At 69.8% G+C, this 110,694-nt stretch carries 106 protein-coding genes and 1 riboswitch (2 of these 107 only partly in view); of the genes, 48 read left to right on the top strand and 58 right to left on the bottom strand.

Features of this window, described 5'->3' with window-relative positions:
- Both Q8Q71_RS08625 and Q8Q71_RS08620 read right to left on the bottom strand, forming a co-directional pair.
- Positions 1-237 carry the 5' portion of a TonB-dependent siderophore receptor gene (locus Q8Q71_RS08625; protein WP_305759176.1) on the bottom strand. 1,602 nt of this gene lie to the left of the window's left edge, so only the first 237 of its 1,839 coding nucleotides appear in the window; its start codon is at positions 235-237; its stop codon lies beyond the left edge, outside the window.
- A gap of 152 nt (positions 238-389) precedes the next feature.
- Positions 390-544: riboswitch (cobalamin riboswitch) on the bottom strand.
- Between the two features lie 45 nt (positions 545-589).
- Positions 590-1,261 (bottom strand): DUF4328 domain-containing protein, encoded by a 672-nt coding sequence (locus Q8Q71_RS08620; RefSeq protein WP_305759175.1) that lies wholly within the window; start codon positions 1,259-1,261, stop codon positions 590-592.
- 91 nt (positions 1,262-1,352) lie between these two features.
- Here Q8Q71_RS08620 and mutS point away from each other — a divergent pair, with 91 nt between their 5' ends.
- The 5 genes from mutS (at position 1,353) to Q8Q71_RS08595 (ending at position 10,334) form a co-directional block, all read left to right on the top strand.
- Positions 1,353-4,058, top strand: coding sequence for a DNA mismatch repair protein MutS (gene mutS / locus Q8Q71_RS08615; protein WP_305759174.1), 2,706 nt, complete (start codon positions 1,353-1,355; stop codon positions 4,056-4,058).
- Positions 4,055-6,745 carry a [protein-PII] uridylyltransferase gene (gene glnD, locus Q8Q71_RS08610; protein ID WP_305759173.1) on the top strand — a complete coding sequence of 897 codons (2,691 nt, stop codon included), beginning with the start codon at positions 4,055-4,057 and terminating at the stop codon, positions 6,743-6,745. Before mutS ends, glnD begins: the two co-directional genes overlap by 4 nt.
- Positions 6,746-6,754: 9 nt before the next feature.
- Positions 6,755-8,464, top strand: coding sequence for a murein biosynthesis integral membrane protein MurJ (murJ, locus tag Q8Q71_RS08605; RefSeq protein WP_305759172.1), 1,710 nt, complete (start codon positions 6,755-6,757; stop codon positions 8,462-8,464).
- 41 nt (positions 8,465-8,505) lie between these two features.
- On the top strand, positions 8,506-9,552 hold the full coding sequence (trpS, locus tag Q8Q71_RS08600; protein WP_305759171.1) for a tryptophan--tRNA ligase: 1,047 nt from the start codon (positions 8,506-8,508) through the stop codon (positions 9,550-9,552).
- Between the two features lie 68 nt (positions 9,553-9,620).
- Positions 9,621-10,334: a GNAT family N-acetyltransferase gene (locus Q8Q71_RS08595; protein ID WP_305759170.1), complete on the top strand. Its 714-nt coding sequence runs from the start codon at positions 9,621-9,623 to the stop codon at positions 10,332-10,334.
- A gap of 633 nt (positions 10,335-10,967) precedes the next feature.
- Here Q8Q71_RS08595 and Q8Q71_RS08590 read toward each other — a convergent pair.
- The 3 genes from Q8Q71_RS08590 to Q8Q71_RS08580 all read right to left on the bottom strand — a co-directional run bounded on the left by Q8Q71_RS08590 (position 10,968) and on the right by Q8Q71_RS08580 (position 14,946).
- Positions 10,968-11,399 (bottom strand): hypothetical protein, encoded by a 432-nt coding sequence (locus Q8Q71_RS08590; RefSeq protein ID WP_305759169.1) that lies wholly within the window; start codon positions 11,397-11,399, stop codon positions 10,968-10,970.
- A 173-nt stretch (positions 11,400-11,572) separates the two neighbouring features.
- Entirely contained in the window at positions 11,573-12,910 is a 1,338-nt protein-coding gene (locus tag Q8Q71_RS08585) for an RsmB/NOP family class I SAM-dependent RNA methyltransferase (RefSeq protein WP_305759211.1), read from the bottom strand.
- 53 nt (positions 12,911-12,963) lie between these two features.
- Positions 12,964-14,946: a potassium transporter Kup gene (locus Q8Q71_RS08580; RefSeq protein WP_305759168.1), complete on the bottom strand. Its 1,983-nt coding sequence runs from the start codon at positions 14,944-14,946 to the stop codon at positions 12,964-12,966.
- Positions 14,947-15,108: 162 nt separating this feature from the next.
- On the opposite strand from Q8Q71_RS08580, the gene Q8Q71_RS08575 reads away from it, so the two are divergent.
- Entirely contained in the window at positions 15,109-15,579 is a 471-nt protein-coding gene (locus Q8Q71_RS08575; protein ID WP_305759167.1) for an Rrf2 family transcriptional regulator, read from the top strand.
- A gap of 1 nt (position 15,580) precedes the next feature.
- The gene (locus Q8Q71_RS08570) at positions 15,581-16,393 is read left to right on the top strand and encodes an SDR family oxidoreductase (RefSeq protein ID WP_305759166.1); all 813 of its coding nucleotides are present in this window, start codon (positions 15,581-15,583) and stop codon (positions 16,391-16,393) included.
- Positions 16,394-16,395: 2 nt separating this feature from the next.
- Here the strand turns inward: Q8Q71_RS08570 and Q8Q71_RS08565 are convergent, their stop codons facing one another.
- Complete coding sequence (locus Q8Q71_RS08565; protein WP_305759165.1) at positions 16,396-17,094, bottom strand: MarC family protein; 699 nt, start codon at positions 17,092-17,094, stop codon at positions 16,396-16,398.
- Between the two features lie 104 nt (positions 17,095-17,198).
- On the opposite strand from Q8Q71_RS08565, the gene pyrF reads away from it, so the two are divergent.
- On the top strand, positions 17,199-17,921 hold the full coding sequence (pyrF, locus tag Q8Q71_RS08560) for an orotidine-5'-phosphate decarboxylase (protein WP_305759210.1): 723 nt from the start codon (positions 17,199-17,201) through the stop codon (positions 17,919-17,921).
- Here pyrF and Q8Q71_RS08555 read toward each other — a convergent pair.
- From Q8Q71_RS08555 to Q8Q71_RS08545, 3 genes are all read right to left on the bottom strand, one after another.
- Complete coding sequence (locus Q8Q71_RS08555) at positions 17,918-18,793, bottom strand: hypothetical protein (RefSeq protein ID WP_305759164.1); 876 nt, start codon at positions 18,791-18,793, stop codon at positions 17,918-17,920. The two genes, pyrF and Q8Q71_RS08555, sit on opposite strands and share 4 nt — an antisense overlap.
- A gap of 136 nt (positions 18,794-18,929) precedes the next feature.
- Complete coding sequence (locus Q8Q71_RS08550) at positions 18,930-19,388, bottom strand: hypothetical protein (RefSeq protein ID WP_305759163.1); 459 nt, start codon at positions 19,386-19,388, stop codon at positions 18,930-18,932.
- 58 nt (positions 19,389-19,446) lie between these two features.
- Positions 19,447-19,683 carry a DUF1674 domain-containing protein gene (locus Q8Q71_RS08545; RefSeq protein WP_305759162.1) on the bottom strand — a complete coding sequence of 79 codons (237 nt, stop codon included), beginning with the start codon at positions 19,681-19,683 and terminating at the stop codon, positions 19,447-19,449.
- Positions 19,684-19,770: 87 nt separating this feature from the next.
- On the opposite strand from Q8Q71_RS08545, the gene htpX reads away from it, so the two are divergent.
- The 7 genes from htpX to Q8Q71_RS08510 all read left to right on the top strand — a co-directional run bounded on the left by htpX (position 19,771) and on the right by Q8Q71_RS08510 (position 25,216).
- Positions 19,771-20,727, top strand: coding sequence for a zinc metalloprotease HtpX (htpX, locus tag Q8Q71_RS08540; protein ID WP_305759161.1), 957 nt, complete (start codon positions 19,771-19,773; stop codon positions 20,725-20,727).
- A 62-nt stretch (positions 20,728-20,789) separates the two neighbouring features.
- Positions 20,790-21,215 carry a hypothetical protein gene (locus Q8Q71_RS08535; RefSeq protein ID WP_305759160.1) on the top strand — a complete coding sequence of 142 codons (426 nt, stop codon included), beginning with the start codon at positions 20,790-20,792 and terminating at the stop codon, positions 21,213-21,215.
- Between the two features lie 97 nt (positions 21,216-21,312).
- A complete protein-coding gene (locus Q8Q71_RS08530; protein ID WP_305759159.1) occupies positions 21,313-22,545 on the top strand; it encodes an argininosuccinate synthase in 1,233 nt (410 codons plus the stop codon).
- A gap of 86 nt (positions 22,546-22,631) precedes the next feature.
- Entirely contained in the window at positions 22,632-23,096 is a 465-nt protein-coding gene (locus Q8Q71_RS08525; protein WP_305759158.1) for a translation initiation factor IF-2, read from the top strand.
- 108 nt (positions 23,097-23,204) lie between these two features.
- Positions 23,205-23,828 carry a hypothetical protein gene (locus Q8Q71_RS08520; protein ID WP_305759157.1) on the top strand — a complete coding sequence of 208 codons (624 nt, stop codon included), beginning with the start codon at positions 23,205-23,207 and terminating at the stop codon, positions 23,826-23,828.
- A 115-nt stretch (positions 23,829-23,943) separates the two neighbouring features.
- Positions 23,944-24,576 carry a LysE family translocator gene (locus Q8Q71_RS08515; RefSeq protein WP_305759156.1) on the top strand — a complete coding sequence of 211 codons (633 nt, stop codon included), beginning with the start codon at positions 23,944-23,946 and terminating at the stop codon, positions 24,574-24,576.
- An 85-nt stretch (positions 24,577-24,661) separates the two neighbouring features.
- A complete protein-coding gene (locus tag Q8Q71_RS08510) occupies positions 24,662-25,216 on the top strand; it encodes a hypothetical protein (protein WP_305759155.1) in 555 nt (184 codons plus the stop codon).
- A gap of 35 nt (positions 25,217-25,251) precedes the next feature.
- Here the strand turns inward: Q8Q71_RS08510 and Q8Q71_RS08505 are convergent, their stop codons facing one another.
- On the bottom strand, positions 25,252-25,992 hold the full coding sequence (locus tag Q8Q71_RS08505) for a DUF6065 family protein (protein WP_305759154.1): 741 nt from the start codon (positions 25,990-25,992) through the stop codon (positions 25,252-25,254).
- A 52-nt stretch (positions 25,993-26,044) separates the two neighbouring features.
- On the opposite strand from Q8Q71_RS08505, the gene Q8Q71_RS08500 reads away from it, so the two are divergent.
- Positions 26,045-26,587, top strand: a complete 543-nt coding sequence (locus tag Q8Q71_RS08500) for a prolyl-tRNA synthetase associated domain-containing protein (protein WP_305759153.1) — start codon at positions 26,045-26,047, stop codon at positions 26,585-26,587.
- Between the two features lie 52 nt (positions 26,588-26,639).
- On the opposite strand, the gene Q8Q71_RS08495 is transcribed toward Q8Q71_RS08500, so the two are convergent.
- Positions 26,640-27,797, bottom strand: coding sequence for an esterase family protein (locus Q8Q71_RS08495; protein ID WP_305759152.1), 1,158 nt, complete (start codon positions 27,795-27,797; stop codon positions 26,640-26,642).
- 207 nt (positions 27,798-28,004) lie between these two features.
- Here Q8Q71_RS08495 and purH point away from each other — a divergent pair, with 207 nt between their 5' ends.
- The 3 genes from purH to Q8Q71_RS08480 are packed head-to-tail and all read left to right on the top strand — an operon-like array spanning position 28,005 to position 30,896.
- Positions 28,005-29,609: a bifunctional phosphoribosylaminoimidazolecarboxamide formyltransferase/IMP cyclohydrolase gene (gene purH / locus Q8Q71_RS08490; RefSeq protein WP_305759151.1), complete on the top strand. Its 1,605-nt coding sequence runs from the start codon at positions 28,005-28,007 to the stop codon at positions 29,607-29,609.
- Positions 29,606-30,082: a GNAT family N-acetyltransferase gene (locus Q8Q71_RS08485; protein WP_305759209.1), complete on the top strand. Its 477-nt coding sequence runs from the start codon at positions 29,606-29,608 to the stop codon at positions 30,080-30,082. The genes purH and Q8Q71_RS08485 overlap by 4 nt, the downstream gene beginning before the upstream one ends.
- 43 nt (positions 30,083-30,125) lie before the next feature.
- On the top strand, positions 30,126-30,896 hold the full coding sequence (locus tag Q8Q71_RS08480; RefSeq protein ID WP_305759150.1) for a dienelactone hydrolase family protein: 771 nt from the start codon (positions 30,126-30,128) through the stop codon (positions 30,894-30,896).
- Between the two features lie 58 nt (positions 30,897-30,954).
- Here Q8Q71_RS08480 and Q8Q71_RS08475 read toward each other — a convergent pair whose 3' ends face one another.
- The 3 genes from Q8Q71_RS08475 to Q8Q71_RS08465 all read right to left on the bottom strand — a co-directional run bounded on the left by Q8Q71_RS08475 (position 30,955) and on the right by Q8Q71_RS08465 (position 36,959).
- Complete coding sequence (locus tag Q8Q71_RS08475) at positions 30,955-31,731, bottom strand: rhomboid family intramembrane serine protease (RefSeq protein WP_305759149.1); 777 nt, start codon at positions 31,729-31,731, stop codon at positions 30,955-30,957.
- Positions 31,732-31,974: 243 nt separating this feature from the next.
- The gene (gene clpB, locus Q8Q71_RS08470) at positions 31,975-34,563 is read right to left on the bottom strand and encodes an ATP-dependent chaperone ClpB (protein ID WP_305759208.1); all 2,589 of its coding nucleotides are present in this window, start codon (positions 34,561-34,563) and stop codon (positions 31,975-31,977) included.
- Between the two features lie 122 nt (positions 34,564-34,685).
- Positions 34,686-36,959 (bottom strand): TonB-dependent receptor domain-containing protein, encoded by a 2,274-nt coding sequence (locus Q8Q71_RS08465; RefSeq protein ID WP_305759148.1) that lies wholly within the window; start codon positions 36,957-36,959, stop codon positions 34,686-34,688.
- A 216-nt stretch (positions 36,960-37,175) separates the two neighbouring features.
- On the opposite strand from Q8Q71_RS08465, the gene Q8Q71_RS08460 reads away from it, so the two are divergent.
- From Q8Q71_RS08460 to Q8Q71_RS08450, 3 genes are all read left to right on the top strand, one after another.
- Positions 37,176-38,789 carry a serine hydrolase gene (locus tag Q8Q71_RS08460; RefSeq protein ID WP_305759147.1) on the top strand — a complete coding sequence of 538 codons (1,614 nt, stop codon included), beginning with the start codon at positions 37,176-37,178 and terminating at the stop codon, positions 38,787-38,789.
- Positions 38,790-38,793: 4 nt separating this feature from the next.
- Entirely contained in the window at positions 38,794-39,654 is an 861-nt protein-coding gene (locus Q8Q71_RS08455; protein WP_305759146.1) for a hypothetical protein, read from the top strand.
- Between the two features lie 86 nt (positions 39,655-39,740).
- Positions 39,741-41,696 carry a PAS domain-containing sensor histidine kinase gene (locus tag Q8Q71_RS08450; protein WP_305759145.1) on the top strand — a complete coding sequence of 652 codons (1,956 nt, stop codon included), beginning with the start codon at positions 39,741-39,743 and terminating at the stop codon, positions 41,694-41,696.
- Between the two features lie 3 nt (positions 41,697-41,699).
- On the opposite strand, the gene Q8Q71_RS08445 is transcribed toward Q8Q71_RS08450, so the two are convergent.
- From Q8Q71_RS08445 to Q8Q71_RS08425, 5 genes are all read right to left on the bottom strand, one after another.
- Positions 41,700-42,410, bottom strand: coding sequence for a DUF4893 domain-containing protein (locus tag Q8Q71_RS08445; protein WP_305759144.1), 711 nt, complete (start codon positions 42,408-42,410; stop codon positions 41,700-41,702).
- Between the two features lie 115 nt (positions 42,411-42,525).
- On the bottom strand, positions 42,526-43,170 hold the full coding sequence (locus Q8Q71_RS08440) for a DUF4893 domain-containing protein (protein WP_305759143.1): 645 nt from the start codon (positions 43,168-43,170) through the stop codon (positions 42,526-42,528).
- Between the two features lie 119 nt (positions 43,171-43,289).
- Positions 43,290-44,240 (bottom strand): DUF4167 domain-containing protein, encoded by a 951-nt coding sequence (locus tag Q8Q71_RS08435; RefSeq protein ID WP_305759142.1) that lies wholly within the window; start codon positions 44,238-44,240, stop codon positions 43,290-43,292.
- A 279-nt stretch (positions 44,241-44,519) separates the two neighbouring features.
- Positions 44,520-45,398, bottom strand: a complete 879-nt coding sequence (gene prmC / locus Q8Q71_RS08430; protein ID WP_305759141.1) for a peptide chain release factor N(5)-glutamine methyltransferase — start codon at positions 45,396-45,398, stop codon at positions 44,520-44,522.
- Positions 45,395-46,183, bottom strand: coding sequence for an MOSC domain-containing protein (locus tag Q8Q71_RS08425; RefSeq protein ID WP_305759140.1), 789 nt, complete (start codon positions 46,181-46,183; stop codon positions 45,395-45,397). The genes prmC and Q8Q71_RS08425 overlap by 4 nt, the downstream gene beginning before the upstream one ends.
- A gap of 74 nt (positions 46,184-46,257) precedes the next feature.
- Here Q8Q71_RS08425 and Q8Q71_RS08420 point away from each other — a divergent pair, with 74 nt between their 5' ends.
- Positions 46,258-47,490, top strand: a complete 1,233-nt coding sequence (locus tag Q8Q71_RS08420; RefSeq protein ID WP_305759139.1) for a YihY/virulence factor BrkB family protein — start codon at positions 46,258-46,260, stop codon at positions 47,488-47,490.
- Here Q8Q71_RS08420 and prfA read toward each other — a convergent pair.
- Positions 47,487-48,554, bottom strand: a complete 1,068-nt coding sequence (gene prfA, locus Q8Q71_RS08415) for a peptide chain release factor 1 (protein ID WP_305759138.1) — start codon at positions 48,552-48,554, stop codon at positions 47,487-47,489. The two genes, Q8Q71_RS08420 and prfA, sit on opposite strands and share 4 nt — an antisense overlap.
- 34 nt (positions 48,555-48,588) lie before the next feature.
- A complete protein-coding gene (locus tag Q8Q71_RS08410) occupies positions 48,589-50,010 on the bottom strand; it encodes a S9 family peptidase (RefSeq protein WP_305759137.1) in 1,422 nt (473 codons plus the stop codon).
- Between the two features lie 186 nt (positions 50,011-50,196).
- On the opposite strand from Q8Q71_RS08410, the gene Q8Q71_RS08405 reads away from it, so the two are divergent.
- Positions 50,197-50,823: a response regulator gene (locus tag Q8Q71_RS08405; protein WP_305759136.1), complete on the top strand. Its 627-nt coding sequence runs from the start codon at positions 50,197-50,199 to the stop codon at positions 50,821-50,823.
- 62 nt (positions 50,824-50,885) lie between these two features.
- The gene (locus tag Q8Q71_RS08400; RefSeq protein ID WP_305759135.1) at positions 50,886-51,665 is read left to right on the top strand and encodes a sulfite exporter TauE/SafE family protein; all 780 of its coding nucleotides are present in this window, start codon (positions 50,886-50,888) and stop codon (positions 51,663-51,665) included.
- A gap of 45 nt (positions 51,666-51,710) precedes the next feature.
- Here Q8Q71_RS08400 and Q8Q71_RS08395 read toward each other — a convergent pair whose 3' ends face one another.
- The 8 genes from Q8Q71_RS08395 to Q8Q71_RS08360 form a co-directional block, all read right to left on the bottom strand.
- Positions 51,711-52,256 (bottom strand): hypothetical protein, encoded by a 546-nt coding sequence (locus Q8Q71_RS08395; RefSeq protein ID WP_305759134.1) that lies wholly within the window; start codon positions 52,254-52,256, stop codon positions 51,711-51,713.
- Positions 52,253-52,735 (bottom strand): translation initiation factor 2, encoded by a 483-nt coding sequence (locus Q8Q71_RS08390; RefSeq protein ID WP_305759133.1) that lies wholly within the window; start codon positions 52,733-52,735, stop codon positions 52,253-52,255. The genes Q8Q71_RS08395 and Q8Q71_RS08390 overlap by 4 nt, the downstream gene beginning before the upstream one ends.
- 100 nt (positions 52,736-52,835) lie before the next feature.
- Positions 52,836-53,432, bottom strand: a complete 597-nt coding sequence (locus Q8Q71_RS08385; protein WP_305759132.1) for a glutathione S-transferase family protein — start codon at positions 53,430-53,432, stop codon at positions 52,836-52,838.
- Position 53,433: 1 nt separating this feature from the next.
- Entirely contained in the window at positions 53,434-54,573 is a 1,140-nt protein-coding gene (gene ispG, locus Q8Q71_RS08380; RefSeq protein WP_305759131.1) for a flavodoxin-dependent (E)-4-hydroxy-3-methylbut-2-enyl-diphosphate synthase, read from the bottom strand.
- Between the two features lie 56 nt (positions 54,574-54,629).
- A complete protein-coding gene (locus Q8Q71_RS08375) occupies positions 54,630-55,727 on the bottom strand; it encodes a helix-turn-helix domain-containing protein (protein ID WP_305759130.1) in 1,098 nt (365 codons plus the stop codon).
- A 196-nt stretch (positions 55,728-55,923) separates the two neighbouring features.
- Positions 55,924-58,128 carry a phosphoenolpyruvate--protein phosphotransferase gene (gene ptsP / locus Q8Q71_RS08370; protein ID WP_305759129.1) on the bottom strand — a complete coding sequence of 735 codons (2,205 nt, stop codon included), beginning with the start codon at positions 58,126-58,128 and terminating at the stop codon, positions 55,924-55,926.
- A gap of 72 nt (positions 58,129-58,200) precedes the next feature.
- Positions 58,201-58,551: a DUF3147 family protein gene (locus tag Q8Q71_RS08365; RefSeq protein ID WP_305759128.1), complete on the bottom strand. Its 351-nt coding sequence runs from the start codon at positions 58,549-58,551 to the stop codon at positions 58,201-58,203.
- A complete protein-coding gene (locus Q8Q71_RS08360) occupies positions 58,551-59,825 on the bottom strand; it encodes an aspartate kinase (RefSeq protein ID WP_305759127.1) in 1,275 nt (424 codons plus the stop codon). The genes Q8Q71_RS08365 and Q8Q71_RS08360 overlap by 1 nt, the downstream gene beginning before the upstream one ends.
- Before the next feature lie 55 nt (positions 59,826-59,880).
- Between Q8Q71_RS08360 and ubiG the strand changes: the two genes are divergently transcribed.
- Both ubiG and Q8Q71_RS08350 read left to right on the top strand, forming a co-directional pair.
- Positions 59,881-60,684 carry a bifunctional 2-polyprenyl-6-hydroxyphenol methylase/3-demethylubiquinol 3-O-methyltransferase UbiG gene (gene ubiG / locus Q8Q71_RS08355; RefSeq protein WP_305759126.1) on the top strand — a complete coding sequence of 268 codons (804 nt, stop codon included), beginning with the start codon at positions 59,881-59,883 and terminating at the stop codon, positions 60,682-60,684.
- A gap of 107 nt (positions 60,685-60,791) precedes the next feature.
- Entirely contained in the window at positions 60,792-61,013 is a 222-nt protein-coding gene (locus Q8Q71_RS08350; protein ID WP_305759125.1) for a hypothetical protein, read from the top strand.
- Positions 61,014-61,017: 4 nt separating this feature from the next.
- On the opposite strand, the gene Q8Q71_RS08345 is transcribed toward Q8Q71_RS08350, so the two are convergent.
- From Q8Q71_RS08345 to Q8Q71_RS08315, 7 genes are all read right to left on the bottom strand, one after another.
- Positions 61,018-61,551, bottom strand: coding sequence for a GNAT family N-acetyltransferase (locus Q8Q71_RS08345; protein ID WP_305759124.1), 534 nt, complete (start codon positions 61,549-61,551; stop codon positions 61,018-61,020).
- On the bottom strand, positions 61,506-61,973 hold the full coding sequence (locus Q8Q71_RS08340; RefSeq protein ID WP_305759123.1) for a DUF6265 family protein: 468 nt from the start codon (positions 61,971-61,973) through the stop codon (positions 61,506-61,508). The genes Q8Q71_RS08345 and Q8Q71_RS08340 overlap by 46 nt, the downstream gene beginning before the upstream one ends.
- Positions 61,974-62,077: 104 nt before the next feature.
- On the bottom strand, positions 62,078-62,818 hold the full coding sequence (locus Q8Q71_RS08335; RefSeq protein ID WP_305759122.1) for a helix-turn-helix domain-containing protein: 741 nt from the start codon (positions 62,816-62,818) through the stop codon (positions 62,078-62,080).
- 3 nt (positions 62,819-62,821) lie between these two features.
- Positions 62,822-63,253, bottom strand: coding sequence for a DUF1178 family protein (locus Q8Q71_RS08330; protein WP_305759121.1), 432 nt, complete (start codon positions 63,251-63,253; stop codon positions 62,822-62,824).
- Complete coding sequence (locus tag Q8Q71_RS08325; RefSeq protein WP_305759120.1) at positions 63,250-64,086, bottom strand: carbon-nitrogen hydrolase family protein; 837 nt, start codon at positions 64,084-64,086, stop codon at positions 63,250-63,252. The genes Q8Q71_RS08330 and Q8Q71_RS08325 overlap by 4 nt, the downstream gene beginning before the upstream one ends.
- Positions 64,086-64,343 carry a glutaredoxin 3 gene (grxC, locus tag Q8Q71_RS08320; RefSeq protein ID WP_305759119.1) on the bottom strand — a complete coding sequence of 86 codons (258 nt, stop codon included), beginning with the start codon at positions 64,341-64,343 and terminating at the stop codon, positions 64,086-64,088. The genes Q8Q71_RS08325 and grxC overlap by 1 nt, the downstream gene beginning before the upstream one ends.
- Positions 64,344-64,402: 59 nt before the next feature.
- The gene (locus Q8Q71_RS08315) at positions 64,403-65,209 is read right to left on the bottom strand and encodes a ComF family protein (RefSeq protein WP_305759118.1); all 807 of its coding nucleotides are present in this window, start codon (positions 65,207-65,209) and stop codon (positions 64,403-64,405) included.
- On the opposite strand from Q8Q71_RS08315, the gene Q8Q71_RS08310 reads away from it, so the two are divergent.
- A complete protein-coding gene (locus Q8Q71_RS08310; protein ID WP_305759117.1) occupies positions 65,208-66,092 on the top strand; it encodes a methyltransferase domain-containing protein in 885 nt (294 codons plus the stop codon). The two genes, Q8Q71_RS08315 and Q8Q71_RS08310, sit on opposite strands and share 2 nt — an antisense overlap.
- 4 nt (positions 66,093-66,096) lie before the next feature.
- On the opposite strand, the gene Q8Q71_RS08305 is transcribed toward Q8Q71_RS08310, so the two are convergent.
- Genes Q8Q71_RS08305 through Q8Q71_RS08290 form a run of 4 tightly spaced genes read right to left on the bottom strand, consistent with a single transcriptional unit; the run spans position 66,097 to position 69,029 of the window.
- Positions 66,097-66,279 (bottom strand): Flp family type IVb pilin, encoded by a 183-nt coding sequence (locus Q8Q71_RS08305; protein WP_305759116.1) that lies wholly within the window; start codon positions 66,277-66,279, stop codon positions 66,097-66,099.
- A gap of 19 nt (positions 66,280-66,298) precedes the next feature.
- On the bottom strand, positions 66,299-66,709 hold the full coding sequence (locus tag Q8Q71_RS08300) for a (deoxy)nucleoside triphosphate pyrophosphohydrolase (protein WP_305759115.1): 411 nt from the start codon (positions 66,707-66,709) through the stop codon (positions 66,299-66,301).
- The gene (gene argJ, locus Q8Q71_RS08295) at positions 66,706-68,088 is read right to left on the bottom strand and encodes a bifunctional glutamate N-acetyltransferase/amino-acid acetyltransferase ArgJ (protein WP_305759114.1); all 1,383 of its coding nucleotides are present in this window, start codon (positions 68,086-68,088) and stop codon (positions 66,706-66,708) included. Before argJ ends, Q8Q71_RS08300 begins: the two co-directional genes overlap by 4 nt.
- The gene (locus Q8Q71_RS08290; RefSeq protein WP_305759113.1) at positions 68,085-69,029 is read right to left on the bottom strand and encodes a peptidylprolyl isomerase; all 945 of its coding nucleotides are present in this window, start codon (positions 69,027-69,029) and stop codon (positions 68,085-68,087) included. Before Q8Q71_RS08290 ends, argJ begins: the two co-directional genes overlap by 4 nt.
- Positions 69,030-69,271: 242 nt before the next feature.
- On the opposite strand from Q8Q71_RS08290, the gene secA reads away from it, so the two are divergent.
- Genes secA through Q8Q71_RS08275 form a run of 3 tightly spaced genes read left to right on the top strand, consistent with a single transcriptional unit; the run spans position 69,272 to position 73,862 of the window.
- Positions 69,272-72,169, top strand: a complete 2,898-nt coding sequence (gene secA / locus Q8Q71_RS08285; RefSeq protein WP_305759112.1) for a preprotein translocase subunit SecA — start codon at positions 69,272-69,274, stop codon at positions 72,167-72,169.
- Positions 72,170-72,219: 50 nt separating this feature from the next.
- The gene (locus Q8Q71_RS08280; protein ID WP_305759111.1) at positions 72,220-72,666 is read left to right on the top strand and encodes a hypothetical protein; all 447 of its coding nucleotides are present in this window, start codon (positions 72,220-72,222) and stop codon (positions 72,664-72,666) included.
- A 29-nt stretch (positions 72,667-72,695) separates the two neighbouring features.
- Positions 72,696-73,862 carry a class V aminotransferase gene (locus Q8Q71_RS08275; protein WP_305759110.1) on the top strand — a complete coding sequence of 389 codons (1,167 nt, stop codon included), beginning with the start codon at positions 72,696-72,698 and terminating at the stop codon, positions 73,860-73,862.
- Between the two features lie 86 nt (positions 73,863-73,948).
- On the opposite strand, the gene Q8Q71_RS08270 is transcribed toward Q8Q71_RS08275, so the two are convergent.
- From Q8Q71_RS08270 to Q8Q71_RS08250, 5 genes are all read right to left on the bottom strand, one after another.
- A complete protein-coding gene (locus Q8Q71_RS08270; protein ID WP_305759109.1) occupies positions 73,949-74,824 on the bottom strand; it encodes a hypothetical protein in 876 nt (291 codons plus the stop codon).
- Between the two features lie 86 nt (positions 74,825-74,910).
- Entirely contained in the window at positions 74,911-75,381 is a 471-nt protein-coding gene (locus tag Q8Q71_RS08265; protein ID WP_305759108.1) for a GNAT family N-acetyltransferase, read from the bottom strand.
- Between the two features lie 5 nt (positions 75,382-75,386).
- Positions 75,387-76,889 (bottom strand): CoA-acylating methylmalonate-semialdehyde dehydrogenase, encoded by a 1,503-nt coding sequence (locus Q8Q71_RS08260; protein WP_305759107.1) that lies wholly within the window; start codon positions 76,887-76,889, stop codon positions 75,387-75,389.
- 74 nt (positions 76,890-76,963) lie between these two features.
- On the bottom strand, positions 76,964-77,854 hold the full coding sequence (locus Q8Q71_RS08255; protein ID WP_305759106.1) for an alpha/beta fold hydrolase: 891 nt from the start codon (positions 77,852-77,854) through the stop codon (positions 76,964-76,966).
- 53 nt (positions 77,855-77,907) lie between these two features.
- Positions 77,908-78,390, bottom strand: a complete 483-nt coding sequence (locus Q8Q71_RS08250; protein WP_305759105.1) for a Fur family transcriptional regulator — start codon at positions 78,388-78,390, stop codon at positions 77,908-77,910.
- Between the two features lie 104 nt (positions 78,391-78,494).
- Between Q8Q71_RS08250 and Q8Q71_RS08245 the strand changes: the two genes are divergently transcribed.
- Both Q8Q71_RS08245 and Q8Q71_RS08240 read left to right on the top strand, forming a co-directional pair.
- Complete coding sequence (locus Q8Q71_RS08245) at positions 78,495-80,528, top strand: TonB-dependent receptor (protein ID WP_305759104.1); 2,034 nt, start codon at positions 78,495-78,497, stop codon at positions 80,526-80,528.
- A 106-nt stretch (positions 80,529-80,634) separates the two neighbouring features.
- Positions 80,635-81,426, top strand: a complete 792-nt coding sequence (locus Q8Q71_RS08240) for a SapC family protein (protein ID WP_305759103.1) — start codon at positions 80,635-80,637, stop codon at positions 81,424-81,426.
- A gap of 80 nt (positions 81,427-81,506) precedes the next feature.
- On the opposite strand, the gene Q8Q71_RS08235 is transcribed toward Q8Q71_RS08240, so the two are convergent.
- The gene (locus Q8Q71_RS08235) at positions 81,507-81,914 is read right to left on the bottom strand and encodes an acyl dehydratase (RefSeq protein WP_305759102.1); all 408 of its coding nucleotides are present in this window, start codon (positions 81,912-81,914) and stop codon (positions 81,507-81,509) included.
- 9 nt (positions 81,915-81,923) lie between these two features.
- Complete coding sequence (locus Q8Q71_RS08230) at positions 81,924-82,946, bottom strand: NADP-dependent oxidoreductase (protein ID WP_305759101.1); 1,023 nt, start codon at positions 82,944-82,946, stop codon at positions 81,924-81,926.
- Positions 82,947-83,262: 316 nt separating this feature from the next.
- Between Q8Q71_RS08230 and Q8Q71_RS08225 the strand changes: the two genes are divergently transcribed.
- Positions 83,263-83,622: a hypothetical protein gene (locus tag Q8Q71_RS08225; protein ID WP_305759100.1), complete on the top strand. Its 360-nt coding sequence runs from the start codon at positions 83,263-83,265 to the stop codon at positions 83,620-83,622.
- A gap of 71 nt (positions 83,623-83,693) precedes the next feature.
- Here Q8Q71_RS08225 and Q8Q71_RS08220 read toward each other — a convergent pair whose 3' ends face one another.
- Both Q8Q71_RS08220 and Q8Q71_RS08215 read right to left on the bottom strand, forming a co-directional pair.
- A complete protein-coding gene (locus tag Q8Q71_RS08220; RefSeq protein WP_305759099.1) occupies positions 83,694-85,205 on the bottom strand; it encodes an MFS transporter in 1,512 nt (503 codons plus the stop codon).
- A 140-nt stretch (positions 85,206-85,345) separates the two neighbouring features.
- Positions 85,346-87,544, bottom strand: a complete 2,199-nt coding sequence (locus Q8Q71_RS08215) for a TonB-dependent receptor (RefSeq protein WP_305759098.1) — start codon at positions 87,542-87,544, stop codon at positions 85,346-85,348.
- 178 nt (positions 87,545-87,722) lie between these two features.
- Between Q8Q71_RS08215 and Q8Q71_RS08210 the strand changes: the two genes are divergently transcribed.
- The gene (locus tag Q8Q71_RS08210) at positions 87,723-88,436 is read left to right on the top strand and encodes a TetR/AcrR family transcriptional regulator (protein WP_305759097.1); all 714 of its coding nucleotides are present in this window, start codon (positions 87,723-87,725) and stop codon (positions 88,434-88,436) included.
- A complete protein-coding gene (locus Q8Q71_RS08205) occupies positions 88,433-89,212 on the top strand; it encodes a LytTR family DNA-binding domain-containing protein (RefSeq protein ID WP_305759096.1) in 780 nt (259 codons plus the stop codon). Before Q8Q71_RS08210 ends, Q8Q71_RS08205 begins: the two co-directional genes overlap by 4 nt.
- Here Q8Q71_RS08205 and Q8Q71_RS08200 read toward each other — a convergent pair.
- The 7 genes from Q8Q71_RS08200 to Q8Q71_RS08170 form a co-directional block, all read right to left on the bottom strand.
- A complete protein-coding gene (locus Q8Q71_RS08200) occupies positions 89,209-90,669 on the bottom strand; it encodes a carotenoid oxygenase family protein (RefSeq protein ID WP_305759095.1) in 1,461 nt (486 codons plus the stop codon). The two genes, Q8Q71_RS08205 and Q8Q71_RS08200, sit on opposite strands and share 4 nt — an antisense overlap.
- Positions 90,670-90,755: 86 nt before the next feature.
- Complete coding sequence (locus Q8Q71_RS08195; protein WP_305759094.1) at positions 90,756-91,190, bottom strand: DUF2141 domain-containing protein; 435 nt, start codon at positions 91,188-91,190, stop codon at positions 90,756-90,758.
- Positions 91,191-91,361: 171 nt separating this feature from the next.
- On the bottom strand, positions 91,362-93,026 hold the full coding sequence (locus tag Q8Q71_RS08190) for an MFS transporter (protein WP_305759093.1): 1,665 nt from the start codon (positions 93,024-93,026) through the stop codon (positions 91,362-91,364).
- Between the two features lie 207 nt (positions 93,027-93,233).
- A complete protein-coding gene (locus tag Q8Q71_RS08185) occupies positions 93,234-93,371 on the bottom strand; it encodes an entericidin A/B family lipoprotein (RefSeq protein ID WP_305759092.1) in 138 nt (45 codons plus the stop codon).
- A gap of 40 nt (positions 93,372-93,411) precedes the next feature.
- Positions 93,412-95,184 carry a sensor histidine kinase gene (locus Q8Q71_RS08180; RefSeq protein ID WP_305759091.1) on the bottom strand — a complete coding sequence of 591 codons (1,773 nt, stop codon included), beginning with the start codon at positions 95,182-95,184 and terminating at the stop codon, positions 93,412-93,414.
- A 4-nt stretch (positions 95,185-95,188) separates the two neighbouring features.
- Positions 95,189-95,800, bottom strand: coding sequence for a sigma-70 family RNA polymerase sigma factor (locus Q8Q71_RS08175; RefSeq protein WP_305759090.1), 612 nt, complete (start codon positions 95,798-95,800; stop codon positions 95,189-95,191).
- On the bottom strand, positions 95,797-95,994 hold the full coding sequence (locus Q8Q71_RS08170; protein WP_305759089.1) for a NepR family anti-sigma factor: 198 nt from the start codon (positions 95,992-95,994) through the stop codon (positions 95,797-95,799). The genes Q8Q71_RS08175 and Q8Q71_RS08170 overlap by 4 nt, the downstream gene beginning before the upstream one ends.
- A gap of 194 nt (positions 95,995-96,188) precedes the next feature.
- Here Q8Q71_RS08170 and Q8Q71_RS08165 point away from each other — a divergent pair, with 194 nt between their 5' ends.
- The 9 genes from Q8Q71_RS08165 (at position 96,189) to Q8Q71_RS08125 (ending at position 106,048) form a co-directional block, all read left to right on the top strand.
- Positions 96,189-96,986, top strand: coding sequence for a response regulator (locus Q8Q71_RS08165; RefSeq protein WP_305759088.1), 798 nt, complete (start codon positions 96,189-96,191; stop codon positions 96,984-96,986).
- Positions 96,987-97,215: 229 nt separating this feature from the next.
- The gene (gene sucC, locus Q8Q71_RS08160) at positions 97,216-98,406 is read left to right on the top strand and encodes an ADP-forming succinate--CoA ligase subunit beta (RefSeq protein WP_305759087.1); all 1,191 of its coding nucleotides are present in this window, start codon (positions 97,216-97,218) and stop codon (positions 98,404-98,406) included.
- Complete coding sequence (locus Q8Q71_RS08155) at positions 98,406-98,927, top strand: hypothetical protein (RefSeq protein WP_305759086.1); 522 nt, start codon at positions 98,406-98,408, stop codon at positions 98,925-98,927. Before sucC ends, Q8Q71_RS08155 begins: the two co-directional genes overlap by 1 nt.
- 24 nt (positions 98,928-98,951) lie before the next feature.
- Positions 98,952-99,854, top strand: a complete 903-nt coding sequence (sucD, locus tag Q8Q71_RS08150; protein WP_305759085.1) for a succinate--CoA ligase subunit alpha — start codon at positions 98,952-98,954, stop codon at positions 99,852-99,854.
- A 66-nt stretch (positions 99,855-99,920) separates the two neighbouring features.
- Positions 99,921-100,583 carry a hypothetical protein gene (locus Q8Q71_RS08145; protein ID WP_305759084.1) on the top strand — a complete coding sequence of 221 codons (663 nt, stop codon included), beginning with the start codon at positions 99,921-99,923 and terminating at the stop codon, positions 100,581-100,583.
- Positions 100,584-100,759: 176 nt separating this feature from the next.
- Positions 100,760-103,765 (top strand): 2-oxoglutarate dehydrogenase E1 component, encoded by a 3,006-nt coding sequence (locus Q8Q71_RS08140; RefSeq protein WP_305759083.1) that lies wholly within the window; start codon positions 100,760-100,762, stop codon positions 103,763-103,765.
- Between the two features lie 38 nt (positions 103,766-103,803).
- Entirely contained in the window at positions 103,804-105,360 is a 1,557-nt protein-coding gene (odhB, locus tag Q8Q71_RS08135; protein WP_305759082.1) for a 2-oxoglutarate dehydrogenase complex dihydrolipoyllysine-residue succinyltransferase, read from the top strand.
- A gap of 52 nt (positions 105,361-105,412) precedes the next feature.
- The gene (locus tag Q8Q71_RS08130; protein WP_305759081.1) at positions 105,413-105,808 is read left to right on the top strand and encodes a hypothetical protein; all 396 of its coding nucleotides are present in this window, start codon (positions 105,413-105,415) and stop codon (positions 105,806-105,808) included.
- A 3-nt stretch (positions 105,809-105,811) separates the two neighbouring features.
- Positions 105,812-106,048, top strand: coding sequence for a hypothetical protein (locus Q8Q71_RS08125; protein WP_305759080.1), 237 nt, complete (start codon positions 105,812-105,814; stop codon positions 106,046-106,048).
- 168 nt (positions 106,049-106,216) lie between these two features.
- Here the strand turns inward: Q8Q71_RS08125 and Q8Q71_RS08120 are convergent, their stop codons facing one another.
- A complete protein-coding gene (locus tag Q8Q71_RS08120; protein ID WP_305759079.1) occupies positions 106,217-107,419 on the bottom strand; it encodes a CaiB/BaiF CoA-transferase family protein in 1,203 nt (400 codons plus the stop codon).
- The gene (locus Q8Q71_RS08115; protein WP_305759078.1) at positions 107,401-107,667 is read right to left on the bottom strand and encodes a DUF6356 family protein; all 267 of its coding nucleotides are present in this window, start codon (positions 107,665-107,667) and stop codon (positions 107,401-107,403) included. The genes Q8Q71_RS08120 and Q8Q71_RS08115 overlap by 19 nt, the downstream gene beginning before the upstream one ends.
- 142 nt (positions 107,668-107,809) lie before the next feature.
- On the opposite strand from Q8Q71_RS08115, the gene Q8Q71_RS08110 reads away from it, so the two are divergent.
- The 3 genes from Q8Q71_RS08110 to Q8Q71_RS08100 all read left to right on the top strand — a co-directional run.
- Positions 107,810-109,000, top strand: coding sequence for an acyl-CoA dehydrogenase (locus Q8Q71_RS08110; protein WP_305759077.1), 1,191 nt, complete (start codon positions 107,810-107,812; stop codon positions 108,998-109,000).
- A 237-nt stretch (positions 109,001-109,237) separates the two neighbouring features.
- Positions 109,238-110,050 (top strand): response regulator transcription factor, encoded by an 813-nt coding sequence (locus Q8Q71_RS08105; RefSeq protein ID WP_305759076.1) that lies wholly within the window; start codon positions 109,238-109,240, stop codon positions 110,048-110,050.
- A gap of 6 nt (positions 110,051-110,056) precedes the next feature.
- Positions 110,057-110,694, top strand: the 5' portion of a protein-coding gene (locus Q8Q71_RS08100) for a HAMP domain-containing sensor histidine kinase (RefSeq protein WP_305759075.1). It continues 811 nt past the right edge of the window; only the first 638 of its 1,449 coding nucleotides appear in the window; its start codon is at positions 110,057-110,059; its stop codon lies off the right edge, out of view.

The following is a 110,694-nucleotide window of genomic DNA, read 5'->3' as shown; positions in this document are numbered from 1 at the left end:
CACCGAAAGGCCGGGGACGTCCTGCAGGATGTCGGCGGCGAACACCGCGCCGCGCTGCTCGATGGCCCGGCGGTCGATCACCCGCGCGCCCGGCGTATCGGCGACGATGGCCGGCAGGCGGGTGGCGGTGACCACCACCTCGGCCAGGGCGGCGTCGGGATCGTCGATCGTCTGGGCCCGGGCGGACAGGGGAAGCAGCACGGCGGCGGCCGTGGCGAGAAGCAGGGATCGCGTCATGCGATATCTCCGTCGTCCCCGCGCGAGCGCATCGCGGCGACGTGGAATGGCGACCGACCCGTTCGGAAGAACGGCGCAAGTGTCGGGTCGCCTCGACGGATTCACCGCGCCTCTGCCTGGTCCCGGACAGCGGACGAGCGACGTCGGCGGCCAGGTCTCCTGGCTTGCGGGTCAACGGTCGAAGTCCACGCCTTCCCGGCTCTCCCGAAGGAGGGTCCAGTGGCGCCGGATGCTTTCATCCGGATCGGACGACGACCTCGCCGCCTACAGTTGCGGGCACAGCCGCGGCGTCACACCGCGTTCCCTTAACCGCCTGCGCCGCTTGTCGCAGCGCGGCGCCGCTTGCGCAAGATCAGAAGACGCTTGTGTGGATTTTGTCGGTCTGCCGGGTGCTGACAGTCAGGACGATGTGGCGCAGGGCCAGGCCGGCGACGATGCCCGCAAGGGCGGACAAGGCCTCGAACGCGGTGGCGGTGGTGACGCCGCCGATGGTCTCGACCCGGCGTGTGATCTGGAACGAGATGTTGCCGGCGACCATCGAGACAAGCCAGAATCCCCACCAGACCCGCATGACGCCCGGCAAGGCGACTCGCTTCCAGGCCTCGGGGTCCTGGCTGACCCGCCACGTCTCGCTCATGCCCTCGAACGGCTTCCACAGCATCGCGATCGGCACGAAGAACCAGCCGACGACCCACGGCGGATCGCTGTCCAGGCCGCGGCCGAGGGCATGGGCGTTGCGGCTGGCGCGATATATCCACTTCAGCGTGATGAAGGCCGTCGCGAGATACACGATGATGACGGGCAGACGTCCCAGGCCGGTGACGTCCAACACGCCGCTCGCGTCGGGTATCGGATCGAAAAAGCCCACCCGAACGTCCGACGGCAGCCGCGACAGGATTGAAAGGTCGATCAGGGTCAGAACGACGCTGAAGCCGTCGGCGAGGGCGTTGATCAGCAGCCAGAGCGCCGCGGCCGCGCCCAGCGTCGCGATCGGTCGCGTCGTATACGTCTTCCCGGTCGCCATGGCGTTCCCCCGTGGCCCACAGAGGCACACTCGCCGCGGCTGAGCAACCGCTTGAGGCGCGGGCCGCAATCCTTCACCCTGTCGCGTCCTCATGAACGCCCCCCTGGTCCATCCTCCGAAAGCCGACGCCGTCCCGTCCAGCGAGGGGACGACGCCGGTCATGGCCCAGTTCCTCGCGGCCAAGGCCAGCCAGCCCGACGCCATCGTCTTCTTCCGCATGGGCGACTTCTACGAGCTGTTCTTCAGGGACGCCGAGATCGCCTCGGCCGCCCTCGGCATCACCCTGACCAAACGCGGCAAACACCAGGGCGAGGACATTCCCATGGCCGGGGTGCCGGTCCACGCCCTGGACGGTTATCTGGCGCGGCTTATCCGGCAGGGGTTCAAGGCCGCCATCTGCGAACAGCTGGAGGCCCCGGCCGAGGCCCGCAAGCGCGGCTCCAAGGCCGTGGTCCACCGCGACATCGTCCGCGTCGTCACCCCCGGCACCCTGACCGAGGACAGTCTGCTGGACGCGCGCGGCGCCAACCGTCTGGCCGCCGTCTCGGTGCGCAAGGGCCGCGCCGCCGTCGCCGTGGTCGAACTGTCCGCCGGCTCTGTCGACGCCGTCGCCTGTTCGCTGGAAGACCTCGGCGCCACCCTGGCCTCGTTCCGGCCGTCGGAGGTGCTCGTCCCGGACCGCCTGTTCTCGGACGAGGCGACCAGGGCCGCGCTCGACGGCTCGGGCGGCGTGGTCCAGGCCTTGCCCCAGGCCCTGGCCGAACCGGTCGGGGCCCGGGTGCGGGTCGAGCGGCTGTATGGCGTCGCCTCGCTGGATGGCTTCGGCGCCTTCGAGGAGGCCGAGGTCTCGGCCCTCGGCCTGATCGCCGCCTATCTGGAGACGACCCAGGCCGGGAAAATCCCCGCCCTGTCGCCGCCGCGCCGCTCGGGCGACAGCGGCTTCCTCGCCATCGACCCGGCGACCCGGCTCAGCCTCGAGATCGACCGCACCCAGCGCGGCGAACGCGAGGGATCGCTGCTGGCCTGCATCGACCGCACCGTCACCTCGGGCGGGGCGCGGGCCCTGGCCGAGCGGATCGCCCGGCCGTTGCGCGACACCACGGCCATCAATCATGGACTCGACGCTGTCGAATGGCTGGTGGAGCGGCGCGACCTGCGCCGCGACCTGCGCGACGGCCTGCGCGCCTCGTCGGATGTCGCCCGGGCGACCTCCCGCCTCGTGCTCGGCCGGGGAGGACCGCGCGATCTCGCCGCCATCCGCACCGGTCTGTCGATCGCCGAGGGCATAGCGGGCCTGTTCCCGCCCGCCCGCGATCCATTGACCGGCCCGCCGGCCCGCATCGCCGCGGCGCTGGACCGACTGATCCTCTCGCCCGAACTCGGCCGCCTGCTGGTCGATCTGGCCGAGGGTCTGGTCGCCGAGCCGCCGCATCTGGCCCGCGATGGCGGCTTCGTCTCCGCCGGCTACCGTCCCGAACTGGAGGAGGCCCGCCGCCTGCGCGACGACAGCCGCCGCGTCGTCGCCGACCTCGAGGCCCGCGCCGTGGCCGAGGCGGGCGTGCCGTTCAAGATCCGCCACAACGCCGTGCTCGGCTATTTCCTCGAGACCAGCGCCAAGGCCGCCGAACCCCTGTTGCGGCCGTCGGGCGAAAGTCCCTTCATCCACCGCCAGACCCTCGCCAACCAGGTCCGCTTCACCACCGTCGAACTGTCCGAGCTGGATGCGAAGATCAGCCAGGCCGGCTACCGTGCGCTGGCTATCGAAGGCGAAACCTTCGAGGTCTGGCGCACAACCGTGCAGTCGTTGGCCCGGTCGCTGCAGGCCGTGGCCGAAGCCGTGGCCGAGCTGGACGCCCACGCCGCCCTCGCCGAATGGGCCGAGGAGGTCGGGGCCGTCCGCCCCGCCGTCGACGACACGACCTGTTTCGAGGTGGCGGCCGGCCGCCATCCGGTGGTCGAGGCGGCGGTGAAGGCGCAGGGCGATCCCTATACGCCCAACAACTGCAAGCTCGACGGATCCGGGGCCGCCTGCGCCCGGCTGTCCATCGTCACCGGCCCGAACATGGCCGGCAAGTCGACCTTCCTGCGCCAGAACGCGCTTCTGGTGGTGCTGGCCCAGGCCGGCGCCTTCGTACCCGCCCGGGCCATGCGCCTGGGCGTCGTCGACCGGCTGTTCAGCCGCGTCGGCGCCGGCGACGACCTCGCCCGCGGCCGCTCCACCTTCATGACCGAGATGGTCGAGACCGCCGCCATCCTGACCCAGGCCACCGACCGCAGCTTCGTGGTGTTGGACGAGATCGGCCGCGGCACGGCCACCTATGACGGCCTCGCCATCGCCTGGGCTGTGGCCGAGGCTCTGCACGACCGCAACCGCGCCCGCACGCTGTTCGCCACCCACTATCACGAGCTGGCCGGCCTCGAGACGCGGCTGGCCCACGTCTGCAATCTGTCGATGGTGGCCAGGGAGTGGAACGGCGACCTCGTCTTCCTGCACGAGGCCGCGCCGGGCGCCGCCGACCGCAGCTATGGCGTCCAGGTGGCGAAACTCGCCGGCGTGCCCACCGCCGTGGTCCGCCGCGCCCGCGAGGTGCTGGACCGGCTGGAGGGCGAGAAGAGCGCCGCCATCAGCCTCGACGACCTGCCACTGTTCGCCCAGAGCCAGGGGCGGGCCGAGCCGTCCCCGCCGCCCCGTTCGTCCGCCGTGGAGGATGCGCTCCAGGCCATCGAGCCCGACGAGCTGTCGCCGCGCGAGGCGCTGGAGGCCCTGTACCGGCTGAAGGGTCTGGGCCGCCGGTGACCCCCGCGCTCGACGACCGGCTGATCGAGGCCGCGTCGGCCTCCGACGTGCGCAAGGCGGTCGCCGGACTCCTGCGCGAGAGCTTCGACGCCGCCCGCGCCAGGGCGTCCCGTCGACTGGAAGCCGGAGGCGAAGGCGTCGAGGTGGCCCGGCTCTATTCCGCCGCTGCCGACGAGCTGCTGACCACCCTGTGGCGGTTCACCACCGAGACGCTCTATCCTGCCCACAATCCGACGGAGGCCGAGCGGCTCAGCCTGATCGCGGTGGGCGGCTACGGCCGGGGCGTGCTGGCGCCCTTCTCGGACCTCGACCTGCTGTTCCTGCGACCGTGGAAACCCATTCCACGCACCGAACAGGTGATCGAATTCATGCTGTACGTCCTGTGGGACCTGGGCGTGAAGGTCGGCCAGTCGGCGCGGTCAGTCGACGAATGCCTCGCCCTGGCCAAATCCGACATGGTGATCCGCACCACCCTGCTGGAGGCGCGACCCCTGGCCGGGGACGACCGGCTGGCCGACGATTTCATCGCCCGCTTCCGCGCCATGGTGGTCAAGGCCGACCCCCGCCCCTTCATCAGCGCCAAGCTGGAGGAGCGCGACCTGCGCCACCACAAGTCCGGGGCCGTCCGCTATCGCGTCGAGCCCAACGTCAAGGACGGCAAGGGCGGCCTGCGCGATCTCAACACCCTGTTCTGGATCGCCCGGTCGCTGGCCCCGGAAAGCCCGCTCGGCGCCCGCGTCCTCGACGACCTGCTGACCGCGCGCGAGCGGCGGACCTTCGAGGAATCCTTCGACTTCTTGTGGCGCACCCGGGCGCATCTGCACCTGACGGCCGGGCGGGCCGAGGAGAAGCTGACCTTCGACCTCCAGCCCGAGGTCGCCCGTCGCATGGGCTGGCGCGGGCGCGGGGACGAGCCGGCGGTCGAACGCTTCATGCGTCGCTACTTCCTCGTCGCCCGCGACGTCGGCGCCCTGACCCGCGCCATGTCGGCCAAGCTGGAGGCGCGTCAGCAGAAGCCGACCATGAGCCTGTCGCGCCTGATCCCGGGCCGCAAACGCAAGCTGGGCGTCGACGGCTTCATTGAGGACGCCGGCCGTCTGTCGGTCACCGGTCCCGAGGTCTTCGCCGCCGCGCCGGAAAAGCTGCTGATGCTGTTCCGCACGGCCGACGAGCACGACCTGGACCTGCACCCGGACGCCTTCTCGGCCGTCAGCCGCTCGCTGTCGCTGGTCACCCCGTCCCTGCGCCGCGATCCCGAGGCGACCCGCGCCTTCCTCGACATTCTCGCCCACGGCCAGCGACCCTACCGCGCCCTGACCCTCATGAACGAGACGGGCCTTCTCGGTCGGTTCCTGCCGGAATGGGGGCGGATCGTCGGCCAGACCCAGTTCAACATGTATCACGCCTATACGGTCGACGAGCACACCCTGCAGGCCATCGGCATCATCAACGACATCTGGCGCGGCAAGCTGAAGGCCGACCATCCGGCCTCGACCGAGATCGTCCACCGCATCGATGATTTCGAGGCCCTGATGCTGGCCATGCTGCTGCACGATGTCGGCAAGGGCGGCGACCGGGGCCAGCTGGAGGACGGGGCCATCGCCGCGCGCCGCGCCTGCGACCGGCTGGGCCTCGACCCGCGCCGGACCGAGTTCGTGGTCTGGCTGGTGCGCAACCACCTGGCGCTCAGCGACTACGCCCAGAAGCGCGATGTCTCGGACCCGGCGACGGTGCGCGCCTTCACGAAGCTGGTCGGCGATCCCGAGCGGCTGCGCACCCTGCTGATTCTGACCGTGGCCGACATCCGCGCCGTCGGTCCGGGCGTCTGGAACGCCTGGAAGGGCAACCTCATCCGCGATCTCTACCAGCGTACCGAGGGCGTGTTCCGGGGCGAGGACGTGATCCACACCGATCCGCTGGAGGACTATCCCGACCTGGTCGCCCGCGCCCGGGCCGATGGGGCCGCCGCCGAGGCCGTGACTGTCGCCGGAAGCGGGGACGACGGACGCGCCGCCGCCCGCGTCGCCGTCGCGGCCCGCGACCGGCCCGGTCTGTTCGTCGATCTGGCCGACGCCCTCGCCGCCGCCGGGGCCGATGTCGTCGGCGCCCGGGTCGCCACCGCCCCCGACGGCACGGCCCTCGACGTATTCGAACTCCAGGACGGCGGCGGCGCGCCCTATGGCCAGGCCGAACCGCGCCGGCTGATGCGGCTGATCCGGGCGCTGGAAGCCGCGGCCCGTGGCGGCATGTCCGTCGCCCCGCCGCCCGCCGCGGCGCCCAATCCGCGCCGCGCCGCCTTTGACGTCCGTCCCACCGCCATGGTCGATCTGGAGGAGAGCCCCGACGCCGCCGTGGTCGAGGTGTCGGGCGCCGACCGCCCCGGCCTGCTGGCCGATCTGGCGCGCGCCTTCGCCATTCACGGCCTTTCGATCCGTTCGGCCCATATCGCCGGCTTCGGCGAACGGGCGGTCGACAGCTTCTACGTCACCGACGCGGCGGGCAGGAAGCCCAAACCCGGACCGAAGCTGGACGCCCTGCGCGCCGATCTGGAAACCGTGCTCGACTTCACCGAACGCGCCGGCCGCGGCGTCTCGGCCCCCGTCCGCGCCAGCCTGCGCGACGTCTCCGAGGTCGGCCGCCGCCGGTCCGCGCAGGAGCCGGTATCGCGCGCGCCGGAACCGCGCTAAGGCGCTGACATGGCCAGAAAGATCGACTCCCGGGCTGAACCGATCGAGGCCGCCCCGCCGGTGCCGTCGGCCACGGCGACGACCGACCCGATGGTCCAGCCCCCCGCCTCGGCCACGACCGCGCGCAAGGGCGGGGGCATGATGCGATCGTCGGCGATCTTCAGCGGCCTGACCCTGGTCAGCCGCCTCGCCGGCTTCGCCCGCGACATCGTCATCTCGGCCGCGCTGGGGGCCTCGGTCGGACCCGCCGCGGACGCCTACAACACGGCGCTGAACTTCCCCAATCTGTTCCGCCGCATCTTCGCCGAGGGGGCTTTCGCCGCCGCCTTCGTGCCGGCCTACGCCCGGACCCTGGAGACCGAGGGCGAAGCGGTCGCGGACAAGGTCGCCACGGACGCCCTGGCGGCGGTGGCCTTCGCCACCCTGGCGCTGACCATCGTCGCCCAGCTGGCCATGCCGTGGCTCATGGCCGTGATCAACGTCGGCTTCCTCGACGATCCGGCCCGCTTCAAGCTGGCGGTCGTCCTGACCCAGATCACCATGCCCTATCTGCCCTGCATGGCCGTGGCGGCCCTGCTCAGCGGCGTGCTGAACGCCCGCGGACGGTTCATCGTCTCGGGGGCCTATCCGGTCCTGCTCAACGTCATCATGCTGGTCGCCGTGATTCCGGCCCAGGGCGGCCAGATCGGCGCCGCCTACGCCGCCTCGTGGGCGGTGCTCGCCGCGGGGGTGTCCCAGGCTGGCCTGTGCTGGTGGGCGGCGCGCCGGGCCGGAGCCGACATCCGCCTGGCCCTGCCGCGGCTGACGCCGGCGGTGAAGGCCATCATCATCACCGCCATTCCCGCCGCCATCGGCAATTCGGCGACCCAGATCAACGTCTTCATCTCGGGCAACCTGTCCAGCTTCGTGGCCGGCGGCCGGACCTGGCTGGCGACGGCCGACCGCCTGTACCAGCTGCCGCTGGGTCTCGTCGGGGTCGCCATCGGCATCGCCCTGCTGCCGCGCCTGTCGCGCGCCGTGGCCTCCGACAACCACGCCCAGCAGCAGGCCTCGATGGACGAGGCCCTGACCCTGTCCATGGCCCTGACCCTGCCGGCCGCGGCGGCGCTGATGGCCATGCCCTATTTCCTGATCGACGCCCTGTTCACCCGCGGCGCCTTCCTGCAGGTCGACGCGGTCAACACGGCCCGCGCCCTGTTCCAGTTCGGCTGGGGCGTGCCCGCCTTCGTGCTGATCCGCATCCTCGCCCCGGCCTTCTTCGCCCGGCGCGACACGCGCACGCCGATGGTCTTCGCCCTCGTCTCCGTGGCGGTGAACGCGGCCCTGGCGATCGGCCTGTTCAACCTCGGCTGGGGCATAGCGGGCATAGCGGCGGCGGTTTCAGCGGCCGCCTGGACCAATGTGATCCTGCTGGCCGCGACCCTCTGGCGACGCGGGCTCTACCGGCCGGGCGGCCAGGCCCTGGCCCGTCTGGCCCGCATCGGCCTGTCCGCCGCCGGTCTGGCGCTGATCGTCGGCCTGGCGGCCGCGAGCCGGTCCCGGATCGAGGCGCCGGTGACGGATATCCTCGGCGCCGTCGGCGTCGGCGTCGGCGCCAAGGAGGTCGCCCTGCTGCTCGTCACCGCCGCGGGCGGACTGGCCTACATCGCCCTGGCCTTCGCCACCCGGGCGATCACGGCGGCCGAGGTGAAGGGCCTGCTGCGGCGAACGGGCAAGTAACGGCTTGCTCCTTGGGCGACGGTCGGGCATTGCGCCTCGACATGACCGACGCCTCCCCCGCCGCCGCTCCCGCCTATGCCGGTCCCCGCCGTGTCCTGTCCGGCATCCAGGCTTCCGGCGCCCTGCATCTGGGCAACTATCTCGGCGCCCTGAAGCGCTTCACCCAGCTGCAGGACACGGGCGCGCCCTGCTTCCTGTTCGTCGCCGACCTGCACGCCATCACCGTCTGGCAGGATCCGGAGAAGCTGACCGCCCAGACCCGCGAGATCGCCGCCGCCTATCTGGCCTCCGGCCTCGACCCGACGCGCTCGATCATTTGGCCCCAGTCGGCAGTGCGGGCCCATTCCGAACTGGCCTGGATCCTGAACTGCGTCGCCCGCCTCGGCTGGCTGGACCGCATGACCCAGTTCAAGGAGAAGTCGGGCAAGCACAAGGAACGCTCGAGCGTCGGTCTCTACACGTACCCGGTGCTCCAGGCGGCCGACATCCTGCTGTACAAGGCCACCGAGGTGCCGACCGGCGAGGACCAGAAGCAGCACCTCGAGCTGACCCGCGACATCGCCCAGAAGTTCAACACCGACTTCAACGCGCCCGGCTTCTTCCCCCTGCCCGAACCCCTGACCCAGGGACCGGCGCCGCGGGTCATGAGCCTGCGCGACGGCGCGGCCAAGATGAGCAAGTCCGATCCCTCGGACCAGTCGCGCATCAACCTGACCGACGACGCCGACTCGATCGTCGCCAAGATCCGCAAGGCCCGCACCGATCCGGATCCGCTGCCCGAAACGCTGGAGGGCCTCGAGGGCCGCGCCGAGGCCAGGAACCTGGTCACCATCTATGCGGCCCTCGCCGACATGAGCCGCGAGGCCGTGCTGGCCGAGTTCGCCGGCCAGGGCTTCGGCGCCTTCAAGCCCAAACTGGCCGATCTGGCGGTCGCCTCCATGGCCCCGGTCACCGCCGAGATGCGCCGGCTGATGGCCGATCCCGCCGAGATCGACCGGGTGCTGAAGGACGGCGCCGAACGCGCCGCCGCCCTCGCCGATCCGGTGGTCGACGAGGTCAAGAAGATCGTGGGCTTCTGGCGGGCCTGACGGCGGGTTCCGGACGCCGCATCGCTCCGCCTCTGGCGAACGGCGCCGCTTGCGCTAGGTAAGGCCGGATGAGCCTCGCCCACCCCCTCGATCGTCCCGTATGGAGCGCCCTGACCAGCCGTCAGGCGTCGCTGGCCCTCGGCGACGCGCGGGCGCTGCGGTTCGACCCGGCCTGGGCCCTGTTCGCGGCGGCGGCCGACGCCTCGCCGGAGAGCACGGCGGCGCTGGGCGCGCTCAACATTTCGCCGAACGGAATGGGCCTGGTCGAGGCCGGGGACATGCCCTTGCCGCCGGAGACGACGGTGCGGGCGCAGGCGGCGTGCGTGCAAATGACGACCTCGGGCCTGACCGCCGGCGGTCGCGACATCGCCTTCGAGCCCCTGGGCGAGGCCGACGCCGCCGACATGCTCGCGCTGGCGACCCTGACCGTTCCCGGCCCCTTCTTCGAAAGGACCCATCGGCTCGGCGACTTCATCGGCGTGAAACAGGACGGCAAGCTGATCGCCATGGCCGGGGAGCGGATGCGGCCTTCCGGTTTCACCGAGGTCTCGGGCGTCTGCACCCACCCCGACCATCGCGGCCACGGCTACGCCAGCGCCCTGATGCGGGTGGTGGCGCAGCGGATTCTGGAACGCGGCGAACAGGCCTTCCTGCACGTCTATGCGGCGCACGCGGCGACCATCGCCCTGTATGAGACGCTGGGGTTCAGCGTGCGGACATCCATTACCTATACGGTGCTGGACGGTCCCGGTGATGTCTCGAGAGTAGCGGGTCGGTCCTGAAAAATATGCGGAACCGGCGCCCGGCCCGAACGCCTCTCGGAATCCTGACGTGAGCCGACGCCTGGAGGTCGGCGAAGGCAGGTTCAGCGGTGTCAAAGACCAGGCCCTGCGGGCATTCGACCAGTATGCACGGCCGTGCGTCAGAAACGGACGCAGGCGTCGAGGCGCCCTGCTTTCTCGCTGCGGCAAGGGGCGGAAGTAGCGGAATTCGGGGGCGAGAAGGGCGGGTTGGGAGGGGCGAGAGTCTCTACCCGAACGTCTGCGTCGGGCCGTCGAAGTGGTGTCCGTTCACGACCCATTGCGGACGGCAGCGGGACAACTCAGCAGCTCAACCGGGTCTGCGCATTTCCAGAATTATGGCTCGCACGATCACCCCTGCGAGGGGCAAAAGCAGGATCAAAAACCAAGGTCGTCCCCAAACCCCGGTGGCTGCCGCCCAAGCGCCGAATGCGGTTAGGACAAGCTGGCCGACATGCAATCCGACTTTCACCCATAGACGAGGGCGGTAGGGGTCGGACTTGGCTCGCCAAAGTCCCATTCGTCTTACCTCGGCTACTGCTAGCCCACGGTTATATCGACTTGCTTCCGCTTACCACCTTCAGGCGACAGTCCGCTCCCGACCCGATGCGGACGTCAGTCTGTAGGGTCAACTGACCCGATAAATCGGCAGTCGGCATAGCTCAACGCTACGTCGTGGCCGACGAGTTCAGCGTCAGATGCCTGTGCGACCGTCGCCACGACGACGGCCATATCGCGGCTGTCTTGCTCCGCGTCGAAGAAGTAGCGGTAGTGGAGAACGTCACCCGCCGCGAGCTCTGTGAGCCTGCTATCGTTCTGAACGGCCGCGCGCGCCCGATCTTTCGGCGCAATGGCAATCTCCGGGTAGACTTCCTTCTTCGCGCTCAGATCGAAATAGTTGAGCACCATGACGAGGAACATGGCGTCCTGAACCCATCCGAAGCGTTCCGCGACGAACTCGTCATTGAAATGCCGATCAAAAAGGTCCTTCGACGCATCGCGGAAGCGATCCATTAGCCGCTGAACCGAAATCTGGTCTTGTTCCATGTCGAACCGTAACGCGGGGTATGTCCGCTTCCCACCCTTAGTAGACATTCCTTGCGACCGCTGCAGGGGCGTCAGCGCTGACCCTGATCTGGTGGATGACGCGCCTGGCGGAAAGGCCCGGGCCGGGCGCCGCTGAGAGCGCCGGCCGAAATCCTCTCCGGCTCCGCCCCGCCTCAGCCGATCCGGTCCAGCCGGGCGATGAAGAAGCCGTCCAGACCGCCCTTTTCCGCCCACATGGACGGCAGGATGCGCAGCCAGCCCTCGGGAGTCAGGGCCTGCTCCGGCGCACCGACCTCGGCGGGAACGGCGGGCGCGGTTCTGAAGGCCGGGTTGCGGCGCAGGAAGGCGATGATCTGGGTCTCCCCCTCCTCGCGCTCCAGCGAACAGACGCAATAGACCAGCCGCCCGCCAGGCTTCACCCGCTCCGCCGCGGCGTCCAGCAGCCGGTGCTGCACATCGGCCAGTTTGGCCACGTCGGCGGGCTTGGTGGCGCGCAGCACCTCGGGATTGCGCCGGAAGGTGCCGGTGGCCGTGCAGGGGGCGTCCAGGAGGACGGCGTCGAAGCCGCGCGGGTCGTCCCAGTCCTCGGCCGGGGTGGCGACGACTTCGGCGGTCAGGCCCGTCCGCTCCAGATTTCCGGTCAGCCGCTTCAGTCGCGCCGCCGACCGGTCCAGCGCCACGACCGCGGCGCCCGCGGCGGCGATCTGCAGCGTCTTGCCGCCGGGCGCGGCGCAGAAATCAACGATGGACTCGCCGGCCTTCGGCGCGAGCAGGCGAACGGGCACGGCGGCGGCGGCGTCCTGCACCCACCAGGTCCCGTCCTCGAAGCCCGGCCAGCCGGCCACGTCGCCGCGACGCCCGGTGCGGACCGTCCCGCCCGGCAGGACCTCGCCCTCGACGGCCTCGGCGACCGTCGCCGCATCGACCTCCGGCCTGACGCTCAGGTCCGTCGCCGGCTCCTCGCGCGCGGCCAGGGCCAGACCGACCAGCGTCGCCTCGCCGTAGGCGGCGCGCCAGCGGGCGGCCAGCCATTCGGGCAGATTGCTCTCGGCCGTGGTCAGGCCCGGACCTTCGCGCTCGATGCCGCGCAGGACGGCGTTGACCAGATTCTTGTAAGGGCGCGTCTTCGGTTCGCGCTCGGCCAGCTTCACCGCCGTCGACACCGCCGCGAAGGCCGGGGTTTCCAGGACGAGGGTCTGGGCGAGGGCGACGCGCAGGATGGTGCGCACCGCCAGCGGCGGGCTCTTCTGCAGGCGGCGGTCGAGGATCTGGTCGATCTCGCCGAGGCGGCGCAGGGCGGCCATGGCCACGGCGCGGGCGAAGGCGCGGTCGGGGCCGGGCAGGTCGGCGACCTCGCGGAACGACAGGGCGGCGTCCAGCCCGCCGCGGCCCTCCAGCGCGGCGTTGAGCAGGACGCCGGCGGCCAGACGCGCCTCGACGCCGATGTCGGCGGCCTCGTCGCGGGGCAGTTCGGGGCGCGGCGGACGCGGTCCCCGGGACTTGTCGGCCATGCGGCGGCCGCGGGCCGCGGAATTGCGGCCCTGACCCTGGCCCGGCTCGCGGCTCACACGGACACCTGGGTGCCGAGTTCGACCACGCGTCCGGGCGGGATGTGGAAGAAGTCGGTGGGATTGGCCGCGTTGCGCATCAGGAAGATGTACAGGCGATCCTGCCACAGGGGCATGCCCTGGTTCGCCGAGGGGATGATCGAGCGGCGGCCGAGGAAGAAGCTGGTCGACATGATGTCGAACTTCAGCCCCCGCTGCTTGCGGCACAGGTTGAGCGCCTTGGGCACATTGGGCTGTTCCATGAAGCCGTAGGAGATGACCAGCTTCTTGAAGTCGTCCGAGATCGGTTCGATCTGCACGCGATCGGCGTCGGAAACCCGCGGCCGGTCGGTGGTGCGCACGGTCAGGATGATGTTCTTCTCGTGCAGCACCTTGTTGTGCTTGAGATTGTGCATCAGGGCGACCGGGGCGATGTCCGGGTCCGAGGTGAGGAAGATGGCCGTGCCGGGGGCCCGGTGAGGCGGCCGGGCGCGCAGCATCTCGATCAGGTCGGCGAGCGGGAGGCTGTCCTTGCGGGTCTTGGCCGTGACGATCTGGGTGCCGCGCACCCAGGTCCACATGATCAGGACGAGCGCCGCGCCGAGCACCAGGGGCAGCCAGGCGCCGTCAGGAATCTTCAGGGCGTTGGAGCTGATGAAGACGAGATCGAGCAGCGCCAGCGGCACGACCGCCGCCAGGGACAGCGGCAGGGACCAGTTCCAGATCCGTCGCAGGACGAACCAGGCCAGCAGGGTGTCGACGAACATCGCCCCCGTGACCGCGATCCCGTAGGCCGAGGTCAGTTGCGACGACGTCGGGAACAGCACGAGCAGGACCAGCACGCCGACCATCAGGAAGGTGTTCACGGACGGGACGAAGATCTGGCCCGCCTGGGTTTCGCTGGTCGGACGGATGTCCAGACGCGGCAGCAGGCCGAGCTGCACCGCCTGCTGGGTCAGCGAGAAGGCGCCGGTGATCACGGCCTGGCTGGCGATGCACGCGGCGGCCGTGGCCAGCAGGATCACCGGCCAGTAGATCACCTCGGGTATCATGCGGAAGAAGGGGTTCTCCACGGCGGTCGGGTCGGAGAGCACCAGCGCGCCCTGTCCCAGATAGTTGAGGGTCAGGCTGGGCAGCACCACGAACAGCCAGCCGGCCCGGATCGGCGCCTTGCCGAAATGGCCCATGTCGGCATAGAGCGCCTCGGCCCCGGTCACCGCCAGGAAGACGCTGCCGAGGATGACGAAGCCGAGGAATCCGTTGTCGATCAGGAACATGACGCCGTAGTGGGGCGACAGGGAGCGGAAGACTGAGGGGTCGTCGAAGATGTGCAGCAGCCCCAGCCCGGCCAGCACGAGGAACCAGGCGAGCGTGAGCGGGCCGAAGAAGCGCGCCACGCTGGCGGTCCCCTTGGACTGCACGAGGAACAGGGCGATCAGGATGCCCGCCGAGATCGGTACCACGAACGGACTGAGCGCATCGCCCATGCCGGGAGCGTCCTTCAGCCCCTCGATGGCGCCGACCACCGAGACGGCGGGGGTGATGATGCCGTCGCCGTAGAACAGGGCCGCGCCGCAGACGCCGAGCAGGAAGATCAGGCCGGACCGCCGCCCGACGGCGCGCTGGGCCAGAGCCATCAGGGCCAGGGTGCCGCCCTCGCCCTTGTTGTCGGCCTTCATCAGAAAGACGACGTATTTCAGGGTCACCACGAGGATCAGGGCCCAGAACACCAGCGAAACCACGCCCAGCACGGCCAGCTCGGTCCCCCCGCCGCTACGGCTGTGATGCAGGGCCTCGCGCATCGCGTAGAGCGGGCTGGTGCCGATGTCGCCGAACACCACGCCGATGGCGCCGATGATCAGGCCCCATTTGCCGACCTTGTGGCCGCCCTCGCCGGCCGCCGCGGGGTGCGGGTGGGCCGGCGCGACGGACCTGTCCAGGGGAGAGAGGGAATTCGCGGCGGGCTTGCCGTCTTCACCTTGGGGAGGGGCCCCGACCATGAAGTGCCTCCGGGACGCCGCACGGCGCGGTTCCCATCAAACGAGCGGCGAGCCTTTAGGCCCTTTCATCCCCCGGTTCAATCGTGCTGCACTTGCGAAGGTTCCGCGCCATGAGGGCCGGTTTGTGAAACACGCCGGCACGTCCTATCTTGGGGGCGCATCATGTCCGACAGCCAACGTTTTCCCGTCGCCGCCCACGCCCTGGCCTATCTGGCCCACAAGGGCGCCGTCTCGCCGGCCCAGGCCGTGCCGAGCGCGATTCTGGCCGCCTCGATTCCGACCAATCCCGTCGTCATCCGCCGCGTGACCGCCCTGCTGGCCAAGGCCGGACTGATCGCCACCCGCCCGGGCGCCTCGGGCGGCGCCTGGCTGTTGCACGAGCCGCAGGCCATCTCGCTGGAGACCGTGCTGCGCGCCGTCAACGGTTGCGCCCACCTCGGTTCCCCGCCCGCCGGAGCCAGGGGCTGCCCGGTCAGCGAACACATTCCGCGCCAGGTGGCCAAGGCCCTGACCGCCGCCGACCAGGCCGCGGGACAGGCCCTGTCGAAGATCACCATCGCCGACCTGCTGGACCACGATCCGGTCTCTCTGGCGGCCTTCGCCCCCCACGCATCCTGTCCGGTCGCCGCCTGAGATGAGCCTGCCCTCGCGGCCGCGGCCCGTGGCGCTGATCACCGGCGCCTCGGCCGGCATCGGCGCGGCCCTGGCGCGGGTCTATGCGGAAAAGGGCTGGGACCTTGTCCTGACGGCGCGGCGCGAGGCCCCCTTGCGGGCGCTGGCTGACGACCTGGCGTTGCTGGGCGCCGCCGCCACCGTCCTGATCGACGACCTCGCGGACCCCGCCGCGCCGCGCCGGCTGTTCGACACGATCCAGTCCAGGGGCCTGGCCGTGGACGGCCTGGTCAACAACGCCGGATTCAGCCGCACCGCCGGCTTCCTCAACACCGACCCGGCGGCCCACCGGGCCATGATCCAGGTCATGCTGGCCGCGCCGGTGGAGCTGGCCCGGCTGTTCGCTCCGGCCATGGTCGAGCGCGGCTATGGCCGCATCCTCAACGTCGCCTCCCTCGCCGGCCAGATGCCCGCGACGGGCGGCGACACCCTGTACGGCCCGATCAAGAGCTTCCTGATCAAGGCGTCGCAAGGGCTGCATCTGGAACTGCGCGGAACCGGCGTCCACGTCACCGCCCTGTGCCCCGGCTACACCCTGACCGAATTCCACGACGCCAACGGCACGCGCGAGCAGGTGTCGTCAGCCTATCCCGCCTGGATGTGGCAGACGGCGGACCATGTGGCGCGGGTCGGGTATGCGGCCTGCGAGGCCAACCGGCCGAAGGTCACGCCGGGGGTGATGAACAACCTGCTGGCGGCTCTGGCCAAACACCTGCCGGATCGGGTCGCGCTCGGGATGGTCGGCGGCCACGCCAAGCGGCTGAAGCGGATCTGATCCTAGTGCCCGGCGTCCGGATACGGCGTGGTGGCGATGCTGCTGAACATGCCGGGGATGGCCTCCGACAGGCCGGCGAGAATGAACTGGATGGCCAGGGCGCACAGGATCAGGCCCAGCACCCGCACGATGATGGCCATGCCGATCTCGCCGAGCAGGCGGCTGATCGGGCCGGTCAGGGTGAAGACGACGAAGGTGGCGAAGCCGGCGGCCACGATGGCCGCCACGCCCGCGGCCTGGCCGGCCGGGCCGACCTTTTCGGCCTCGCCCGCCTGGATGATGATGGTCGAGATGGCCCCGGGCCCGATTAGCAGCGGCATGGCGAAGGGCACCACCAGTCGCTGGAACCGGCGGCGGGCGTAGCCGCGGACGTCCTGGGCGTCCTTCACCGCGTCGGCGTCGGCGAACATCTTGAGGAAGTCCTCGCGCGTCATGTCGAGGCCCAGCAGCAGCAGCAGGATGCCGCCCGCGATGCGGAAGGCGGCGAGCGAGATGCCGAAGAACTGCAGCAGTCCCAGGCCGGTGAAGAAGAAGAAGGCCAGGAAGACGACGATGAAGATGCAGATCAGGCCCGAGACCGAAAGCCTCTGGCGCATCGAGGCCCCGGCCGTGGCCGCGGCGAAGATCGGAATGTTGCCGATCGGGTCCACCAGGGCGAACAGGGCCACGAACAGGTTGACGCCCAGATCGACCGCGTCCATGTGCTGGCCTCGCCCTGCAATTCACCCAACCGCGGCCCATCAAGGCTGACGCGCGCGCGCGCGTCCAGCCCTGACGGTCGAAAAGGAGCGACGCCATGACCCCCGTGCCGACCGACCCCCGGCTGATCGTCGGTCTCGACCTGCCCTCGCTGGACGCCGCCCGGGCCATGGTCGACCGGCTGGGCGACGCGGTCAGCAGCTACAAGATCGGCCTGACGCTTCTGGCCCGTCCTGGCGGCGTCGCCTTCGCCCACGCGTTGCGGGCCGAGGGCCGGTTCGTGTTCCAGGACTGGAAGCTGCACGACATCGGGGCCCAGGTCGAAGGCGCGGCCCGGGCCGTGGCCGAGGGCGGCTGCGACCTGCTGACCGTCCACGCCGAGCCCCAGGTGATGCGCGGCGCGGTCAAGGGGCGGGACGCCGCGGGATCGGACACGAAACTTCTGGCCGTCACCGTCCTGACCAGCCTGTCGGACGCCGACCTGACCGACCTGGGCTACGGCTTTTCGGCCGCCGACCTGGTCGAGCGGCGCGTGCGGCAGGCGCTGGACTGCGGCGTCGACGGCGTGGTCTCCAGCCCGCTGGAGGCGACGCGCGTGCGCGAGATTGCTGACGAGGCCGGCCGGCCCGGCTTCCTGGTCGTCACCCCGGGCGTGCGGCCCGACGGCGCCGACAAGGGCGACCAGCAGCGCGTGGCCACGCCGCGCGCGGCGCTGGAGGCCGGCGCCACCCATCTGGTCGTGGCCCGGCCGGTGGTCGGGGCTGACGACCCCTTGCGGGCCGCCTCGGCCATCGCCGCATCGATCGCCGGGGTCGCCCGCCGGACCTAGCCGCGTTCGCCGGGCTCCTGGCTGTAGTGCTGGCGCGACGGCCGGGGCGGGCGCGGCCGGTGCGGCCGTTCCGGCGGCGACGGCTCATGCCAGCGCGGCGGCTCCGGCAGATAGGGCGGTGGATAGGGGACGTAGTCGTCGTCGTGACGGCAGCCGCAGTCTCCGTAGGAGCCGCCGCGGCCGTCGTGGCCGTATCCCGCCTCCTCGTAGCTTCCGCCGGAATAGGCGCCGTACTCTTCGTAGGATTCGTAGCTCTCGTACGACCCGCCGGACTCCTCGTAGGCGCCGTAATAGTCTTCGCGCCGGCCGCCGTCGCAGCCATGGCGCTCGCTGTGGCCGTAGCGGCCTCCGCGATCCTCGCCGCGGCAGCCCCCGCCGCCGCCCAGACAGGCAGGCGGGCGGCGACCCTCGCGGCCGAAGCCGCCGACGACATAGCCGAACGGGGCGCTGGCGCAGGTCCGGCCTTCGTAGACCTCCTCATTGTAGATCGCGCCGCCGCCGTAATAGCCGCCGCCGTCGCCGCCGTAGCCGCCGCCGACATAGACCGTGCCGCCGCCGTAGCCGCGACCCCGGATGCCGCCGACGTCATAGGCGCGGGCGTTGAAATGCGAGGCGGCTGAGGCGCCCGCATACGCGCTCGCACTGGCGTTGACGTTCACATTGATGTTTCCGTTGTAGCCGCCGCCGTGAGGGGGAGGCGGCGTGTAGGGCGGGGGCTGATGGCCGCCGCCGCCACAGCCGCCGCCGCAGCCTCCTCCGCCGCCCTGGTGGCCCCCGCCCGGCTGGCCACCGCCGCGCCGGTCGCCGGCGAAGGCCGGGCTGGCGACGAGGATCAGCAGGACGGCGCCGACCGCAGCGTTGAGGATGCGCATGTCACGGACTCCAATTCGGAGCCGTTTTAAGCTTTTGGAAACCAAAGAGACCGGCTTGCACCGAGCGGGCGAAAGGCGACGGCGCCCTTTCCCCTCAGGGCGTCCAAATTAACCGTGTCGGCCCGGAATCGTCCGCTCAGCGGTCGTAGAGGTAGACGTCGCCGCAGCCGCAATCGCGGTCATGGCGCCGCGAACGTCCGTCGTCCGACCATCGCCGCGCCGACGGCGGCCGGTCGTCGTTATAACCCCACTCGTCCCGATAGCCGGGCCTGGCGGGCGGATCGTAGCGGCCGTATCCCCGGTCATGGCCGTGGCCCCGAAACCGGCCATGGCCGTGGCCGCCGTAGCTGTAGGGCCGGCCGTACCCATGTCCGTAGGCGGGAGCCGGCACATGGACGCGCGGTCGATCTGAATAGCCGTCCGCCCATCGCCCGGTCTCGACATAGGATCGGGTCTCGACCTCGGACAGGGGCGTGCCGCCCACGGGTCGTCCCCAGGCGTCGAGATAGACCGGCTGTCCGTACGTCTGGGCCGAGGCGGCGCCGGCGAAGGCGAGGGTGGCGAGGGCCGCGGCGGCGGCGAGGGCGCGGATCATCGGGAAGCTCTCCTGAACGAAAGGGTTAACGCCGTTCGCCCGCCTTCGTTCGCCGCCCTCAGAAATCGACCGCCAGACCCTTCTTCTCCCAGTCGCCGAAGCGGGTCGGCTCCGGGCCGCGGGGTCCCCCATGCTCGGGCGGCAGGTCGGCCTCGCCCGCGGCGGCGCGGCGTTCGGCGGCCTCCAGCAGGGCGCGGCGCGCGGCCTCCGTCAGCGGCCGGTCGGAGGCGGCGTGAGGGACGTCGGCGTTGAGCGCCGCTCCGGCGGCGTCTTCGGGGGTGGGATGATCGGTCACAGCGGCCTCGCCTTGAGCCTGGGCGTTGATCCGCACACATGAAGGGTTCGCCTGTCAGGCGCCAGTTGCGATCGAATATTTCGGACCATGAACCACCTCAAGACCTTCACCCTGCTGGCGGCCCTGACCGCCCTGTTCGTCGGCCTCGGCTATCTGCTGGGCGGGCCGACCGGCATGCTGGTCGCCCTGGTCCTGGCCGGCGGCATGAACCTGTTCAGCTACTGGAACGCCGACAGGATCGTGTTGAAGATGTACCGGGCCCAGCCGGTCGACGAGCAGCACCCCAACGCCGTGGTCCGCGTCTATGTCGCCGACGTGGTCCAGATGGCCCGGAACGCCGGCCTTCCCCGTCCGGTCATCGCCATCATACCCAACGACCAGCCCAACGCCTTCGCCACCGGCCGCAATCCGGAGAATGCAGCCGTCTGCGCCACGACCGGCCTGCTGGACATGCTGTCCCGCGAGGAGATCCGCGGGGTGATGGCGCATGAGCTGGCCCATGTGAAGAACCGCGACACCCTGACCATGACGGTGACCGCCACCGTCGCCGGCGCCATCGCCGCCCTGGCCAATTTCGCGATGTTCTTCGGCGGCGGTGACGACCGCGAACGGCCGGGCGGCCTCATCGGGACGCTCGCCCTAATGATCCTGGCCCCCATGGCCGCCGGCCTGGTGCAGATGGCCATCAGCCGCGGCCGCGAGTATGAGGCCGACCGCGTCGGCGCCGGGATCGCCGGCGACCCCGAGGCCCTCGCCTCCGCCCTGCAGAAGATCGACGGACACGCCCGGCGCATCGTCAATCCGACGGCCGAGCGCAATCCGGCCTCCGGCCAGTTGTTCATCATCAACCCGCTGGCGGGCCGCGGGGCCGACAATCTGTTCTCGACCCATCCGGCCACCGGCAACCGGGTGAAGGCGCTGATGGCCCTGGGGACGACGATGGGGCCGGCGGCGCGCCGCCCGGACTTCGCCGCGGCTGCGCCCCGGGCGACCACGACCAGCGTGCCGACCACGCCCGTGAGCCGCTCTGGCCCGTGGGGCTGATCCCGCGGACCTGAGCAACAACCTGTTGTGAAGAAGGGCGGGGCGTCGCACCCTTCCCGGGCATGGCTGTTCTGATCCTCCTGCTCCTGCTGGCCCTCGGCGTCCTCGCCATGGTCGGGTTGCGTCGCGACCTCGGGGAACTGGGACGGGTCCGGATTGGCGCCGTGGATGAAGACCTCTCCCGCGCCCGAACGCTCATGCGGCGCCTACTGGTCGCCGCGCCTGTCCTGCTCGCGATCCTGATCGGCCTCGTCATCGCCGGCGAGCGCTGGGCCGAAGACTGGAGACGCTCCCTCGTCGCGACCTGGGTCCTGAACGGTCTGATCGTTGCGCTCACCTGGGGCTGTTTGCGCGGGGCGTCGCGGGCGGTCCGGAACCAATGGTCCCCCACTGGAAGCTATGCGGCCATGTTCATGGGCATGGCCGAGCAGGCGATCTTTATGATCCTGCTCGTACCCGCGGTCTATTGGCGTCTGGGCGTCTCGTGACCCTGCCGCATTCCCGCCCTTGCATCGCGGGGCGTCTGGTCCTTTAAGCGCGCGCAACGCCGCCGAACGCCTCCCCGCGTTCTACGAAGGACTCCCCATGACCCAGCCCGCGCCCAAGAAGGTCGTTCTCGCCTATTCCGGCGGTCTCGACACCTCCATCATCCTGAAATGGCTGCAGACGGAATACGGCGCGGAGGTCGTGACCTTCACCGCCGACCTGGGCCAGGGCGAGGAACTGGCGCCGGCGCGCGAGAAGGCGCTGAAGATGGGCATCAAGCCCGAGAACATCTTCATCGACGACCTGCGCGAGGAATTCGTGCGCGACTACGTCTTCCCCATGTTCCGGGCCAACGCCCTGTACGAGGGCCAGTATCTGCTCGGCACCTCGATCGCCCGTCCTCTGATCGCCAAGCGCCAGATCGAGATCGCCCGCATGGTCGGCGCCGACGCCGTCTGTCACGGCGCCACCGGCAAGGGCAACGACCAGGTCCGGTTCGAACTCGGCTACTACGCCCTCGAGCCCGACATCCGCGTCATCGCCCCGTGGCGCGAATGGGCCTTCAAGTCGCGCGAACACCTGCTGGACTTCGCCGAGAAGCACCAGATCCCGATCGCCAAGGACAAGCGCGGCGAGGCCCCGTTCAGCGTCGACGCCAACCTTCTGCACTCCTCTTCCGAGGGCAAGGTGCTGGAGGATCCGTCGGTCGAGGCCCCCGAATTCGTGCACCAGCGCACCCTGTCGCCGGAAGACGCGCCGGACGTGGCCACCGTCATCACCATCGGCTTCGAGAAGGGCGACCCCGTCTCGATCAACGGCGAGGCCATGTCGCCGGCCACCCTGCTGACCGCTCTCAACCAGTACGGTCATGACAACGGCGTCGGCCGCCTCGATCTGGTCGAGAACCGCTTCGTCGGCATGAAGTCGCGCGGCGTCTACGAGACCCCCGGCGGGACCATCCTGCTGGCCGCCCACCGCGGCATCGAGTCGATCACCCTCGACGGCGGGGCCATGCATCTGAAGGACGAGCTGGCGGTCAAATACGCCCATCTGGTCTACAACGGCTTCTGGTTCTCGCCCGAGCGCGAGATGCTGCAGGCGGCCATCGACCACTCGCAGGCCAGGGTGTCCGGCACGGTCCGGGTCAAGCTCTACAAGGGCAATGTCACGGTCATCGGCCGCGAGAGCGCCGAGAGCCTGTATGACCAGGAGCTGGTGACCTTCGAGGACGGCGCCGTGGCCTATGACCAGAAGGACGCCGCCGGCTTCATCAAGCTGAACGCCCTGCGCCTGCGGGTTCTGGGCAAGCGGGACGCGCGCGACCGGAGCTGACCGGCGATTTCGTCTCGCTCCGCTCACGAATATCCGTCATCTTTCCCGGAAGGAGCCCGAGCTCCTTCCCGCATCAGGAAGTCGTCATGTCCATCCGAATGATCCTCGCCGCCTCGGCCGTCCTCGCCTTCGCCGCTCCTGCCGTCGCCCAGGACGCGCCAGCCGCGCCGCCGGCCGCCGAAGCGGTCGATCCGGCCGAAGCCGCGCTGGAAGCGAGAGGGGAAGCCTTCGGCGCCCGCATGGAGGCCATGGGCGCCGAGATGCAGGCCGCGATCACGGCCGCGGCCGGCGACCAGGCCGTCGCCGACGCCGCGCTGGACGCCATCGTCGCCCGATATCAACCCGAAGCCGACGCCTTCGGCGCCGAGCTGAAAGCCTTTTTCGACGACAAGGCGGCGACCGGGCCCGAGGAGAAAAAGGCCGAGATGGCCCAGGCGGCGGCGGCCGTGGTGCCCATGATCCAGGGCCTGCCAGCCATGGTGCGGACCCAGATCACGCAGGCCGCCGCGGCCGCCGCGGCGGCTCCAGTCGCGCCCGCGACGCCGCAATAAGTCCTTGATCCGGAAGGCGGCGGCTCCGCGCCCGCCGCCTTACCGCGATTTCACTTGAGGCAGGACGGCGTTCGGCGGACCTTGGCGGCGACTTCAAGGAGCCCCCTCATGATCAAGGCCCTCTCCCTCGCCGCCGCCCTCGCCCTGCTGCCGCTTTCCGCCGCTGTCGCCGAGGATGTGCGCGGTCCGTCCGAGGACGCGCTGGAAACCGCCGCCGCGGCCTTCGAGGCGCGCATGGAAGCCTTCGGCGAACGCGCCGAGGCCATCGCCGAAGACAAGAGCCTGACCGAGGCCCAGCGCGAACTCCGCCTCGCCACGCTCTGGTCCGAGTATCAGCCCGACGTGACCGCCTTCACCGCCGTGGCCGCCCGGCATGCGTCGTCCATCGCCGCCGAAGCCCTGGCCGAGGTCGATGTGGACGCGATCGTCGCCGAGGCGCTGGCCGGGGTCGATGTGGGCGCGGTGGTCTCCGAGGCCATGGCCCAGGTCCCGGGCGCCCTGGCCGCGGCCCAGGGCATCGCGACCAACGGCGCCTGGGCCTCCAACGATCCCGAACATATGGCCACCTACGGTCTGATGGCCGAATACGCCGTCGGCGAGGCCATGGACGCGCTGGACGAAGCCCAGGTGGAAACCGCGGCGGCCAGCGCCGAAGCGGCCGCCGCCCTGGCCGAAGACGCGGACGAAGCGGACGACGCGGACGAAGCGCCGGAAGAAGCCGACGAGACCTGATCCGTCCGGCCCGGATCGCGCCGCGCCCGGGCCGTCCCGCAACACCCGGCCTTCAACAGGGCGCCGGGCCGCAACCCGGGCTTGACCGGAACCCCTGGCCGCCCGACAGGACGGCATGGCCAGCCTTCCCGTCGATCCGCACCTGTACCTGACCTTCCTCGGGGTCATGACGGTGATGGCGGTCACGCCGGGGCCCGCCAACCTCTTCTCCGTCGCCAACGGCGTCCAGCGCGGCAAGGCCGGGGCCTTGCTGGGCGTCGTCGGCATGAACGCCGCCACCCTGGTCTGGTTCGCGGCCGCCGCCCTGGGGCTGGGCGCCCTGGTCATCGCCTTCCCGCAGGTGTTCCGTCTGATCTCGATCGGCGGCGCCCTGTATGTGGCCTGGCTGGGGATCAACGCCCTTCGCGGGGCTTTTCGCGTCGCGGCGGATCCCGATGCTCCGCTGATCAGACCGGGCCGCAGCGCCCTGGTCGACGGCTTCATGGTCCAGATCGCCAATCCCAAGGCGGTGCTGTTCTTCACCGCCGTCCTGCCGCCCTTCCTCGACGTGAACCGTCCCGCGGCGCCCCAGCTGGCCCTGTTCGCCGTCGCCACGATCGGCATGGACGTGCTGACCATGTCCGCCTACGGTCTGGGCGGGGCGGCCCTGGCGCGGCGCATGGGCGAGCCCCGTTTTCGCAGGAATTTCGCCCTTCTGACCGGTCTGCTTCTTCTCTCCGCCGCGGCGCTTATTATCTCGCGTTTATAAGGCCTTGCAGGGGTCCGGAACCGGGGCCGTTCATGTCCCGTTCAGCAGCAAGGGCGCGCACTGGCGCGTCAAGGAGAGAGTTCCGATGAGACATCGTTTCCTCAAGCCCGCGCTCCTGGCGGCGATGGCGGCTTTGGCCCTGTCCGCCTGCGCCACGGCGACCCCCTACGGCCCCGCCGGCGTGGACAGCCGCTACGGCTATTCCGAGCAGCGGGTGGATGCGGACCGGTATCGCGTGAGCTTCGCCGGCAACTCGGTCACCTCGCGCGAGCAGGTCGAAATGGCCCTGCTGCTGCGGGCCGCCGAGGTGACGGTCGAAAACGGCTTCGACTGGTTCGCCACCGTCAACCGCGCCACCGACCGCGACGTGCGGCTGCAAAGGACTCCCGATCCGTTCTTTTACGACCGCTATGGCCCCTACTGGGGACCGTCGTGGCGCTACTACCGCCGCGGCTACTGGAGCCCGTGGGGCGATCCCTTCTGGGGCCGCAACGATTTCGACGTTCGCGAGATCGACCGCTACGAGGCCTCGGCCGAGGTCGTCATGGGGCGGGGCCGCAAGCCCGCCGACGATCCCAACGCCTTCGACGCCCGGGAAGTGATCCAGAACCTGGGTCCCCAGGTCACCCGGCCGATGTGAGAACAGGGGCTCCCCGGCGACGGGGAGCCCTTTTTCTATCCGATGCGCGGGGATTTCAGCCGGCGCTTGTTGACGTGGGTCTCGGGCGCGACGCCGAGGTCCTCGGGCACCTCGCCCTTGAAATAGTAGCGCTGCCACGCCTCCTTGGCCGCGTCCGGATCGCCCGAGGCGAGGCGCTTGTTGAAGTCGGTCCTGGCCCGGTTCCAGGCCTCGAACTGACCGTGCATCACCGGATTGGATTCCAGCGAGCGGATCACCGGCTGGAACTGTTCCGCCTTGCGATGCTCGATCGGGGTGATGAAGCAGAAGGGCTCGCCCTTCTCGAATTTGATCCGGCCGGGCCGGGTGAACAGCCAGTTCATGGTGAAGGGGAAGGGCAGCCAGTCGGTCTCGATCAGCCCGACCAGCGGCTGGATGCCGTCCTTCAGATGGTTGGGCGAGCCGCCGGCCAGCAGGCCCCAGCCCGGCGGGGTGCGGAACAGGTATTGCGGATGCATGGTCAGGACACCGCGCGAGAAGTGCGAGGTGACGATGTGCTGCAGATTGGGCGTCGGCCGCTCGGGGGTGATGACGATGTCGGCCTGGCTGGGACCGCCGTTCCACTCGGCGGTGAAGCCGATCGGGCAGAGGATCTCCCAGCCGGTGGTGTTGGCCATGTTCAGCGGCAGGCAGCGATACGGATGACGGCTGGCGAAGGCGTCCATCCAGTTGCGCGACTGGCGGCCGGGCACGAGGTCCGGCGGCTGCGGCATCATCGGATAGCATTCCAGTTCCACGCGCGGTCTCCGGACGGTATCGAGGGATCGTCTCCATCCCTAGCGAAGCCGCATGACCGAAGACAAGCCGCTCCCTGTTCCCGCCCCCCGTCCCGCATATGACCGCGACCGCCTGCTGGCGTGGATGGCGGAGAACGGCGTGGGCCAGACCACCCATGAGCATCCGGCCGTGTTCCGGGTCGACGAGGGTCTCGAGCTCAAGGCCGCCATGCCGGGCGCCCACACCAAGAACCTGTTCCTCAAGGACAGGAAGGGCCGGCTGTGGCTGATCTCGGCGCGGCAGGACACGGTGGTCGACCTGAAGCGGGCGCCGAAGACGATCGGATCGGACAAGCTGTCCTTCGGCAATGAGGCCCTGCTGTACGAGACCCTCGGCGTGCGCGGCGGGTCGGTGACGGCGCTGGGACTCATCAACGACCCCGACCGGCGCGTGACCTTCGTCCTCGACAAGGCCCTGTGGGACGCGGACATCGTCAACTTCCACCCGCTGACCAATACGGCGACGACGGCGCTGGCGCAGGCGGACTTCCGGCGGTTCCTGGAGTTGATCGGGCGGGAGCCGATGGTGGTGGACTTCGGAAAGCTGGAGACCTGATGCCCGCACGGGTGGGTCCCGGCGGCGACAGGCTGCACGGCAAAACAGACCTTCAGCGAGCACTGCTCTCATCGCGGTGGGCCAGCCATCGGACCGCGTCCGGGAAGCGGTCGTTCCACAGCATCGGACTGTGGCCGGCGAGTCGGATGTCGAGCCGGACCGCCTCGGCGGCGCTCTCAAGAAAAGTCGCCGCATCCACCGTCGAGTCATGGAACGCTGGCTCCAGCACACCGGCGGTCAGATAGACTGCGCCGTACCCGGACCCCCTTGCGCGTGGATCGGGCCTGCCGCCGAAGGACATGGCGATTACGCCCCGAAAACGCTCCGGATGGACCATAGCCGTATTGAGCGCCCAGGCCGCTCCATCGGAGAAGCCCGCGAGCATTCTATGCGACGGGTCTCTGGAGGCGCCCATTCGCTCCGCGAGGGGCATGACTTCGTCCAACAGGAACTGTTCATGGGCGAGGTAGACCCCATCATTCCAGCCGGCGAGATACTCCTGATGCCGGCGGTTGGGCGGCGCGTCCTCGCCATCCCCCAGCAGGGGCCCGCTCCACAGGCCGACGATCATCGTCGGCGGGATTTCTCCCGCTTCGATCATCGGCCGGAGCAGCGACGCGAACGACTCTGTTGCTTCACCATCAGCCAGATAGATGACGGGCATCGGGCCTTCCCCGGCCGGGCGGTAGACGAACAGGCCGCGCTCCTCGCCCAAAGCCGCTGATTTGATCACATGTCGGGTGAGTTCCCCGGTGCGGGGCAAGCTTGTCAAAGGCGCTGACGGAGCCAATGGACCTCGCCATTGCTCGGGGCCCCCGCCGTCTGAAGGCAGCAGCAAGACGTCGAGCATGGCGTAGTCGAGGTCTCGCACCCTGACGGACAGGGACCAAAGATCAGCTGATCCGGCGACCGGCGTCATCGCCGACTGGATTGAGCAGCAAAGGGTTGGTTTCACGGCTCGCCGGGCGACGACGTGGAACAGATCGCCCTCAACCCAGAACGCTTCCTCCGACCCCGCCAGTCGCGTCTCGGCCTGCACCGCGGTCAGGCTCGACGGGGTCCGACAGACCGCGACGGCCTCGTCCCCGCACAGGGCCATAAGCGGCAGCTCCGGAAGCGCCTGTCCCTGTATGGCGAAAGCGATGGCCAGCCAGATACCCAAGTCGCTCTCCCACGGCGGCCGCGCCTTCGGCGAGAAGATGCCGCCCATGGCAGGCCCCATCAAGCACTCTCTTTAGTTGAGGCTGGTGCTCTGCCGACAAAGATGCGCCCCACTCCCCCAAGGGCCGATGAAGTCTTGACCGGCCGGCGATCGTGACGATTTCCCGCCCGATCCCTCCTCTCTGGTTCTATCCCGTCGTGGACAATGCTAGAGCCCCGCCCGTCTCCCCCGACCCCTCAGCACACGGACGCCGCCATGCCCGCCGCTCCCGACTTTCCCCCCGCGCCGGACCGCGTGGCGCCCAAGCGCGCCCTGATCTCGCTCAGCGACAAGACCGGGCTGGAGGATGCCGCCCGCGCCCTGCACGGCCTCGGCGTCGAACTGGTCTCGACCGGCGGCACCCGCGCCGCCATCGCCGGGTTCGGCCTGCCGGTGAAGGACGTCGCCGACCTGACCGGCTTCCCCGAGATGATGGACGGCCGGGTCAAGACCCTGCACCCGGTGGTCCACGGCGGACTGCTGGGGGTGCGGGACGCCGCCGACCACGCCGAGGCCATGGCGACCCACGGCATCGGCCCGATCGATATCGTCTGGGTCGATCTCTATCCATTCGAATCAACGGTTGCGTCCGGGGCGGGCTTCGACGCCGTGGTCGAGAACATCGACATCGGCGGGCCGGCCATGATCCGCTCGGGCTCCAAGAACCACGGCTATGTCGCCGTCTGCGTCGATTCGGCCTCGGTGGCCGAACTGCTGGAGGCGCTGAAGGCCGACGGCGCCACCACCCTGGCGCTGCGCAAGCGGCTGGCCGCCCGCGCCTTCGCCCGCACCGCCGCCTATGACGCCGCCGTCTCGGGCTGGTTCGCGGGTCAGGTCGGCGACGCCGCCCCGGCGCGCAAGTCCGTCGCCGGCTCGCTGGCCCAGACCCTGCGCTACGGCGAGAACCCGCATCAGACCGGGGCCTTCTACCGCACCGGCGAGGCCCGGCCGGGCGTGGCCCACGCCGAACAGGTCCAGGGCAAGGCGCTGGGCTACAACAACATCGCCGACGCCGACGCGGCCTATGAGCTGGTCGCCGAGTTCGAGGCCCCGGCCTGCGTCATCGTCAAACACGCCAACCCCTGCGGCGTCGCGGTGGGCGCCGATCTGGCGACGGCCTACGCCCGGGCGCTGGAGTGCGACGCCGTCTCGGCCTTCGGCGGCGTCATCGCCGTCAACCGGACCCTGAGCGGCGCCGATGCGAAGCTGATCACCGACATCTTCACCGAGGTGGTCATCGCCCCCGGCGCCGACGACGAGGCCCGCGCCATCTTCGCGGGCAAGAAGAACCTGCGCCTGCTGCTGACCGACGGCCTGCCCGATCCGCTGGCGGCCGGCGAGGTATTCCGCTCGGTGGCCGGCGGCTTCCTGGTCCAGTCGCGCGACCGCAGCCGCATCACGCCGGCCGACCTGAAGATCGTCACCCGCCGCCAGCCGACCCCGCGCGAGATCGAGGACATGCTGTTCGCCTTCACCGTGGCCAAGCACGTCAAGTCCAACGCCATCGTCTATGCGAAGGACGGCCAGACCGCCGGGGTCGGCGCCGGCCAGATGAACCGCCGCGACTCGGCCCGCATCGCCGCCATCCGCGCCCGCGAGGCCGGCGAGGCCAAGGGCCTGGCCCATTCGCTGGCCCAGGGGTCCGCCTGCGCATCGGAGGCCTTCTTCCCCTTCGCCGACGGCCTGCTGGAGGCGGTGGCGGCCGGGGCGACGGCGGTGATCCAGCCCGGCGGTTCGATCCGCGACGACGAGGTCATCGCGGCGGCGGACGAAGCCGGTGTGGCGATGGCCTTCACCGGCGTGCGGGTGTTCCGGCACTGAGCGGGCCCGCCCCCGGGCTGCGGACGGAGGCCGCCGACCCGGATCAACCGGAGGCGCGCGCCCTGCTGGACGCCCTGTCGGCGACGCTGGAGACGATCACCGGCGCCAGCGGGCGGGCGTCGTTCGATCCCGGCGACGTACGCGGCGCCGGAGCCTGTTTCCTGCTGGCGCGCGACGCCGACGGGGAGGCGGTGGGCTGCGGCGGCTACCGGCCGCTGGAGCCCGGGGTGGCCGAGATCAAGCGGATGTACGCCCGGCCCGGAACCCGGGGCGTCGGCGCGGCCCTTCTCGCCGCCCTCGAGCGGCGGGCCCGGGCCGACGGCTATGCGGCGGTGCGGCTCGAGACGCGGCGGGTGAACGGCCGCGCCGTCGCCTTCTACGCGCGGTCGGGCTATGCGCCCGTCCTGGCCTGGGGCCGGTACATCGGCCGCCCGGACGCCGCCTGTTTCGGCAAATCCCTGCGGGAAGATTGAGCAAGCTCTGGCGTTCCGCCCGGCCGGCGGCCTAGATCGGCGCATGCAAACCCTTTCCCAGCGCTGGTCGATGCTCGAACCGGGGGCGATCTTCGTCGGGCCGGACGACGACCGGCCGCGTCCGACCGTCATTCTGTTCCACGGCTGCGGCGGCCTGCGCGGCCATCTGCCCCGATACGCCGAGGCGGCGAAGGCGGCGGGGTGGCGGGCGGTCATTGTCGACTCGTACGCCCCGCGCGGCTGGAGCCGCCAGTTCGCCATGGCTGCGGTCTGCACCGGCCTGCTGCTGCGCGGCTGGGAGCGGGCCGGCGACGTGCTGGCGGCCCTGTGGGGGGTGTCGCGGCGGCCCGACGTCGACGCCGCGAAGATCGTGCTGGCCGGCTGGAGCCACGGCGGCTGGGGCATCATGGAGGCGATGAGTTCGGCCCGGGCCCCGGGCATGCTGGGCGTGGCCGACCCCGGCGCGGTCGCCCTGGACGGGGTGATCGGGGCCTGGCTGGCCTACCCTTACGTCGGCGTCGCGGCCCTGAACCGGATGCGGCCGTGGCGGCATTGTCCGAAGACCCTGGCGGTGATCTCGCGCCGCGACCACCTGACCTCGGTGCGCAACGCCGAGCGGGTCCACGACATGGTCCGCCAATGCGGCGCCGAGGTCGAGACCTGGATCGCCGAGGGCTCCCACGCCTTCGACGAGCCGATGGCGGCCGGGCCGATGCGCTACCACCCCGAACTGGCCGCCGAGGCCGAGCGCCGCTTCGTCGCCCTGCTCGGCGACGTGGCCGCGGCGCCGGCGGCGGCGAAGGCGGGGCGGTAGACTCCTCCGGCGAAAAAACACGGTGGATGGAGTCGACGGAGTCTGCCGGGGGGCGGGATCAAGGGTGCGCGGAGGCCGGCGTCGGCGGGGCCAGCCAGGGCATGGCGAACAGGCCGAACAGGAAGCCGCCGAGGTGGGCTTCCCACGCCAGGCCGCCCACGCCGCCGCTCGTCCGGACCAGAACGAACAGGATGGCGAACAGGATGAGGTTCATCTTCGCGAAGGCCTTCACCTGCACCCGGACCGGCTCCGAGAGGATCGGAACGATCTCGCCCTCCGGCCCGAGGCGCGAGGCGGCGCCCCAGACGCCGCAGATGGCGCCCGAGGCCCCGACCATGGGCACGGCGCTGTCGAAATGCAGGGCCAGATAGAGGCCGGCGCCCAGCAGGCCCGAGACGAGGAACAGGATCGCAAAACGCAGCCAGCCGGACGGCCCGACGCCGAACCGCGCCATGACCACCGGAGTGACGCCCAGCAGGAAGGTGCTGTTCAGGAACAGGTGCATGCCGCCGGCATGGGCGAACATGTGGGAGACGAGGGCGTACCACCGGCCCTCGGCCAGGGCCTGGGCCGACAGGCCCCAGTCCCACGGAACGCCGCCGCGGAGGGCGTGTGCAACCCCGAGGATGGAGGCGGCGACGCAGACGGCGATCACGACACAGGCCGGGGCCGCGGCCTGCAGGCTGACGTCCCCCCGCCAGAATCGCGGATCGAGGAACAACAGGCCGGCTCCGAGACGGCAGTCGGACGCGCGCTGAAGCGCGGACGGTGCCGGGGCGGCGGGGATGTCGTCGGTCATGGACGGAGTGTGGCCGAGGACAGGGGCGGTGGCCATGGGCCGGTGCGCGATCCTTCTCCTTTCGCGCCTGAACGACGGCTGCGCCGCCGTGCGCTCAAGCCCTCTCCCAACGGGAGAGGGGACGGTTGTTCGGGTGGCGTCCACGAGGTGCGATTATCCGTGGGATGCGGCCGAGGTTTTTGGCCGCCGCGCTCTCAAGCGCGCAAGCGCGGTGCAACCCCGGGGCGCCCGCGCCTTCCCGATCCCGGGTCCGCTTTCGCTGCCCGGGATAACGAGGACCTAATGCACCCGCGCCTTCCCGATCGCCAGCCCGCCGTCCCCCGCTGACACGGCGATCACGCTCCCGTCCTCGATCTCCCCCGCCAGCAGCTTCTTCGCGATCGGGTCGACCAAGTCCTTCTGGATCACGCGCTTGAGCGGGCGCGCGCCATAGACCGGGTCGTAGCCCTTGTCGGCCAGCCAGGCGTAGGCGCTGTCGTCCAGAGCCAGCGTCAGCCGCCGGTCGGCGAGCAGTTTTTCGAACCGGGCCATCTGTATGCGGACGATCCCCGCCATCTGGTCACGGCCGAGGCGGCGGAACAGGATGATCTCGTCGATGCGGTTGAGGAATTCGGGGCGGAAATGGCCGCGGACCTGTTCCATGACATAGGGGCGGACGGACTCGACGTCGTCGCCTTCGCCCTGACCCGCCAGGGCCTCGGAGCCGAGGTTGGAGGTCATGATGATCAGGGTGTTCTTGAAGTCGATGACGCGGCCCTGGCCGTCGGTCAGGCGGCCGTCGTCCAGCACCTGCAGGAGCACGTTGAAGACGTCGGGGTGGGCCTTTTCGACCTCGTCGAACAGGACGACCTGATAGGGGCGGCGACGCACGGCCTCGGTCAGGGCGCCGCCCTCGTCATAGCCGACGTATCCGGGCGGGGCGCCGATCAGGCGGGAGACGCTGTGCTTCTCCATGTATTCCGACATGTCCATCCGGGTGATGGCGGCCTCGTCGTCGAACAGGAAGGCGGCCAGGGCCTTGGTCAGCTCGGTCTTGCCGACGCCGGTGGGGCCGAGGAAGAGGAAGCTGCCCAGCGGGCGGTTGGGGTCGTTGAGGCCGGCGCGGGCGCGGCGGACGGCGTCGGCGACGGCGGTCAGGGCCTCGTCCTGGCCGACCACGCGGCGGCGCAGGGCGTCCTCCATCTTGAGCAGCTTCTCGCGCTCGCCCTCCAGCATCTTGTCGACGGGGACGCCGGTCCAGCGGGAGACGACCTGGGCGATCTGTTCGGCGTCGACGACCTCGGGGGTCAGGGGGCCGGATTTGTCGGCTTCCGCGGCCTCGGCGTCGGCGAGTTGTTTCTCGATCTGGGGGATCTGGCCGTAGGCGATTTCTGACGCGCGGCCGAGGTCGCCGGCGCGCTGGGCGGCGGCCAGTTCGGCGCGCAGCCGGTCGAGGGTCTCGCGCAGCTGGGCGCCCTGACCGACCTTCTCTTTCTCGGACTTCCAGCGCGTGGTCAGGTCCTCGGATTCGCCCTCGAGGTCGGCGATTTCGTCTTCCAGCTTTTCGAGACGGGCGACCGAGGCCTTGTCGGTCTCCTTCTTCAGGGCCTCGCGCTCGATCTTGAGCTGGACCAGACGGCGGTCGATCTCGTCCAGCGCCTCGGGCTTGGAGTCGACGGCCATGCGCACGCGGCTGCCGGCCTCGTCGAGCCGGTCGAGGGCCTTGTCGGGCAGGAAGCGGTCGGTGATGTAGCGGTGGGACAGGGTGGCGGCGGCGACGATGGCGCTGTCGCTGATGCGCACCCCGTGGTGGACCTCATACTTCTCCTTGATGCCGCGCAGGATGGAGACGGTGTCCTCGACGCTGGGCTCTTCCACGAAGACGGGCTGGAAGCGGCGGGCGAGGGCGGCGTCCTTCTCGACGTGCTTGCGGTACTCATCCAGGGTGGTGGCGCCGACGCAATGCAGCTCGCCGCGGGCGAGGGCGGGCTTGAGCAGGTTGGACGCGTCCATGGCGCCGTCGCCCTTTCCGGCGCCGACCAGGGTGTGCATCTCGTCGATGAACAGGATGATGCCGCCTTCGGCCGCGGTGACCTCGGCGAGCACGGCCTTGAGCCGCTCCTCGAACTCGCCGCGGTATTTGGCGCCGGCGATCAGGGAGCCCATGTCGAGCGCCATGACGGTCTTGTCGCGCAGGCTCTCGGGCACGTCGCCGTTGACGATGCGCAGGGCCAGGCCCTCGACGATGGCGGTCTTGCCGACGCCGGGCTCGCCGATCAGGACGGGGTTGTTCTTGGTGCGGCGGGCGAGGACCTGGATGGTGCGGCGGATCTCCTCGTCGCGGCCGATGACCGGGTCGATCTTGCCGTCGCGGGCGGCCAGGGTCAGGTCGCGGGCGTAGCGTTTGAGGGCGTCGTAGGCGTCCTCGGCGCCGGCGCTGTCGGCGGTCTTGCCCTTGCGGACCTCGGCGATGGCGGCGTCGAGCTTGTCGGGGGTCGCGCCGACGGATTTGAGGACTTCCGCCGCGACGCCGCCCTCGCGGGCGATGGCGGAGAGCAGGCGTTCGGTGGTGACGAAGGCGTCGCCGGCCTTTTTCGAGGCTTCCTCGGCGCTGGAGAAGACGCGGGCCGTGTCGCCGTCGAGATAGATCTGGCCGTTGCCGCCGGTGACCTGGGCGCGCTTCTTCAGGGCGGTCTCGGTCGCGGCCTCGGCCTTGGCGGGGTCGCCGCCGGCGGCGGTGATCAGATTGCGGGCGAGGCCGTCGCGCTCTTCCAGCAGCACCTTGAGCAGGTGTTCGGGGGCGAACTGCTGGTGCCGCCGGGCCAAGGCCAGCGACTGGGCGGACTGGACGGCCTGTTTGGCGCGGTCGGAGTAGAGGTCGAGATTCACGGCGGCTCCCCGGATCAGGCGGACTGTGCGCTCAAGCACGCCCTTTCAGGAAGCGACGCCTTGAGATGGCGCAAATCTGGGTGTGGCGATCGGGTCACACAAGGGGGCGAACCCCGACCGGGTCAGTTGCCGGTCGGGGGCGCCGAGAAGTCGAACTGTTCCGGCCGCCGCTGGCCGGAGCCGAAGCTCCAAGTGAAGCCGACATAGACCGCGCGGCCGCCGAAGGTCTGGCTGGTGCGATCGGTGAAGGTCGGGGTCTCGATCGTGGTGGTGGCGCCGAACTCGTCGAACAGGTCGCGCACGGTGGCCTGGAAGGACCAGTCCTGATTGATCTTGCGCCGGTAGCCGAGGTTGAACAGGGCAGCCTGCTCGCGCACGCCCTGGGCCAGCAGCTGGTCGCCGGTCCAGATGCCGGACACCTGCAGGAAATCCTTCTGGGTCGGCGACCAGTTGAGGGTCAGTCGGCCCGAGACGCTCTCGCCCTCGCGGTCGGCCGCGCCGGGGAGGCCGCCGGCGTCGATCTCCTGACGGAAGGCGTTGATGCTGGCGTTGTAGCGCAGGGTCGGATGCAGGGCGCCGTTGGCGACCAGCTCCAGCCCGGTCGAGGTGCTGGAGCCGAGGTTCTCGGGCCGGGTCAGGAAGACGCCGCCGCCGATGTCGCTGGTCACCGGGGTGAAGGCGTCCTGGGTGTCGCGGTAGTAGAGGGTGGCCTGGTAGAAGGTCTGCTGGACCCGCTTCTGCCAGCTCAGCTCCAGCGAATCCGTCTCCTGAGGCAGCAGGTCGGGGTTGCCCGAGCGGTAGTTGAGGTTGTCCTGGTAGGTCAGGAAGGGGTTCAGGTCCTGCGGGCCCGGCCGCTGGATGCGCCGGCTGTAGCTGCCGCGCAGGGTTTCGCCCTCGCCGATCGTGTACGACAGGTGCATGGTCGGATAGGCGCGGAAATAGTCGTTGGACGACTGGATGTTGGTCGTCACCTGGTCGAGGTCGATATTGGCCTGTTCCAGCCGCAGGCCGAACTGGGCCGACAGCTTTTCGCCGAACGGGCGCTCCCAGGTAGCGTAGACGGCGTGCACCGCCTGGTCGACGTGGAACTCGTTGGAGACGATCGGATCGGGGACCAGGGCCCCCGGCGACGGGCCGCGGGCGACGGAGTTGTCGAGCTCCAGATTCAACGCCTGCAGCTCGTAGCCGAGGCGCAGACGGCCGCCGTCGGACAGAGGGCGGACATAGGCGCTGGTGATTCCCAGCTGGTTCTGGCGGTTCCGGTTCTCGACGGCTTCATAGAAGGTCGGGGACGCGGGTATCTGCTGGTCGACTTCGGTGTCGAAGCCGAAGATGAAGCGGTTGCGATCGTAGCGGACCTCGTTGGACCATTCGTGGCCCTGGCTGTCGAAGCGGCGCAGCACCCGCGCGGTCGCGCCCGAGAACTGGCCGATGAAGCCGCCGGCCGAGTCGCGGCGATAGGCGGTGGCGATGCCACCGAGGGCGTCGTCCGCCTCGTAGAGGTCGACGGCTTCGGCGAGGCTTTCGACGTCGGTGTGCCGCAGCTCGCCGACCAGCTGGGTCTTGTCGTCGAGATTGTGCTCGGCCGCGAGGCGCAGGAAGACGACGTCGGAGGCACCGTCGATGATCTGGGACTGGCGCGATTCGAGGAACTGGCCCGAGCCGGAGTCGAGGCGCGTGCGCAGCCGCTCGATCTCCTGGATGAATCCGTCGTGACGCACGCCGACGTCGGCCGTCAGGGTCGTCTTGCCGATGACATGGGCGATGTTGCCGCCGAAATTATAGCGGCCGTCGTCGCCGATGTTGGCGCGCAGCGAGCCGGTGGTCGTCGCGCCCGGACGCACGGCATTGGGCTTCGAGATCAGGTTGATCACGCCGCCGGACCCCTCGGGACTGTAGGCGGCGGAGGGATTGGTCATCACCTCGATGCGGGCGTACTGGCTGGCCGGAATCTGCAGCACCATCTGGCCGCGGCTGGGGCCGTTGAACTGGGTCGAGGGCCGCCCGTCGACGAGGATGGTGACATTGGCGTCGCCGCGCAGGCTGACGTTTCCATCCGGATCGACCTCCACCGAGGGCACGTTGCGCAGGGCTTCAGCCAGCGTTCCGGTCGCGGCCTGGAGATCGTCCGCGAGGCTGTAGCTGACCGAGTCGATAGAGGTGCGGACGTCGGACGTCCGACCCTGGACGACCACGTCCTCGATCGTCGCCGCGTCGTCCGCGGACTCTTGGGCGTCCTCAGCCGGAGCCTCTTCCTGCGGAGCGGGCGTCGCGGGCGCCGGGGTTTGGGGCTGCGCCTGGGGCCGGGCCGCTGGCGCGGGCGTCTGGGCGAAGGCCGCGCCCGACGAGGTCGCCAGAGCTGTGCCGACGAGCAGCAGGAACCGGATTGAAGTCATAACGTGCGCCCCCCTGCGCGTGGTCGGGGCATTGCGGCCCGTCAAGTTTCCTTTCCATAGCGCCCGGCCCGAGCCGGAGCGAGTTACATCTTTTTCATTACGCCGCCGTCAGAACCGGCCGCCTTTCCGCCGCGGGTTGACGATCGTCCCGGGCGGTGATGACGGCGGGCGGTGGACGCGATAGCGTTCGCGCCGAACCCTGTCGGGAGCCCCTGCATGTCCATCCGCCTCACGCGCCGCGCGGCGCTGGTTTCGTCCGTCGCCGGAGCGGCCGCCCTGCCGTCGATCGGCTGGGCCCAGGCGGCGGCCAATGACGGCGCCTCTCTGGCGGACCAGGTCGACGCCTTCGTCAGGCAGGCCATGGCGGCGTTCCCCGACCAGCCGGCGGTTTCGGTGGCGCTGGTCAAGGACGGGCAGGCGGTGCTGACGCGCGGCTATGGCGTGCGGGCCATCGGCGGGGCGGCGGTGAACGAGCACACATTGTTCGCCATCGCCTCCAACACCAAGGCGGTGACCTGCGCGGCCCTGGCCATCCTGATCGACGAGGGCAAGGTGAAGTGGGACGAGCCGGTGCGGACGTATCTGCCCGGGTTCAGCCTGTCGAAGCCCGAGCTCAACGACATGGTCACGGTGCGCGATCTGGTCAGCCACCGGATCGGCTTCGGACTCGGCGCCGGCGACCTGCTGTTCTGGCCCAACAGCGACCGGACGCGGGCCGAGATCATGGCCGCCGTGCCCCACGTGCCGATCGAGGACAGTTTCCGGACCAGCTACCACTACTGCAATCTGATGTTCGTGGTGGCCGGCGAGGTGGTCGCGGCCGCCTCCGGCATGGCGTGGGAGGATTTCGTCCAGACCCGGATTCTGGACCGGCTGGGCATGAGCGAGACCCTGCCGCTGATGACCGCCGCCGATCCGGCGAAATCGGCCCTGCCGCACGGCCGGCTCGGGCCGCCGCTGCGCTACCAGGGCGAGATGCAGACCATCGGCCGGTCGATCCAGGAAGTCTGGAACTGGTCGTCGGCCGGGGCGGCGGGCGGCTTCGTCACCACGCCGGTGGACTGGGCGAAATGGATCGCGGTGCAGCTGGCGCGCGGCGAACTGCCGGACGGGACGCGGCTGTATTCCGAGGCGCGCGCGAACGAGATGTGGCGGCCCAACATCATCATCTCCAACTCGGCCGGGCCGACCGAGACCCTGCCGGGGCGGGCCATCGCCTCGACCTATGCGACCGGCTGGCAGGTGCAGGACTATCGCGGCGAGCGGATGATCACCCACGGCGGCGGGGCGCCCGGCTATGTCTCGGGCACGGTGCTGATCCCGGGACGGAATGCCGGCTTCAGCTATTTCACCAACGCCGAGGAGAGCTTTCTGACGCGGGCGCTGCGCAGCGGCATCGCCGACATCGTCATGGGCAAGGCCGGCTTCGACTGGATCGCGGACGGCCGGCGGCTGAAGGCCGAGGGCGATGCGAAGTCGGTCGCGGCGGCGGCGGAGATCGACGCGAAACAGGCCGCGGGCGCGCCGCCCTCCCTGCCGCTGGCCGCCTATCGCGGGATCTGGCGCGATCCCTGGTACGGCGACATCGTCATCGAGGCGCGGGATCTCCAGCTGTGGCTGCGCTTCAGCCGCACCCCGGCTCTGCAGGGCCCGCTGGAGCCCTGGGACGGCGACACCCTGCGGACCCGGTTCACCGACCGGCGCGAGGAGGACGTCTTCATCGCCTTCACGCTGGAGAACGGGGTCCCCGTGTCGGCGACCATGAAGGCGGTCAGCCCGGACGCGGACTTCAGCTACGACTATCACGACCTGCGTCTGACGAAGGTTTGAGCCGATGATCGAACTCGCATTCGTCCTGGCGCTCGCCAGCGGCTCGCCGCAGGCGCAGGAGGTTCCGGCGCCGCCCGCGTGCCGGGGGGCGTTCGAAACCATCGACTGGCAGGCCTGCGCCGACGCCTCGGGCCAGGGCACGCCCGGCTACGCCTTGGCCATGATCAACCTGGGCACCCGGGCCTATGTCGAGGGCGATTACGCCTCGGCGCTGAGGTTCTATGACAAGGCCGAGCAGGCGGGTCAGAGGATCCAGTCGGACGTCATCTTCCACACCTTCCGCGGCGACACCTACCGGCACGCCGGCCGTGAGGCCGAGGCCTTGGCGGACGCGCGTCTGGCATGGCTGATGCTGATCGATGATCCCTCGGTGGCGGGCGACCCGCGCGATCGCCGTCCGATCGACGACGCGCTCCGCTTCTTCGTGCTGGTGCGCATCCTCGCGACCCTGAAGACGGGCGACGCGGCGATGTTCGAGTCCGCGCGGGCGATGTTCATCGCTCTGCCCGTGGAAGGCGCCGACGCCTTGAGCAACCGCGCGGGCGCTCTGGAGCAGCTCGGCGAATTCGACGCGGCCCTCGTCGACAGCAAGCGCGCGGTGGATATGCAGCCGGACGATCCGGGTCCGCTGAACAACCACTGCTACATCCTGATCCGGGCCGGACAGGCGGAACAGGGCCTGCCCTACTGTGAACGGGCCGTCGCCCTGGCGCCGGAAATCGCGCCCATCCGGCACTCCTACGCTTCGGCCCTGGCCGCCATGGGGCGCTGCGCCGACGGCCGCCGCCAGCTGGCCGAGGCGCGGCGGCTGGATCCGGGCAGCGCCCTCTATCGCGAGCCGATGGCCTGCACGCAGAAGAACTGAGCCGCCGCCGGGCGGAACCTTCCGCCGCCGCGCTTCGTTCCGCCCCGCGCTTGCCGCGGCGGGGGCCGTGAGCGTGGGGGGGCTGAATGACAGAAGCGGCGGCCTCAACGGTCCATGATGAAGGGCGCTACCGGCTGCTGGTCAACGCCATCACCGACTACGCCATCTATATGCTCGGGTCCGATGGACGGATCGCCAGCTGGAACGCAGGCGCCGAGCGATTCAAGGGCTATACGTCGTCCGAAATCGTGGGCGAGCATTTCTCGCGCTTCTATACCCCCGAAGACCGCGCGGCCGGCCTTCCCGCCGCAGCGCTGCAGGAGGCGGCCACGGAAGGCCGGTTCGAGCAGGAGGGGTGGCGGGTCCGGAAGGACGGCAGCCGCTTCTGGGCCCATGTCGTCATCGATCCCATCCGCGACCCCGGCGGCGGGCTGATCGGCTACGCCAAGATCACGCGGGACCTGACCGAGCGGAAAAACGCAGCCGAGGCCCTGCGTCAGAGCGAACAGGAGTTCCGGCTGCTGGTGCAGGGCGTCACCGACTACGCCATCTACATGCTGGATGAGGGCGGGCGGGTCTCGACCTGGAACATCGGCGCCGAACGCATCAAGGGCTACCGGCCGGAGGAAATCGTCGGCCGGCATTTTTCGGCCTTCTACACCGAGGAGGATCGGGCCGCCGGGGCTCCGGCCGCGGCCCTTGCCACGGCCGCGCGGGAGGGCCGGTTCGAGACCGAGGCGTGGCGGGTCCGCAAGGACGGCACCCGGTTCCGCGCCCATGTGGTGATCGACGCGATCCGCAGCGAGGACGGCGCCCTGCGGGGGTTCGCCAAGGTCACCCGCGACGTCACCGAGCGGGTCGAGGCCGCCAAGGCCCTGGACGACGCCCGGGAGGCGCTGTTCCAGTCGCAGAAGACCGAAGCGATCGGCCAGCTGACGGGCGGCATCGCCCATGACTTCAACAACCTTCTGATGGTGGTGCTGGGCAGCCTGGAGCTGGTGCGCAAGCGGGTGGCCTATGATCCGCGCGTCACGCCCCTGATCGAGAACGCCATCCAGGGCGCGGAACGGGGCGCCGTCCTGACCCAGCGGATGCTGTCCTTCGCCCGCAGGCAGGAGCTGAAGTTCGGGGCCGTGGACGTGCCTTCGCTGATCCGGGGCATGTCCGAATTCATCGAGCGGACGATCGGCTCGAACATCGATGTGTCGGTGCGGTTTCCGCCCGGCCTGCGAAGGGTGCACACGGATCCGTACCAGCTGGAGGCCGCGCTTCTGAACCTGGTGGTCAACGCCCGGGACGCCATGCCGTCGGGAGGGACGATCACCATCATGGCCGAGCCCGAAGAGCCCGAGAAACTGCCTCCCGGCCTCTCCGGCGACGGCGACTATGTCCGGATCAGCGTGCAGGACACCGGCGAAGGGATGGACGAGGAGACGCTGAAGCGTGTCACCGAACCCTTCTTCACCACCAAGGGCGCCGGCAAGGGGACGGGTCTGGGCCTGTCCATGGTCCACGGGCTGGCCGAGCAGTCCGGCGGCCGTTTCGCCATGGTCAGCCGCAAGGGGGAAGGCTCCACCGCCCATATCTGGCTTCCGGTCTCCACCGCGGCCCAGGGCCGGGCGACGCCCGGGGATGCGCCGGTCCGGGCGGGCGAGGGGGGGAGTCTGCGGATTCTCGTCGTCGACGACGACCAGCTGGTGCTGACCAACACCATCGCCATGCTGGAGGACCTGGGCCATGTGGTGGTCGCGGCGGCCTCGGCCGCGGACGGCCTGGAGGCGGTCCGGCGGACCGCGGAGATCGACCTGGTCATCACCGACGAGGTGATGCCGAAGATGAGCGGCTCGCAGATGGCGGCCGAAATCCTGAAGGCCCGGCCCGGCCTGCCCATCGGCGTCGTCACGGGCTACGCCGACCTCGCCGACCGCGGCAGCCGGCTGAGCCTTGGCCTGCCGCGGCTGGCCAAGCCCTTCACCCAGGAGGCGCTGGCCGGCTTCGTCGACCAGATCATGCCGGGCGAGGCGCTGGCGGACGCGTCCTGAGCGTCAACGGACCAGTTCGAGAATCTCCAGCTTGGAATCGACTTTCGGCCAGGGGATGACCAGTCGCCAGCGGTCGGCGCCGATGCGCTCGAAGACGCCGACCTGGTCGCGAATATTCTGCTCGCCGTAGCGGAGGAAGCTGGTCTCATCCATGCCCCATGCCGCGGCGCCGACGTAGACCAGCCGGCGATCCGTGTCCGGATAAAGCAGGCCGCGGGTGCGCTGGGAGCCGGTGACCTTGGTCAGGATCAGGTCGCCGCCTGCAGTCAGCTCGATCGTGCAGCGGAAGAACGGATATTCGAGATAGCCCAGCCCGCCGGGAGTGTTGGTCCCCAGCTTGATGGCGCGGCAGCGGTAGGTTCCCGGCGGGGGCTGGAGGCGGTCCGCCTGACCGGCGTTGGGGTCGACGAGGGGGCCGAGAGCCTCGACCTTTTCGGCGAACCCCTTGTCCTCGGCCTCGGCGCGGCCGAGGCGCCAGGCCTGGTCGAGACGGCCCAGGCTGGCGGCGTCGGCGGCGGAGACGACCTGCCGCCAGTCGGCGGTCCCGCCCTGCTCGCCTTCGGCGGGCGGGCCGGCCGGCGAAGGCGAGGACGGCGGGGCGCCGGTCGCCTCGGGCGGCGGAAGGGCCGCGGGCTCGCCGGGCGCCGGCGCGGAGGTTTCGCCGCAGGCGGCGAGCAGGACCGCGAGCGTGGCGACGGCGATGAGGGTTCGCATCCGGAGGACTCCGCTGAAGGGCCGAGCCGTTCAAACGGATGGAGGCCGGCGAGGTTCAGCCTCGCCGGGCTAAGGTCGTCGGTCCTTCGGACCTCCCGACCGGACGCGGCGTGGATCAAGCCGGGACCAGCTCGATCAGGTCGAGGTTGGACTCGGCCTGGGGCCAGGGGATGACCAGGCGCCAGCGGCGCTCGCCGATCCGCTCCAGCACCGCGATCAGGTCGCGGTCCGGGCGCTGGCCGTAGGAGTTGGCCGGCGGTTCCGCCGCCAGCGACATGGAGCCCAGCATCACCATCTGGCGGTCGTCCTCCGGGAAGAGGAGCCCGCCGGGCCGCTGGCTGCCGGTCAATTTGGAGAATTTCAGCCCGTTCGGCGTGGCCTCGATGCGGCAGGCGAACCAGCCGTAGACGACATAGCCCAGGCCATCCTCGCCGCCCTGGGAGCCCAGTTTGACGGTGCGGCAACGGTAGTCGCCGGGCGGGGGGGCGACCGAGGGCCGCTGGGCGTCGGGCGCGATCAGTTCGCCGAGCGCGCGCAGGTCGCCCGAGCCCGGCTGGCGTCGCGCCTGCTGCAGGGCCAGGGACCAGGCGGCGTCGCGGCGGCTGTAGCGGTCACGGTCGGAGGCGGTGACGATGCCGCGCCAGTCGCGCAGGGCGCCGGACCCGCCGGGCGGCGGCGGAGGCGGCGGGGTCGAGGCGCAGGCGGCGAGGACGAGGGCGGCGACGAGGATCAGGGCCGGGGACCGCGACAGGCGTGACATGGGCGCTCCGGAACAGGTCGGGGCGCTCTTTGGGCCAGTCATGGGCGGCGGCGTCAAGCGCGCGCTCGTGTCGCGGGCTCCCGGCGGGGTCAGGTTCCCCTGTGGGGCGGCGACCGGGGTCAGTCCCCGGCGGGAACCTCGGCCTTGCGGCGCGGCGCGCGGCGCTTGGGCGCGGGAGCCTCGTCGGAAACCGGGGCCTCGACGACGTCCGGAACAGCGGCCGGCGCGGGGGCGGCCGAACGGGTCAGGAAGCCCGGCAGGGCGGAGGGACCGTCGTCGGTCGCCACGCCGGCGTCGCGACGAGGACGGCGTTCCGGGCGTTCGGCGCGGGCGGGACGTTCGACGGAGGCCGCGGGGGCTTCGTCGGCGACTTCGGCCGGCGCGGCCTCGCCCTCCGCGCGGGGCTCGCCGCCTTCGCGGTCGAAGCGGGCGTTGCGTTCCAGCTGGCGGCGTTCCCAGCGTTCGCGGCGGGTCTCTCGACGGCTGCCGTCGGCGTTGACGCCCTCGCCCTCGGGGCGGGGCTCCCGCGGTTCGCGGGGCTCGCGCGCTTCACGGTCGGGGCGCGGCTGGTCGTCGCGGTCGCGCCATTCGCGGCGGGGCTGTTCACCCTGACGGTCGTTGGAGCGGTCGCGCTCCTCGTTCTCGCGCTGGCGGGCCTCGATCTGGGCCACGCGGTCGGCCTCGACCTTTTCGGCGGCCATGATGGCGGCGGCCTGGGCGCCGGTCTCGTCCTCGAAATCGATGTCGAAGCCTTGGCCGGCCAGTTCGCGCTGGGCGATCTCGGACACCGGACGCGAGGGCTGCAGCGCGCGCAGGACGCGGAAATAGTGTTCGGCGTGCTGGGTGTAGTTCTCGGCCAGCACCCGGTCGCCGGCGGCCGAGGCGTCGCGCGCCAGCTGCATGTAGCGCTCATAGACGGTCTGGGCGTTGCCGCGGACCTTGATGTTCTCGGGGCCCTGGGAGTCCCAGGACCGGTTCGGATTGGTGGCGTTGGCGTTGTTGTTGCCGCCGCCGCTCCCGGGCTTCCTGTTGCGTCCGCGCTGACGCTTCATGCCCTTGAAATCTCTCATCGGAGGCTACCGTGCTTTGTGTGGGGACGGGCGGGCCTGCGAGGTGCAGCCTGTCGCCGTCCGTGTCGTCGTTCCGCTTCGCGCGAGGCCAATCCCCGCTGACGATGTGATCGGAAATCCGTTGCCGCCCCGTGGTCCGCCGGGCGACCTGGCCCGACCGTCACTGCCCTGAGCGCGCGTGGATGGGCCAGAAGCGGACCAAGGCGTGCGTTTTGGGTGGGAGACAGGCGAAGACTTAGCGCGGGCGGGGCCGGTTTCCAAGGGGTAGTTTTCGGTCGCCTACATCTTCGGAATGGGATTGGTCCGTGGGTCGGGACCGTTCGTGACCACCCGGTCGCGGTCGGACAGGTCCTTGACGACGATGACCCTGTCGAAACCCGCCGCCTCGAACAGGGCCTTTACCTGGGGGCCCTGGTCCCAGCCGATCTCGACGGCGAAGATCCCCTCGGGGCGGAGGATGCGGCGGATCTCGGGGGCCAGTTCGCGATAGGCGGTCAGGCCGTCGGGGCCGCCGTCCAGCGCCAGCAGGGGATCGTGGTCGCGTACCTCGGGGTCGAGGCCGGGGATGTCGCCCGAGGGGATGTAGGGCGGGTTGGAGACGACCAGGTCGAAACTGTCGTCGCCGAAGCCCGCGGCCCATTCGGTGCGCAGGAAGGTCGCGCGGTTGTCGAGCTCGAGATTTGCGGCGTTCTCCCTGGCCACGGCCAGGGCCTCGGAGGAGACGTCCGTGCCGACGCCGCGGGCGCCGAATCGCTCGGCGAGGGTCGCCAGCAGGATGGCGCCCGAGCCGGTGCCCAGGTCGATCATCTCGAAGGCCTTGTGCGGCGGGAAGGCCAGCATGACGACGTCGAGGATGGCCTCGGTGTCCGGGCGGGGGCTGAGCACGTCGGGGGTGACGTTCAGCATGATCTTCCAGAAGCCCTTCCTGCCGAGGATGCGCGACACGGGTTCGCGGCGCAGGCGGCGCTCGACGAAGGCGTCAAGGGCGGCCTGCTGATCGGGGGAAACGGCGCGGTAGGGATCGGTCAGGATATCGGTGCGCGAGCAGCCGGCGGCGACCTCGAGCAACAGACGGGCGTCGATCGAGGGGCTGTCGATGCGGCCGGCCTTGAGCGTGGCGGTTGCGGCCTTCCAGGCGCTGACGAGCGTTTGGGTCATGTCATCTCCACGCGGTCGCCGACGCGCACCGTTCCGCCCGCCGCGAGGGTCGCATACAGGCCGCACCAGCGGTGGCCATACTGATCGAACAGCGCCGGGACCAGATCGAAATCGCGCTCGGCCGTGTCGGGGTCCACATGGGTGGCGGCGCAGCGGACGATGGGTTTGACCCCGCGCAGGCGCGCGCCGCCCAGGGTCAGGTCGCGGTCGGCGCCCTGGTTCTCGATCCAGGCCGGCCAACCCTCGACCCAGACATTGGCCCGGAAACGGCGCGGATCGAGCGGGCGGCCCACGCGGGCCTCGAAATCGCGCACGCTGGCGAGGTTGAGCAGGGAGATGCGGCCCAGCGGATGGTCCATGAACCGGTGGTCGAGACCCTCGGCGGAGACCAGCCGCAGGGGGCCGGAGACGGCGTCGCCGAGCACGGCGGTCAGCCAGGACTCGAAGGCGGCGCGGGACACCGGCTCGTCGACGGCCACGGCGCGGTCGGGATGACCGGCGGCGGCGACATGCAGGATGCGGGCGGTCTCGTCCCAGTGCGTTCGGACGCCGGCGACCTCGGCCGTGCGCATCAGGACGGTGAATTTCTGCTTGGGCAGGTGTTCGGGCGCGGCGCGGTCGAAGCCCGAGGGGCCGTCCTCGACCGCGAACATCCGGTCGCCGGGAAACCAGCCGCCGGTCGGCAGCTCGGCGGCGTCCAGCGGCTCGGGCGTGAAACCCTTGACCGGATGCCGCCACAGGGCGGCGACGACGCCTTCGGCGGACGCAAGCGGTGTCTCGGCCATGGCGCTTCGTGCCGGAGCATGGCCCCCTGCGCAAGCGGCGGAACGCAGGCGCCGGAGGAGCCGTTGTGGCCGGAATGCAGAAACACTCGAAAAAGGCCAGCGGACCCGGCGCCTGGGCGATCATCGGGGCGATCGCGGGCGGACTGGCGGCGGGCGGCGGGGTGGCGCACCTGCTGTACACCCGAGGGCACAAATTCGGGCTGGAGCTGCGGAAGGAGCGGCCCGACCCCCTGCCCCCTCGCCCGCCGACGCCCGAGGAATTCGACACCAGGGACCCGGGCCGGGGCCGGTTGGCCCAGCGGCCCGAGCATATCCCGCACAAGGGCTGGGTCGACATCTTCTGGCGGCTGGGCATGTCCTATTTCGGCGACCGGATCGGATTCCTCGCCGGCGGCGTGACCTTCTTCGTCATGCTGTCGCTGTTCCCGACGCTGGCGGCCTTCGTGACCGTCTACGGCCTGTTCGCCGATCCGGCGGACGCGCCGGCGCGGGTGTCGTTCCTGTATTCGGTGATGCCCCCGGGCGTGGCGCAGTTCCTGTCGGGCGAGATGCAGCGTCTGGCCGAGAATTCGAACACCCAGCTGACCTTCACCCTGGTCTGGACCCTGGCCCTGTCGCTGTGGACCGCCAACGGGGCGATCAAGGTGCTCTTCTACGGGCTGAACGTCGCCTATCACGAGGTCGAGAAGCGCCACATCGTGAAGTACAATCTGATGTGCATGGCCTTCACCGTCGGCGGCCTGGCTTCGATCCTGATCACGGCGGGCCTGATCGTGGGCGTGCCCCTGATTCTCGGGGTGTTCGGCTGGGCGGCGGAATGGAGCCATCTGGCGCCGCTTCGCTGGCCCGTGCTTCTGCTGGTCTATGGCGCGGCCCTGACCCTGATCTACCGTCTGGGACCGTGCCGGCAGAAGGCGCGCTGGCGCTGGCTGACGCCGGGCGCGATCTTCGCCGCCCTGCTGAGCCTGACCCTGTCGCTGGTGTTCAGCTGGTATCTGCAAACCTTCGTGCGCACGGCCTCCTACGGGCCGCTGGCGGCGATGATGGGCTTTTTGCTCTGGACCTGGCTGAGCGTGCAGATCATCCTGATGGGGGCCGAGCTGAACGCCGAGATCGAGCACCAGACGGCGATGGACACGACCACGGGCGACCCGCGGGCGATCGGCGAGCGCGGCGCGGTGGTGGCCGATACGGTCGGACCCCGGCGCGGCTCGCCGGCGGCGCTGGCCTTCACGCTGAAGCATGCCGAGGCGCTGTCGGACCGGCTGCTGAGGCGGCGAGCCCGCAAGGACCCGGAGAACCTCTAGCCGAACTCGGCTTCCAGGTCGGCCAGACGGGCGGCCTGATCCTCGGCGATCAGGGCGTTGAGCAGGGGATCGAGGTCGCCCTCGAGGATCTGGGGCAGGCTGTGCAGGGTCAGACCGATGCGGTGGTCGGTCACCCGTCCCTGCGGGAAGTTGTAGGTGCGGATGCGCTCGGAACGGTCGCCCGAGCCGACCTGGGATTTGCGCGAGTCCGAGCGGGCGTCGTCCTTCATCTGGCGCTGCATGTCGTAGAGGCGGACCCGCAGGTTCTTCATCGCCTTGTCGCGGTTCACGTGCTGCGACTTCTCGGACGAGGTCACCACGATCCCGGACGGGAAGTGGGTGATGCGCACGGCGGAATCGGTCTTGTTGACGTGCTGGCCGCCCGAGCCCGAGGCGCGGAAGGTGTCGATGCGGATGTCCTTGTCCTGGATGTCGATCTCGACGTCCTCGACCTCGGGCAGGACGGCGACGGTGGCGGCCGAGGTATGGATGCGGCCGCCGGCCTCGGTGGTCGGAACGCGCTGGACGCGGTGGACGCCGCTCTCGAACTTCAGCCGGCCGAAAACGCCGTCGCCGGTGACGGTGGCGATGATCTCCTTGTAGCCGCCGGCCTCGCCCTCGGTGGCCGAGTCCAGCTCGACCTTCCAGCCGCGGGTGGATGCGTAGCGGGAGTACATGCGGAACAGGTCGCCGGCGAACAGGGCCGCCTCGTCGCCGCCGGTGCCGGCGCGCACTTCGAGCACGGCCGAGGCGTTCTCGTCGGCGTCGCGCGGGGCCAGCAGCAGGGCGACGTCGCGTTCCATGCCCGGCAGGCGCTCCTTCAGCGCCTGCAGCTCGTCGGCGGCCATCTCGGCCATTTCCGGATCGGCGGCCATGGCCTCGAGGTCGTCCATCTCGGACCGCATGCGGGCCAGCGCCATGACGGCGTCGGCCACCGGCTTCATCTCCGCATGCTCCTTCGACAGACGCACGATCTCCTGGCCGTCCGAGGCCGCGCCCATCCGCGCCTCCACCTGGTGGAAGCGGTCGAGCACCTGATCGAGCCGGGCCTGGGGCAGTCGCAAGGGAGAAGCGCCTCTTCGGAAGGGAGGCGGGTCTTTACTCCGCCGGACGCGCTCCTGTCGATGCGGGGCGCGCCAGCACGGTTCCGCGTCCGAGGTCGTGGCGCAGCTCGCCGTGCCCGGCCCAGTCCAGAACGGCCTGGATATAGCCCTCGGAATAGCGGGTCTCGATCCTCGATCCGTCGGCGCCACGCTCGAATTCGATGATGCCGTGGTCGGCGTCGGGGTACTGCAGCAGGGTGATCGGACGACCCTCGGCGGCGAGCATCGTCAGCCGCTCCCGCGTGCCCTCCGGCGGGGCCTCGGTGTCGTCGGCGGCGAGGATCCACAGGATGGGCGCATCGGCCGAGCGCAGCACGGGCATGGGGTCGTAGTCCCACAGGATGCCGATATCGAGTTCGTCCTTCATGGCCGTGATCTGCTCGTTGGTGGACTTGAGCAGCACGGAGCTGAAGTCGCCGCTCAGGTCGTTCCACCATGGTTCGGAAGAATAGCGGGCGCGGACGGCGTCGAGGCCGGCGAAGCCGACGGCGCCGTTCGAACGGACGAAGGCGGCCGTGACCTCGTGGATCTCGCGGGCCGTGGCGACGACGTCGGGACCCCAGCCCTTGGCTTCGAGATCCTGACGCATCTCCTCGCGGTCCTCGGCCAGAACACCCTCGGCCATGCCGAAGCCGACGACGACGAAATCGACCGGGGTCAAGGTCGCGGCCAAGGGAGCGACCCAGCCGCCCTGGCTGCCGCCGTGAAGACCGATGCGGCCCGCGCGCGAGCCGGCCAGGCGCCGGGCCTCGACGACCGCGGCCGCCGCGTCGCCGGCCAGCAGGTTGAAGTCCTGGGTGTAGCGGCCTTCGGACCCGCCGGTGCCGCGCTTGTCATAGACGAACACCCCGACGCCAGCGGCGGGCGACAGGCGCTGAAACCAGTTGAAGTCCCGGGCGCTGGACGATTCCGATCCGTGGACCTCGACCATGACCGGAGCGGGACCGTCGCCCGGCGGCAGGATCAGGCGGCCTTTCAGCAGGACGCCGCCGGCGCCCGCGAATGTGGTCTCGACCGCGGTCTGTTCGACCCGCCGGGCCTCGCGGCCGTCGAAGGTCAGGCGGCCGTCGCCGCAGGCGCCGAGCTGCACCTGCGAACCCTGGACACGGTCGGACCAGCCTTGGGTGTTCTTCCAGCCGCCGTCGGGCAGGGGCGTCAGGCGGCCGGTCTGGCCGTCGAGCGTGCGCCAGCGTCCGCCGGGCCCGGTCACAGGCGCGATATCGACCAGCCCCCTGTCCTCCATCCGGTAGAGGCCGACGTGGCAGGCGAAGGCGGGATCGGCCGGGGGCGCCGAATTGGCGGCCTGAAGAGACGGCGGCGGAGCCGGGGGCGGAGTCTGGGGCGGCGTCCGGGCCGCCGACTGCCCGGCCATGGCCAGCAGCGCCGTGAGGATCATCACACCGGGAGCAAGTCGCATGCGGAACTCCTTCAGACCCGGCACGGCTAGGGGCGGCCCGGAAGGCGGTCCAGTTACGATTTTGACAGGCAGCCGGGCGCGCAGGGCGATGGCGCGATCGTGACCTGGCCTCACAAGCCCGTCAGCCGCGCTTCCGTTCGCCGCCCCGGGCCCCCAGGTTCGCCCCGGGCAAGGAGCGGAGGGCGCATGTTCGACGGAAGGCTGAACGCGAAGATCGGAGGCGGAGGCGAACTGGACCGGCTGCGGGCGAGGTACGACGGCCTGCTGGCCGAACCGCCGGTCCCACCCGGAGCGGAGGCCCTGGCCGAGCTGGCTGGCATGGCGCGCATCTTCGACCTGGATGGATCGCGGCCGCCGGCAGAGGTCTGGCGCGATCTGCGCGCGGTGCTGACGCGGCAGGGCGGCCCGGTCCCCGCTGCGGGGACCGCGGTTCCCGCGCACCGGCCCCTGACCCTGATGATCGTCGAGGACGACCCGGGCATGGCCTCCGATCTGACCGAGATGCTGGCCGGAGCGGGTCATGGCGTGATCGGCCCGTTCTCGGATGCGGCGGCCGCCAGGACGGCGGCGGGGCTGCACGCGATCGATCTGGCCTTGCTGGACATCAACCTGGCCGGCGACGGCGACGGCGTCGACCTGGCCCGGACGCTGACGCGGACATGGGGCGTTCCGGTCATCTTCCTGACCGGCAATGTCGAGGCGGCGGCCCGGCACGCCCGGCTGGCGGCCGCCCTGGTGCTCAAACCCTATGGGGGCCGGGATGTGTTGGACGCCATCGCCCGAACGGTCGCCAGCGGAGCCGTGGCGCCCTGACGGCGCAACCAAAGGCCCGGCAAAGCTTTGCGGAACGAGGCCAGGCTGTGCGATCGGACTGAATGGAAACCTTTCTGCTGTTTTTCGTCGTCGGCGTGGTGGCCCAGTCGGTCGATGGCGCCCTGGGCATGGCCTATGGGGTGATCTCGTCGTCGGTTCTGCTGGCCTTCGGCGTGCCGCCGGCCATGGCCTCGGCCAGCGTCCACGGGGCCGAGGTCTTCACCACGGCCGCCTCGGCCGGCAGCCATATCGCGCATCGCAACGTGGACTGGCGGCTGCTGCTGCCGCTGGCCGTCGCCGGGGTGATCGGCGGCTGCGTCGGCGCCTATGTGCTGACCGGGATCGAGGGCGACGTCATCAAGCCGTTCGTGGTCGCCTATCTGGGGGTCATGGGCCTCTACATCCTGTGGCGGGCCGGCCATGACATCCTGCTTCGCCACATCCCGTCATGGGTCACCTGGCCGCTGGGCCTGGTCGGCGGCTTCCTCGACGCCGTCGGCGGGGGCGGCTGGGGACCGACCGTGTCCTCGACCCTGGTTGGGGCCGGGCAGGAGCCGCGCCGGGCCATCGGCACGGCCAATACGGCCGAGTTCTTCCTGACCGTGGCCATCAGCGCCACCTTCGTCTGGGCGCTGATGACCGGTCACTGGGCCGACGCCGGGGCGCTGGAGAACCATGCGACGGCGGTCGGCGGTCTGGTTGTCGGCGGACTGGTTGCGGCGCCCTTCGCCGGGCTGATCGCCAAGCGGGTGCCCAGAAAGGCGATGACCTATGCGGTCGGCGCGGTATTGCTGCTGCTGGCGGGCTTCCAGGGATTGCAGCTGGCGGGAATGGTGGCCTGAAAGGAAAGAGGCGGGACCGGCTTTTCGCCGATCCCGCCCCGCGCATCAGCGCGCCGTGCTGCGGAACCGCTGCAGGAACTGTCTGATGTTCTCCTTGATCGACTTCTCGTTGGCCAGACGCAGCCGCTCGACCCCGGCGAAAGCCTCGCCCATGGTGGCGGTGCCTGTGGCGGCGACCGTGTCATTGAAGACCACGCGGCCGTCGCTGGTCACCGAGTACTGGATGCGGCTGGTCACGGACATGTCCAGACCCATCATCGGTTGGTTCAGCTCGATCATGTTGGCCGTCACGACCATCGGCGGACCGTCCGCGCCCATGTAGCCGGCGGCGTCGAGCGAGGCCTCGAGGGCGGTCTTGAAGTCCTCGTTGGAAACCTGGGCCGAAAACATCGGATTGGTTTCACGGCCGCCGCTGACGATCACCGAGGTCACCGACCTGTAGCCGAGATCGCTCGCAGCCGCGGTCAGACCTGGCGTGGCGGGGAGGCTCATCGCCTCGGGCCGCGAGGGGGTGGCGCAGGCGGTCAGGCCCATCAGGGCGGCGACGGCGGCGACGGCGGCGAGGCGCCGCGCGATGAGGACGCCGTTCACGGCTGTTGTCCGCTGGCGGCGGCGGCCTGACGCGACGCCTCGGCCTGGTCGGCGTCCCAGCGCGCCTGTTCCGCCGGGGTGCGCAGGGTCACGACCAGCGGGTTGGGAGTCAGGTCGTTCAGAGCGCCTGACGAACCGTCGACCACGGCGCCGATCACGCCGCCGAAGATGACGTTGCCGGCCAGGCCGGCGGCCCCGCTGCCGGAGATGCCGCTCTTGATGTCGTGCGTCTGGGTGGCGTAGCCGTCCATCGACACGGTGGCGCGGAACTCGTCCTTGCGCGGCATGCGGAAGGTGCAGGGCGTGGCGTCGCACTGGAAGCCGTTCGAGGTCGAGACACGGGCGCCGGGCGGCGTGCTCTCGACGGTGAACTCCTGGCTGGAGCCGCGCGTGATGGTGGCGCAGGCCGGCAGGGAAAGCGCCACGCCGACGAGCGTGAGCGCGCGCACGCCGAAGCGCGCATAACGGTTTGAAATCATGATGGCCCCCAAGAAGACAGAGCTCACCCCCCGGCGAGCCTGAACAGCTAGATGGCAGCGGCTGCCGGGTCGGTCAATCACCAAAAAGTGGCGGATCCAATCAACCGGGGCGCGTCTCCGCGAAGCTGGGCCGTTCCTCGAGCGCCGCCTGCAGCGCCATCAGCCGGGGCCGACGGGTCGACAGATCGAAGCCGGGGTGCCGAAAGCCGATCCAGGTCGCGGCGACGCCGGCGGTGATGACGCCCATATCGATCCCGCCGGGATCCGGCGCGGCCGCCTCGAGGGCGTCGAGCGCCCGGGCCATGTTGCCGGTCCAGCGGTCGATCCACGACGGCGACCGTTCGTGCTCGGGGCGGCGCAGTTCCAGCACCAGTTTGACCCCCATCTCCAGCGCCTGGTTCCCGAGGGTTTCCAGCCGCCGCACGCGCAACCGTTCCGGGCCGTCGGCGGGCAGCAGGCGCGGGCCGGAGCCGAGGCCGTCGAGGTATTCGCAGATCACCGGGCTGTCGTTGATCGGCAGGCCGTCCCCGGCGATCAGGGTCGGGACCTGGACGACGGGGTTGGAGGCCAGCAGTTCGGGCGCGTTCGCATAGGGATCGACCGCGATCTCCTCGATGCGGCTGGCCAGGCCCTTCTCGCGGGCGACGATGCGGCATTTGCGGGCGTAGGGGGACGGTGCGGTGATGTAGAGTTTCATGTCACTCGGCGGCTTCGAGGGCGGCGTTCCGCGCGGCGTCCAGTTCGGCGGCCTTGCGTTCGACCAGGTCGACGATGTGATCGATCATGCCGTCGTTGTGCTGTTTGTGGGCCATCTTGCCGTTGACATAGACCATGCCCGAGCCGGCGCCGCCGCCGGTGAAGCCGACGTCGGTGTAGAGGGCCTCGCCCGGGCCGTTGACGACGCAGCCGATGATCGACAGCGACATCGGCGTGGTCACATGGGCCAGCTTCTCTTCCAGGATGCCGACGGTCTCGATCACGTTGAAGCCCTGACGCGCGCAGGACGGGCAGGCGATGATGTTGACCCCGCGGTGGCGCAGACCCAACGATTTGAGGATGTCGAAGCCGACCTTGATCTCTTCCACCGGATCGGCGGCGAGGGAGACGCGGATGGTGTCGCCGATGCCGGCCCACAGCATGTTGCCCATGCCGATGGCGGACTTGATCGTGCCCGAGCGCAGCGGGCCGGCCTCGGTGACGCCGAGGTGCAGGGGGCAGTCGATGGCCTCGGCCAGTTGCTGGTAGGCGGCGACGGTCAGGAAGGGGTCGGAGGCCTTCACCGAAATCTTGAACTCGTGGAAGTCGTGATCCTGCAGGATCCGGGCGTGGCTGAGCGCGCTCTCGACCATGGCCTCGGGACAGGGCTCCCCGTATTTCTCCAGCAGTTCCTTCTCCAGCGAGCCGGCGTTGACGCCGATGCGCATCGAGCAGCCGTGGTCCCTGGCGGCCTGGATGACCTCGCGCACGCGGTCGGGCGAACCGATGTTGCCCGGGTTGATGCGCAGACAGGCGGCGCCGGCCTGGGCCGCCTCGATGCCCCGTTTGTAGTGAAAATGGATGTCGGCGACGAGCGGGACCCTGGACTCGCGGGCGATGGTGCGGAAGGCGGCGGTGGACTCCTCGTCGGGGCAGGAGACGCGGACGATGTCGGCCCCGGCCTCTTCCAGCTGGCGGATCTGGTCGAGGGTCGCCGCCGCGTCCGAGGTCGGCGTATTGGTCATCGACTGGACGCTGATCGGGGCGCCGCCGCCCACGGGCACGCTCCCGACCATGATCTGGCGGCTCTGGCGGCGCTCGATATGGCGCCACGGGCGAATGTGAGAAAGGTCAGCGCTCATGAGGCCTCCAGCATAGGCCTTCGATTGCGGCATGGCCACGACGGGCGGTGTCGCAATCAGCCGCCCGTGACGTTGACGACGGCGCTCTGGACGGAGGCGGCCTGGAGTTGGGCCTGGGCTTGGACGGCGGCGGCGCGGGCGGCCTCGGTGCGGGCGGCGACCTCGGCGGCGGCCTGACGGCCCAAGGCCTGGGCGCGGGTGTTGAGCTGGGCCAGGGAGGTCTGGGCCGCCTGCAGGGAGCCGCTGTGCTCGCCGTTCAGATAGACGTCGAAGGCCGTCGGATCCGAGACGTCGAGGGTGGCCGACACGCCGGCCGGGGCCCGCCAGGCGTCGCCCGCGGCGAGCTGGCGCGCGAACAGGGTGGTGCCGTCGCCGATGCGCACCACCAGATAGGCCGATTTGCGCGCCTGAAGGACCACCTGGGAGGCGCTGGCGGAGGCGCCGTAGATGGCGCCGCGGGGATTGAAGGCGCGCTGCACCGGCGGCGCGCTGGCGGCCGCGGCGGCGAGGGCTTCGGGCGAGGCCGGATCGAGGCCGGTCAGCTCGGCTTCCAGCCCCGGGGTGATGTACAGGGCCGGAATGGTCTGGTCCGGGGGCGCGGGGCGCGGGGCGGTCAGGCGCAGCGAGGCCGACTGGCCCGGCACGGCGCCGAGGGTCCAGCTTTCGGGAATGGCTGCGATGTCGGACGGTTGCGGCGCCCGCATCAGGCTGACGCGCTGGAAGACGTTCCAGCCGACCACGGCCACGACCAGGGCCAGGCCGGCGGCGATCAGGCGGGGCGAATAGCGCTTCACCTCTTCGAATGCGACGCCGACAGGGGCCTGCAGCGGCACGGAGGGGTCGGGGCTCTCGCGTTTGAACCGCTCGACCGCCAGCTGCTCGTCCAGACCCAGGGCGCCGGCGTAGGCGCGCACATAGCCGATCGAGAAGACCCGGTTGGGCAGGGTGGAGAAGTCGTTCTGTTCCAGCGCCGTCAGATAGCGGGCCGGAACGCGCGTGAGGCTGGACAGCTCGGCCAGCGACCGGCCGGCGTGCTCCCGGGCGATGCGCAGGCCGTCGCCCAGAGTCGGCGCATCGGTGACGGAAGGAACGACATCCCTCCAGTCTGGATGAGCTCCAAGCTCTTCGGGGCTGTTCCCCGTATCCAGCGCCATTACGCCTGACCCCACACTCGACTCGCGAGAGGATTCCTCGCGCGACGCCGTACTCGAACCCGGGGCCTGTATCATATCGGGATGACAGTTCGGGCCTGCCCCCGCAGACCACCCGGTTCCGCCTTGTGGATAACTCATTTGAGTCGACCGATCAACGATTTGTTAGGCATCACGGGCCGTATCGGACCGGGACGGTTCAGATCGCGACGTTCAATTTTCGGGCCAGGGATTCCAGTTCGCCCCGGATCGAGCCGGCGGACGATCCCAGCAGGTTGGCCATGCCGCGGCGGGCGGCCGGCAGGTCCGCCGACAGGATCATCCGCTTGACCGGGCCGACGCCGCCGGCGGGCGCCGACAGCCGGGTATAGCCCAGGGTCAGCAGGGCGAAGGCCTCCAGCGGCCGGCCTGCCATCTCCCCGCAGACCGAGACCGGCGTGCCGGTGTCGGCGCATCGCTTCTGGATCTCGGCGAGGGCCCGGAGCGCCGGGGGCGACAGCGGATCGTAGCGATCCGACACAAGCGGATTGGTGCGGTCGGCGGCGAACATGTACTGGAACAGGTCGTTGGTGCCGACCGAGACGAAATCGGTCAGGGGCAGAAGCGCGTCCAGGTGCCACAGCAGGCTGGGGCATTCGATCATGGCCCCGACGCGCAGCAGGGCGGGCAGGGCCCGGCCCCGGCGCTTCGCCCAGGTGCATTCGACGTCGACCAGGTCGCGCGCGGCGCGGAACTCGTCGACCGTGGCGATCATCGGGAACATGACCCGCAACTCGCGCCCGGCGGCCGCGGTCAGCAGGGCCCGCACCTGCAACCTCAGCAGCCCGGGGCGGTCGAGGCCCAACCGGATGGCGCGGCGGCCGAGGGCCGGATTCTCTTCCCGCTCGGTCTCCAGATAGGGCAGGACCTTGTCGCCGCCGATATCGAGCGTGCGGAAGATGACCGGGCGGTCGCCGGCGGCGTCCAGCACCAGGCTGTACAGGGCGGTCTGGCTGTCGAGGCGGGGCAGTTCCTCGGAGACCATGAACTGGAATTCGGTGCGGAACAGGCCGATGCCCTCGGCCCCCGTGGCGTCGAGGTTCTCCAGGTCGACGGCGAGGCCGGCGTTGGTCAGCAGGGTGACGCGGGTCCCGTCCGCAGTGACCGCGGGGACGTCGCGCAGCCGGGCGAACTCGGCCTGACGTTCGCTGCGGACCTCCATGCGCGACTGGACGGCGGCCAGCATGTCCGGACGAGGGCGCAGATAGGTCTCGCCGGTCTCGCCGTCGACGATGACCAGGTCGCCTTCGGACAGGCGATCGCGCAGGCCCATCAACCGGCCGACGCAGGGAATCTGAAGCGCACGGGCGACGATGGCGGCGTGGCTGGCTGCCGACCCTTCTTCGAGAAGCAGGCCCCTCAGCTTGTGGCGGGGATATTCCAGCAGGTCGGCGGGGCCGAGGTTGCGGGCCACCAGGATGGCGTCGTCGGGCAGGTCGCGCTCGCCGGGCTTGTCGCCCGCCAGGACACGCAGCAGCCTGTTGGCCAGATCCTCGAAGTCGTGCAGCCGCTCCTTGATGTAGGGGTCGCGCGCCTTGGCGAAGCGGGCCCGGTGCTCGTTGCGGACGCGGTCGACGGCGGCCTCGGCGGTCAGGCCGGTGCGCACCGCCTCCTCCAGCGACCGGTTCCAGCCCCGGTCGTCGGCGAACATCCGGTAGGTTTCGAGCACCTCGAACGAGATGCCCGCCAGCTTGCCCTGACCGCCTTCCAGCAGGGAATCGATATTGGCCTTGAGCCCGACCAGGGCCTCGCGCAGGCGGACTTCCTCGACCTGCGGATCCTCGGCCAGCAGGTTCTCGGGCGGGACCGGGGCCTCGTGCAGCACGACGCGGCCGTAGGCCAGGCCTTCGGCGAAGCGCTGGCCCTTGAGCCGTTCGGGCCGGTGCGGCGCCACCTCGATGTCGCGCAGTTCGTCCTGGGCCAGCAGTTCGCCCGAGGCCACGGTCTCGGCCAGGACCATGGCGATGGTCTGGATGTCCTCGACCTCCTCCTCGTCGTAGCGCCGCTCGGAGCGGTTCTGGACGACCAGAACGCCGATCGCCCGGCCGCCGCGCAGCAGGGGCGCGCCGAGGAAGGCGTGATACGGATCCTCGCCGGTCTCGGGGCGATAGGCGAAGCTGGGATGGGACGGCGCGTCCGACAGACTGATCGGCTGCGCCAGGCGGGCGACCTCGCCGACCAGACCCTCACCGGGGTTCAGCCGGGTCTTGTGCACGGCGGCGGGGTTCAGGCCCTGGGTGGCGAACAGTTCCAGTTCGCCGGAAGCGCGGCGCAGATAGATGGAGCAGACCTCGGCCACCATCGACTGGGCGATGGTGCGAACCACCATGTCGAGGCGATCCTGGGCCGGCGCCGCCCCGGCCATGGCCTCGCGGATCTGGCGAAGGAGGTTCCGCGGCCCCCTCGTCGTCAATCCGCCCACCGGCATGCCGTCGCCCTACAGTCTGACGCCGACGCGCGCTGCGACGGCTACGGTTACACCATACAGGACTACCGTCAGCGCGCACCCGGCGAGAAGGGCGGGCCAGAAGCCGACGCCCCGACGCAACAGCGCGGGGATCAGCAGGAACATGGGCAGGGACGGGAGCACATACCAGAAGGTCGCCTGCGCATGATCGGCCAGGCGGGCGGAGTCGCGAGTGTCGCGCCACAGCCAGATCATGCCCAGCACCGAGACGAGCGGCAGGGAGGCGAACAGGGCGCCGAGCGCGGCGTTGCGGCGCGCCGTCTCGGACACCAGCCCCACCAGAAGGCCGGAGAGCAGGGCCTTGATGACCCCGTACAGCATCAGACGGTTTCGAGACCGTAGGCCGCGTGAAGCGCGCGAACGGCCAGTTCCGCATAGGCCGCGTCGATCAGGACGCTGATCTTGATCTCGGAGGTCGAGATGGCCTGGAATTTCACCCCTTTGTCGGCGAGGGCCCGGAACATGGTCTGGGCCACGCCCGCATGGCTGCGCATGCCGACGCCGACGACCGAAACCTTGGCCACATCCTCGTCGACGCGCAGCTCCTCGAAGCCGATCTGGTGCTGGGCCGCGCGCATCAGCTCGGCGGCGCGGGCGGCGTCCCGGCGGCCCGTGGTGAAGGTCAGGTTGACCGCCCCCTCGCTGCGCGCCTGCGACTGCACGATCATGTCCACGTTGACGTTGGCCTCGGCCAGCCGGGTGAAGACGTCGGCGGGCGCCTCGACCCGGTCGGACAGGCCCAACAGGGTGATGCGGGCCTCGTCACGGCTCATGGTGACGCCGGACACGATGCGTTTTTCCACGATTTCCTCCTCGTCGCAGATCAGGGTGCCGGCATTGACGGGCAGGGCGCCGTTCTCGTCGGGTTCGATGAAGCTGGATAGCACGCGCAGCGGCACCTGTTTGGCCATGGCCAGTTCGACCGAGCGCGTCTGCAGCACCTTGGCCCCCAGCGAGGCCATCTCCAGCATCTCTTCGTAGGAGATTTTCTCGAGGCGGCGGGCCCGGCTCTCGATGCGGGGGTCGGTGGTGTAGACGCCGTCGACGTCTGTGTAGATGTCGCACGGGCAGTCCAGGGCGGCGGCCACAGCGACCGCAGACGTGTCGGAACCGCCCCGGCCCAGGGTGGTGATCCGGCCCGAGCGGCTGACGCCCTGGAAGCCGGGGACGACGGCGATCTCGCCCTTGTCCATGGCGGCGCCTAGGACCTCGCCGGGCACGTCGTCGATGCGCGCGCGGCCGTGGGCGTCGTCGGTCAGGATGGGGATCTGCCAGCCCATCCAGGTGCGGGCGTTGAGGCCCATGTTGCGCAGGGTCAGGGCCAGCAAGCCGGCGGTGACCTGTTCGCCCGAGGCGACGACCACGTCGTATTCGTCGTCGGACAGTTCGATCCCCTGTGCGGGCCGGCCGGCGCCGTCGGTCCAGGCCACCAGCTCGTTGGTCTTGCCGGCCATGGCCGAGACGACGACGGCGACCTGTTTGCCGCTGGCGGCCTCGGCGGCGACGATGCGGGCGGCGCGGCGGATGCGCTCGAGGTCGCCCATGGACGTGCCGCCGAACTTCATCACCAGTCGCGTCGTAGCTGGCCGCGTCATCGTGCCGTGTCGCCCCGTCTTGCGTGGAAGGCCGCGCGGGTTCATCCCTCGGCCCATGGCCGCTTCTAACGACACGGTATCGGCGCGCAAACCCCAAAGCAGCCCGGATTCCAGCGATCAGGCGCGGGGACCGTCGATCGATCCCGCCGACGTGGCGCGCTTTTCGGCCCAGGCTGCGGAATGGTGGGACGCGCGCGGGCCGTTCGCGCCGCTGCACAAATTCAATCCGGCCCGACTGGCCTTCGTCCGCGACCGGGCGGCGGAGCGGTTCGGTCGGGACGTGAAGGCGCGGGCGCCGTTCGCGGGCCTGACCCTGCTGGACATCGGCTGCGGCGGCGGTCTGATCGCCGAACCCATGCGGCGGCTGGGCTTCGCCGTCACCGCGATCGACGCCTCGGCCGAGAACATCGGCACGGCCCGGGCGCACGCCGAACAGCAGGGCCTCGACATCGCCTGGCACGCCGCGACCGTCGAACAGATGGAGGCCGAAGGGGCCGGGCCGTTCGACGTGGTCCTGACCTTGGAGGTGATCGAGCACGTGGCCGATCCCGAGGCCTTCATCCGCGCCTGTTCGCGGATGGTGAAGCCGGGCGGGATGATGATCGTGGCGACCCTGAACCGGACGCTGAAGTCGCTGGCCCTGGGAAAGATCGCGGCGGAATACGTCCTGCGCTGGGTGCCGGCCGGAACCCACGACTGGCGCCAGTTCCTGAAGCCCGACGAGATCCGCCTGATGCTGTCGCAGGAGCCGGTGGCGGTGCGCGGACCGTATGGTCTGACCTGGGATCCGTTCACGGATCGCTGGAGCGAATCGGACGACGCCGGGATCAACTACATGATGATCGCCACGCGGGACTGAGGCCGGTTCATCCAGCGTTCATGCACCTGACGCCGAAGTAACGGGACAGCCAAGCTTGACGATGGGATGAGGAGCGCTCCTTCCACCTCCCCACCGGAGCCTGCTGCATGAAACGCCTTCTGATCCTGTCCGCCCTCTCCGCCGCCCTGATGACCTCGGCCTGCGTCACCGTCATCGACGCCAGCGACAGCGACGACCTCGCCTGGCACGGCGAGAACGCCCAGCCGTTCGACAGCGCCCGCGACGCCTGCCGCGCCTCGACCGGCAAGGGTCAGCACAGCGACGCCTTCCGCGACTGCATGGCCGAAAAGGGCTGGACCCGCAGCTAGGGTCTTACAGGCGGCGGATCATGTAGCGGGCGTCCGGGCCATAGCTGGCCAGTCTGGCGGCCATGCCGGACGCCTCGACGACCGCAAAGCCGTGCCGTTCCCAGAACGGCGCGGCGGCGTTGACGGCGACAAGCGCCAGCATCGGCCAGCCGGCGGCCCGCGCCTCGTCCGCCACCCGTTCGACGATCGGTCGGGACCAGCCGTCGCCTCGCACCGCCGGGTCGAGCGCGAGGTCGTGCAGATACATCACGGACGCGTCGTCCGGGATCGCCCCGATCAGGGTGTTGAGCGCCGGCGCGTCGTCGGCTCGCCAGGGATAGGCGATGAGGTAGCCTTTCGGCGGACCTTCGCCGGCGGCGAGAACGAAACAGCCGGACGGATTCAGCGCCAGCCGGTTCCCGAAACAGTCGCGGCCCTCGAAATGATCCGGAAAGCCGAGGACGGCGATGTCGGCGACGGCGTCCAGATCGCCCGCCGTCATCGCCCGCCACGTCAGACCGGGCAACGCGCGTTCAACGGGGCCGCTCTGAAATTCCATTCCATGCTCCGCGCCTGTCCGCCGATCTCGCCCTCGATCCGGGCCTTTAGGGTGTCGCCATCGCGTTCATAGATGACGCGCGTCGGAAAGTCGTTTTCGGCATTGGCGAACACCGCCCGGCCCGGGCCGCTTTCGGCGAGAACGAAGGCGGTGGGCGGCGCGCCGCCGGGCTGGGCGACATAGGCGAAGCCTCCCGGCGTCGGACCGATGTGGGACACCTCGAAGGAGGCGCGGCCGTTCTCGACCGTGACGGCGTGACCGACGCTCAGACCGCCGCGCGGATCGCTCCAGGTCTCGGACGCCTCGCGGCCGTTGGAGCAGTCCAGCCAGTAGCCGGCCATCCACGACAGGTCGGGTGTTGCGACCGTCGCGGGCGTCGGCGCGGTCTGGATGAGGGCGGCGGCGAGCAGGGCGGTCAGCATGGAGAATCCTTTCGGTTGCTGCGACGACCCTAGTGCGGCGACAGCGGCCCGGGCTTGTAGGATTGCGACGCGATCCGGCGGGCGAGGCCGATCTGGTCCCGGGCTCATTCGGTGGCGGTGCAGCCGAGGAAGCGGCGGAAGTCGCGGGCCAGTTGCGGCTGATCGAAATACCCCGCTTCCAGACCCGCTTCGAGCCAACCGAGGGCGTTGGGACCTGCGGCGTGATCGAAGACGCGCCGGAAGCGCAGAACCGAGCGTAGCAGGCGAGGCGGGACGCCGACCCGATCGCGGAAGCGGCGCTGCAGAGCGCGCTGGTCTGTGGCCGAACGAAGGGGCGAAGGTCGTTCGGCGGCGGCCGCCTCGATCTCGGCGCGGACGGCGGGATCGAGCGACCACGCGTTGCGGCGGTGGTGATCTTCCAGAACCCGGATCATGACCGCGACCTGGGCTTCCGGATCGCCCGCCGGGGCGATCACACCGGCGAGGCGGGCGGTCATGTCGAGGCGGCGGTCGGTGGCTTCAGCGGCGGAACGGCCCAGCCAGGCGCGCGCGCCGTCGGGCTCGAAACGGACGGCGACGAGCTCGACCGGGCCGACGGGCCGCAGGGCCAGGGGCCGGGTCATCTGGCCCGCGAACAGGGCCCGGGGCTGGAGGCGGAAGACGCCGTCATCCCCCTGCTCCTCATAAGGGGCGCCGATATCGAGGATCAGTTCGGGGCAGCCGTCAGGCGCGATTCGCTGCACGGTCGGTTCGGGCGCCGGAGCGGCGTAGGTCCAGATCGTGCGGACGAAGGGACGAAGCGCGGGCGGCGGTTCGAACTCCTGATAGCGATCCGCCTCTCCCACCGGTCAGTGCGTCTTGGCGGGATCGGGCGGCAGCGGGGGCAGGGGCGCGCAGGGGACGCCGTCATCCTTCAGCTTCCTCACCTCGGCGGGGGTGGCCTCGCCATAGATTTCGCGCTTTTCGGACCGGCCCTCGTGGATATCGCGGGCCTCGCGGGCGAAGGCGTCGCCGACATAGTCGAAATTGGCCTCGACGTGGCTGCGAACCTCGCGCGCGGCCTGCATCATCAGGGTCTGCATGCGGGCGGCGTCGGACTGGAAGACGGCCCTCTTCGTGCCGGCGACGGCCGGCGACATGATCTGTTTGGAGATGTCGCGCGAACCGCAGTGGGGGCATTCGACGAGGCCACGCGCGACCTGGTCGTCATAGTCCGCCGAGGCGCCGAACCAGGCCTCGAAGGCGTGTTCGTGCTCGCATCTGAGGGCGTAGCGGATCATCGCGGCCCAGCGAAGTCGCGGTCGTGGGTCAGCTGGGGGATGGCGGCGCGAGCGCGGTCGACGGCGTCGAGGTCCAGGGTCGCCAACAGCACGCCGGGTTCGTCGTGGTCCAGCTTCGCGGCCACCTCGCCCCACGGCGCGACCACGGTCGAGCGACCCCAGGTAAGGCGGCCGTCTTCATGCGTCCCGGCCTGCGCCGGGGCCAGAATCCAGCAACCCGTCTCGATGGCGCGGGCCCGCAGCAGCGTCTCCCAGTGGGCCTCGCCGGTCGGGACGGTGAAGGCGGCGGGGACGGCGATCATGACCGCGCCGGCCTTGGCGAGGGCGCGGTACAGCTGCGGGAAGCGGATGTCGTAGCAGATGGTGAGGCCGAGCCGGCCCCACGGCGTGTCGGCGACGACAGCCTCCTCGCCCGGCCGGACCGTGGCGCTCTCGCGCCAGCGCTCGCCCGTCGGCAGGTCGACGTCGAAGACATGCAGCTTGTCATAGGTCGCGACGATCCCGCCCTGATCGTCGATCAGAAGGGAGCGATTGGCCGCGCGGTCGTCGCCCTCATGGCCCGACCGGACGATGGCCGAGCCGATCAGCAGCCAGACGCCCAGTTCGCGGGCCAGGCCGCACAGGGCGACGACCGCCTCATCCCGGTCCTGGGTGGTCAGGGCGGCCTCGCGCCGGTCCTTGTCCCGGATCATGAAATTGGACGCTTCCGGGGTCAGGACCAGTTTCGCCCCGCCCGCCGCCGCGTCGCGGATCAGCGGCGCGACATGGGCGAAGGCAGCGGCCGGGCCGGCCGGGGTGCGGGTCTGGATCAGGGCGATCGGAAGGGTGGTCATCAGGCCCCGAGCAATGCGTCCAGCTCGCCTTTCCGGTCAAGGCCGTGAAGATCGTCGGAACCGCCGATGTGCCTTCCGTCGATGAATATCTGCGGGAAGGTCATCCGTCCCTTTGAGCGCTGGATCATCTCCTGCTTTTTCGCGGGATCGTGGGAGGCGACGATCTCGGTGTATTCGGCGCCTTTTTGGTCCAGCAGGGCCTTGGCGGCGTAACAATAGCCGCATCCGGGCTTGGTGTAGATGACGACGTCGGCCAAGGCGGAACTCCAGTGCAATAACGCGGCCCTCAAGCAGCACGGCTGCGGCGGGGCCCGCCCTATGTAGGCAATTCCCGCGCCCTGCGCACCCGGGCCACGACGGCCAGGTCCACGGCGCGGGCGCCGGCATCGATCAGCGCGCGCGCGCAGGCCTCGGCGGTGGCGCCCGTGGTCAACACGTCGTCGACCAGAAGGATGCGGCGGCCCTTGATCCGGCGCCGGCCCGCCTCGTTGACGGCGAAAGCCTTTTTGACGTTCAGGCGTCGGCCCCGGGCGGACTTGCCGCCCTGGGGGGTGGTGTGGGTCGTCCGGACAAGGGCGTCGGGCAGATAGTCGAGCCCGGCGTCGCGGGCCAGCGGTCGGGCGATCTCGGCGGCCTGGTTGAAGCGCCGCGACAACAGGCGGAAGCGGTGCAGCGGCACGGGCGCGACGGCGTCGGCCTCGTCCAGCAGCGGAGCGGCCGAGCGGGCGATCCAGCGGGCGAAGAGCGGGGCGAAGGGCTGGTGGTCGCCGTGCTTGAATTTCAGGATCAGGCCGCGAGACGCCTCGTCATAGACGCAGGCGGCCCTGGCCCGGGCGAAGGCGTAGGGCTGGGCCAGGCAGGCGGCGCAGCGGGGTGCGGCGAAAGGGCCGCCGTCCATCTCGAATCCCGCGCCGCAGCCGTCGCAGACCGGGTCCTCGAGGAAGGTCACCCGGCTCCAGGCGCCGGCGGTCAGGCCGGGGGAGGCCGCGGCCTGGGGACTGTCGTGGGCGAGGGACGGCAGCAACAGGTCGGCCAGTCCGCGGCCCAGCGACCGCGCGCGGCGTGAAATCCCCGGAACGGCCGCTTTCAATCGGTCGCGCCAGACCCCATCCTGAAGGCTCATGAGCCCCTCCTCCGGTCCTCCCCGCATTTTCGACGTCCAGCGCCGCGCGGCAAGGCTGGAACGCAGCGAAAGGACGCTTTCCCGCGCCGACTTCCTGCATGCGCGGGCGGCGGAGAACGCCGTCGGCAGCCTGGAAGCCCTGGTCCGCGACTGGCCCGAGGCCGCCGACCTGTCGGCCCATCCGGGAGCCTTCGAGACCGCACTGGCGGAAAACCCGGCGGCCGCGCGGGTCGGGCCGGTGAAGATCGTCGGAGACCGGGCCGCGCGGGCCGAGCCGGGGGCGGCGCCCGTCGAACTGGCGGATGGGTCGCAGGACCTGATCGTCTCCCTGATGAGCCTGCACTGGGCCAATGACCTGCCCGGCGCCCTGAGCCAGATCCGGCGCGCGCTGAAGCCGGACGGGCTGTTCCTCGGTACGTTGCTGGGGGCCGGGACGCTGAAGGAGCTGCGTGCGGTCCTGACCGAGGCGGAGCTGGAGGCGCGCGGCGGGGCCCAGGCCCGGGTCTCGCCCTTCGCCGACGGCTTCGACGGCGCGGCCCTGTTGCAGAGAGCTGGTTTCGCCTTGCCGGTGGCCGACGTCGATCGGGTCACTGTGCGCTACCCCGGCCTGCCCGCCCTGATCCGCGACCTGCGGGCCATGGGCGAAACCAATGCGCTGGCGGGTCCGGTGCGGCCGCTGACACGGGGCATCCTGGCCCGGGCTGCGCAGCTCTATGCGGAACGGCATGCCGACGCCGAGGGCCGCATCCCGGCGACGTTCGAGATCGTTCATCTGGCGGGCTGGGCTCCGCATGAAGGTCAGCAGAAGCCGCTGCCGCGTGGATCAGCGAAGATGCGGCTGGCGGATGCCCTGGGGGTGAGGGAACAGACCGGCGAGACGTGACCGGTCAGCCGCCCATGGCGCCGCGGAGCATGTCCATGGCGCCGTTGAAAATGCCGCTGCCGGTCGCGCCGAAGGCGTTCAGGGCGCCGAGGATGACGAGGAACATCAACGACAGGATCAGGCCGTATTCAATGGCTGTTGCGCCGCTGTCGTCGCGCCGGAGGCGGGAGAGGAAGCGTTTCGTCATCGGCGGCCTCCTTTCGCGGCTAGAGCAGGTCGCGCAGCCAGGCGACCAGGGGTTCGTCGGCCGGAGGCATGGGATAGTCCGAAAGCTGGTTCGGCCTGACCCATTTCAGCGCCGCGTGCTCGCGGTTCTGAACCACCCCCGACCAGCGTCGGCAGAGGTACAATGGCATAAGTAAGTGAAACGAATCGTAAGCGTGGCTCGCGAAAACGAACGGGGCCAGGCAGGCCTCGTTGACGTCGATGCCCAGTTCCTCGCGCAACTCGCGGATCAGGGCGTGTTCCGGCCGCTCTCCGGGCTCGACCTTGCCGCCCGGAAACTCCCACAGGCCGGCCAGTTGCTTGCCCTCGGGCCGCCGGGCGATCAGCACGCGCCCGTCGGCGTCGATCAGGGCCACGGCGACGACGAGGACGGTGGGAAGGCCTTCGCTCACGACCGGTAGTCGCCGTTGATCTCGACGTAGCGCTTGGTCAGGTCGCAGGTCCAGACCGTGGCCGAGGCGCGGCCCGAGCCGACGTCGACGGTGATGTCGATCTCGGCCCTCTTCATATAGGCGCTCATCTTCGCCTCGTCGTAGGTCGGCGACGGGGCGCCGTCGATCGCGGCCACATGGGGCCCGAAGCGAATGGCCAGCCGGTCGCGGTCGACCGGCTCCTCTGTCTTGCCCACGGCCATGACGACGCGGCCCCAGTTGGCGTCCTCGCCGGCCAGCGCGGTCTTGACCAGGGGGCTGTCGGCGATCGACTTGGCCAGTTTGCGGGCAGAGGCCGGCGAGGCCGCCCCGTCCACGGTGACCTTGACGAATTTGGTTGCGCCCTCGCCGTCGCGGACCAGCTGGTGGGCGAGATCGAGCATGACCCGGTCGAGCGCGGCCGAGAAGGATTTCAGCCGGCGGTCGCCGACCCGGCCGATGCGCGGCGCGCCCGAGGCCCCGGTGGCGAACAGCAGGCAGGTGTCGTTGGTCGAGGTGTCCCCGTCCACGGTGACGCTGTTGAAGGTGGTGCGGACGTGCAGGCCCAGAAGGGCGCGCAGCACCGGCGGGGCGATGGCCGCGTCGGTGACGATGAAGGCCAGCATGGTGGCCATGTCGGGCGCGATCATGCCCGAACCCTTGGCGATGCCGGCGATGCGGACCTTGCGGCCCTCGATCTCGCATTCGGCGTACGACCCCTTGGGAAAGGTGTCCGTGGTCATGATGGCCTGGCCCGCGGCGGCCCAGTTGTCGGGGTCCAGCCCCGCCTCGATGTCCGGCATCCGGGCGACGATCCTGTGGTCGTCCAGCACCACGCCGATCACGCCCGTCGAGGCCAGCATGACGTCGCGCTGGCGGCAGCCGAAGCGTTTGGCGACCTCGGAGGCGGTGCGGCGGGCGGCGTCGGCCCCGGCCTTGCCGGTGAAGGCGTTGGCGCAGCCGGCGTTGATCACCAGGGCCCGCACGTCCTGTCCCCCGCCCTCGGCGTCGAGATGGCGCCTGCACCAGTCGACGGGGGCCGAGCCGATCCTGTGGCGGGTGAAGACCCCCGCGCAGGTCGTGCCGCGCGCGAAGCTGAACACCGTCAGATCGTCGCGCTCGTGCTTGTAGAAGCCGGCGCGGGCGGTGGCGATCTCGACCCCGCCGATGGGCGGAATGGTCGGGAAGGGTACGGCCAGGGGCGAAATCTCCAGGCCGGGCTTGCCCGGCGCGGTCGGGGTCGCCTTCCCGGGCGTGGTGGCGCGTTTCAGGGCGGTGGCCAGCGGGTCGAAGGCCTTTTCTATCGCCTGTTCGATCTTCTGACCGGTCGAGGCCCGGCCAGGGTCCGACGGCCGGCTCATGAAGCCTTCGGCGCGACAGGCGGGGCCGCGGGCGCGACGGGCGCCGGTTGCGCCTCCGCGGCGGGGGGCGCCGAAGCCGGTTCCTGCGACCTGGCCGCGTCCCGGGCCAGCAGAACGTCGATCTCGGCCTTCCCGCGCAGATCTTCCAGCAACTGCCGCACGCCCTCGTAGGTCAGGTAGCGGACGATCTGGGGCCGCGCCTGCTCCAGCGTCGGCGGGGTTTCGCGGCGACGGTCCTCGACCCGGAGTACGGCCCAGCCGCCCTCGGTCTGGAATGGTCCGACCGTCGAACCCGCCGCCTTGCCGAGCAGGGCGTTGGCGTAGGCCTCGGGCATCACGTCGAGGGTCGAATAGCCCAGATCTCCGCCGGAGAAGCGTGTCGCCTCGTCGACCGAGCGTTCCATGGCCACGGCCTCGAAAACCGCGCCCTGCGCCAGGATGCCGACCACGGCGTCAGCCTCGGCCCGGGTCCGCGACAGGATCAGGCGCGTGCGGATTTCCTCCGAGGTCCGGGCCTGCCGCACCTGCTCCTGATAGATGGTCTCCACGGCGCGGTCGGAAATCGAGCCGTTGACCACGGTCTCGACCAGCATGTCGCCGAGGATGCGCTCGCGCGTCGCCGCCAGCCGGCGCTGGGCCAGGGCGGAATTGTCCAGCCCGCGCCGCTCGGCCTCCTTGGCGAGAAGCTTCTGGTCGATGACCTCGTCCAGTACGCGGCGGAACAGGTCGGAGGTGACGTCCAGCGGCTCGCCTTCGCCCACCAGTCCCTGGGCCACGGCCTCGCGCTTGACGTCGGAAGCCCAGATCGTCTGATCCTGGACCGTGGCCACGGCCCGGTCGCCGGCCTGCGGCGGGCGGTCGGTGCTGGGCCCGCGGCCGCAGGCCGCCAGGGCCAGGCCCATGGCGACCAGAACGGGGACGAAGGTGCTGGAAAGCCTCATTTGGGGCGCGCTCCGTCACGGGGCGGGAAAGGCCCTCGCGTTGACAGGGATAAGGCCGGTGCTTAAGTCCCGCCTGCGCCCAAGTCGAGGGGTTTTCGAACGTTCGCGCGGCCCTCGCGCGCGCCTGTGACAGGCGCACCGGGCCGCCGCCGCCGAGGCCCTCCCCCGGCGCGCCGCCGCCGCCGCTCCTTCGGGACCCTTCAGTACCAGAGCCCCAGCGCTCGCCCGCCTTCGGATCACTCATGCTCGGCATCGCCAAGAAGATTTTCGGCTCCTCCAACGACCGCAAGGTCAAGGACTTCATGGGCCGGGTGCAGAAGATCAATGCGCTGGAGGCCAAATTCGCCGCCCTGTCCGACGACGAGCTGCGGATGATGACCGACGCCTTCCGCGACCGGATCGCGGGCGGGGAGACGCTCGACAAGGTCATGAACGAGGCCTTCGCCGTGGCGCGGGAGGCTTCCAAGCGGGTGCTGGGGCAGCGCCAGTACGACGTTCAGCTGGCGGGGGGCATGATTCTGCACGACGGCGGCATCGCCGAGATGCGGACCGGCGAGGGCAAGACCCTGGTCGCCGTGGCGCCGGTCTATCTGAACGCCCTGCTGGGCAAGGGCGTCCACGTCATCACCGTCAACGACTATCTGGCGCGGCGCGACGCCGAATGGATGGGCCGGGTCTATCGTTTCCTGGGCATGGACGTGGGCGTCATCGTCAATGGCCTGTCGTCGGGCCAGCGGCAGGCGGCCTATGCGGCCGACATCACCTACGGCACCAACAACGAATTCGGTTTCGACTATCTGCGCGACAACCTGGTCTATGACCGGCGCGAAATGGTGCAGCGCCCGCACCATTTCGCCATCGTCGACGAGGTCGACTCCATCCTGGTCGACGAGGCGCGCACGCCGCTGATCATCTCGGGCCCGACGGAAGACCGGTCGGACCTCTATCTGATCGTCGACGGCATCATCAAGGAACTGATCCAGGACAAGACCACCTACGATCTGGACGAGAAGCAGCGTCAGGCCCTGCTGACCGAGGAGGGGTCCGAGAAGGTCGAGGAGATCATGGAGGCGCGCGGCCTGTTCGCCGCCGACACGACCGGCCTGTACGACGCGGCCAACATCACCCTGGTGCACCACATCAACCAGGCGCTGCGGGCCAACACCCTGTACCAGAAGGACAAGGACTACATCATCAAGGCCGGCGAGGTCATGCTGATCGACGAGTTCACCGGTCGGATGATGACCGGGCGCCGGCTGTCCGAGGGTCTCCACCAGGCCATCGAGGCCAAGGAGGGCGTGAAGATCATGCCCGAGAACCAGACCTTGGCCTCGGTCACGATCCAGAACTATTTCCGCCTCTATGAGAAGCTGTCCGGCATGACCGGCACGGCGGCGACCGAGGCGCAGGAATTCCTCGACATCTACAAGATGGACGTCCTCGAGGTGCCGACCAACCGGCCGGTCAGGCGCATCGACCACGACGACGAAATCTTCCGCACCGCCGTCGAGAAGAACCTGGCCATCGCCGGCCTGATCGCCGAATGCCACGTCAAGGGCCAGCCCATCCTGGTCGGCACTGTCTCCATCGAAAAGTCGGAGACCCTGTCCGACCTGCTCAAGACCTATGAGTACGAGGTCACGCTCAAGACGCTGAAGCCGCAGCATGCCCACCTGCTGGAGCAGGTCGCCAGCGATGACGAGAAGGTGCGGCGCGAGGCCAAGAAGGCCTACCAGGCGCTGAAGGACGAGGACTTCGACATCGAGGTCCGGACCGGCAAGGGTATTCCGCACAGCGTGCTGAACGCCCGCCAGCACGAGCAGGAAGCCTATATCGTCGCCGACGCAGGCCTGCCCGGCGCGGTGACCATCGCCACCAACATGGCCGGCCGCGGCACCGACATCCAGCTGGGCGGCAACCTGGAAATGCGGCTCCAGAAGTGGCGCCAGGAAAACCGCAACATGGCGGTCGAGGTCACCCCCGAGATGGAGGCCGCCGAAGAGGCGCGCCTGAAGGCCGACATCGCCGTGCAGAAGCAGAAGTCGCTGGCCGCGGGCGGCCTGTTCGTCCTCGGCACCGAGCGCCACGAAAGCCGCCGCATCGACAACCAGCTGCGCGGCCGCACCGGCCGCCAGGGCGACCCCGGCACGTCGAAATTCTTCCTGTCCTGCGAGGACGATCTGCTGCGCATCTTCGCCGGCGACCGTCTGGACGCCATCATGCGCAGCTTCGGCGTGGCCGAGGGCGAGGCCATCAGCCACCCGTGGCTGAACCGCGCCGTCGAGACCGCCCAGAAGCGGGTCGAGACGCGCAACTACGACATCCGCAAGAACCTGCTGAAATACGACGACGTCGTGAACGACCAGCGCAAGGCCGTGTTCGAGCAGCGCCAGGAGTTCATGGACGCCACCGATCTGTCCGAACTGGTCGGCGAGTTCCGCAACGACGTCATCTCCGACCTGATCGAAAAGCACATGCCGCCCAAGGCCTATGCCGAGCAGTGGGACATCGACGGCCTGGACGAGAAGGTGAGAGCCACCCTCGGCCTCGATCTGCCGCTGCACGACTGGGCGGCCGAGGAGGGCGTGTCCAACGAGGAGATCGAGGAACGCGTGGTCGCCGCCGCCGACGCCCGCGCCGCCGAGCGGCTGGAGCAGATCGGGGCCGAGCAGACGCGGGGTCTGGAAAAGCAGTTCATGCTGCAGATGATCGACATGCAGTGGCGCGAGCACCTGGTCCATCTGGACCATCTGCGCGGCGTCATCGGTCTGCGGGGCTATGGCCAGCGCGATCCGCTGAACGAGTACAAGACCGAGGCCTTCAACCTGTTCGAGACGCTGCTGTACGAGCTGCGCCACAACGTCACCCGCTGGCTGATGACGGTCGAGTTCCGCTTCGAACAGGCCGCGCCGCCGATGGAGTTGCCCGAGTTTCAGGAAATCCACCTGAACCCGGGCACCGGCGAGAACGAGATGGCGAACCCGTCGGCGCAGAACCCGGAAGGCCTGCTGGGCGGCGACGATCGCGCCCGGCTGCCGGTCGACGCCCTGCCGCCCGGCTGGGAACGCACCCCGCGCAACGCCGACTGCCCCTGTGGGTCGGGCCGCAAGTTCAAACACTGCCACGGCAGTTTGATCTAGGCGTCAATGTGCTACGCCGGCCGTTAGAGAACGGCAGGAGGGACGGGCTGATGATCGCGCGCTCGCTGATGATCGCAGCCGCCGTGTTCAGCATGGCGTGCAGCTCGGTCGACCATTCGAGCAATGCTCAATGGCTGACCGGTGATTTCCGCGCCGCGCCCGTAGAGCGATTGCACCAGCAGGAGGCGATGGACCTTCTGGGCGACGCGTCGCTGAAGCCGATCAGCGTCGGGCGGGCGCAGAGCCTGCTTGAGGTCGATCGGCTCGCGGAGGCCGAGCATCACTACCTGGCGAGAGCGCGGTATGTCGGCACCACGAACGCCGGGAGAGGAATGCCCCGGGGGATCTCATGGTCCGTGGATGTCGACAGCCAGCGCATTGCACACGTCATCTCCTTCAGGCTGTCGCGTGAGCCCGACATCGTCGAGACCGTGATCGTGATATCCAGCTCCCTTCCTCTCGAGGGAGTTGTCGCCACTGCCATGTCGGCGGAATAGGCGTGACGGTTGGTGGTGGGGAGAGACTGATGGCCGCTCGCAAGGACCTGTTCTCCCGCGCCCTGTCGCTCGATCCCGAGCGGCTGCATTTCGCCGCACACAGCCACCATCTGTGGCCGGACGCCTCGTTCGACGGGCAGGTCCGGGCCTGGGTCGAGGCGAACAGATTCGCCGACCGGAAATGGGACCTGATCTTCGGCGAGGTCGTCCCGGAGGCCCAGGGTCATGTCGCCCGCGAACTGAACCTGCCGTCGCCCGACTCGGTGGTGTTCGCGCCCAACACCCACGACTTCCTGCTGCGCATCTTTTCGGGGTTCGAAAAGAGGCCGGTCCGCATCCTGTCGACCGACGGCGAATTCCACTCCTTCCGCCGCCAGGGGGAGCGCTGGGAGGAGGCGGGAGACGCCCTGGTCACCCGGGTGCCCCTGCATCCGTTCGAAACCTTCGAGGACCGTTTTGTGGAGGCCGCCCGGAGCGGGGGCTTCGACTGGATCGTGGTCAGCCAGATCTTCTTCAAGACCGGTCAGGTCTTCGGCCGGCTGGCCGATCTGGCGGCCCTGGCCGATCCGGCCGGGCCGTGGGTGCTCGTCGACGGCTACCATGGCTTCATGGCCACGCCCACCGATCTGTCGGCCGTCGCGGACCGGGTGTTCTATGTCACGGGCGGCTACAAATACGCCATGTCCGGCGAGGGCGCAGGCATCATGCACGCGCCGGACGGCTTCTGCCCCCGGCCGGTGGCGACCGGCTGGTTCGCCGAGTTCGGCGACCTGATGGGACGGCCCGAGGACGTCCAGTACCGCGCCGACGCGGGGCGGTTCTGGGGCGCCACCTTCGACGCCACGCCGCTCTACCGCTTCAACGGCGTGCGCGGGATGCTTGACGAGGCCGGCCTGACCACCGTGTCCGTGGCCGATCACGCGCGCGGCCTGATGCGCCGTTTCCAGGACGCGGTCACGGGGGGAGAGGCCGGACGGCTGGCCCGGGCCGAACTGATCAACCCTGTCGCCAATGAAGCCGAACGGGCGCGTTTCCTGGCCTTCCGCCACGCGGATGCGCAGGCTTGGCGGGCGCGGTTGCTGGCGGCCAATGTGGTCACCGACGTGCGTGACGACACGATCCGCTTCGGTTTCGGCCTCTACCAGGACGCGGAGGATGTCGAACGATTGATCGAGGTCTGCAAGCGAGTGCTCTGACCCGCGCTGTCCCCAGGTCATCGACAGAGACAATTCACCGTCGACATGCGCGACGCGCCGGGCGCGACATCGACGACGGCCTCGCGTCAGAAGAAGGTGGTGTCGTCGCTCTTCTTGGCCTCGGGCGCCTGGCGAGGCGCCGGCGGCGTCGCCGGACGGGCCGGGGCCGGCGCAGCGCCGGGAACCGGAGCCGGCTGGCCGGCGGCCGGCGGGATCGGCGGCAGGGTCGGATAGGGCAGGCTCTCGGGCCCGCCGTCGCCGGGATACGGGAGGGGGGGCTGGGGGTCGCCCGGCGCGACGGCGGGCGGATCGATCCGGTCCGGCGCGTCGAGATCGTCGCGGATGAAGACCCAGGACCGGCTGTCGGAACAGGCGCAGGCCTTCATGAAGCCCTCGCGGTCGCGCCAGATGATCAGCGGATAGCGCGTCTGCAGTCCCGCCTGGCCGAGATCCTCGGTCAGGCGGGCGACGAAGGTGCGGCCGGCCTCGACCACGGCCCCGCGGGCCAGGTTGCCGTCCGCGGCCGGGATGCCGGCAGCGGTCCAGTTGCGCGTCGGGGTAGCGGTCCAGCGCTGGTACAGGGTCCAGTCGCGGGTCAGCCAGAGTTCGGCGATGGTGGCGCGCTCGGCGGCGGTGGACTGGGTCAGGCCCTCGCGATCCGGACGGGCGAAGAGGATGATGCGGGCCTCGACGCCCGCGGCGCGCAGCTTGGGAACCTCCTCGCGCTCGTAGCGCTGCAGGGCCGCCGAGTCGCGATAGCCGATGATGTACAGCGGCTCGCCGCCGCCTCCGGCCGAGACCCAGGACGATTCGTCCAGCAGCCGTTGAATGGCGGCCTGGTTCCGCGTGACGGTCACCGGTTGGAACCGGGAATAGAAATTCCAGTAGGCCCAGTAGCCGGAGCCGGCCAGGACCAGGCCGATCACGGCCGCCAGGGCCGACCAGACGAAAAAGCGTCGCATGCGGGGGAGCGCTCCAGCTTCACGGTTCATACAGGTTAACGCCTAGCACCGAATTGGGTTGTCGCGCACGCCTGTGAGGCGAATGGTCAACCGGCGGCCCGCATCGCGGCCACTGACCAGCGAACGATGGTCTTGTCGGATTGCAGGGCCCCAAGGCGGTCATAGAACCTGCGGGCGGCGAGGTTGTCGGATTTCACCTCCCAGCGGGCAGGCAGGCCTTCCGCCACGGCGATCCCGGCGAAGCGGCGCATCAGCGCCTCGCCGACGCCCCGACCGCGCGCGGATTCGTCTACATACAGATCGTCGAGATTGAGATAGTCGCCGGCGCGCCAGATTCCGTATGGCCGGGTCCACGACAGATAGCCGACCGCCCGGCCGTCCAGCCAGGCCAGCAGGCACCAGGCGCGGGGCGGGTCGCCGCCTAGCGCGACTTCGAGGCTCGCGGGGGACGCCGCCAGATGCGGGGCCTCGCCCTGGTGCTCCGCCAGGCCGGCCATCAGGGCATGGACGATCGCGGCGTCGGCGGGATCGGCGGACCGGATCGTCACCGACGCCATCGGATTCACCCCATCGTCGGGATGACGAAGCTGGAGTCCGCGTGTTCCAGATCGCTGTCGGGCCAGCGGGCGGTGACGGTCTTGACCTTGGTCCAGAATTTCACGCCTTCCATGCCGTGCTGGTTGGTGTCGCCGAAGGCCGAGCGCTTCCAGCCGCCGAAGGTGTGATAGGCGACCGGCACCGGGATCGGGACGTTGATCCCGACCATGCCGACGTTGACGCGGGCGGCGAAGTCGCGGGCCGCGCGGCCGTTCTGGGTGAAGATGGCGACGCCGTTGCCGTACTGGTGTTTCGACGGCAGGTGCAGGGCCTCCTCGAAGCTGGCGGCGCGGACGATCTGCAGCACGGGGCCGAAGATCTCCTCCTTGTAGGACTCCATCTCCGGGGTGACGTGGTCGAACAGCGACGGGCCGATGAAATAGCCCTTCTTGTGCCCCTGCAGGGAGAAGCCGCGGCCGTCGACGACCAGTTCGGCCCCTTCCTGCACGCCCTTCTCGATCCAGCCCTCGACGCGGGCCTTGTGCTGGGCGGTCACGACGGGGCCATAGTGGGCGCCGGCGTCGGTCGAGACGCCGACGCGCATGGTCGGGATCTCGGCGACCATCCGCTCGCGCAGTTCGTCGGCCGTCTTCTTGCCGACCGGGACGACGACCGGAAGGGCCATGCAGCGTTCGCCGGCCGAGCCATAGGCCGCGCCCGACAGGTCCTTGATCACCTGGTCCATGTCGGCGTCGGGCAGGACGATGCCGTGGTTCTTGGCCCCGCCCATGGCCTGGACGCGTTTCCCGTGCGCCGCGCCGGTCTGGTAGACATAGTTGGCGATGTCCGACGAGCCGACGAAGCTGACGGCGTGAATCAGCGGGTGGGTCAGGATGGCGTCGACCGCCGCCTTGTCGCCGTGCACGACGTTCAGCACTCCGGCGGGAGCGCCCGCCTCCATCATCAGCTCGGCCAGACGGACCGGCACCGACGGATCGCGCTCGGACGGCTTGAGGATGAAGGTGTTGCCGACGGCGACAGCCACGCCGAACATCCACATCGGGATCATGGCCGGGAAGTTGAACGGGGTGATGCCCGCGACCACGCCCAGCGGCTGACGCATCGAATAGACGTCGATGCCGGGGCCCGCGCCCCAGGTGTATTCACCCTTCAGCGCGTGCGGGATGCCGCAGGCGAATTCGATGACCTCGAGCCCGCGCTGGATGTCGCCCTTCGAGTCGGCGATGACCTTGCCATGCTCGGCCGACAGCAGTTCGGCGAGCTCGTTCACATTGGCCTCGACGAGGCGTTTGAACTCGAACATCACCCGCGCGCGGCGCTGGGGGTTGGTCGAGGACCAACCATCGAAGGCGTTCCGGGCGGCCTGCACCGCACGATCCATCTCGGCGACCGAGGCCAGCTGCACCCGCGCCTGGACGTCGCCGGTGTTGGGATCGAACACGTCGGAGAAGCGGCCCGAAGCGCCCGTGAAGCTGGCGCCGTCGATGAAGTGGTTGATCTCGCGCATGGTCGGAGCGTTTCCCTGGAAGGCTTGTTCTGGTTGGCGCGCGGTTTAGCCCGACGAACCCCTGCGCGCCAGTGTCAGACCGCCGCGTCGAACAGGGCGTCGCGGGCGACGTCGGCCTTGAGCATGGGGAAGAAGTGGGTCCCGCCCGGAACCGTCCCGACCGTGACGTGAGGCAGGCCGCGAGGGGTCTCCGTCAGGCGGCAGGTCGAGCCGGCCTCGGCCTTCAGGATGCGCACGGGCCGATCCAGCCGCCGGAGGGCGCGCCACGGGTCGTGGCCCTGGGCCGCATAGTTGGAGGCCTCCCAGGCGGGGTCGCAGGCTAGGGCGAAGCCGTCGGAGGTCTCGACCAGGCCGTCGGCCAGATAGTCGGCCAGCATCATCTCGGGCCAGCCCCTGAACGCGCCGCGTCCGGCATAGGCGGCCAGGGCCTGCTCGCGGCTGTCGAAGACGGCCCGACGGCGCAGGGCGTTGCGGACCAGCGGGATGCGCGAGGCCAGACGGTCGAAGATCGGCAGCCGGAAGGCGGCGACCGCCAGCCGGCTCCAGATCACCGGATCGAACAGGACCAGGCCGGAGACCCGTTCGGGGCGTTCGGCGGCGGCCAGAAGCGCCGAGGTTCCGCCCATGGAATGGCCGGCGAGGACCACCGGCGGCCCGTTCAGCGCATCCAGCAGGGCGGTCAGGTCATCGCGGTGGTCGTGCCAGTTGCGCCGGCCGCGTGGATCGGCGGGCAGGGTGGCGCCCCCGTGGCCGCGCAGATCGGGCGCCCATATCCGCAGGCTGCCAGACAGGGGCGCCAGCAGGGTGCGGTAGGTCATGGCGTTGAAGCCGTTGGCGTGGACGAAGACGAGATCGACCGGGCGGTCGGCGTCGCCGAAATCCAGCAGGCTCATGCGGCCCTCGCCCCAGCGGTTCGCCACCGGAAGGCTCAGGCGACGGGGCGGGGAGAGCCGGATCGCGTCCATTCAGGGCAGATAGGCGATCGCGGAGGCCCGCGCCAGTTCACGCGGGGCAGGACTCAGCCCGCGACGCAGGCCGGACAACGGCCATGGGCCTCGATCGTGGTGCGGACGATGGCGTAGCCGGCGGTCCGGGCGGCGCGATCGAGGTCGCCCGCGACGGGAGCGGACACCTCCTGCGTCGCGCCGCAGCAGTCGCAGATCAGGAAGGCGGCGGCGTGATCGTCGGTCCCCGAGGTGCAGGCGACATAGGCGCTGATCGAGGCGATGCGGTGGGCCAGGCCCTTGCGCTCTAGGAATTCCAGCGCGCGATAGACGGTCGGCGGCTTGGCCGGCTGGCCGTCGTCGCCGAAGCGGGCGATCAGATCGTAGGCCTTCACCGGCTCGCCCGCGGCCAGCAGCAATTCCAGCACCCGCAGACGGGCCGGGGTCATCCGCTCGCCCTCGGCGGTCAGGCGGCGGTCGGCCTCGCCCATGGCCCGGGCGACCTCGGCCGGGGCGGGCGGACCGTCGTCGTGATGGTGATGGCAGTGCTCGCTCATGCGTCAGAGCTAGGCCCTCGCCGACCGCCTCGCAACCGAATGGCTTGACGCTGTGTGATGTTATCTCGTAACACCACCGCCTCCCCTCTGTTCCGGATGCCTCCATGTCCCTGTCTCCCGTGTCCCGCGTCGCCCTGGCCGCCGCCCTTGGGTGGAGCGCCATGGCCGGCGCCGCCGCTGCCCAGTCCACCGTGGCGGGCCCGCAGCAGCCGGTCGCGGCCCTGGACGACGTCATCGTCACCGGCGCGCCCTACGGCATCAGCGCCCGGGCCACGACCATCGCCACCACGGTGATCGACGAGGAAGCCCTGGCCACGGCCCCGGCGGCCTCGCTCGGCGACCTGGTCGCGGGCCTGCCCGGCATGCGTTCGACCGACTTCGCCCCCGGCGCCAGCCGCCCGGTGATCCGCGGCCTGTCGGGACCGCGGGTGCAGGTGCTGACCAACGGCATCGGCCTGATTGACGCCAGTTCGGTGTCGCCCGATCACCAGGTCGCGACCGACCCGGCCGAGGCGAATCGCATCGAGATCGTACGTGGCCCGGCCACCCTTGCTTACGGCGGCACGGCCATCGGCGGCGTGGTCAATGTGCTGGACAACCGCATCCCGACGGAAATGCCCGACGGCGTCGACGGCATGGTCTCGGCCCAGATCTCCAGCGTCGATGACGGCTGGTCGACCTCGGGCCGGGCGACCTTCGGCCTCGGGCCGATCGCGATCAACATCGACGGGGTGAAGAAGGAAGCCGACGACTACGACATTCCCTCGCCCGCCGTTTCGCAGCGGCTCGCGGATGCCGAGGGCGTCGCGCGGGGGCCGGGCGGGACCCAGCCCAACAGCTTCTCGGAACTGGAAAGCTGGGGCGTCGGCGCCTCGTGGATCGGATCACGCGGCTTCATCGGCGGGTCGTACAAGGACCTGTCCAGCACCTACGGCACCGTGGCCGAGCCCGACGTCTTCATCCAGCTGGAGCAGACCCGCGAGGACGTGCGCGGCGAGCTGCGCTTCGACGGCGGCCCGTTCCAGAAGCTGACCGGCTCGTACGGCCACGCCGACTACACCCACACCGAATTCGAGGGGCCGGGCAATCCGGGAACCGTCTTCGAATCCGACGGCCAGGAGGCGCGGGCGGATCTGGTGCAGCGGACCCGGAACGGATGGAACGGCGCCATCGGCGTTCAGGCTTTGTCGCGGACCTTCGAGGCCATCGGCGCCGAGGCCTTCGTGCCGTCCAGCGAGATCGAGGAGACGGGGATCTACACCGTCCAGCGGCTCGACCGGATCGGCTGGGGTCTGGAGGGCGGCCTGCGCTACGACCGGCGCTCGGTGACGGCCACGCCGCTATCGGGCGGGTCGGAAATCGCGCGCGAGTTCGACAACTGGTCGGGCTCGGCCGCGGCCTTCATCAAGCCGACGGCCAATCTGTTCCTCGGCCTGAGCCTGGCCCACAACGAGCGCGCGCCGTCCGAGGTCGAGCTGTTCGCCGACGGCCTGCACATCGCCACGGGCGTCTATGAGCGCGGCGACCCCACGCTGGATAACGAGACGGTGACCACCGTGGAGGGCACGGTTCACTACACGGCCGACCGGTTCCGCGGGGATCTGCACGTCTACGCCTCATCCTACGACGGCTTCATCGACGAACGCGACACGGGCGCGGTGTTCGTGGACGGGGGCGAGAGCTTCCCCATCTTCCAGTTCGTCCAGACCGGCGCCGAGTTCCGGGGTTTCGAGGCCGAGGGCGAATACGATCTGTGGACCAGCGGCGACCGGGTGCTGAGCTTGGAAGGCGCCGTGGACTTCGTGGACGCCGAGACCGATCAGGGGCCGGCGGCGCGCATTCCGCCGTACAGCGCCACCGCCCGGCTGAACTGGACCTCGACGCCGTTCGATGCGTCGCTGGAGGTCCGCCACGTCGGCGAACAGGACGAGCTGGCGACGTACGAGCTGGGCACCGACGGCTACACCATGGTCAATCTGTCGGGCGTCTGGCGGCCGTTCCCAGACAAGGCCGTCACCCTCTTCGCCGAGGGGCATAACCTGACCGACGAGGAGGCGCGCGAACACGTCAGCTTCCTCAAGGATATCGCCCCCCTGCCGGGGCGTAACCTCAGGGTCGGGGTCAGCTACAGGTTCTGACGCGGCCCGTTAACCGCGTCGGACACCCGGGGCGCGAGCCGGTTTGCGGCTGTGGGGTGACTACGCTAGAAGCGCGCTTCCCTCCTTCACAGCTCCGATCGCGTTCATGACCGATACAACCGCCGCCTCGCCCCTGTCCGGCAATGTTCTGTTCTACACCAAGCCGGAGCCCCTTTCGGTCGAGGCCCACAGCGCCCTGGGCGTCGACCCGGTCGAAAAGCCCTACGCCTTCGTCGCCCGGACCAATCTGGTGCCGCTGACGGTCACCGAGTTCGCGCCGGCGGCCCTGTCGTATCCGGTGATCTTCGTCGGTGAAAACAGGCAGCCGGTCGCGGTCATGGGCCTGCGCAACGGCGAGAACCTGTTCGTCAGCGACGGCGGCGAATTCCGCCCCGAGGCCTACATTCCGGCCTATGTCCGCCGCTATCCGTTCGTCTTCGCCAATGACGAGGTGCAGAAGCGGATGATCCTGTGCGTCGACCTCGGCGCCCCGTTCATCAAGGAAGGCGGCGCGACGCCGCTGTTCATCGACGGCAAGCCCTCGCCCTACGTCGATCAGGCGATGGAGTTCTGCAACAGTTTCGAACAGGAGCGCCAGCGCACGGACGCCTTCGTCAAACTGTTGAACGACCTGGACCTGCTGGACACCCGTGAAGCCATCTTCACCCCGCGCAACCCGGATGGCACCGCCGCCGCGCCCCAGAAGATCGCCGAATACTATGCCGTCTCGGAGGACAAGCTGAAGGCCCTGCCGGCCGAGAAGCTGGCCGAGCTGCGCGATAACGGCGCCCTGGGCCAGATCTACGCCCATCTGGTGTCGCTGCTGGGCTGGGACCGGCTGATCGCCCTGGCCTTCCAGAAAGCCGCGTCGACGGCGCCGGCGGCGGGCAACGCCTGACTTTCCAGCGCGCCAGAGGCGCGCTGACGTGGTTGCAGACAGGGCCCCGTCCGGTTCGCCGGGCGGGGCTTTTTCCTGCGTCAGCGGCGGGCCAGCAGCGCCCGGGTCAGGCAGGAGAAGACCAGCCGCCCGGCCTCGTCGAGCAGGTCGTGCTGGGCGATGACGATGCCCTTCTCGTCACCGACGGGGTCCTTGCCCATGACGGTCATCCGGCCGCGCATCAGTTCGCCCGGCGGCGGATTGCGCATGAAGCGCAGGCCATCGACGGCCAGCACCTTGGACTGGGCCCAACCGGAGGCCCTGTCGGCGAACAGCCGGCTCCACAGCGCATAGACCATGGCGTCCGGCGCCCCGTAGGAGGCGTCCCAGCCCGGCAGGAAGCGTTCGACGAACAGCTCCAGCGACGCGGCGTCGACCATGCAGGCCCCGAGGGGCACCACCTCGCCGACGCCCAGGTCCTCGAAGTGGACGTGCAGCGGTTCGGTCATGCGTCGCTCCTAGCCCGCGGGCTCTTCCGACACCCGCACCAGCAGCTTGCCGTCGTGGTCCCCGGTGAACAAGCGGTTCAGCGAATCCAGCGCGCCTTCCAGCCCGTCATCCACGTGGACCTTCCACTTGACCTCTCCGCTGGCCAGCCAGGGGCCCATTTCCGCGACCATCTCGCGGGCCCGGTGGGCGTAGTCGAGGACCAGGAAGCCCTGGATGTTGAGGCGATGGGTGATGATCCGGCCGAAGTTCGGCGACGGCGGCATTTTCGTCGCGTTATAGGCCGAGATCAGACCGCAGACCGCCATGCGGCCATGGGTCTTCAGCCGGTTGTAGACGGCGATCATGATGTCGCCGCCGACGTTCTCGAAATTGAGATCCACCCCGTCCGGGGCGAGCCGGTCCAGGGCCTCCCCGACGTCCTCGTTCTTGTAGTCGACGGCGGCGTCGAAGCCGAGCTCATCGGTCAGCCAACGGCATTTGTCGGGGCCGCCGGCGATGCCGATGACCCGGGCCCCGCGCGCCCTGGCCACCTGGCCGGCGATGGAGCCCACGGCCCCGGCGGCGGCCGAGATCACCAGGGTCTCGCCGGCCTTGGCCTTGAGCACGTCGGTGACGCCGAAATAGGCGGTCATGCCCGTCATGCCCAGGACGCTGAGGTTGGCCGTCAGCGGCAAGCCCGGCGCGCGGTGCACCTGGCGCAGTTCCATCTCGTTGACGACGGCGTAGTCGGACCAGCCGCCCGACAGCGGGGTCACGACGTCGCCCGCCCGGAACCGGCTGGACCGGCTTTCCTCCACCACGCCCAGGGTCAGGCCGCGCATGACGCCGCCGATCGGCACCGGCGGCAGATAGCCCTCGGCGTCGTTCATCCAGGTGCGATTGGTCGGATCCAGCGACAGATAGACGGTGCGGACCAGGACCTGGGATTCCTCGAGGGCCGGGACCGGAGCCTCGACCAGCTCGAGATCGCCCGGCTGGATCAGGCCCCTGGGCCGCTGACGCAACACCCACTGACGATTGATACGGGCCATGACCTTCTCCGGGTTTTCTTTGCGAACCTGCATAGTCTGCAAGGCGCGCGCCCCTGTCCAGCCGGGGCCAAGAAAAAGGCGGGCCCGGGGCCCGCCTTGGAAGTGGCATCATCGAGAATGAGGCGCGGAGGCGACAGGCTGACTATGACATCAGCCTCAAGTCGGGGGGCGTCGCCGCCTCCGCAGATTGGTAACGACGGGCCCCGGCGCGGGTTCCGCGTCCTTTCGATCTTTTTTCGCGCGGCGGGCGACATCGGAACGGCGGAGCTGGCGACGGCGTTGTGAAGGCAGCGCGATCGCCTCACGGAGCCCCGCCATGACCCACGAATCCCCACACGACAAGGCCGCCGACGCGGTGCACCAAGGCCGTCCGGTCGAGGCGCAATATGTCCGCGGCGGACGCGGCGGAACCCGCATCCTGACTCTCCTGGTGGTGTCCCTCGCGGCCGTCGCCGTCCTGCTGCTGGGCATGTGGTTCGTCAGCCAGGGCGGCTTCGCCAACACGAACGCCAACACCGGTCTCCAGGCCGTCGACGCCCAGGCCTTCAACGAGGATGCGGCCACGCCCCCGACGGCCGCCGCCGCGGCCACAGCCGCCGGGGAACCGACCGGTCCCTCGACGGGCGGCGCCGCCAACGTCAATGCGCCGACGGTTCCGTCCCCCACGACCGAGTAGCGGCGGCGGACAACAAGGAAATCCTCGGGCGCCGGGGGCTCGGCGGGCTCGGCGCCGTCGCCTCGGTCAACCTAGTCGACCCAGTCCTTCTTCAGCGTCCGCGAGGCGCCGATCAGCAGGACCGAGGCCAGCAGATAGAAGCCCATGCCGGTGTAGATGGCCCAGCGCAGGCTCTCCTCGCCGAACCGGGGGGCCAGCAGGTCGCTCATCCAGCCGAAATAATAGAAGCCGACGGCGATGCCGAGCAGGTTGTTGATCAGCAGGAACAGGGCCGAGGCGGTCGAGCGCATCGGGGCCGGGACCAGGTGCTGGATCGAGGCGGTGATCGGACCCAGCCAGGCCAGGTTCAGCCCCGTCGGGATGATGAAGATCAGGAAGGCCAGGATCAGCTGCTGGGCGTTGCTGCCGCCGCCGGGAATCACCAGGCCGATCAGCCACGGCGAATTCATGGCCAGGACGAACATGGGGGCCGAGATCAGGAAGGCGATGGCGGGGGTCAGGGGATAGGCGCCCTTGCCGCGCTTCGACAGCTTGTCGGCGATGGCGCCGCCCAGCCAGATCCCCAGGGTGCCGCCGATCAGGGCGATGCCGGCGTAGTACCAGCTGGTCTGGGACAGGTTCAGGCCGAAGCTGCGCATGAAGAACAGGGGCAGCCAGCCGGCGACGCCGTAGCCGCACACCGAGGACGAGGCCGCGCCCAGCGCCAGCAGCCAGAAGCTCGGCTTGGGGATCACCGCCGTGGCGGTGCGGCGGGCGATCGTCAGGGAGATGCCGATGACCACGGACAGCAGGCCGCCGAAGGCGAACACCAGCGGATTGCCGAGCGCCAGGCCGGCGAAATGGATCAGGGCCGCCAGGGTCAGGGCGCCCGCGCCGACTCCCAGCATGATGAGGGCCGCGACGGCGCCCGCCTTGCCCGATCCGACTACCGGCCCGGCGGCGATGGCCGCCAGCTCCGCCTCGGTCTTGGCCGTGTCGGTCCCGCCCCGCGCGGGATTGCGGACGGTGAACAGAAGGATCGGCGCCAGCACCACGCCGAGCAGGCCGACGGCGATGAAGGCCGTGCGCCAGCCATAGGTCGCGGCCAGCAGACCGCCGACCAGGGTGCCCGCGGCCGTGCCCAGCGGAATGCCGAAGGCGAAGGCGGCCAGGGCCCGCGCGCGCTGATGCGGCGGGAAATAGTCGGCGACGAGGGAATAGGCCGGGGCCACGCCGCCCGCCTCGCCCACCCCGACGCCCATGCGGAACAGGAACAGCTGGGTGAAGGATCCGGCCACGCCGCACAGGGCCGTGAAGGCGCTCCACACGGCCAGGGCTCCGGTCATGATCCAGACCCGGCTGAAGCGGTCGGCCAGCCAGGCCAGCGGAATGGCCAGGGTCGAATAGACCGAGGCGAAGGCGATGCCGCCCAGCAGGCCGAACTGGCTGTCGGACAGGCCGAATTCCGCCTTCAGCGGGGCCGCCAGGATGCCGATGATCTGCCGGTCCAGGAAGTTCAGCATGTAGACGAGGATCAGGATCGCCAGGACGTAGAAGCGGTATCCGGGCCGAACGGCGGGCGCGGCGGCGTCCGTGGCGGTCATGGCGTTTCCCTCGACTTGGTCTTCTTGCTTGACGGAACGGTAGCGGCGCTTTCCGGCAGCGCCAAAGAAAAAGGGCGGCGGCTCAGGAGAACCGCCGCCCGTGATCAGTTGCGATCAGGCTTCAGCGCCTTCCCGCGGGATCAGAACTTGATCTGCAGGGAGGCGGTCACGGTCTGCGGCGGGCCGTAGTAGCCGATGATCGAGTTGTCGAAGAGCGCGCCCGGGAAGTTGTAGCCGCCGACGCGGTACTCCTCGTCGGTCAGGTTCTTGCCGTAGAGGCCCAGGGTGTAGCGGTCGCTCGGATCCGTCCAGACGATCGACAGGTCGACCAGGGCGTAGGCCTGCTGGTCGAGGATCGGGTTGGGGAATTCGAACTGGCTGTAATCGCCGCGGTAGCTGACCGACGGGGTCACCGCCAGGGCGCCGCCGGCCACGTCGCCGATCCAGGTGAAGCCGAGGTAGCCGGTCCATTCCGGGGCGTTCTGCAGCACCACCAGGTCGGAGATGTCCTCGTACGCTCCGAGCCCCAGATTGTAGCGCAGGAACTCCTCGAAATCGGAGTGCAGATAGCCGACCGCGAAATTGGCCGACAGGTTGTCGAGGAGGCGCAGCTGGCCCTCGAACTCGGCGCCGTAGAAGGTCGAGGAGCCGACGTTGTCGACGAAGCTGGCGATGCTGGCGCCCGCGGGGACCTGGGTCGTGACCTGCTGATCCTCGTATTTGTTGTGGAAGATCGACAGGGCGAACGACAGCCGGTCGAGCGAGCCCTTCAGGCCGGCTTCCCAGGAATCGACCGTTTCCGGCTCATAGCCATTGACGGTGTCCGGGGTGAGGATGGCGTCGCCGCGCATGTCGAAGCCGCCCGACTTGAAGCCCTGCGAGAAGGAGACGTAGGTCGTCACATCGTCGCTCAGGTCGTAGGACAGGGCGACCCGCGGCGTGAACTGGCTGAAGTCCTTGGCGTTGGTGTAGTTGGTCCGCATCAGCGTCGGGGCGCGGGGCGTCCCGCCCAGCAGCGGACTGCGGGTGGCGCCGGCGTAGTTGGCCCGGAACACCGTTCCCTCTTTTTCATCCTGCGTATAGCGGGCGCCCAGCGACAGATGCAGGCGGTCGGTCAGGTCGATGTTGACGTCGGCGAAGCCGGCCCAGCTCTCGGTATCCACCTGGCCGGCGGTGCCGATGACGAAGCCGGCGCCGCCCAGGATGGTGTCGAAGGCGCCTTCGGCGTGACCGTCCAGATAGAAGACGCCCATCACGCCCTGGACGCGATCGTAGTCGAACAGGAACTGGAATTCCTGGGTCAGCTGGTCGTCGGCATAGTAGGCCGGAATGTCCAGGGTCGGCGACGGGGTGTTGTCGAAATCGATGACCGTATCGGTGTCGCCTTCCCGCCAGGCCGTGATCGACTTGAAGGTCCAGTGGTCGTTCACATCCAGCTGGATCGTCGCCGAGGCGCCCTGGTTCATCACCGAGTTGTCGTCGCCGATCCCGGCGTTGGTGTCGTAGACGCTGGGCAGGACGGCGCCGGCCGGGGTCGCGCCGGCCACTTCGCGGTGACCGTGGCGGGGATTGGAATCGTCCTGGACCCGGTCATAGGCGAGGCGGACGGACAGGTTGTCGGCCGGCTCCCATTCCGCGCTCAACCGGCCGGCCAGGACGTCCTTGTTGTAGTGCTCGGCCCCGGTGTTGATGTTGGTTCCGTAGCCGTCGCGCTGATAGCTGGCGATGGCGCCGCCGACGCGGAAATTATCGGCCAGCGGAACGCTGCCCGAGGCCATGAGGTCGATCTGGTTATAGCTGCCGTAGGCGCCGCGCAGCGTCAGTTCCGGATCGTTCGACAGGCGGTTGGTGACATATTTGATCGCGCCGCCGACGGTGTTGCGGCCGTAGAGCGAGCCCTGCGGTCCGCGCAGCACCTCGATGCGCTGGACGTCGTAGATGTCCAGCACGGCGCCCTGGGGGCGGGCGACGTAGACGTCATCGACATACAGGCCCACGCCGGGCTCGAAGCCCCACAGCGGATCCTGCTGGCCCACGCCGCGGATGAAGGAGATCAGGGTCGAGTTCGAGCCGCGCGCGACCTGCACGGTCGCGTTCGGGGTCTGCTGCTGCAGGGCCGTGATGTCCGAGGCGCCGGTCTGCTCCAGACGTTCCTCGCCGATGGCCGAGACCGAGATCGGCACGTCCTTCAGCAGTTCGTCGCGGCGGCGGGCGCTGACGACGACGTCATCAAGGGCCGACGCGCCGTCCTGCGGCGGTGCGTCCTGGGCCATGGCGAAGGTGGACAGCGCGCTCCAGGCGGCGCCGGCGAGCAAGGCGGTCTTCACGTAACGATTCATAGGTAGCCCCAATTCTGTGTTTCCAGCCGACGACGCTTTTTATTCAGCGTTCAATGATTTTCCGGGACCGTAGTCGTTTTCGGCTCGCTGTCAAACGGCGCAGCTTCCCCCGCGTCACCGTCCGCCCGGACCTGTGGCGCCGTTGCACAGGCGGGGGATTGCGGCCTAGTCATGGGCCATGACCAAGCTCGATGCGCCGCCGACCCGGCGTGGCCGCCCGCCCAAGGCCAAGACCGCGGGCTCCGCCGACACCCGCGACCTGATCCTGGACGCGGCCGAAGACCTGTTCTCCAAGCACGGCTTCTATGGCGTCACCATCCGCGAGGTGGCGCGCGAGGCCGGGGTCGATACGGCGCTGGTCCACTACTATTTCGGGGCCAAGCGAGGCCTGTTCGACGCGGTCTTCCTGCGCCGGGCCGAGGTCTGGAACAACGAGCGGGTCGATGCGATCAACCGCTACGCCCGCGAGACCGGATCCGGGAGCATGACCCTGGAAGGGTTGTTCGAGGCTTTCCTGCGGCCGCCGTTCCAGTGGTCGTTGAAGGGCGGGCCGGGGTGGAAGCACTATTCCGCCCTGGTGGCCCAGACCAACGCCAACCCGACCTTCGGCGGCGAGACCATGGCCCGCTATTTCGACCCCGCGATCCGACGCCTGATCGAGCTGGTCAAGGTGATCATGCCGGAAGCGCGCGAGGTCGACCTGTACTGGGCCTACCACAATCTGTCGGGGGCCCTGACGCTGACCCTGGGCGAGACCGGGCGGCTGGACCGGCTGTCGGACGGCCTGTGCCGGTCCGGCGATCTGGAAACCGCCTCCGACTATATGGTGCGGTTCGCGGCGGCCGGGTTCCGGGCGGTTTGCGGCCCGGCGGGTCCGGCGGGTCCGGCGTGAGCGAGCGGGAGACGCCGCAGAACGTCGTCCGCTTCGAGGTCGACAGGAACCTGCTGCGCGGCCTCTCCGTGGCCCTGGCCGGAGGCGTCGTTCTGGCCCTCACCGGGGCTTTCGGCATGGGCGAGACCTCGCTGCTGTTTCGGCTGACCTACTGGCTGCCGATGATGCTGATCGGGGCGTCCTGGGGGCATCTGTGCTCGCGGCTGGTCGAACGGCGTGTGGACATGGACCGGCGACCCTGGCTGGCGGTCCTGGCCCTGACCCTGGTGATCTCGGGGCCACTGGCGGTGATGGTCTGGGGGATCACGAGCCGGTTCTTCGACGATGACCGGACGATCGTCCTGGCGCGGCTTCCCGACTTCCTCGGGCCGGTGATGATCGTGACGGGTTCGCTGAGCGCCCTGAACGTCTTTCTGGCGCGGACGCCGGTGCAGACACATGCCGCGGCGCCCGGGGCGAAGCCGGCCCGGTTCATCGACCGGCTGCCGTTCAGGCTGAAGGGCGCGGTCGTCCGGGCGGTCCAGTCGGAGGACCATTATCTGCGCATCCACACCGATCGCGGCTCGGACCTGATCCTGATGCGGCTGTCCGACGCCCTGGCCGAACTGGAGGGGCTGGAGGGGGCGCAGACGCATCGCAGCTGGTGGGTCGCGAAGGACGCGGTACGGGGCGTCAGCCGCGGCGACGGCCGGGCGACCCTGACGCTGGAGGGCGGCGTCGAGGCCCCGGTCAGCCGACGCTATGCCAAGGCCCTGCGCGAGGCTGGCTGGTACTAGCCGGCCCACACCCCGTGGAAGCCGGCCGGCAGGGCCACGTCGGCGCGCCAGGTGGCGACCGGGCCGGCGGAGACGCGGGCGGCGTCGAAGGCGTGCAGTTCGGTGACGCCTTCGCGCAGATTGATCGAGGGGGCGATCAGCCAGGCGTCGGTCTCGTTCGGGCCGCGCGGCACGAAGACGGCCTCCTCCACGATCTGCGTGTCGCCGAAGTTGAAATAGTCGGACCTTCCCGAGTCCCAGTCCCAGGTCGCCAGACCGGTCGGCAGCGGCCGGTCCGGTCGTTCGCCGGCGACGTGGGCGGTGAGACGGCGCGGCAGGCCGGCGCGGCGGGGATCGTTTTTCGGGAACTCCGCCGTGACGCCGCTGGAGGCCATTTCGGCCCGGCCGTCCGTATGCAGAGTAATCAGGTTCAGCACGGCGTGCTCGCCGGGCACCGAACCGCGCTGTTCGACCAGCACGCGGGCGCCCTCGATGGCGAAGGCCACGTCCTTGCCGGCGGCGACGTCGAAGCGGATCGTCCCGGAGGCGTCCTCCCAGGCGTCGCCGAGATGGAAATAACTGAAGGTCGGCAGTTCGAAGATCCGGCGGCGCGAGAGGTCGGCCTTGTCGACGACCATGATCTGGGTCCCCAGCTCGGGCTTCCAGGCGAAGCGCGCGGCGTAAGGCATGCCCTGGCGGTCATGGACCCAGGGCTGAAGCACGAAGATCAGATGCCGCGCCGTGGCTGTGAAGTCGTGCATGAAGCTGGCGCGCGGCAGGTCGATGACGTCCGCCGTGTGCAGGCTGCGGTCGGCGTTGAGCCGCCAGACGATGGCCTGGCCGCCGTTCAGGCCGATGTTCCAGATCGTGCCGTCGGGGTCATAGCGCGGGTGGGCCTGGAAGGGCATGCCCTTGAGGTCGTCGCGCAGGGCGACGAAGCGTTTGGTCGACAGGTCGGACGCGTCCATGGCCGTCGGCGAGCCGCCCTCCCAGAGGGCCCAGACTTCGTCGCCCGCGACCATGACGGCGGTGTTGGCGGCGTTGGCGTCATCCGTGCCGCCGATGCGGGCGCGGGCGTCGCCGGCGGTGCCGAAGCCGGGGGTGACGACGGCGTCAATCTCGGACTCCCAGCGGCGTTTGGGGGTGTCGGCGAAGCGGGCGTCGAGCGTCACCTGGCCGTCGGCGACGCGGAAAGCCCGCATCAGGCCGTCGCCGTCGAACCAGTGGGTGGCCGAGCCGCCGGGGCGGCGGAATTTGGCCGGGCCGTTGCGGAACAGGGTCCCGGTCAGGCCGGCCGGGGCGCGGCCGTGGACCAGCCGCATGGCACGGGGGACGACATCGGCCTCGAGGTCGGCGGTGGCCAGGGCCCAGTCGGCGGTGGCCTGCATCGCGGCCATGGCGCGGACCGTTTCCGGCGTGACGACGGCGGCTGACAGGGCGGCGGCGCCCATCAGGAAGTTGCGGCGGGAAGCGTGCATGGGAAATCTCCTGATGGGCGCGGTCTCAAGCAGCGAGCCACGTCATTCCCCCCTCAGGCGGGAACGCGCGGCCGGCGGCAGGCTGCTTATCGGATGTTGATGGTCTGGGCGGTCTCGCCCGAGACGGCGAAATGGGCGCGGTCCCAGCGGGCGGGGCCCATGTTGCCGACGGCGTTGTTCGAGAAGGCATAGGGTTCGGTCGGCATGCCGAACGGATTGGTGTTCATCTCACCGTCGCCGTTGACGTCGTGGAACGCCTTCACCGCATAGTCGCCGGCGGGCAGGTTATCGAAGGCGGCGACGACGCGGCCCGAAGCGGAGATGGCGGTGCGGGCGACCGCCCCGTCGCCGGCGCCCGAGCCGTCGAAGGCGCCGGCGGAGTCGTACAGGGCGATCATGACCATGCCGGTGCGGGCGCCGGTCTCGAAGGTCAGGACGATCCTGGAATCGTCGGCCGACTGGGCCAAGGCGGGGGCGGCGGTGAGCAGCAGGGCGACGGCGGCGGAGGCGAGGCGGATCATGAGACGTGTCCTTCGTGCGAGGCCCGACGACCGGGCCGTTTCGATGGACCGACCGTGGAGCGCTGCCCGGCGCCCCGCCACGTCGTTTGCGGGTTCGGGCGCGCGCCGTTCGCGAACGGCGGCGCCTGTTCGTTCGCGAAGCGTGGATGACCGCCCGCGAACGACCGTCGCTCAGGTTCCGATCGTGTGCAGATCCCGGGCCCGGGTTTCGGGCAGCCAGATCAGGGCGACGACGGCGGCCACGGCGGTGAAGGCCACGGCATACCAGAGGCCGAAATAGATGTTCCCCGACCAGGCCACCAAGGCGAAACTGGCGGCCGGCAGCAAGCCGCCGACCCAGCCGGTGCCGATGTTGTAGGGCAGACTCATGGCGGTGTAGCGCACCCGCGTCGGAAACAGCTCGACCAGGGCCGCCGCCTGGGGTCCGTACAGGGCCGTCGCCGCGACCATGAAGATCATCAGGATGGCGAAGACCAGGGGCATGTTGATCCGCGCCGGATCGGCCTTCGCCGGATAGCCGGCCTCCACCAGGACCGCCTTGATCCGCGTCTCAACCCCGGCCCGCGCAGCCTTCAGGTCAACGGGCGACAGGCCGGCGCCCTCGACCGAGACCACCTCCGTCGAGCCGATGCGGACGCTGGCCACCGAGCCGGCGATCGCCTCGACGTTGTCATAGGAGACCCCCGCGTTCGACAGCACGCTTTTGGCGATGTCGCAGGAGCTGGCGAAGGCCGCCTTGCCGATCGGATCGAACTGCAGGGCGCAGGTGGCGGGATCGGCGACCACGGTCACGGGCGCGGCGGCCTGGGCCTCGGCCAGGGCCGGATTGGCGGCGCGGGTCAAGGCATGGAAACCCGGGAAGAAGGCGACCAGCGCCAGGATCATGCCGAACAGCATCACCGGCTTGCGCCCCAGCCGGTCCGACAGCCAGCCGAAGAAGACGTACAGCCCCGCCGAGGCCACCGTCACCGCCAGGACCAGCTGGTCGACGGTGTTGGTGTCGACCTTCAGCACCCGCTCCATGAAGAACCGGGTGTAGAAATAGCCGCAGTACCAGACCGCCCCCTGGGCGATCATGATGCCGAACAGGGCGATCAGCACGAACCGGCCGTTGTCCCACTGGAAGAAGGCCTCCTTGTAAGGCGCGCGGTGATCGGTATCGGACGCCTCGGCCTCCATGCGCTGATAGGCCGGGCTCTCGTTGAGTCTCAGCCGAATCCACAGCGATACGGCCAGCAGCAGGGCCGACAGCAGGAAGGGGATGCGCCAGCCCCATTCGTCGAAGGCCTCGATGCCGACGATCCCCCGCGTGACCAGGATCACCGCCAGCGCCCCGATCAGACCGAAGGCGGCCGTGGTCTGGATCCAGCCGGTCAGCAGGCCGCGCTTCTTCGGCGGCGAATGCTCGGCCACATAGATGGCCGCCCCGCCGTACTCCCCGCCCAGGGCGAAGCCCTGCAGCATCCGCATGATCAGCAGCAGGATCGGGGCCGCGAGACCGATCTGGCCGTAGTCGGGCAGCAGACCGATCGCCACGGTCGCCAGACCCATCAGGGTGATGGTGACAAGGAAGGTGGTCTTGCGTCCGGTCCGGTCGCCGAACCAGCCGAACACCAGGGCCCCCAGCGGCCGGACCACGAAGCCGAGACCGAAGGTCAGCAGTGCCATGATGTAGGCGACGGTCTCGCCGGCGTCGGCGAAGAAATGCCGGGCGATGATGGTGGTCAGCGATCCGAAGACGAAGAAGTCGTACCATTCAAACGCCGTGCCGGCCGCCGAGGCGATCACCACCGTCTTCAGGCCCGGGCCCGCCTTCGCGTCCGCCGCATCCGTCATTCGACCGCCTCCCCGCGTGTCCCGGCGCCTCTGCGGGCGCCTGTCCGGGGAATGCTAGACGGGCCCGGCCCCGGCGCAAATAGCCGACGCGATCCCGGGGCGTGGAGGTCCCGAAATAGCGAAGGCCCGCCGGCGGGGGGATGCCGGCGGGCCTTCTTCAACCGGACCGCATGTCGGGGGGGAAGCGCGGCCGGGAACAGGGAAACCTCAGGTCTTGGCGTCTTCGGCAGCCTCGGTGACAGCGTCGCCGGCGGCGGATGCGTCACGGCCCACGCCCGAAACGGTATTGCAGGCGGCGGTCGTCAGGGCGGCGGCGGCGGCGAACAGGACAAACAGTTTACGCATGGGTCGAACTCCTCGAGGTCGGGGGAGCGCCTCACGGGTATCAACGTCGCGGACCGGCCGGGGTTCCAAGATCAGCCGGGTCCGTCGGGGCCACGGCCTCGGGCGTGGCGAAGGTCATCCGGGCGATCGTCCCGCCACCCTCCGCCGGAACCATTTCCACCTCGCCGCGCAACTGTTTGGCGAAGGCGCCCATCAGGGTGCGGCCGACGCCGGCGCGGAGGGTCTCGCTGACGCCCGGCCCGTCATCCTGCACCTCCAGCACGCTGGTGTCGCCCCGCACCGAGAAACGCACTTTCAGATCGCCGCCGCGTCCGGCGAAGGCGTGCTTCTGGGCGTTGGTGACCGCTTCGACCAGCCACAGGGCCAGGGGGGCCAGCTTGTCCGGATCGACCACGAGGGAATCGGCCTCGACCGACGAGGTGACCAGCTGACCCCGCCCGGACTCGCTGGCGACCAGTTGGCCGACCAGTTCGGTCAGGAAGATCCGGGCGTCGGCGAAGCGCAGGTCGTCGCTTTGGTAGAGGGTGCGGTAGATCAGGGCGAGCGCCGAGATGCGCTGGCGCGTGTCGCCCACGGCCGCCTTGGATTTCGGATCGGTCAGGGCGCGCTGCTGCATCGACAGCAGCGACGAGATGATCTGCAGATTGTTCTTCACCCGGTGGTGAATCTCGCGCATCAGCGCGTCCTTCTCGGCCAGCGAGGCCGTCAGGGCCGCGTCGCGGGCGGCGATGGATTCGGCCAGTTCGTCCAGGGTGCGCGCCAGAACGCGAATCTCGGCGGGGGCGTTAATGGCCTGCACGGGCCGAACCGAGAACCGCCCTCTCGCATAGATGGCCGCGACCCGCTCCAGATAGCCCAGCCAGCGGATGACGATCCGCTCGCTGACCAGCATCACCGCCGAGAAGGCGATGAGCCAGGTCAGCAGCGGCATGAACAGGGCGCCGACCGGGTTCAGCCGCGCCCAGGACAGCAGGCCGGGCGCCGGCGCCGATAGCAGGGCGTAGACGTCGCGGCCGGCCAGGGCCGCGCCGGCATAGACCCGCCGGCGGCCGGCGGCGTTCTCGGCTTCGAAGATGCCGGAGGCGTCCGATCGCGCCCTTTCGACCCAACCGGTCAGGCTGACGCCCCCCGTCAGGGTGAAGGCAGCGCTGTCGGTGGCGGTGAGAAGCCGGCCTTCGGCGTCGGTCAGCGCCGCCTCGGAGGCCTCCGGCAAGGCGGGGTCCTCGACATCGGGCTGCAGGCTCGACAGCGGGATCAGGGCCGCCATGGCCCCGTCGAATCGGCCCATCGGCCGTTCCAGCCGGATGGCGACGATCAGGCCAGGCGGCCGCCCCCCGGTGGCGGGCGCGCGCGCCAGCACCGTACTCTCACCCGCGCGAAGCCGCTCGAACCACGGCGTGGCGCGGGCCTGTTCCATCCAGGCCGGCCGCGCGGCGACCAGACTCGCCGAGGCGCAATCGGGCTGACCCGTGGCTGTCAATCGGGCCAGACCGTCCAGATCGTCCAGCCGTTCGACAAGGTCGGTCAGGCGCGGCTCGCAGAACACCTCCAGCGCCTCGGGCCGCAGCGCCTGCAGCAACACCCCGGTGCTGTCCAGGCGGGCCTTGGCGCTGGCGGCGGCCCGTTCCGCGGCGAGCTGCAGGTCGGAGCGCCGCTCAAGATCCTGGGCGCGGAAGGCCGACTGGGTCTGGAAGGCGCCGAGGACCAGGACGGGCAACAGGGCGGCGGCCAGCCACAGGCCCAGTCGGAACCGGATTCCCTGAAACTTCGGCGGAGCCAGACCGCGTCCGAGCGCTCGGCCAAGCCGGACCACGGCCTCAGCCTTGCCGGACGCTGCTCAGGCGGTCCGCGGCGGCCAGGATCGATCGCATGGCGTCGCCCGCGGCGCGACCGTCGCGGGCGTATCCACCCTTTTCCAGCGTGGCCTGCAGGGCCTTGCGCGCCCGCGACACACGGCTCTTCACCGTACCCACGGCGCATTGGCAGATTTCGGCCGCCTCCTCGTAGGCGAAGCCGCCGGCGCCGACCAGGATCAGGGCCTCGCGCTGCTCTTCCGGCAGGGTGGCCAGGGCCAGCCGAAGCTCGTCGAGCGCCACCGGCGATTCCGGGTCGTCGACCGCCACCAGGGTGCGTTCGGCGGCCTCCTGGTCCAGCTGCGACTGGCGCCACGAGCGGCGCTTTTCCGAGTAAAATTGATTGCGCAGGATCATGAAGGTCCAGGCCTTCATGTTGGTGCCCATCTGGTAGCTGGCCCGCGCGTCCCACGCCTTCATCATGGCGTCCTGGGCGAGATCGTCCGCCGCCGTGGGATCGCCGGTGAGGGTGCGCGCGAAAGCCCGCAGATGTGGAATCAGCGTGACGAGCTCCCGCTTGAAGGCGTCGTCGTCGGCTGAGGGCGGTTTCGGCGGCGGACTGGAGGTTCCGCTCATGAGCCGCCCTCGCCGGAGGCCCGGTCGTCGGCGCGGCGCAGGATATCGAGAAACTCGTCCGGCACCGGCTCGTTCACGACCTCGTCGAACATGTGGCGCAGCTTGACGCCGATGGCCTGCTGGCGAAGTCGCGCTTCCTCCAGGCCTGCGCCGCCCTTGGGCGGCTTGCCGGGAGGATTGGAATTGTCTGTCATAGAGAAAACGGCCGCCACCCTGACGATAGTTGTTGCGAGTGCCGGAACGCCGGCCCGCGAGGGCGGTTCCTAGGTGACGAACGATTAATGCTCAAGCTTGGGCGCGGGACGGGAACCGTGGCCGATTTGATACGTTGACCCGAACTGCTGAGGTTCCATGGTCGGACCCTCATTAATGTCGGGGATTTTAGTACATGAGCCTGCTGGCCCGCCTTGCGCCGCATCTTCCCTACGTCCGCCGTTACGCCCGGGCGCTGACCGGCGATCAGATGACGGGCGACAACTATGTCCGGGTGGCGCTGGAGGCGCTGGCCGCGGGCGAACGCCAACTGCCGGCCGACATGACGCCGCGCGTGGCGCTCTACCATGTCTTCCACGCCATCTGGACCACCACGGGCGCCCAGCTCGAGGACAAGAGCGGCCTGGAAGGGCGGGGCGACGACGCCTCGCGCCGCCTGATGCGGATCGCGCCGCGCTCCCGCCAAGCCTTCCTCCTCACCGCGCTCGAGGGGTTCACTCCTTCGGAGGCCGCCCAGATTCTCGACGCCGACGCCCATGACGTGGAACGGCTGATCTCGGAAGCCCAGTCCGACATCGACGCGGAACTGGCCACCGACGTCCTGATCATCGAGGACGAGGCCATCATCGCGGCCGACATCGAAAGCCTGGTCAAGGAACTGGGGCACCGCGTCACCGGCACCGCCATCACCCATGACGAGGCCGTCGATGCGGTCGCCCGCCATCGCCCCGGCCTGGTGCTGGCCGACATCCAGCTGGCCGACGGCTCGTCCGGGATCGACGCGGTCAAGGACATCCTCAAGCGGATCGATGTTCCGGTGATCTTCATCACCGCCTTCCCCGAACGGCTGCTCACGGGCGAACGGCCCGAACCGACCTTCCTGATCACCAAGCCCTTCCAGCCAGAGACGGTGAAGGCGGCGATCAGCCAGGCCCTGTTCTTCCATCCGTCGCGTCAGAAGGCGGCGGCGTAAGCCCTTCCTCCCCGGAATAGCCCCGGTCCCGGGACCGGGGCGAAGCCCCGGGATATCCCGTCGGGACGCGAGGCGCCGAGGCCATGGTTCCGGTTCGTGCGGACCCGCGGGACCTCGATGGGGAGACCGCGATCCGCCCGTTTCCGGAGCAAGGGGCGTCCACGGTTGCGCGTGCGAAGGCGCGCCGCCTATAAGCGCCGCAACTCCTCCCAGCGGTTCGGCGGCATCCATGAACATTCACGAGTATCAGGCCAAGCAGGTCCTGAAGGGCTTCGGCGCACCGGTCGCGGCGGGCGTGGCCATCACCTCGGCCGATCAGGCCGAAGCGGCGGCGAAGCAACTGCCCGGGCCCCTGTACGTCGTGAAGTCGCAGATCCACGCCGGCGGGCGCGGCAAGGGCAAGTTCAAGGAACTGGGCCCCGACGCCAAGGGCGGCGTCCGCCTGGCCTTCTCGATCGAGGATGTGGTCAAGAACGCCCGCGAGATGCTGGGCAATACGCTCGTCACCGCCCAGACCGGTCCTGCCGGGAAGCAGGTCAACCGCCTCTATATCGAGGACGGCGCCGACATCGACCGCGAACTGTACTGCTCGCTCCTGGTCGACCGCCAGTACGGCCGCATCGCCTTCGTCGTCTCGACCGAGGGCGGCATGGACATCGAGGCGGTCGCCCATGACACGCCCGGGAAGATCCAGACCATCGTCATCGACCCGGAAGCCGGCGTCACCGCCGCCGACGTGGCGAAGATCAACGCCGCCTTCAAGCTGGACGGCGCGGCGGCCGAGGACGGCAAGACCCTGTTCCCGATCCTCTACAAGGCCTTCGTCGACACCGACATGTCGATGCTGGAGGTCAACCCCCTGATCGTCATGAAGGACGGCCATCTGCGGGTGCTGGACGCCAAGGTCAGCTTCGACGGCAACGCCCTGTTCCGGCACGAGGACATGAAGGCGCTGCGTGACGAGACCGAGGAAGACGCCAAGGAGATCGAGGCCTCGGAATGGGACCTCGCCTATGTGGCGCTGGACGGCAACATCGGCTGCATGGTCAACGGCGCCGGCCTGGCCATGGCGACGATGGACATCATCAAGCTGTACGGCAAGGAGCCGGCCAATTTCTGCGACGTCGGCGGCGGCGCGTCCAAGGAAAAGGTCGCGGCGGCCTTCAAGATCATCACCGCCGACCCGGCTGTGCAGGGCATTCTCGTCAACATCTTCGGCGGCATCATGCGCTGCGACGTCATCGCCGAGGGCGTGGTGGCGGCGGTCAAGGAAGTGGGCCTGAAGGTGCCGCTGGTCGTGCGGCTGGAAGGCACCAATGTCGCCGAGGGCAAGCGCATCCTCAATGAATCGGGCCTGGCCATCACGGCGGCGGACGATCTGGATGACGCGGCGCAGAAGATCGTCGCGGCGGTCGGGTGATGAAGCCGTCGCTCCTGGTTCTGATGGTCGCGGGCTGCGCGACGTTCGCTGGGCCGAGTCTGGCTCAGACGCAGGTCGATCTGCTCCGCGAACTCTGCCTGGTGACCGAGATGCGTCGGGAGCCTTTCGATCGACTGGCTGCGGAGCGCGGTGGAGAACGGCTTTTACGCATCGTCAGGGCCGGCGAGCCGCAGGACTCTCAAACGTGGGAGACCATGTATGGGATGAAGGCGACCGGCATGCAGTTCTGGATGTCAGGGGAAACCGGAGGCACCGATTCCTCGCACGCGACGTCCTGCGGAGTGGCCGCCACTGAGCCAGATGTCGACTGGCGATCCGCCCTTGAAGCCCTCGCCCTGGAGCTCGAGATGAGTCCAGCGCCAGCGGTCGAGAGGCCGAATTCGCTTGAGGCGCGGGCGTGGTCAACCGACAGCTCTGCTCGACTTTCATTGTCCTACGACCTGTACCGCTCGGGCTTGACCGTACGTTTCACGCGTCCGTCGACCATCAGCGCCCAATAGATCTCGCCTTCGGAACCGCTTAAAATGTCCATCCTCGTCGACAAGAACACCAAGGTCATCGTCCAGGGCCTGACCGGCAAGACCGGCACCTTCCACACCGAACAGGCGCTGCGCTACTACGGCACGCAGATGGTCGGGGGCGTCCACCCCAGGAAGGGCGGCGAGATCTGGCACGGGTCGGAGGGCGAGAGCCTGCCGATCTACGCCTCGGTCGCCGAGGCGAAGGAAGCCACCGGCGCCGACGCCTCGGTCATCTATGTCCCGCCGGCGGGCGCCGCGGACGCCATCCTCGAGGCCATCGAGGCCGAGGTGCCGTTCATCACCTGCATCACCGAGGGCATTCCGGTGCTGGACATGGTGCGGGTCAAGGCGCGGCTGGACCGCTCCAAGTCGCGCCTGCTGGGCCCCAACTGCCCCGGCATCCTGACCCCGGAAGAGTGCAAGATCGGCATCATGCCGGGCTCGATCTTCAAGAAGGGCAATGTCGGCATAGTCTCGCGCTCGGGCACCCTGACCTATGAGGCGGTGTTCCAGACCACCAACGAGGGCCTGGGCCAGACCACGGCCGTCGGCATCGGCGGCGACCCGGTCAAGGGCACCGAATTCATCGACGTGCTGGAGCTGTTCCTGGCCGACCCCGAGACGCAGTCGATCGTCATGATCGGCGAGATCGGCGGCGGGGCCGAGGAGGACGCGGCCCAGTTCCTGATCGACGAGGCGAAGAAGGGCCGCTCCAAGCCGATGGTCGGCTTCATCGCCGGCCGCACCGCCCCCAAGGGCCGGACCATGGGCCACGCCGGCGCGGTCGTCAGCGGCGGCAAGGGCGACGCGGAATCCAAGATCGCCGCCATGCAGGCCGCGGGCATCCGCGTGTCGGATTCGCCGGCGCGTCTGGGGGCGACCCTGGTCGAAGTGCTCAAGGGGTAAGGTATCGACAGGGGACGGCCCGGGCTCCTCTGGTCAGGATGATGCGAACCTTAGGAGGGCGCATCGATGATCGGATGGATTTCGGTACTGGCGCTGGCGGCCGGGGCGGACCTCCCGCCGCCGCCGACCGACCCGCGGCTGGAGGCGTTCAAGGCGGCATGCGTGCCCCATCGTCAGGATATGGCCAAGGCGACCGAGGCGCTAGCCGCCGACGGCTGGGAGCAGGTAGCCGACGACGACCATCCGCGACTGGCCGCCGCCATGGCGCGCGCACGAGCAGAAGTCGACGATCCGGAACTTGAGATGACGCTCGACTTCAGCGTCTGGGGCCGGACCCGTGACGGCCTGCGGCTTCACCTTGTGCTCAACCGCGTCCACGCCATGATCGGCGACACGGAGGACAGTGACGGCGACGGGGTCATCCAGTCGTGGGAGCGAGCCCTTTCGTGGGACACACTGGGCTGCGGCCTCTGGGATTTCGAAGCGACCGGCCCCATCGATAATGCTGTCATGAACGCCTGGGTGGGGGCCGGGCCGGTGCAGTTCATCGACGCGCCGGGGCAGATCAGCGGCGGCACCTGGAACGTCCATCACATGATGCCAGGCACCGGAGAGGTGCATATGGGTTTTGTCCACGAAGGAGGCGGAATGGGCATCGCCCCGGGCTTCGCCGGCCTGTCGATCACCATGAGCTCCGCCCTTCCCGAGGAGCCAGCGGAGGCCGAATAGGAGGCTCCTCGATGTCCCGGTGGTGGGGCATCAAACTGTCGAATTTCCCGGAATTTCGCCGATTTTCGACCTTTTCGCCCCCATTCGGTCATGACCCATAAGGAAACAGCGCCTATATCAGCGGCGCCGGTTTCGCGCAGGGGTGCGCGCGCCGCCCAAGGGACGCGACGAGAACAATGGCGGACGATGCCGGTCGGCTGAACCAGGTCTTTGCCGAGACCAGCTTCCTGTATGGCTCGAACGCCTCGTTCATCGAGGACCTGCATGGTCGTTGGGCGACCGATCCGGCGTCGGTTTCCGACGAGTGGCGCGCCTTCTTCGATCAGCTGCGCGACAATGCGGAGAGCGTGAAGGCGTCGGGCGCCGCCGGGTCCTGGGGCCGTCCGGTCACGACCGAGCCGAGCGAATCGACCGGCGTTTTCGACGGCCGTTGGCCCGCGCCCAAACCCGACCCGAAAAAGCCCGGCGCCCCGACTCCGGCCGCCGCGCCCGCCCCGGTCGCCGCCGTTTCGGCCGAGGCCGTGCGCGCCGCCGCCCACGATTCGATCCGGGCCCTGATGCTGATCCGCAGCTATCGCGTACGCGGCCATCTGCAGGCCAACCTCGATCCGCTGGGCATCGAGCAGCCGACCAGCAACCCCGAACTGACCCCGGAATTCTACGGCTTCGGCGAGGCCGATCTCGACCGCCCCATCTTCCTGGACGGCGTGCTGGGCCTGCAGACGGGCACGATCCGCGAGGTCATGGCCCTGCTCAAGCGCACCTATTGCGGCACGCTGGGCATCCAGTTCATGCACATCGCCGAGCCGGACGAGAAGAACTGGCTGCAGGCGCGCTTCGAGGGGCCGGACACCTTCGCCCGCAACGGCTTCACCCGCGAGGGCAAGCTGGCCATCCTGAACAAGCTGATCGAGGCCGAGGGCTTCGAACGCTTCCTGCACAAACGTTTCCCGGGCACCAAGCGGTTCGGCCTGGACGGCGGCGAGGCCATGGTCCCCGCGCTGGAGCAGATCATCAAGCGCGGCGGCGCCCTGGGCGTCGACGAGGTGGTCTTCGGCATGGCCCACCGCGGCCGGCTGAACACCCTGGCTGCGGTGATGGGCAAGCCCTACCGCGCCATCTTCCACGAGTTCCAGGGCGGTTCGACCGTGCCTTCGGACATCGAGGGATCGGGCGACGTCAAATACCACATGGGCGCCAGCTCGGACCGGTCGTTCGACGGCAACTCCGTCCACCTGTCCCTGACCGCGAACCCGTCGCACCTCGAGATCGTCAACCCGGTGGTGCTGGGCAAGGCCCGCGCGAAACAGGCGTTCGATATCCGGGAGGCGCGCGCCGAGGCTGACGCCGCCGCCGAGGAGAAGGCGCTGGACCGCTCCAAGGTCATGCCCCTGCTGATCCACGGCGACGCGGCCTTCGCCGGCCAGGGCGTGGTGGCCGAATGCTTCGCCCTGATGGGACTGAAGGGCTACCGCACCGGCGGGACGATGCATTTCGTCGTCAACAACCAGATCGGTTTCACCACCAGCCCGCGCAACAGCCGCTCCTCGCCCTATCCCTCGGATGTTGCGCTGATGGTCCAGGCGCCGATCTTCCACGTCAACGGCGACGACCCGGAAGCGGTGGTCTTCGCCGCCAAGGTGGCGACCGAGTTCCGCCAGAAATTCCACAAGGACGTGGTGGTGGACATGTTCTGCTACCGCCGCTTCGGCCACAACGAGGGCGACGACCCGACTTTCACCCAGCCGCTGATGTATTCGAAGATTCGCGCCCTGAAGTCGACGCGCGAGATCTACGCCGAACGGCTGATCGCCGAGGGGGTGATCGACCAGGCCGCCGTGGACGCGGAGGTGGCGCGGTTCGAGGCCTTCCTCGACGCCGAGTTCGAGGCCGGCAAGACCTTCGAGGCCCACAAGGCCGACTGGATGGACGGCCAGTGGCAGGGCATCGGCCTGCCCGAGGGCGATGAGCGCCGCGGCGAGACCTCGGTCCCGGCGGCGAAGCTGACCGATCTCGGCCACCGCCTGACCACCATCCCGAACGACGTCGACATGCACAAGACGCTGAAGCGCGTCATGGACGGCCGGCGCGAGATGATCACGACGGGCGAGAACATCGACTGGGCCACGGCCGAGAGCCTGGCCTTCGCCTCGCTGCTGGACGAGGGTTTCCCGGTCCGCCTGTCGGGCCAGGACTCGGTGCGCGGCACCTTCAGCCAGCGCCACTCGGGCATCGTCGACCAGACCACCGAGGCGCGTTACGTCCCGCTCAACAATCTGGGCGAGGGCCAGGCCGAGTTCGAGGTGATCGATTCCGCCCTGTCGGAAGAGGCGGTGCTGGGCTTCGAATACGGCTACGCCCTGACCGACCCCAACACCCTGGTGATGTGGGAGGCCCAGTTCGGCGACTTCGTGAACGGCGCCCAGGTGGTGATCGATCAGTTCATCACCTCGGGGGAGCGGAAATGGCTGCGCATGTGCGGCCTGACCATGCTGCTGCCGCACGGCTACGAGGGACAGGGACCCGAGCATTCCTCGGCCCGTCTCGAACGCTTCCTGCAGCAGTGCGCCGAGGACAATATCCAGGTCGCCAACTGCACCACCCCCGCCAACTATTTCCACATCCTGCGTCGCCAGATGCACCGGCCGTTCCGCAAGCCGCTGATCATCATGACGCCCAAGTCGCTGCTGCGGCACAAGAAGGCCGTCTCGACCCTGGCGGACATGGCCGAGGGATCAAGCTTCCACCGCGTGCTGCACGACGACGCCCAGACCCGCCCCGAGGTCTCTGGCATCGGGATCAGGACGGACAAGGACATCCGCCGTGTCGTCCTGTGCTCGGGCAAGGTCTATTACGACCTGCTGGACCGGCGCGAGCGCGACCAGATCGACGACGTCTATCTGATGCGGCTGGAGCAGTTCTATCCGTGGCCGATGAAGTCGCTGATGACCGAACTGGCCCGCTTCCCCAACGCCGAACTGGTCTGGTGCCAGGAAGAACCGAAGAACATGGGCGGCTGGACCTTCGTCGACCCGTGGATCGAGCTGACGCTCGAGAAGCTGGACGTGAAGGCGAAGCGCGCCCGTTACGTCGGTCGCCCGGCCTCGGCTTCGACCGCCGCGGGCCTGATGAGCCGGCACCTGAAAGAACTCGACGCCTTCCTGACCGACGCCTTCGCCTGAACGCCTTCAACTGATCTGAACGAGACCTGGAACCGACCATGGCCGACATCCTCACCCCCGCCCTCGGTGAATCCGTCACCGAAGCCACCATCGGCAAGTGGACGAAGAAGGCCGGCGACGCCGTGAAGAAGGACGAGGTCCTGGTCGAGCTGGAGACCGACAAGGTGTCCCTGGAAGTGGTCTCGCCCGCCGACGGCATCCTGTCCGAGATCAAGGCGCCCGACGGCGAGACCGTGACCCCGGGCGCCGTGCTGGGCGTGGTCAGCCAAGGCGCTGCGGCCGCTCCGGCCGCCGAGGCCCCGAAGGCTGAAGCGAAGGCCGCGCCCGCGCCGAAGGCCGAGGCCGCTCCGGCCGCTGAGCCCGCTCCCGCCACCCCTGCCCCCGCCGCCGCCTCGGCCGGCGCCGTCCCGATCATGACGCCGACCATGGGCGAGAGCGTCGCCGAGGGCACCATGGGGACCTGGTTGAAGAAGGCCGGCGACACCGTGGCCAAGGACGAAATGCTGGTCGAGATCGAGACTGACAAGGTCGCCGTCGAGGTGTCCGCCCCGGCCGCCGGCGTGCTGACCATCGACGCCGAGGCCGGTTCGACCGTCGCGCCGGGCCAGCAGATCGGCAGCATCGCCGCCTCGGGCGAGGGCGCCAGCCCCGCTCCGGCCGCCGCCGCGCCCGCCTCGGCCAACGCCGGCTCGGCCCAGATCAAGCCGGGCGAGGAGCCGCACCTGTCGCCCGCCGTCCAGCGCGTGGTGACCGAGAACAACCTCGATCCCAAGGCCATCGCCGCCACCGGACCCAAGGGCCACATCACCAAGGCCGACGCCATCGCCGCCATCGGCGCGACGGCCCCGGCGCCCGCCGCGGCACCGGCGGCGCCCGCCGCGCCGCGCGCCGACCAGCCGCGCGAGGAGCGGGTCAGGATGACCCGCCTGCGCCAGACCATCGCGCGCCGCCTGAAGGAATCGCAGAACACGGCCGCCCAGCTGACCACCTTTAACGAGGTGGACATGACCAACGTCATGGCCCTGCGCGCCCAGTACAAGGAGGCGTTCGAGAAGCGCCACGGCGTGAAGCTGGGCTTCATGTCCTTCTTCACCAAGGCCATCGTCGCGGCCCTGAAGGAGATCCCGGCCGTCAACGCCGAGATCGACGGCACGGACATCATCTACAAGAATCACTACGACATCGGCGTCGCCGTCGGCACCGAAAAGGGTCTCGTCGTGCCGGTGCTGCGCGACGCCGACCAGCTGTCACTGGCGGGTATCGAGAAGGGGATCGCGGCCCTCGGCAAGGCGGCCCGCGACGGCGACCTGACCCTTGATCAGCTGCAGGGCGGCACCTTCACCATCACCAACGGCGGCACCTACGGCTCGCTGATGTCGACGCCGATCCTGAACGCGCCGCAGTCGGGCATCCTGGGCATGCACAACATCGTCCAGCGCCCGATGGCGGTGGACGGACAGGTGCTGATCCGGCCGATGATGTACCTGGCCCTCAGCTACGATCACCGCATCGTCGACGGCAAGGAGGCGGTGACCTTCCTCGTGCGGGTCAAGGAGCTGCTGGAAGACCCGGCGCGAGCGTTGCTGGACCTGTAGCCGACAGGTCCTGTCAGGCGTCAGGGCGCGCGATCCGGTCCAGGATCGCGCCATGGACTGGATCGCGCGCCTCGTCGGGGCCTTCTACATCCTCGCCGGTGTGATCACCGTCCGGCAGGCCATCATGAACTGGCGGCTCGAGCGGGTGTTCGGCGCCTTCATGGGGACGTCGCCGGCCGAGAAGGCGGCCGACGTTATGCTCGCCGTCATCGCCGCCCTGACCCTGCTGTCCGGCCTGACCCTGGCGTTTCTGAGCCGGTGGGCCGTTCCGGCCTTCGTCGCCTGCTGGATCGTCCAGGCCGGCTACCTGCTCTGGGCGCAACGCTGGCTTCGGCCCGAAGGCCCCGAACTGACCGCTCTCAGACGCAGCACGATCAACGCCTTCGTCGCCTACACCGGCCCGACCCTGGCCGTGCTCTGGTGGTGCCAGTCCGGCGTGTTACGCTGAGGCATGAGCCAGTTCGAGGTCGCCCGCTTTTCGACGATCCCCGAAGGGGAACTGGCCGTCGCCCTCCTCCGACGTCATGGCATAGAGGCCTTCCTGCCCGACCGGGACGTGGCGACCATCAACCCGGATCTCCTGATCGCCATCGGCGGCGTCCGCGTCGTCGCCCCGGATCGCCAGATCGTCAGCGCGGGAGATCATCGCCCGCGCTCGCAAGGACGAGTTCATCGATCCGACGGATGACGAAACCGGCGACTGGAAGATCGAGGCCGTTCCCGGCAAGGTCGGCGATCTCAGGGAGGACGAAATCAGCGGGGTGCTCGGCCAAGCGAAGAAGGCGGGCGCCGTCGTCATCGTCCTGGCGTTCGTGGTCTTCCCGGTCGCCGGATGCCTGATGACGGCGCTCGGCGGCTAGGACCGCGCCCCGGAGATGGAGCCGAGGACGGCGTCCGTGTCCGCTCCCAGCGCGGGCGGGGGCCGGTCGTAGGCCACGGGCGTCAGGGACATCCGGATCGGCGAGGCGACGGTGCGCACCGGCGCCGACAGGTCGGGGCGATCCTGGGTCACCTCCAGCCCGCGATGCTTCGCCTGGGGCTCGTCGAACACCTGATCGATGGTGTTGACCGGGCCGCACGGGACGCCTGCGGCGTCCAGCGCCGCCATCAGCCCGTGCATGCTCAGCCCCGCCGTCAGGGCCGACAGCTCGGCCGTCAGGGCCGCCCGGTGCTCGATGCGCAGCGCGTTGGTCAGGAAGCGGGGGTCGGCGCCCATGCCGTCCGCCCCCAGCGCTCCGGCAAGGGCCCGGAACTGGCCGTCGTTGCCGACCGCGATGACCACCATGCCGTCCGTGCACGGAAAGGGCTGATAGGGCGCGAGGTTGGGGTGGGCGTTGCCCATCCGGGTAGGGGCCTTGCTGGAGACGAAGAAATTGGTCGCCTGGTTGGCCAGCATGGCCGCCTGGACGTCGAACAGGGCGATGTCGATGTGCTGGCCCTGCCCCGTCGCCCGCGCGTGAAGCAGGGCGGCGAGGATGGCGTTCGAGGCGTAGAGGCCGGTGAACAGGTCCACCACCGCGACGCCGACCTTCATCGGCTCGGCCCCGGCCGCGCCGTCGGGCTGGCCGGTGATCGACATCAGCCCGCCCATGGCCTGGATCATATAGTCGTAGCCGGCGCGTCGGGCGTCGGGCCCGTCCTGGCCGAAGCCGGTGATCGAGCAATAGACCAGCTTCGGATTGACGGCCGACAGGGCCGCGTGGTCGAGGCCGTATTTCTTCAGCCCGCCGGTCCTGAAATTCTCGACCACCACGTCGCAGGTCTTGCTCAGTTGACGGACGATCTCTGCGCCTTCGGGCGTGGCCAGATCCAGCTCGACCGATTTCTTGCCCCGGTTGGCGCACAGGAAATAGGCCGCGTCGCCCTTCGAACCGTCGGCCTTCGTGGTGAAGGGCGGGCCCCAGGCGCGGGTGTCGTCGCCGACCCCGGGCCGCTCGATCTTGATCACCTCGGCCCCGAGATCGGCCAGCGTCTGCGTCGCCCACGGCCCGGCGAGCACGCGGCTGAGGTCGAGGACGCGAACGCCGGAGAGCGGGCCCTTCAGAGCCCCGGGTCCCACACGCCTGCGTTCCGCATCCGGCACTCGCGGGCCTCGCGGGCGCGGCCCCCGACTTCCTCGGCCATGCAGCAGACCTCTTTCGAGACCGTGGCCTTGTGCACGCCGGGGACCAGCGCATGCGCGAAGGCGCAGGCCGCCAGCTTGAGCAGGCGGAAGCCGAACCGCGACGAGGCGGCCATATGGTGGAGATAGCTTTCGTCGACCTCGCGCGGGTGTTCGACGAACAGGCGATGGAAGGTGCGGCTCATGCTGACAGTCTAGCCTGCGTCGGGCCGTCCCTCTACCCGACCGGTGCATTTTGGCCTAAACCGCGCGCCAGAACAGGGGGGATGCCGGGATCGCGCGACGATTCCGCCGCGAGTCCCCGCCACGCTCAGGAAAGACGACCTCATGGCCGACGGCGCCCCCGCTTCGCACAAGACCTTTCGCTGGGACGACCCGCTGGACCTTTCGGGCCGGCTGACCGACGACGAACGGATGATCCAGGACGCGGCGCGGTCCTACGCCCGCGAGAAGCTTCTGCCCCGGGTCGTCGAGGCCTTCCGCGACGAGACTTTCGACCGCGCCATCATGACCGAGCTGGGCGAGATGGGCTTCCTCGGCGCCATGCTGCCGGAACAGTACGGCGGCTCCTCGGTCAGCCATGTCGCCTACGGCCTGATCGCGCGCGAGATCGAGGCCGTCGACAGCGGCTACCGCTCGGCCATGAGCGTGCAGTCGTCCCTGGCCATGTACCCCATCTACGCCTTCGGCTCGGAAGAGCAGAAGATGCGCTTCCTGCCCCGCATGGCCGCCGGCGAACTGGTCGGCTGCTTCGGCCTGACCGAGGCCGACGGTGGTTCCGACCCCGCCTCGATGAAGACGAAGGCGGTCAAGGTCGACGGCGGCTACAGGCTGAACGGCGCCAAATACTGGATCACCAACTCGCCGATCAGCGACCTGGCCGTGGTCTGGGCCAGGCTGGACGACGTGATCCGCGGCTTCATCGTCGAGCGGGGCATGGAAGGCTTCACCACCGACAAGATCGGCGACAAGCTGAGCCTGCGGGCCTCGATCACCGGCGACATCGGCCTGAACGACGTCTTCGTGCCGGAGGAGAACCTGCTTCCGGGCGTGAAGGGCCTGCGCGGTCCCTTCTCCTGCCTCAACAAGGCCCGCTACGGCATCGCCTGGGGGGCGATGGGCGCGGCCGAGGCCTGTTTCCACCTGACCCGCGACTATGTCGGCGAGCGCATGCTGTTCGGCCGCCCGCTGTCCTCGCGCCAGCTGGTGCAGAAGAAGCTGGCCGACATGCAGACCGAAATCTTCCTCGGTTTCGAGGGCGCCCTGGCCCTGGGCCGGTTGCTGGACCAGGGGGCCTGGGTTCCCGAGGCCATCTCGATGATGAAGCGCAACAACTGCGGCAAGGCCTTGGCCATCGCCCGCGAGGCCCGCGACATGCACGGCGGCGCCGGCATCACCGGCGAGATGCACGTCATGCGCCACGCCATGAACCTGGAGACGGTCAATACCTATGAGGGCGCCCACGATGTCCACGCCCTGATCCTGGGCCGGGCGATCACGGGCGAGAGCGCCTTTTAGGCGGGGCGCTAACGCTCGCGACGCGGTCGCTCGCTGCTTGAGCGCCAGGCATGCGCGAAGCGCCAGGCCGCGTCTGGTCGGGAGGTCCCGAAGGGCCGACGACCGCGGCCCGCTGGAATGCCCGATCAGGAACAATCAGCCCCGGGACCCCGCGCGACGCTTAGTCTGCGCGAACGCGGTCCGTTGAGCATTGTCATTCCGCTTCAACGCCGTATCGTCGGCCCGGGGGGAGTGACCATGGACGGGGAAACGGCAGGCATCGACGGCGACGATCCCTTCGCCCAGCTGCGCGCGGTGTTCGCCGGCCGCCGCGCCCTGTTGCTGGAGGATGATCCGGCCCTGTCCGATCACGTCGCCGGGCGGCTGCTGGACGCGGGATTCGGGGCCGTGGAGCGGGTCGACAGCGGCGAGGCCGCGATCGCCGCCGCGGCCAGCCCCTTTGATGTCCTGATCCTCGACCGCCTGACCAAGGGGCTGGACGGGCTGGAGACGCTGAAGCGCGTCCGGGCGGGCGGCGGGCCCTGCGCCGACGCCCCGGCCCTGATGCTGACCGCCCTGGGGGGCGAGCGCCAGAAGGTCGAGGGCCTGCTGGGCGGGGCGGACGACTATCTGGCCAAGCCGGTCGGCGACGAGGAATTGCTGGCTCGCATCGCCGCCCAGCTGCGCCGCGCCGCCCGCCATGCCGCCCCGGCCGGCGGCGACCTGGTCAACGGGCCCTTCCGGCTGGCCTTCGGCGCCCGCACGCTGAAGTTCGAGGTCGAGGGCGGTTCGCGCCTGATCGACCTGTCGCCGCTGGAGTTCGCCATCGTCTGCGAACTGATGACCGCGCGCGGCCAGCCGGTGACCAAGACCATGCTGTGGGACCGCTGCTGGGTCGAATGGCGGTTCCTGCCCGACAATTTCGTCAACATCATAGACGCCCGCATCAGCGCCCTGCGTCGCCGGCTCAAGGAGCAGGCGCCCGAACTGGGCGAGGACCTGCATCCGCTGATCGTCTCGGCCCGCAGCCAGAGTCTGGTGTTTCGGGACCTGTCCGCCTGGACGGGCTGAGCGGCCGTGGCGTTCCGCCTGTTCGGCCTGGGCGTCTGGCTGGGGCGCCGGACCTCGACCCAGCTGGCCGCCGGCATCGCCGTCATGGCCGCCGCCGCCCTGATCGGCTCGCTGGTGGTCACCAGCGCCGCGGTGCGAATGGACCAGCGAGAGAAGGCGGCGCTCGCCGCGCTCAACGACTACAGCACCATGGTCGGCAAGCTGGGCGAGGAATCCAGCCTCGCCGCCTCCAGCATCACCGAGGCCGACGCCGCCTATCTGTCCGGCTGGCTGAGCGCCTTCCAGGCCGGCCCGACCCGCGAGGCCGGCAGCCTCGAGGAGACCTGCAGCACGGGCCGCGGAGGCGCGGGGGTGCGGTTCATTCGCGCTCCGGTGGGCAAGCCGGCGGGTCTGGCGGAGCTGGAAACTGTCCGGGGAGAGCGTGCGCCGCGGCTCGGCGACGGGGTCTATGTGGTCCAGCTTGAGCGGGGCGTGCTATGCCGCTCCCGCGCCGTCGAAGTGGTGGTGGTGCGCCAGTCGGTCGGCGCGCTCGACATCGCGGTGGGCCGGGTGGTCGACCGGTCGGGCGCAGCCTGGGGCTGGGCCGTCGCGGCGGTGGCCGCCGCCGGGGTTCTGCTGCTGGTGTTCGGCCTGGCGGCGGCCAC

The organism is Brevundimonas sp., from assembly GCF_030704825.1.
Lineage (GTDB): Bacteria > Pseudomonadota > Alphaproteobacteria > Caulobacterales > Caulobacteraceae > Brevundimonas.
Note: the sequence above shows the minus strand (reverse complement) of the source record. Positions and strands in the feature narration are given on the sequence as shown.

Bases quoted from the DNA above. Each gene is read 5' to 3' on its own strand.
- Q8Q71_RS08620 (WP_305759175.1), bottom strand. From the start codon at position 1,261: ATGGCGACCGGGAAGACGTATACGACGCGACCGATCGCGACGCTGGGC.
- mutS (WP_305759174.1), top strand. From the start codon at position 1,353: ATGAACGCCCCCCTGGTCCATCCTCCGAAAGCCGACGCCGTCCCGTCC.
- murJ (WP_305759172.1), top strand. From the start codon at position 6,755: ATGGCCAGAAAGATCGACTCCCGGGCTGAACCGATCGAGGCCGCCCCG.
- trpS (WP_305759171.1), top strand. From the start codon at position 8,506: ATGACCGACGCCTCCCCCGCCGCCGCTCCCGCCTATGCCGGTCCCCGC.
- Q8Q71_RS08595 (WP_305759170.1), top strand. From the start codon at position 9,621: ATGAGCCTCGCCCACCCCCTCGATCGTCCCGTATGGAGCGCCCTGACC.
- Q8Q71_RS08590 (WP_305759169.1), bottom strand. From the start codon at position 11,399: ATGGAACAAGACCAGATTTCGGTTCAGCGGCTAATGGATCGCTTCCGC.
- Q8Q71_RS08585 (WP_305759211.1), bottom strand. From the start codon at position 12,910: ATGGCCGACAAGTCCCGGGGACCGCGTCCGCCGCGCCCCGAACTGCCC.
- Q8Q71_RS08580 (WP_305759168.1), bottom strand. From the start codon at position 14,946: ATGGTCGGGGCCCCTCCCCAAGGTGAAGACGGCAAGCCCGCCGCGAAT.
- Q8Q71_RS08575 (WP_305759167.1), top strand. From the start codon at position 15,109: ATGTCCGACAGCCAACGTTTTCCCGTCGCCGCCCACGCCCTGGCCTAT.
- Q8Q71_RS08570 (WP_305759166.1), top strand. From the start codon at position 15,581: ATGAGCCTGCCCTCGCGGCCGCGGCCCGTGGCGCTGATCACCGGCGCC.
- Q8Q71_RS08565 (WP_305759165.1), bottom strand. From the start codon at position 17,094: ATGGACGCGGTCGATCTGGGCGTCAACCTGTTCGTGGCCCTGTTCGCC.
- Q8Q71_RS08555 (WP_305759164.1), bottom strand. From the start codon at position 18,793: ATGCGCATCCTCAACGCTGCGGTCGGCGCCGTCCTGCTGATCCTCGTC.
- Q8Q71_RS08550 (WP_305759163.1), bottom strand. From the start codon at position 19,388: ATGATCCGCGCCCTCGCCGCCGCCGCGGCCCTCGCCACCCTCGCCTTC.
- htpX (WP_305759161.1), top strand. From the start codon at position 19,771: ATGAACCACCTCAAGACCTTCACCCTGCTGGCGGCCCTGACCGCCCTG.
- Q8Q71_RS08535 (WP_305759160.1), top strand. From the start codon at position 20,790: ATGGCTGTTCTGATCCTCCTGCTCCTGCTGGCCCTCGGCGTCCTCGCC.
- Q8Q71_RS08530 (WP_305759159.1), top strand. From the start codon at position 21,313: ATGACCCAGCCCGCGCCCAAGAAGGTCGTTCTCGCCTATTCCGGCGGT.
- Q8Q71_RS08525 (WP_305759158.1), top strand. From the start codon at position 22,632: ATGTCCATCCGAATGATCCTCGCCGCCTCGGCCGTCCTCGCCTTCGCC.
- Q8Q71_RS08520 (WP_305759157.1), top strand. From the start codon at position 23,205: ATGATCAAGGCCCTCTCCCTCGCCGCCGCCCTCGCCCTGCTGCCGCTT.
- Q8Q71_RS08515 (WP_305759156.1), top strand. From the start codon at position 23,944: ATGGCCAGCCTTCCCGTCGATCCGCACCTGTACCTGACCTTCCTCGGG.
- Q8Q71_RS08510 (WP_305759155.1), top strand. From the start codon at position 24,662: ATGAGACATCGTTTCCTCAAGCCCGCGCTCCTGGCGGCGATGGCGGCT.
- Q8Q71_RS08500 (WP_305759153.1), top strand. From the start codon at position 26,045: ATGACCGAAGACAAGCCGCTCCCTGTTCCCGCCCCCCGTCCCGCATAT.
- Q8Q71_RS08495 (WP_305759152.1), bottom strand. From the start codon at position 27,797: ATGGGCGGCATCTTCTCGCCGAAGGCGCGGCCGCCGTGGGAGAGCGAC.
- purH (WP_305759151.1), top strand. From the start codon at position 28,005: ATGCCCGCCGCTCCCGACTTTCCCCCCGCGCCGGACCGCGTGGCGCCC.
- Q8Q71_RS08480 (WP_305759150.1), top strand. From the start codon at position 30,126: ATGCAAACCCTTTCCCAGCGCTGGTCGATGCTCGAACCGGGGGCGATC.
- Q8Q71_RS08475 (WP_305759149.1), bottom strand. From the start codon at position 31,731: ATGGCCACCGCCCCTGTCCTCGGCCACACTCCGTCCATGACCGACGAC.
- Q8Q71_RS08465 (WP_305759148.1), bottom strand. From the start codon at position 36,959: ATGACTTCAATCCGGTTCCTGCTGCTCGTCGGCACAGCTCTGGCGACC.
- Q8Q71_RS08460 (WP_305759147.1), top strand. From the start codon at position 37,176: ATGTCCATCCGCCTCACGCGCCGCGCGGCGCTGGTTTCGTCCGTCGCC.
- Q8Q71_RS08455 (WP_305759146.1), top strand. From the start codon at position 38,794: ATGATCGAACTCGCATTCGTCCTGGCGCTCGCCAGCGGCTCGCCGCAG.
- Q8Q71_RS08450 (WP_305759145.1), top strand. From the start codon at position 39,741: ATGACAGAAGCGGCGGCCTCAACGGTCCATGATGAAGGGCGCTACCGG.
- Q8Q71_RS08445 (WP_305759144.1), bottom strand. From the start codon at position 42,410: ATGCGAACCCTCATCGCCGTCGCCACGCTCGCGGTCCTGCTCGCCGCC.
- Q8Q71_RS08440 (WP_305759143.1), bottom strand. From the start codon at position 43,170: ATGTCACGCCTGTCGCGGTCCCCGGCCCTGATCCTCGTCGCCGCCCTC.
- Q8Q71_RS08435 (WP_305759142.1), bottom strand. From the start codon at position 44,240: ATGAGAGATTTCAAGGGCATGAAGCGTCAGCGCGGACGCAACAGGAAG.
- prmC (WP_305759141.1), bottom strand. From the start codon at position 45,398: ATGACCCAAACGCTCGTCAGCGCCTGGAAGGCCGCAACCGCCACGCTC.
- Q8Q71_RS08425 (WP_305759140.1), bottom strand. From the start codon at position 46,183: ATGGCCGAGACACCGCTTGCGTCCGCCGAAGGCGTCGTCGCCGCCCTG.
- Q8Q71_RS08420 (WP_305759139.1), top strand. From the start codon at position 46,258: ATGCAGAAACACTCGAAAAAGGCCAGCGGACCCGGCGCCTGGGCGATC.
- Q8Q71_RS08410 (WP_305759137.1), bottom strand. From the start codon at position 50,010: ATGCGACTTGCTCCCGGTGTGATGATCCTCACGGCGCTGCTGGCCATG.
- Q8Q71_RS08405 (WP_305759136.1), top strand. From the start codon at position 50,197: ATGTTCGACGGAAGGCTGAACGCGAAGATCGGAGGCGGAGGCGAACTG.
- Q8Q71_RS08400 (WP_305759135.1), top strand. From the start codon at position 50,886: ATGGAAACCTTTCTGCTGTTTTTCGTCGTCGGCGTGGTGGCCCAGTCG.
- Q8Q71_RS08390 (WP_305759133.1), bottom strand. From the start codon at position 52,735: ATGATTTCAAACCGTTATGCGCGCTTCGGCGTGCGCGCGCTCACGCTC.
- Q8Q71_RS08385 (WP_305759132.1), bottom strand. From the start codon at position 53,432: ATGAAACTCTACATCACCGCACCGTCCCCCTACGCCCGCAAATGCCGC.
- ispG (WP_305759131.1), bottom strand. From the start codon at position 54,573: ATGAGCGCTGACCTTTCTCACATTCGCCCGTGGCGCCATATCGAGCGC.
- Q8Q71_RS08375 (WP_305759130.1), bottom strand. From the start codon at position 55,727: ATGGCGCTGGATACGGGGAACAGCCCCGAAGAGCTTGGAGCTCATCCA.
- ptsP (WP_305759129.1), bottom strand. From the start codon at position 58,128: ATGGCCGGGGCGGCGCCGGCCCAGGATCGCCTCGACATGGTGGTTCGC.
- Q8Q71_RS08365 (WP_305759128.1), bottom strand. From the start codon at position 58,551: ATGCTGTACGGGGTCATCAAGGCCCTGCTCTCCGGCCTTCTGGTGGGG.
- Q8Q71_RS08360 (WP_305759127.1), bottom strand. From the start codon at position 59,825: ATGACGCGGCCAGCTACGACGCGACTGGTGATGAAGTTCGGCGGCACG.
- ubiG (WP_305759126.1), top strand. From the start codon at position 59,881: ATGGCCGCTTCTAACGACACGGTATCGGCGCGCAAACCCCAAAGCAGC.
- Q8Q71_RS08350 (WP_305759125.1), top strand. From the start codon at position 60,792: ATGAAACGCCTTCTGATCCTGTCCGCCCTCTCCGCCGCCCTGATGACC.
- Q8Q71_RS08345 (WP_305759124.1), bottom strand. From the start codon at position 61,551: ATGGAATTTCAGAGCGGCCCCGTTGAACGCGCGTTGCCCGGTCTGACG.
- Q8Q71_RS08340 (WP_305759123.1), bottom strand. From the start codon at position 61,973: ATGCTGACCGCCCTGCTCGCCGCCGCCCTCATCCAGACCGCGCCGACG.
- Q8Q71_RS08330 (WP_305759121.1), bottom strand. From the start codon at position 63,253: ATGATCCGCTACGCCCTCAGATGCGAGCACGAACACGCCTTCGAGGCC.
- Q8Q71_RS08325 (WP_305759120.1), bottom strand. From the start codon at position 64,086: ATGACCACCCTTCCGATCGCCCTGATCCAGACCCGCACCCCGGCCGGC.
- Q8Q71_RS08310 (WP_305759117.1), top strand. From the start codon at position 65,208: ATGAGCCCCTCCTCCGGTCCTCCCCGCATTTTCGACGTCCAGCGCCGC.
- Q8Q71_RS08315 (WP_305759118.1), bottom strand. From the start codon at position 65,209: ATGAGCCTTCAGGATGGGGTCTGGCGCGACCGATTGAAAGCGGCCGTT.
- Q8Q71_RS08305 (WP_305759116.1), bottom strand. From the start codon at position 66,279: ATGACGAAACGCTTCCTCTCCCGCCTCCGGCGCGACGACAGCGGCGCA.
- argJ (WP_305759114.1), bottom strand. From the start codon at position 68,088: ATGAGCCGGCCGTCGGACCCTGGCCGGGCCTCGACCGGTCAGAAGATC.
- Q8Q71_RS08290 (WP_305759113.1), bottom strand. From the start codon at position 69,029: ATGAGGCTTTCCAGCACCTTCGTCCCCGTTCTGGTCGCCATGGGCCTG.
- secA (WP_305759112.1), top strand. From the start codon at position 69,272: ATGCTCGGCATCGCCAAGAAGATTTTCGGCTCCTCCAACGACCGCAAG.
- Q8Q71_RS08280 (WP_305759111.1), top strand. From the start codon at position 72,220: ATGATCGCGCGCTCGCTGATGATCGCAGCCGCCGTGTTCAGCATGGCG.
- Q8Q71_RS08275 (WP_305759110.1), top strand. From the start codon at position 72,696: ATGGCCGCTCGCAAGGACCTGTTCTCCCGCGCCCTGTCGCTCGATCCC.
- Q8Q71_RS08270 (WP_305759109.1), bottom strand. From the start codon at position 74,824: ATGCGACGCTTTTTCGTCTGGTCGGCCCTGGCGGCCGTGATCGGCCTG.
- Q8Q71_RS08265 (WP_305759108.1), bottom strand. From the start codon at position 75,381: ATGGCGTCGGTGACGATCCGGTCCGCCGATCCCGCCGACGCCGCGATC.
- Q8Q71_RS08260 (WP_305759107.1), bottom strand. From the start codon at position 76,889: ATGCGCGAGATCAACCACTTCATCGACGGCGCCAGCTTCACGGGCGCT.
- Q8Q71_RS08255 (WP_305759106.1), bottom strand. From the start codon at position 77,854: ATGGACGCGATCCGGCTCTCCCCGCCCCGTCGCCTGAGCCTTCCGGTG.
- Q8Q71_RS08250 (WP_305759105.1), bottom strand. From the start codon at position 78,390: ATGAGCGAGCACTGCCATCACCATCACGACGACGGTCCGCCCGCCCCG.
- Q8Q71_RS08245 (WP_305759104.1), top strand. From the start codon at position 78,495: ATGTCCCTGTCTCCCGTGTCCCGCGTCGCCCTGGCCGCCGCCCTTGGG.
- Q8Q71_RS08240 (WP_305759103.1), top strand. From the start codon at position 80,635: ATGACCGATACAACCGCCGCCTCGCCCCTGTCCGGCAATGTTCTGTTC.
- Q8Q71_RS08235 (WP_305759102.1), bottom strand. From the start codon at position 81,914: ATGACCGAACCGCTGCACGTCCACTTCGAGGACCTGGGCGTCGGCGAG.
- Q8Q71_RS08230 (WP_305759101.1), bottom strand. From the start codon at position 82,946: ATGGCCCGTATCAATCGTCAGTGGGTGTTGCGTCAGCGGCCCAGGGGC.
- Q8Q71_RS08225 (WP_305759100.1), top strand. From the start codon at position 83,263: ATGACCCACGAATCCCCACACGACAAGGCCGCCGACGCGGTGCACCAA.
- Q8Q71_RS08220 (WP_305759099.1), bottom strand. From the start codon at position 85,205: ATGACCGCCACGGACGCCGCCGCGCCCGCCGTTCGGCCCGGATACCGC.
- Q8Q71_RS08215 (WP_305759098.1), bottom strand. From the start codon at position 87,544: ATGAATCGTTACGTGAAGACCGCCTTGCTCGCCGGCGCCGCCTGGAGC.
- Q8Q71_RS08210 (WP_305759097.1), top strand. From the start codon at position 87,723: ATGACCAAGCTCGATGCGCCGCCGACCCGGCGTGGCCGCCCGCCCAAG.
- Q8Q71_RS08200 (WP_305759095.1), bottom strand. From the start codon at position 90,669: ATGCACGCTTCCCGCCGCAACTTCCTGATGGGCGCCGCCGCCCTGTCA.
- Q8Q71_RS08195 (WP_305759094.1), bottom strand. From the start codon at position 91,190: ATGATCCGCCTCGCCTCCGCCGCCGTCGCCCTGCTGCTCACCGCCGCC.
- Q8Q71_RS08190 (WP_305759093.1), bottom strand. From the start codon at position 93,026: ATGACGGATGCGGCGGACGCGAAGGCGGGCCCGGGCCTGAAGACGGTG.
- Q8Q71_RS08185 (WP_305759092.1), bottom strand. From the start codon at position 93,371: ATGCGTAAACTGTTTGTCCTGTTCGCCGCCGCCGCCGCCCTGACGACC.
- Q8Q71_RS08175 (WP_305759090.1), bottom strand. From the start codon at position 95,800: ATGAGCGGAACCTCCAGTCCGCCGCCGAAACCGCCCTCAGCCGACGAC.
- Q8Q71_RS08170 (WP_305759089.1), bottom strand. From the start codon at position 95,994: ATGACAGACAATTCCAATCCTCCCGGCAAGCCGCCCAAGGGCGGCGCA.
- Q8Q71_RS08165 (WP_305759088.1), top strand. From the start codon at position 96,189: ATGAGCCTGCTGGCCCGCCTTGCGCCGCATCTTCCCTACGTCCGCCGT.
- sucC (WP_305759087.1), top strand. From the start codon at position 97,216: ATGAACATTCACGAGTATCAGGCCAAGCAGGTCCTGAAGGGCTTCGGC.
- Q8Q71_RS08155 (WP_305759086.1), top strand. From the start codon at position 98,406: ATGAAGCCGTCGCTCCTGGTTCTGATGGTCGCGGGCTGCGCGACGTTC.
- sucD (WP_305759085.1), top strand. From the start codon at position 98,952: ATGTCCATCCTCGTCGACAAGAACACCAAGGTCATCGTCCAGGGCCTG.
- Q8Q71_RS08145 (WP_305759084.1), top strand. From the start codon at position 99,921: ATGATCGGATGGATTTCGGTACTGGCGCTGGCGGCCGGGGCGGACCTC.
- Q8Q71_RS08140 (WP_305759083.1), top strand. From the start codon at position 100,760: ATGGCGGACGATGCCGGTCGGCTGAACCAGGTCTTTGCCGAGACCAGC.
- odhB (WP_305759082.1), top strand. From the start codon at position 103,804: ATGGCCGACATCCTCACCCCCGCCCTCGGTGAATCCGTCACCGAAGCC.
- Q8Q71_RS08130 (WP_305759081.1), top strand. From the start codon at position 105,413: ATGGACTGGATCGCGCGCCTCGTCGGGGCCTTCTACATCCTCGCCGGT.
- Q8Q71_RS08125 (WP_305759080.1), top strand. From the start codon at position 105,812: ATGAGCCAGTTCGAGGTCGCCCGCTTTTCGACGATCCCCGAAGGGGAA.
- Q8Q71_RS08115 (WP_305759078.1), bottom strand. From the start codon at position 107,667: ATGAGCCGCACCTTCCATCGCCTGTTCGTCGAACACCCGCGCGAGGTC.
- Q8Q71_RS08110 (WP_305759077.1), top strand. From the start codon at position 107,810: ATGGCCGACGGCGCCCCCGCTTCGCACAAGACCTTTCGCTGGGACGAC.
- Q8Q71_RS08105 (WP_305759076.1), top strand. From the start codon at position 109,238: ATGGACGGGGAAACGGCAGGCATCGACGGCGACGATCCCTTCGCCCAG.